Consider the following 100,210-nt stretch of genomic DNA (forward strand, 5'->3'; position numbering starts at 1 on the left):
TAGCACGAGGAGGCAAACCAGCCGACCGCGAAAAGCGGAGTGTAGTTCCGGAGCGGTCATCCATAGTTCCTTTGTCTCTATGTCTTTAAATTGTGGTTATTCATCTTTCTTAAGATTCGACTGGTTCAATTCCCGTATCGCCCGCTCTCCTGCAAGGGCCAGCGTTAAGTCCGTATCGGCGAGCATGTTTTGGAGTACTTCCCTGACTCCCTCTTCGCCGGCCACCGCAAGGCCATACATGCACGGACGCCCGACCAGGACTGCTTTGGCTCCTAAAGCTAAGGCTTTAACCACGTCCGACCCACGCCGAATGCCACTATCCATCAGTACAGGTATTTTCCCTTCAACGGCCTCACAGACCTGCGGCAAGGCTTCAAGCGCCCCAATCGCTCCATCTACTTGACGTCCGCCATGATTGGAAACAATAATTCCATCGACCCCATGCTCAACGGCAAGCTTGGCATCATCCGGGTGTAAAATTCCCTTCAGCAAAATCGGCAGGCTCGTATGTTTGCGTAAAAATGCCAAGTCCTCCCAGGTTAAGCTCGGATTGCCAAACGTCTGGGTCCAATGCATGATCGCTGCCGCCGGATCCTCTTCCGGAGATTCTTCCAGATTTGAGCAAAAGGCAGGATCTGTAAAATAGTTACCTACCCCTTCACCAATGAGAAACGGCAGATAGACATTTTTCAAATCCTGTTCCCGCCAGGCCATCATCGCGGTATCTAAAGTGACCACGATCGCTGAATACCCAGCTTCCTCTGCCCTGGTCAAAAAGCTCGCCGTCACTTCCGGATCCTTATTCCAATAAAGCTGAAACCATTTAGGAGCATCTCCCATTGATTCCGCTATTTCTTCCATCGGTTTGGTCGAAGCGGAGCTGGCAATGTACGGAATCTTCATCGCGGCGCAGGCTCTTGCCGCGGCGATTTCTCCTTCGGGGTGAATGATCGACTGAACGCCAATCGGGGCGAGCAGTAACGGAGAAGAATATCCCTGTCCAAATAATTCGATGGATATATCCCGTTCCTCCACGTTTCTGAGCATTCGCGGCACAATTTTCCAGCGTTGAAAGGCCTGGAGGTTGGCCTGCATGGTGCTCTCACCACCGGCACCTCCAGCAACATAATAGAAGGGTCCCTCTTCCAGTACTTCTCTCGCGCGCTCTTCCCATTCTTCGTACACTACAGGGAGACGGTTAGGATCGGGGCTGGGCATGTTTTGATAGACTTTAAACTGGACCTGGTTACCGAAATTTTTCATAGCTGTTTCCTCCGCTTCTCTCGAATAGTAGATAAATCAGGGGGCTCTGCTACTTCTATTAAACTTGGTTATTGTTGAAGAAGTTTTACAAATAAATAGCTTTTTAGTTCATCATTTTCGTAGGTTCTGTTGGGCATAATTTTACTTCCACATACTTACATCCTACCATAATTAAAACGCTTACATAACAGGGTTAATTTTACTCTAACGCTGTGAGAAAGACTTGATCATTCCATCCTCCATGTTACCATCAGGGAAAAAGCGGAGGTGGGAATCGTATGAAGTCCAATAGAAAAGAAGAGTCTGCTGCTTTCCAAGGAAGCGGACGAGAATTCATTTATGTTGCTTATCTACTGCTTGTCTCCTTTCTCATGCCTTTGCTGCCCTTTCCTGTAAAATACGCGCTCATTCCTCTTCTCCTTTTTATGATTGTGATGACCCTTCGCTCGCGTAAACGGTACGCCAAATGGAAGGTAAGTCTGCTCCTCGTTCTCATCATTCTCTTTCTGCTGCCCTGATACTCCCGAAACCGCCCGGAGAAAAAGGATTTTCCGGCAGAGACAGGGAATGAGTAGAGAGTACGATTGGGGGGATGGAAATGAAGAAATGGAAGCTTGGGCTGGTCATTGTGGGATCGCTGCTTTTTATCTTTATTATTGTAACCGTTTTCAATACAGTGAGGATCGATTCTAAACAGCCGGTAGCCCACCCGGACGAGCTGAAGGTGAATAAACAAGAGGCCGTTCAACACCTTTCCAAAGCGATTACATACCAAACAATTTCCTATCAGGATCGAAGTAAAATTGATTTTAACGAGTACGACCAATTCCTCCGTTTTCTAGAAGACGCGTTTCCCCGTGTCTATCAGGAGCTTGAGGTCGAGAAAATCAACCAGTATGGGCTTGTATTCAAATGGAAAGGGAGCGATGCCAGCCGCAAGGCGATCGGTTTGACGAGTCATTACGATGTCGTACCGGTCATTGATGGTACGGAAGACAACTGGAAGCAAGGCCCCTTCAGCGGCAAAGTCACGAATGGAAACATTTGGGGCCGCGGAACGCTGGATGACAAGATCGGGGTGATCGGCATTCTCCAGGCGGCAGAAACCATGCTCGACCAGGGATTTACCCCTGATCGCGATACTTATTTTATGTTCGGATTTGATGAAGAAATCGGCGGTGAACAAGGGGCGCAAGTAATTGCCCGCACGCTCAAAGAACGGGGCGTCACCTTTGATTTCGTGCTTGATGAAGGCGGTGCCGTTGTGAACGATATGGTTCCCGGCGTGGATCAGCCTGTAGGAGTTGTCGGCATTTCTGAAAAAGGATCGGCTACTGCGGAACTGTCGATTGAAGGCAGCGGGGGACACTCTTCCCAGCCGAAGAACCACACGAATATTGGAAGGCTCTCCAAAGCGATCGCTAAATTGGAAGACACTCAATTTAAAGGCGATCTAAAGGGACCTGGAGAGGATTTATTTAACTATGTGGCGCCGGAGATGAGTTTCGGAATGAGGTACGTATTTGCCAACAAATTTGTGTTCGAACCATTAATTGAAAAGATTCTTCTGCAGCAGCCTGCCTCAGCCGCTCTCATCCGGACGACCATCGCCCCGACGATTTTCAATGCCGGCGAACAGTACAATGCCCTTCCAGAGCAGGCATCGGCCATCATTAACCTGCGGCTGATGCCTGGCGATTCCATGGAAGAGGTAAAAACCTTTATCGAGGAGACGATAGATGCTCCGGACATTCATGTGAACATTTCAGGTACGGAGGCATCCGAAGTTTCTTCCACGAACAGCCGCTCCTTTTCATCAATTCAGCAAGCGGCACGGAATGTTTATCAGAACGCGGTTATCGCTCCTTATTTGATGTTCGCGGGGTCAGATGCCCGGCAATACGATCCAGTAGCCAAGGATACGTATCGTTTCCTGCCGGTGCAAATATCCTCCGAGGACCTTAACCGAATGCACGGCACGAACGAGTTTGTCAGTGTCGACAATTACATTCACGCTATCGAGTTTTATGCGGAGATCATCAAGGAAGCAAACAAACCTCCATCATAAACGGCAAAAAGGGCAGAAGATTATTCTTCGCCCTTTTCCCCCGTTATAAAACCGGAAACCAGATTTCCGAATACGTATCCGCTCGCCGTAAGTCTGCTTCCTTATAGACTTCAAGCGGAGGCAGGCTGGCGGGTTCCACGTTGTGGGAAGGAAACCACTCTGAATAAATCTGCTTCCATGAGTCAATGATGGCCTCTGGAATCGGCCCCCTTACCTCGAAAACGACCCATTTGGATGCCGGAAATTCGATCTGCTCAAATTCTGCCGATCCATCTCCGTTATGTTCAACTGCAATCCAGTAATCGACGGTATTCTGTTTTTCATCATAATTTTTCAAAATATTATAAATTATTTGTCTTTATTACAAAAAAGAGGTTTAACTAATTCCAAATATTGGTATATTACGGTGTACTTAAATTTTAAGGAAGAGTCAAATGAAAAGAACTCTCGTTAGAAATGTATCTGCCGTCCTGTCCTTTGTACTAATTTTTGGATTTACGTTTAGTTATTTCCAGTATGGGAAAAAGACCGTTAAAGCAGCTGATGATCCAGATCATCAAACACTGGGATTAACAGAAGAAGAATATAACCTTGCAGAATCATACCTTACGTTGGAGCATTCTGATCAGCCATACGTTTATGACAATAGCGGAGACATAGTATACGGAGACGCTGAAACAAGACCTGACTTGCCTCCTATTGATCCTAAGCTGAAATTTTCCACTATGGAAAGTGCTTCTACCGATTTAGGGACTACCACTGAGTCTACGACAAGTGGTTCTTTATCTACCTACTATTCCTATCAAATATCAGATGAAGATATGCAAAGTCTTGAAAATAAATTAGGAACTGAAAAAGCACAAATCATTAAAGATTTGATGAAGGAGTCTAATGATTATTTAGCTGATCTCAATCTTTCAACTGCGACAATCGATACTAATGGACACTTTCTTCATATTCCAGGTATCAAAGATTTGGGACCAGATTATGATTTGAGTTTCCCGAACTTGGAAGAATGTCCAGCGTTCTATAAGGAATGTAAATATCCTGAAACCGTCCAATTCGGCGAAGATGATTATGAATTCCACTTATACGGATTAAAGATTTCTTATAGTGCAGCTACTGTGAAAAAAATTCTTAATGTTGGAGCAAATTCGGCCATTTTTCTAGTCGGCGGATGGATGGCTCAGATTTTAAAACAATCCATAACGAGAAGCTTTGCTTTTGTAGTTGGTTCAGAGATATTTAAAACATTCACAGTCCCTTCTCTCGCGAGATCTGTCATTTATAAAGTGATTTATGGTGGTTACGTGTTTTATTTTAACGCCGAGGGTGTTTGATATATAATCAATAAACAATCCTATCTTTCAACTTCTACATAAGGAGTGGACTAAAATGAAGAGAGACAGTCGCGGAACAGCCAAAAGGAATTACATCCCTGCGGCTATTTCATTCATTCTTTATATGATCTTTGAAAATTCAATAGAATCTGTGGTGCATCGATATGTTACAAATGCATTCACCGTGCACGTAGTTATGATTGTTATATTCATAGTCATCCTCTTGCTTCCTTGGTATATAGTTAGAAAGATAGTGGAATCAATGTAGTTTCGCCCCTTTTTATAAGGGGTTTTTTTTATGGACGATTGTTGGTTTTTAACCTTATGGATATAGAAGTAGGTTTGGTTTCAAGATAAGCCGTACAAGTCCGTTTCTCTATTTTTTCTCGAGGAGCGGATTTATAAATGCTTAGTGATACTTTAACAAGTATCACATCAACCAAATCCTTACTAAAGAAAAGAATAATCGGTATCGCTCTTTCCATCCGCTTCCTCATCATAGATAATTAATGTTTTTTTACACTAAACGATGCAATAACTTCTCTTCTATCGAGGTACACGAAACCCTAAGGAATCGTCTAAAGAAGAGAAAGTGATGTGGTACGTCGCGTTAGCCTCTTCTTCAGGGAGAAATTCTGATGTTAGTTTCAGCATATGTCCTCTTATATACTTATCCAGATCAAACCCTTCGTTTAAAGAAGCGCCTGCGAAGATCCCTAAATCAGGATCAACAGGGTTATTGGTTCCGAAATCGAAAGAGAGACCAAAATTGTGATAAGCGAGTAACTGGATGGGGATGTTGCGTTCATAGCAATAGTCCAGAATTGCCGTTAACTGAGGAAACTTCGTTTGCGAATCCTCTGGGACTACGAAATAGTTTATGGCTTTCACGTCGTCCCATATAACACGACTGAAATCTTCAAAATGAACGGTATTCTTTTTTGAAGGTTGAGTATTAAGATTTCGAATACTTTCGATATTGTTTGAGTAGATCGATTGAAGACTGGATCCTTTTGCATATAAGCCAAGTCGTTTACTCATTTTATTTAAAATAGTCTCGGTGAATACATAAGTGTAATTAATAGAGGTGGATGAACTCAAAAGAATATTCCAAAGGTGAAAAGGTGTATAAATACATTACCTTCCCAGCTTCTTCAGGTACATATTTTTTTATTAAAGATAGGAAAAGTTCTTTGTCTTCTTCATCCTTGATTTTATCAATAGATTTTTCATTGTTAAGAAAAAAATGGGGGTTCAATTGAAAGGTGAAATATCTGGAATTAAAGGTAAGATCCATATCTACTTTTTCGCTTGCTCTTTATCCATAGAAGCACTCCTCTCTTCTATATTCATCCTTGTTAAGTTCTTGTAGTATTATACGTAAAACCCTACATAAAATACGTGCCAATCGTATACCGTTCAGTAAAGTGGTCACATTGATAAGAACTCCGACGCAGGGAACTGTTTTAGGTCGAGTTAGAAGGATGAACACGAATTCTTAACAAGATCTCGATAAAAGGGGAGAAGAGAGGCATAAAGAAGCACAGTTGATCCAGGATTCTAAAGGACAACTTGAATTACTTGGTCACCCCAAGCAGCCCTTTGATCTCCCCTTCATTCAGCTGAGAAAGTTTTTCCGCCGTGCCGTCCTGGTTCGCTTGCGCCCAATAATCCTCTACACCAGGGATGCCTGGCTCCTTTGCACAAACAAATTGACGTTTGATCCCGATTGCTTGAAACGCTTCTCTTTCCACCATTCGATAATTCATTGGATCTGCTCCTTTCAGAGTTAATTGTATGACCATTCGATTATACGATTGCAGCTGCCCCATTCCCTTTCTTGCTTCACTTGGCGTCACACCGTGCTGCTTGCGAAACGCTTTCGTAAACGACTCCGGAGTGTCGTAGCCGTATTTACCTGCCAGGTCGATCACTTTTGCAGGAGAATGAAGCAATTCTTCCGCGGCCAGAGTCAATCGCCGGTGACGAAGATATTCCCCAACTGAGCGCTCAGTCAAGATCATAAACGTCCGCTGGAAATGATAAGGCGATAGGTTAGACTGCCGCGCAATAACTTCAGTCGTAATCGGCTCTAGCAAATGTTCCTCCATATAGTGGCCTTCTGCAGCGACTCTGCCATTGTCATAGCGCTTCAGCTCCTTAGGTTTATTATAGCCTACTTTCGTCTTCCAAACCTGTCATTCTGTGCTTTGTCTTAACCGGTTATTCTTTAAGATGCCCACTTCTAATAACATCGAATTGATAGAAAACCCAAGGCTTTGCGAGGAAGAAGCCGGGAATGAATGAGCTAATCTTGCAAAATCATCCCCAAACCTTTGTTATAGTAGAAGAATAATAGATTTGAGGTGAAGCTATGGATCCGAAAGCGATATTAAATAAAGCGAAAAACCATACCCCTGTCATTCTGGGCAGTAAAGAGTTTAAAAAGTTTGCGATTCTCTTACCCTTGATTGAAAAAGATAGCGAAACTCACGTCCTGTTTGAAGTAAGGTCCCACCATATGAGAAGGCAGCCCGGCGATATTTGTTTTCCAGGCGGCAAAATTGAAGGAGACGACCCGAGCGCTAAAGCAGCTGCCATTAGGGAAACGACGGAAGAGTTAGGGATTCAGGAAGAAGACCTGGAGGATGTGCATCCGCTCGATTATATCGTTTCTCCATTCGGAATGATTGTTTATCCATTTGCCGGTTACATTAGCAAGCCCGCGGCTGACATTCAACCGAATCCTGAGGAAGTCAGGGAAGTGTTTACGGTTCCGCTGTCCTTTTTTATGAAGACGGAACCTCGCGTTCATTACGTAAATTTCCAAGCGCAGCCAGAGGAAGACTTCCCCTATGAACTGATTGCTGGAGGCAGGAATTATGACTGGAGAACACGGCAGGTTGAGGAATACTTTTATCTGTATGAAGACAAAGTGATTTGGGGACTTACCGCTAGCGTTCTGGCTCACTTTGTCGAAATGATCTCTTAAGAGACTTGTGCAAAAAACTGCTTTCCCGGCGAAACGAATTCAAGATTCCTTTACAAAATGAAACAGCCCCCACCAGCGAGCACACACTCTCGGGGAAGGGGCTGTTTTACTTTTCTTTCAAACGCTCGAGGACACCATGGATCGCCCGGCTGATTTCTGCGTATCCGGTACACCGGCAAATATTGGACTCCAGCCACTTAGTCACGACCGTTTCATCTGCTTCTGGAACCGTTTGAAGTAACGCATACCCGTTCATTAGAAATCCTGAAGTGCAGTAGCCGCATTGAAAGGTAAACTCTTCGACGAAAGCTTGCTGAATTAATGTATCGTTCAGTCCTTCAATGGTTGTTATTTCATGAGGCTCTGCTTCTATCGCAAGCATCAGGCACGATTTCATCGGTGTACCGTCTACTAATACAGTGCAGGCTCCGCAATCGCCATTTAAGCAGCCCGGTTTGGCACCGGTCAGACCAAGTTTCTCTCGCAGGATGTATAAGAGCGTATCCGCTGGCCGCTCAGTGACTGTTTTCTTTTCTGCATTCACAGAGAGCAGAAAGCTGTAGATCGGATCATGCTCCATTCGGTTCCCCCTCCAACTGCTGGAGTGCGTCCAGCACCATATTTCTCAAGGTAAACAAGCGATAATCGGCAGAGCCTTCTACGTCTGATAAAACGGGCGAAGGGACGAAAGTTAATGCGTTTTCCACTCGTTCTAAAGCCGATAGCTGAGATTCGTTTAGTGCTCTCTCCATATTCAGAGAACGGAAGGGGAAGGGGCATAACCCGCTGATCGCCATTCGGATTTTTTGCTCCTTTTTCACCGCGGCTAACGTAATCAGCGGATACCCCGTATCCCACTGCTGCCTTCTCTTTTTACAATAATAAGGCAGGTCCAAATCAGCTTTATTGATGATCATCGTATACAGCCACTCTCCATCATTTAGGTGAATTTCGTTGTGAAAAATTTTTTTGAATGGATGGATGGCCATTCCCTCTGGACCCGCCACACCTGCCGAGCAATCCACTAGCAAGAAAGGCAGGACAGCTTCCCGGTAAAATATCTGACCGCAGATATTGCCGGCTAAGGTAATCTTATTCCTGGCCGTTCGATCAGCGATCTCGCTTACAGCATGACTTAATAATGGATAAGCGTCTGCTTCCTCAATGGCCGTTAAGGTCGCCCCAGCCCCCAGCACAAGGTAATCGTGCTGAGAGGTGGTGATGGAAGTATAGTCAGGAATCCCTTTTAAATCGATCACGATATCAGTGGACATGAGCCCGATCCGGCCAAGCGTCAACAGTTCGGTCCCCCCTGACATGTAGCAGGGGTTCCTGCCATCCTGCACCCCATTTTGATATTGCTTTACGGCTTCTTCTGCCGTTCTCGGCTTATGATAGTCAAAGTTAAAGGGAAGCACGCTTTCCCTCCTTTTTTACACGCCATAATTCCTCGGGTACAAGCGGTAACCGCTGCAATTGTCGCCCGATTGCCGTAGATAAACTATTTCCTAACGCGGCAGGCATCCCCAGCAGTCCGTGTTCTCCTGCACCTCTTGCCCCATAGGGAGCTGCCTGATGAGGCGTTTCAATAAAATCCACCACATAGTTCGGCTGCTCACCATAACGGAGCGGCCGATAGGTTCTTAACTGAGGATTTAACACGCGCCCGTACTCATCGAATACAAAGGTTTCCCTCCCTCCGAAGGCAATGCCCATGCTCATCGCCCCCATGATCTGTCCTAAAGCGGCTTTGCGATTTAAAACACGTCCAATGTCAACCACCGTATAAGCTGTGATTATGCGATAAGTAAGATCCCTGGTATCAAGCTCCAGCTCGATTCCTTGAGCGCCAACCGACCATTCCGGCCCTGGCTTTCCTGCGCCTGTTTCCGGATCTAAATATGTCATTCGGGTTAACGTATAATTTCCGCTCGCGATGATTTGACCGCCTACTGTATTTCCGTTTGGATATTTATAGCCATAAGCTATCTCCTTCAACTCAAGACTCACTTCCGGATGTTCACGCAGAAAGACCTTTCCATATGCCACTTCAATATCCACCGGTTCCGCTCGTAAAATTTCTGAAGCAAGCTATTTAAGTTTCCGTTTCGCATCCTTAGCCGCTTCCACGACCGCTCTACCTGCCATAAAGGTGGATCTGCTGCCCACTGTTTTCCAATGTTCCGGTGTAGTCTGGGTATCTACGAGCATAAGGACATGGATCTGGCTGATATCCATTTTCATTTGTTCCGCCAAAATTTGAGCCAGCACCGTTTTGGTTCCTGTTCCAATCTCCACCACCCCTGACATCAGGTTGATGCTGCCGTCAGAGTTAAAGGTCAGCAATACGCCGGACGTGGCATCCGTGTCGAAGGTGGACGTTTTCCAAATGCAACTGACTCCTTTCACCCTCAGTGTCCGCTCATTCAGCTGGGTAACCCTTCCGTCCTTCCAGTTCATCAAATCTGCTAACCGTTTAATACAGGCGGGAAGATTTCCGACGGTACTTTCGTTTAACCGTACTTGAGTGGGCGTGAGATCTCCAGGTAGAACCGCATTCTTCAACCGAAGCTCGAGCGGATCCATTTCTAATTGATCAGCAAGCACATCCATCGTGCGCTCAAAGGCAAATAATACTTCCGAATGACTGTATCCTCGGTAAGCACCTGCATAAGGATGGTGCGTGTACATGCAATAGGAGTCACACCAAACATGCTCGATTCGGTAAGGACCTGTACAATCGACCGCTGCAGCCCGGCTGATATCAACCGCCTTATCAGAATAAGCCCCGCCATCAAATAAAAATTGAATCTCCGCTGCTTTTAACACGCCTTCCTTTGTCGCTCCTAACTTTACCGTAGCATCGAGGCCGATATGAACAGGGGAGGTAATCATATCCTCCTCCCGGGTATTAAACAGTTTAACTGGACGACCACCGGCTGCTTTCGATGCTAAATAAGCAATGATCTCTAATTGGACAGACGCTTTTCCCCCGTAAGCTCCGCCAACTAAGGGTGTCTTCACAATCACTTTTCCAGGCTCAATCCCGAAATACCACTTCATTAATTTCTTTATGGCAAAAGGAGCCTGACTGCTGGTCGTGATGACTACCGTTCCGTCCGCGCGAATTTCCACGATCGAGCAGCGGGTTTCCATCGCTGCGTGATCCGACGGAGTAAAGGTAATCTGGAACTCCGCAGTGACCTCACTTTCCTTGAACCCTTGATCCCGATCTCCTTTTCTGATTTTGGTAAGATTGGCAATATTAGTATCCGAAACCGGATAGACGTGCCCTTGTTTTTCATAGCTGGCCAGGTCCTCATGCACGAGACGCGAAGGGTGTTGAAAAGCATCCCGGGGAGAGTTCACGACAGGAAGCGGCTCATAGGAAACCAGGATAGCATCGGCTGCTCGTTTCGCTATAATTGGGTTTTCTGCCACGACTACGGCCACCGGCTCCCCGTGATAGCGCACGGTTTGGTAGGCGATCGGTGACCGGTCTTTAATTTCCTCTCCGACAAGCGGAAAAGGTTCATTTCCTAAGATCGCAACCACACCAGGAATGCTCCACGCCGCTGAAAAATCCATTGACGTGATGGCCGCATGTGCATACGGACTGGTTACCATTTTGGCATGCAGCTCACCGGTATCTTGAAAATCATTCGTGTACTTAGCTTTGCCTGTTACCTTTTCCAGTGCTTCCTTGCGAATCACACTCTTCCCGATATACTCCACTTGATCACTTCTTCCCTGTCTTTCTTGTGCATCCTGAATACTGTGCGAAGGTGTCCACATCGTAAAAAAACGGCGGATCCTGAGGGATGATTTTGCCTTTATGTACCAAGTCTTTTCGCAGAATGCCCCGAGCTCCCTGGTCTCCTGTTAACTGATGGAGATAAGGAAAGCAGGATCCTGAAATCAGAAGCGGCGGCATAGGGACGCCATTATTTCCAGCCGCTATATAAGCAGCCGTTTCTCTTTCAGCGGCATAGGCATCAATTAAATGATTGATAAAGACCGTAGAAATGAAAGGCTGGTCCGCAAGTAGAATTATCACGGCATCGCCTCCCTCTTCGACCGCCCGGATCACACCGCTTTTCAGCGAGAAGGACTGTCCCTGACTTGCGTGCTCACATACAACAGGACTCCATTGAGAGCGGAAAGAATCGCAGAAAAATGAGGAGTCCAACCATCCGAATGTCTCCCCTCGGCGCACGACTACCAGCGTATGATCCAGCTTAGAACGCAAAGCTTTCTTTAAAGCAATACTTCCTAATGGCTCATGATTGAATGGCAAATAACGCTTATCGAACCCCATCCGGCTGCTTCTTCCTGCGGCAAGGTAAATTCCGATCATTTTCATGCCTGTGCCTTCCGTATCCTCTGGATCATCTCGCCCACAATACTGACGGCAATCTCCTCCGGCCCGGCCGCTCCAATAGAAAGTCCAATGGGAGAATGAATAGCGGGTGGAACGTTTTCCATTCCTAATAATCGTTCGGTGCGGTTTCTCGGTCCTAGTACACCAAGATAGAATAGCTTTTTCTTTTGCAGCTCTTGAAGAATGAGCTGATCCTTTTGATATTGATGCGTCATCACAACGGCGAAATCCTTTTCTGTAAAGGATAACTTGGGTATCGCTTCTGCCGGCATCTCCACGAGCAGCTGCGCAGCATCGGGAAAATAATCCCTTGCGCATAACCCCGGCCGCCAGTCGATGACCGACACACCAAACCCCACGCGTGCCGCTAATGAAACTAGCGGCCGTGCATCTTCACCGGCTCCAAATACATACACATGCGGCCGGGGAACGACCGGGTGAACAAAATACAGATCAGTGGAATTTCCTGCTGAGACGAGCCCTTTTTTAAATGGATAATTGTTCATTGTTTCCTTGAAATCATCTAAATTCCAATCAGGATAATCATCACCAAATACTGAACCATCCTCCACAACATACATCTCTTCACGGGGAACCAGTTCCCGGGTGAAGCGTTTGACTCGCGTTACCGTTTGTTTCTTGTCTAAGCAGTTCTTCAGCGTTAATAAATGCTGCAAAGTCTTGCCGATTACCGGCTCTAATAACAGCGTGATTACTCCGATGCAGCCTGCTCCTTGCCCCCAGGACAAATCATCTTCATCCCTCATGTCGTAGCGGACGGTACAGGATTCTCCGCTCGCCCAGACTAGTCCTGCCCTGGCGGTAAGGTCTTCTTCCAAGCATCCTGCCGTTAACATTCCTACTCTTGATTGATTTGCTCTTAATAACATCGCTGCTCCCGCCTTCTTATAAGCCGATCCTTCCACTTTAATAACCGTAGCAAGGACCATTGGATTTTGGCAGGAGGGAGTGATTGCTTCTAAAACGGGATACATATCATCCATTTGTTTCCCTCACTTTAACTAGTCCATCCACATCTCTATATGGTTATTCACCACCAGCTTAAGTTATTTTAGATTTTTAATACCTTAATTGTTTTTATATAGAAAGCATCTCTTTACACATGATCACTGCATTAAAGGTGCACAATCTTACTAAGATGAGCACAATAAATTGCAGACAAAAAGTGCATTGATTCTGGAGAAAATACTGATACAGATGAAATTTAATATCAAAGCTTCTCCCTTGCTTCTCAAGTGTTTAATAATTAAAACCAAGATGAATAGTCTGAATATTCATTGGTTTATTAGTTAAATTACCAAAAATAAGGTAAAATAGGTAATAAGCAATGTGACCGTAGCATTATCAATAAAGAAAGAGGTGTAGTTGATGAAAATGGAAGAAGTACTTCCTAAGATGTCAAAACTTTATTTGTCCAGAATAGTTGATAGTTTTTTGAAAGATGTAAGACTTAAAAGTGAAGAAGAAATGAGAGAGGTCATCCTTAAAAATATCGATGAATTTCAAAATAGCGATAGAGTAAAATTAAATCTAGATTTTTTGGAAGCTGATCGAGATATTGCATTAGTTAATGAAATGATCCTAATGTCATTGATGGAAAACGAGGGATATACACTTTCTGAAAATGAATTATTCGCTTGTGTAGAGGACCTTGAAAAACAGATCCTAAAGGAAAGTGAGGATGAAGAGTTTATAAAAACTTCGATTCCTGAAGAAGCACTTAGGATTTATACTGCTGTTCTTGTGGCGGCATGGAAGAAGGATGATTCGCTTAACGCTCATGAGATCAACATGCTAAATGTATTAAAAACTGAATTAGGACTTAGTAATCGAGATCACTATCTTATAGAAAGCAAGGTAGGAAGGTTTCCTCAAAAAGGAAATAAATTACATAGTTTAAGACAAGTAGAGAAATCATTGAAGGATTTACAGTCCAGAGGAATCATTTTACGTTTTAAAGATAATGAAGCGTATTACATTATTCCACATGAAATAGCTAGAGTAGTAAGGTACGAGTTAGGCAGTGAGCTACGAAAGGAAACTTATCTCAGCTTACTAACTGACTTAAATGTTGCCCAATTAAAAAGTATTCTCTCCCCTTTAGGTCTTAGCATGAGCGGTACTAAGAATTCCTTAATTGACAGGATTATTAAACATAACATTCTCCCTACCAGCGCTCTTAACTTCTTAAGCAACACTGAGTTAAAAGAAGTACTACGAAATTTAGATGGTGCCAAAATAAGTGGAACTAAGGAAGAGAAGATTAAGAATATCATTGATTACTATGAGAATTTAGCTTCAATCTCTGATTCTGACCCTACAGATTCCAGGTCTCGCCTTTATGACTTTTATGAAGAACTAGCAAGCAGGAATTATAAATCGCTAAGAATTAATAAAATAATTGATAAAGATCTTGACGTAGAACACAAATTCGAAGAAGCCACTCAATATATCTTTGAAAAGAAGTTCGGGATAGATTTAGTTGACATGAAGGGGTCTAAACATGCGGATGGGAAATTACAATACAATCAAAAAGAAGTAATTCTTTGGGATAATAAAAGTGTAGAAAACCCTTATAATTTTCCAGATAGTCATTTTGACCAGTTCCTGGGTTATATCAGAACAGAACCTATGCGGGTCACGCTATTTCTTATTATTACTTCCGATTATACGAATGAATCTATATCCAAAGCTCAGAAGTTAAAAGCTTTCTCTGAAGAAGATACGGATATCGCCTTAATAAGTGCAGAGGATTTAAAATATATAGCTGAGTCCTGGAAGGAGTTTTCTGGTCAAAAAGAGCCTGAATTTAACTTGCAAGTATTTAACTTGACTGGCGAATTAACCAGAAACATATTAACCAATAGAATGGAATGGGCCATTCAATAGAAAAACCCGAGGCACACAGTCCGCGTGTACCTCGGGTTTCTATATTTAGCTTATAGAGTAAGCTCGCCTAAATTGTTTAAATTTGATTCCTTTTTATTCCCACCATCTGTCTCAATCATCCCTTTATTAACACGGAGAACCTTTTGCAGACTGCCTTTTAGTGAAGTCTGCGGCACGATCACTTCTTCCAGGTTATCCAGAGCAGCAATCTGCGTTTCCACTATTTTAGGCTGAACATCTTCCGCGAACCTCAGCTGACCGTCTACTATAAAATGTGCGGGCTGCTCGAGGGCTTTAAGCTGATCGTTGGTCCAAAGTTCTTCGTCTTCGATATAAATGAAGGAATGCTGATAGGAGAGCACCTCGGTTTCCAGCAGTGGCGCACATTCATAAATGAGGTCCTCCACATCTTCATGACAGACGATGATCGAATGAGAGTGGATCGAATGAAGGGCTTCAGATAGGGCTTCTCTCGTAACATCGGCGTCGATCAAGACGGGGGCAGTCGTATACAGCTTGCCTCCTCGGAAGCGGCGGATCGATCTGCTGTTCAAACGGAGCGTCTGCTCGATCACTTGATAGCCATCAGGAATCACTTCTATTTGGCTGCCGATCAATGATCCTGCTTTTTGGTGAAAGTAGGGTTCTTGACTTTCATACAGCGAAAGCACTCCTTTCACGTCTAAACGGTACAATTTATCTTTCAATAATTCCATATCCAGATCTGGCGCGAAACGGACCATCCCTTTGGCGACTAAATAGATTGGTTTCGCTGCGGTTTTAAGAAAAGCATTCGTTAAGCGGAACTCTCCTTTTTCGAAGCGGAATTGAGCCCCTTCATACGTTTTTAATTCTGTGGTACCTTCCGAGATGAAACCGGCGGCTGCACCTGCTAGATGAGCAGGCGTGTACACCTGACCGTTCACTCGCAATTGAAGCTGCGATTGTTTCAGCTGTTCCGCTGTTACTTCTTCATCAATCACAACGTCATTGGTGGCAAATAATTTTAACGGCTCCGTAATGGATTTCAAGTAGTCCGCATCGACAAATAACGTCCCCTTTGTAAAATGGTATCCATCGGGGATCTCCTGACAACTTCCAATATTACCCGCATTCAATAACGGTAACAAGTGAGCCGTTTCCTTACGGTAATAGACCGTACCAATATTATTCACTCGTTCGATCGCCTTCACACTTTCCTCTGTTGCATGCATTAAATTTAACCTTCCAATATTGCCAATTCGTTGTTTCATCGTTTCTCCTCCTCCAAGTATTTTCGTAATTGCTTGATCGAAAGCTGAAGCTTGAACCGAATCGTCGAAGCCGGCAGCCCGAGCTGTTCCCCGATTTCTTTACTGGATAGTCCGACCCAGTACCGCTTAAAGACGATATCACTCAGTTCTTCTGATAAATGGGACAACAGCTCGGTCATCTCAAGATGCTGGTAAGGAAAATCGTGAACGGGGAGGTCCATCTTTTCCTCCCATTGGGATAAGCGCTGATCCTTTCTACGCAGATCGATCAGTTTATTCTTCATCACTCGATAAAACCAGGCCTTCTGTTTGTGACGGGGAAGGTCGAGAAGCTCGTCTTCCTTTAATGACTTTTCCCAGGCATCCTGGACCAGGTCCTTGCCTTCCTGTTCATGGCGGGCAATCGAGTAAGCGAAGCGATCCACATCCTGCTTTAACGATTCATATAGATCACTCACTTCCATTTCTACCACCCACTTTTCAAATTTAGGATCGGTTCCTTCTACGGGTTTCGGGAAACACCTCGCTTTCCGCGGGCGTACGCTGAGTCTCCTCAGCCCTTCAGGCTTGCGGGGCCTCACCTGTTACTCATCTCCCACAGGAGTCTCGGCGTTTCCCGAAACCCTAGACGATTAAAAGAATGAAACCATCTAGAAAAAAAGACAACGTCTCACGAATAGACCTGTAACTGGCTTTGATCCAAGCTGCTTCTTTTAAGCTCTTCCTTTAGATAACGATTCATACGGGGAAAGTGATGGGAGAAATTTATTTTTTTTAAAAAGAATGCAAAAAGCCTCTTCTCTTGATTAGAGACGAGGCTGGTTGGCTGCACTCTTAACTCTCTTTTCTCATAGAAGACGGAGGTCAGGAAGAGGCAGACGGCCATTAAGACGATGGAAAGCATTCTCCATTAATCATTTGCTTCGCTTCTTTAATGAATTAATGAGGCTCTTAAAGTATTCACACCGTTTTCCAAGTATCCCTTTAAACAAGTTAACGTATAGACCCAGCCCTCTTTTTGCCCCATCATTTTGCTTGCTATGTCAGGATCATCTTCCTGCAAACCAGATTCGATTACTTCTATAACGGTCGAATGATTCAACGGTTTCAGCGTAATGGTAACAACAGTTTCCTGGCCATTTCCGCCCCACGAAAACACGATTTTCTTATTTTCCTCTATTTCTAAAACCGATATGTTCCCTTCAGCATCATATTTGTCATACCTCAAGGTAACCGTCTTCCCTTGCTGCCATCGTTCAGAGCTCCTGGAGAACCAGAAATTGCCGATTTTCTCAGGGTCAACAAACGCTTCAAAAACTTCATTCGCCGGCTTTCGTATCTTCATTTTTGCAGATACTTGAGTATCCATTCAAACCTCTCCTTTTCGCTGTAGATTAATACTTTTATACTAACAGAAATGGATTAAGAAATTCTTTTCTATTCCTTATTGATAAGGCTTTTAAGTCTGAATTTCCAATCCAGAATTAATTTCTAGTATTTTACATTATTTTTTAATAAAAAAAGCTCGAATGCTGGCATTATGTGTTAAAATATAATGGCAGTTTTTTTCTATAGAAGACTATTAGAAAGCTGATGAATGCTGGGATATATATAGTTTCATACATTCAAAACCATACATAAGGAAGTGAACATTTTGAAAAAAATAGTAACTCTATTGGCGGTTGTTGTGCTGATCTCTCTGCTGGCTGCTTGTTCCGATTCAGCTTCAACGACGGCGGACCAGGACGACAGTAAAGACAAGCAGTCCGAAGATAAGGACGGGAACCAGAAGGACTCGAAGAAAGACTCAGATTCTAAAGATGATCAAGACAAAGAGAAAGAAAAAGATCAACCTGAGAAGCGGCCACAGCCTTACAAAGCGCTGCAGCCCTCTGAGGATGCCAAGCCTCTAAAAGAAACCATGGCCGAGGAAGATTTGAAGAAGATGCCTAAGGTGGAAGCACACGGAGGAGACCGCACGCGAAGCATCCCTGTTGGGCAGACCTTGATGAAAGGGAAAACAGATAAAACGAACGGCCCGCTGAAAGACCATCGCCTAGTCGCTTATTACGGCAACCCTCATTCCACCCAAATGGGAATTCTAGGAGAAATGGAACCTGATGCCTTAATGAAGAAGCTGAAGAAGCAGACGCAGGCCTATTCGGATGCAGATCCATCCCACCCAGCTATTCCGACCATTGAGCTGATTTCAACCATTGCTCAGCGGAACCCAGGTCCGGAAGGGAAGTATTATCACATGACTTCTAAAGATGACCTGGATGAATATGCAGCACTAGCGAAGAAAAATGATGCCCTGCTTATGCTCGACGTGCAGCTTGGTACCGATTCAGTTCTGCATCAAGTGAAGCTGCTTGAGAAATGGCTGAAGCTTCCTTACGTGCACGTGGCCATTGACACCGAGTTTCACGTAGCGGAAGGTGAAACGCCTGGCATTAACCTTGGTTCCGTCGACGGAGCTGAAGTACAGAAAGCCGTCAACTATGTATCCAAGCTTGTTAAAGAAAATAACCTGCCGGATAAAATTGTCCTCGTCCACCAGTTCACTGATAAAGCGCTGGTCAATAAAAAGGCCATCAAACCCGCTGATAATGTGGAGGTAGCGTTAAACTTTGACGGCTATGGCCCTGATTCTACGAAAATGTCGCTTTACCGCAAATTTGTCAAAAATGATCCGGTACAATATGGCGCATTTAAAATCTTCTACAAGAAAGACCAGCCTGTCATGACACCGGAAGACGTATTAAAGCTTGATCCTAACCCGGCGATCATTAATTACCAATAAGCGAATTGATCAGAAAACCCGAACCAATGACGTTCCATTGGTTCGGGTTTTTTAGTGTCTATGAAGCTGTTGTTTCATGAACCAGATCCCTAGTAAACACTAGGACTCGTGCTGATTCTTTGAAAATTTATGGTACTTAATATAGCTGATACATGTCTTCAGTTCCTCCTTCTCCAGCCCATCCTCAATGGCTTCCTTTAACAGCTCGATCCACTCCCTATCCAGCTCCTCTGTTTGATCCACATGATTTGTTGTGTGGTCTAATAAATTCTCAAGACTCGTATCCAGTGATTGCGAGATTTTATTGATTACCTGTAGAGAAGGATTAGTCTGTACCCCTCGTTCAATTTCACTTATATACGATTTTGACACATCGGCCATCTCGGCAAGCTTTGAGATGGAGTAGCCTTTATTCTTCCTTAGCTGCTTGATCTTCTTTCCTACCATATCCCTTCTCCTTCTCATTCAGTCATGATCGTAAATTCATTATACAGAACAAATAAATCTTTATAAAATATAAAAAGATAAGAAAAGACGAGATAATCCATGAAAATTCACAATATTTGTTCTTTATAACGCAAAAAAGACAGTTTATGAGATTTTTCAAGGAACCATTTTTCCCATATAATCTGGTTATCAGTTCGATAAAAAGAACGATACATTCGATTTATTGTTAGTACGAAAGGAGCAGACAATGGAACCTTAACATTTCTTTATAACTAAGTTAGTGGATGAGGTTGAGCGGTCAAACCTTATGATTTGGAGGGTGAAAATTGGAAAATGTGATAACAATCCCAAATAATGAAGCTGTCTCTGCCCCGCCAGGATTGCATGTTTCCGGCGTCAGGCACTCGTATATGAAACCAAGAATTGTGGCCTTTATTCCCGCACACAATGAAGAGAAATCAATACGAGATTGTTTAGCAGGACTAGGAGATCAGACCTTGCCGAGGGATGTAGAGCTTGATGTTATTGTCATCGCCGACAACTGTTCGGACCGGACAGAAGAAGTGGCATTAGCGGCAGGAGAAGAATTCAATTTAAAATTGAAAGTGCTCACTACAGAGAACAATAAACAACGAAAAGTCGGCGCGTTAAATTCTGCCTGGAAAAGCATCTATGGAGATCCTCTAGACCTCTATGATAAACGACTCACCGTCTTCCAGGAGTATTACAAAACCTCTGTCAAAGCCGTACTCGGGATGGATGCCGACAGCCGTCTCGCACCTGATGCCTTAACGCAGCTGTGGGAAGGTCTGATGAGTTCACGGAACATTGGCGGCGTAATGGCAAAATACACGATGAGAATGCCGAAGAAGAGAAGCCTGCTATCGAAGGACGATGTTCATTATGAAGAAATGCTTGCCAGCGGACAGTATGGCGGACCGATCACCCGTTGGTGGACCCACCAGCAGAAGCAGGATATGGCAAGCTGGCTGTTAAATCTCCAGTACAGCGGCGGAAGCACCTATGTATTAGGCGGTCAGGCGACGCTGTTCCGGCCGGAAGCTTTGCAGGATATTATCGAAGAAAATAAATTAGACGGTCCTTGGCAGGATGAAAGTGACGTAGAGGATATGCTGTTAACCTGGCAGATTCAAAAGAAATGGAAAACGTTAATCAGTCCAACTGCCCGCTGTTTTGTAGATGCGATGAGATCCTACCATACCTTCCGACAGCAGCGTAACAAATGGCAGTCGGGGACCGTTGAACTACTTACCAATAGCAATATCGGAGTGAAATCTAAACATCGCGGAAAAATATGGCGTTCGCAATTTAAATCACTTGTTGACTTGGCTATTCGTTTCTTATTAATCTCATTAATCGCTATATCTGTTGCGACGGATCAGTTCCACTGGTCGTGGATCTGGCTGACACCAGTCGTACTGGCTTCTATTCTGAACACCATTCTTGCACTGAAAACACCGATGCACCGAACGATCGATGTCATTTTAGCCGTCTTACTCATTAGTCCCGAAATCTATTTATGGGTGAATTTAATTACCTTCACCAACGTCTGGCTCGGTAAGTTATCCGCAAATAAGAAGGATGGCTGGGCGATTCAGTACAGTGCGGAAAGAGGCACCACTCGTAGTAAGCTGACAGAAGGAGTGATCGCCGTCATCCTGTTTATCGCCCTAGTCACTTATTTCTGCATTGACCAGCACGCCTTTTTAACAAGCGCACCTGTACAAACGGTCATGTATCCTTATTTAAAAACCGGCTGGACGATCCTCACCTATTTAACCGTCTTCACTTCTGTGGCCATGCTTTACCAAATCTGGACGCTGAGAGGCAGACATTCCGCTTGATCTGCTTCCAACCGTGACGCTGCTGTTCTTTTTTATAAATTTCAGAGGAGGAGTACCTATGAAAATAAGAAAAGCGATTATCCCTGCTGCCGGATTCGGCACTCGTTTTCTACCAGCAACGAAAGCCCAGCCTAAGGAAATGCTGCCGATCGTGGATAAGCCTACCATCCAATACATTGTAGAAGAAGCCATTGCCTCTGGAATTGAAGAGATCATCATCGTCACCGGCAAAGGAAAGCGATCCATAGAAGACCATTTCGACATTGCTCCGGAGCTTGAACGCAACTTAATGGAGAAAGGTAAGCTTGAGCTGCTTGATAAAGTACGCTATTCCACAAACCTTGCCGACATTCATTACATTCGCCAGAAAGAACCGAAAGGCCTCGGGCATGCGGTCTGGTGTGCGCGAAACTTTATCGGAAATGAACCGTTTGCCGTTCTTCTAGGAGATGATCTGGTACAAAGTAATACTCCAGGAGTAAGGCAGTTGATGAATATTTATGAAAAAACTCATTCCTCCGTGATCGGTGTGCAATCCGTAGCGATGGATGAAACGCATCGTTACGGCATCATTGATCCTCTTTCACAAGACGGAAGACAGTACCAGGTTCGGAACTTTGTTGAAAAACCGGCTCAGGGAACCGCGCCATCCAACCTGGCCATTATCGGGCGCTACATTCTTACACCTGAAATTTTCACTTACTTAGATGAACACGAGATTGGAGCCGGAGGAGAAATTCAGCTGACCGATGCCATTCAGAAATTAAACCAGCAGCAATCAGTCTATGCTTATAACCTGGAAGGCAGCCGCTATGATGTCGGCGAAAAGCTTGGCTTTGTGACGACGACGATCGAGTTTGCGCTGCAGCGTGAAGACCTGCGTGAGGACCTGCTTCGCTATTTACGAGATGTTGTGAAGAATACAGAAGAAACGTCGCTTCTAAAAATTTAAAAATCAGCTTGAAAAGTTTTATAAAATCCGAACGATGATGCAAGGTTCATCATCATTCGGATTTTTTGTATTTCATAAGGCAGTACGCAGCAACAGGAGACCTGCCTCTCGCCTGCTTACAACACCCTCAGTCCGATTCAATAGAACCAGTGATTATTGACAACAGGATCATTTCACACTAAAATGACTTATAAGTCATTTTTGACCAGAAAGTCAAAAAAGGAGATACCATATGTCTGAAAGAATGTCGAAAAAATTCAATAAAAGAAACGAACGAATTCTAGAAGCAGCTGAAGAACTCATTAACGTTCATGGGTATCATCAAGTGAAAATGAGTGATCTATCAGAGAAACTGGATATAGCAAAAGGAACCTTGTATTCGCATTACCAATCTAAAGAGCAATTAGTCTTCTCCATTGTAAAGCCTAAAATCGACAGCTTTTTAAATTCTATGGAAAAGATAAAGGACAGCAGCCTTTCTGAGCATAGGAAGGTTGTCTCTTTCATTGAGACAGGCTTTAACAGTGACTTCTTCCATTTTGTGTTGGCTAGCTTTCCTGATATGGGAGCGATTTTCAATGAAGATCACCATTCTGAACTCACATTAATGCAGGAAAAGATTATCTCCATTTTTGAACAAGTCATAAAAGAAGGAACAAGAAACAACGTCTTTCAAACAACGGCCTCCTCTCACTTCCTAGCTCTGCAGCTCATGCAAAGCTTTGATCCCCTGATTTATAAGACCCTGGTATCCTCAGGTACGATGAGTTCTGAAGAATTTGTAAATCAGTCGATTACATTTTATTTGAGAGCTATTCATTATAAAGGAGAGTGTTGAGATGAATGATTCTGATCTGAAAACGAAACCATTTGGAGAAGTATTTTCTGAAAGTGAGTACTCAAGCTTGCGGGAGATTTTAATTCAGTCCTGCTTGTTTCTTGATGAATCCAATGCAGCTGAAGCCAGAAGTCTACTAGTGGACACACTTGGCATCCGAGCTGAGGAGCTCGACGAAAGAATTACGGCCTTTTCCCAGCACCAGTCGAATCAAGCAGTGCTTCATTCAACGATTGAAACGGCAGAAAAATGGATGGAAAAGTCCAACCAAAAGGATATCCCCGGATTACTCCATTTCACCCATTCAGATATCGAAATCATGGGGCCAAAAGGTTCCATTAGGGGCAGCCAACATTTAGGGGACTGGGTAAAGCGAGCGAACCTCCACCTTCATACTCTTCGCCGCTTTGCTGAAGGGCACAATATTGTTCTTGAACAGCAAGGAACCTGGTATGAAGAAAATGACCAAATTAAAGGGCAGAGTATTGTCTTTACGTTCATGAAAATTATCGACGGAAAGGTGGCTTTCTTAGGAAGATATGATAATAGAAGGGTAGCCTTTCAAGTCAGTGATTTAAATGAGGGGAACCTGATTGAATAATGGGACTGAGAAAATTTATTTCCCCAGTCCCTTGGAAATCCCTTTTCTAATGAAAGATTATGGGAAAAGTAAAGGTTACAAATGCGGCCCAAAGTCCATAGACCGGCAAATACTTCGTAACCGCATCTTGAATCGTTGAAAGTCCGGATTTGCTCTGTAAAAAGCGTAGATAGGTGAACAGAATCCAAATTAGATTTGCCCATATAAGCAGGTTTACTCCTAACACAGCAATTCTATTAGGAGTCATTCCAAACGAAGAAAGTCTGAACACGATGGCTGACAAAGCCACAGTGTCGATGATTAACGCAAGAACGATCAAGGCCACATGGATATAATCAGAAAGGTTCTTTTTCTCTTCTGAATCTCTTTCGGTAATAGAAAATATAGTGACCGCCAATACACCAAGGAGAATTCCGTTGAAAACGATCAGGAAATTGCGGTCCAGGAATGGATTTTTTCCCAGCCCTATAACCGCCGCAAGATAGACCAGCAATGTGATCAGGACAAGGGGGCTGAAAATTTTTGCTAGGTAAGGTGTGATATTCTTAGCAAGTTTAAGGTTCATGGATACGAGATAGGCTGCCACAATAGCGAGCGCGGCTGCCCCCACTAAAACAATATTACTAAAATAGAAATCCTCGATATTGAGGCCAAGAAAGCTGAATAACTGCATCGTTAATGCGGCTAACACCATTCCGCTGACGGCCATGCTGGCATAGAGAATCCCAAATTCCAAATTAAATTTAAGATAGGCTAACCTTCTGCTGCCTTGTGAATAGCGGTTTCCTGTAAAGGCAATCCCTAGCAATACCCACAAGAATAGGGGGAGGTGTAAATAAACAAGGATAATCGGATCGCTATTATTTAATGGCAGTAAATTAAGATAAACTCCGGAAATGATGAATAACGCTGCAAGGGAATACGTAATCCTTCTATTAGGCGCATGGCTATAAATAAAATAGGCAGCGATAAATGGAAAGATTCCAAAAGCCAGATTAATAGGAGCGATGGCTTCCTGCTCGACAAAATGAAATAGGATCCTCGTGCTTATTCCCGCTAGAATAGCTAAAAGTCCCATGAATAAGAACGTTTTGTTCATCAGAGAGGGGTTATGATTCGTTGGTGTCTCCATGAAATGCAGCCTTTCATACCAGACGCCAAGCACCTGAGAGTCAGGGTGTTGTTCCCATGCGTTTGAGAAATGATGTTTAAAGGCTTTCGGGTCTTTTCGATAGATTTTCTCCAGTTCATGTGGGTCAGACAAATGATTAAGAACCAAATTGTTCGCATCCATGTTCCTGCCTCCTCAATAAAGATTAGATTTTGTTCCATGCTTAACGATCTTCCTCACTGCGATACTCCAATAGATCTCCCGGCTGACATTCTAAAGCTTTACAAATGGCATCTAACGTAGATAACCGAACCGCTTTCGCCTTGCCATTTTTCAATATCGATAGGTTCGCCATCGTGATTCCCACCTTCTCAGAAAGTTCGGTAACACTCATTTTCCTTTTCGCCAGCATCACATCAACATTTATAATAATCGTCATAAATTCACCTCAGACCGTTAAATCATTTTCTGATTTAATAGCTATTGCATCTTGTAAAAGTTTTTGGAGAACCGCAGCAAACACTGCGATCACCACGGAAGCAAATGGAACGGCCAACCCAACAAGGACAACTCCTGGTGCATCATCCGCCTGCGCAAAGAGATAAAATAATGGTAAAGCCAACAAATGTAAAACACTGATGGTAATCGCACAGTATTTGATTTTCTTTAAAGCATCTACAGATAAATCAGAGAAAGCTTTATTTTTGTCAATATTCCGTAGAAGTTTGAAAGCCTGATACAAAGCAAAGTAAAAAGGGATCGCCGATGCATCGAACACCATATAAACCAGAACCTTTATAGCCCCAAACTCCGGAAGCAATTCTACTGAAACGTCCGCTAACTCTGGCACCAAGAAGATGCATAAGGCAAGAACTGGGACCCCCAATAGAATCACAGCTATTTTTAAAAACATTGTTGTCACTTTTCCCATGAAAAGCACCTCGTTTCTTTATTCATTATATTCATTTTAAATAAAGATTTATCGTATTACAATAAAAATTTATTGCTAATAATACGATAAGCAAATAAATGCATGGAATGCTGTAACTGAATAAGTCTGCTGCCCCGTACATCACGGCCGTTTTCTGACATAAAAAAAGAACAATTCTCCAGCTTGAAGAATTGTCCTAACCCTTTACCCTATCCATTTCATTATCGATCTGCCCATCTACCCTTAATCTTCCAGTGTCACGAAGAAAGGAAACGATCAAAAAGTATGGCTTACGTTCCATTCACAAACCATCGTTAATTGATTTTCCTTTACATCTGCATAAATACTCCCGTTCATTTTTTCCATTAAACTTTTAGCAACGGGTAACCCAAGCCCTGCTCCGCTTCCTGTTCTAGTTTGATCTGCTTTATAAAACCGATCAAACATGAGGTTGACTTCTTGTTTACTCATCTGATCAACAGAATTGGAAATCTGAAGTTGAACGGCTGAATGAACTTTCTTCAGCTGGATGGTCACGTCTTGAGTGGAGTATTTAATGGCATTCATTACTAAATTTTCTACCACTCTCTTAACTGCCGAGGAATCGGTCATCAGGATCATCTCATTCTCGTCCATATTGATTTCCGGCTCTATATGATTCTTTTTAAATTCCTCGTGAAATCCAAATAGAGACTCCATAATCAACTCGTTTACCCTGACCTTCTCCACTTTCAAAGGGTAATCTGCTTGTTCAATAACGGACAATTCAAAGAAGTCCTCCAGTAAGACCTTTAATCTTCCTGCACTATTTTTTATCGTTTCTATAGATTTCTTCTTTTCCTCATGGCTGATTTCATCCGATTCCAGGAATTGAATGTATCCTAAGATAGATGTCATCGGTGTCCGAATATCGTGAGAAATATGAGATATGGCCTGTTTTAACTCATTTTGGGTAGAGAGCTTTTCTGCCTCTGCCTGTTTAGTTAAATCAATCTGATTATTTATTTCCTTCGAAAGTTCCTCGAAATCTTTATCATAATAGTTAATCGTCAGCTTTTTACCTGTATGATTTTGGTTGTATTGATCGAGCTGGTGAGCTGCGCTTTTTATTTCCTTTTTTAATAAGCAGAAACGGGTGAGGACATAGGTGAATCCGATCATAACTATGATGATTAAATAGACCATTGCCTTCACCCGCGCTTCCTTGTTTACTTAATTTCTTTTCTTTGAAATATAAGGCTTCCTAAGTACCCAAATAATACGAAAGTTAAAATAGGAACAACGACAACAAACATACTATCACTACTGTTCAAGTGATTCACCATAATAATGTCGTAAACTAATTTAAAAACAGAGTGATTAAGAATAGGTTCAAAGAAGGGTACTTTAGCTGCTAATACTTGCAGCGGCCAATCGGCAAATATAAAGAATAGTAGAAGAAATCCTATGGTTTTTCCACTATCGGTAAACAAGATAGAGAACGTGGCCATAATCGATGCGAAGGCAGCCCCGTATAAGGTAATCAGGGAAATTGTTTCCAAATAATAGGACCACCCAGGCATTTCTTCAAATCCAAAGTAGAGGGAGCAGGCTCCTGTCATGATAACAGGCAAAATCAGCGATATAATGATCGTTCCTGCCGAAAACACAATAAGCTTCGCAAAGTAGATGCGCAGTCTGCTGTTTCCTGAAGACACCATACTTTTCATCGTACCTATCGAGTATTCATTTGTAATAAAGAACCCTGCTAAAATACTGGGAATAAGCTTTATTATACTTGCATGGGTCCCAAGAACAATCTCTCTATAGTAATCTTCCACTGTGGGCAGGTCAACCGCACCATCACTGAATTTTAATAAAGGGAATAATACTGCAGCAGCGATTAACATCCACGTAAGGAATCGGAAGGATCGGTCTTTCTTTAATTTATACCACTCTGTTTTCAAGAGATTACCCATGCTGAACACCACCGATGCGCTTGCTGAAGTAAGTTTCCAAATTCTCTCCCATTGGCATAAATTCTTCGATGATCAAGTCTTCATTGGTTAGAATTTGAGAAACTCTTCTAGGTTCATGAACATGGGCATATAACTTAATGGTTCCATCTGGCCACACTTCAAACTCGTTGGTTAATAACTGATTTTCAATCACACTCGCCGTTTTATTTGGGTCATCTGTTTTAATATGCAAGTACTGCTGACACTTGTCATGCAGTTCTTTAGCGGATAATTGCTCTAACAATTCGCCTTTATGGATGATTCCATAATGAGTAGCTAATAAATGAAGCTCACTTAAGATATGGCTGGAGATTAAGATGGTAATCCCATATTCCTGGTTAAGCTTCTTTAGTAATTCTCGGATTTGAACTACTCCCATTGGGTCTAGTCCATTAATAGGCTCATCAAGAATTAGAAATTCCGGATCTCCGAGTAAGGCTATAGCAATCCCGAGGCGCTGTTTCATTCCTAAAGAAAAATCCTTGGCTTTCTTTTTGCGTGTATCCTGCAAATCTACTAACTTTAAAGTTTCTTCAATACAATTTTTTCCCGGTATTCCTTTCAATAGACGATGCGCTTCTAAATTTTCAGCTGCTGTCATTTGCGGATATAGAGCAGGACCTTCAATCATGCTTCCGATTCTTTTTCTAGCTTCAATGATATTCCGCTTATTGTTCTCCCCGAATAATTCAAATGTGCCTGTAGTTGGATACGCAAGTCCGGTTATTAGGCGGATTAATGTTGATTTACCGGCACCGTTTTGTCCAATAAACCCATAAATAGACCCTTTTTTGATCCTTACACTTACTTTATGAATCGCCATTACGTTTTTATATTCTTTAGACAGTTGGCTGGTAGCCAGAACATACTCATTCATGGAATTTCTCCCTCCTTAAATCATTCTTCCAAGTGTTCAGCATCATTCTGAACACTCTTTTACTATAAGAAGGAAACCATAAGAAAGTCTTAAGTAGAATCTTAAGAAAACCTTAAGATTTAAGCTTGCAGCCCATCCCCCAGATGGTTTCAATGTATTCTTCATGCTGGTTTGCTTTCGCGAGCTTGTGCCTGATATTACTGAGGTGGACATTAATGATATTGTCGTCCCCGTAGAAATTCTCTCCCCAGACGCTCTCGTACAAATTCGCCTTGGAAAAGATCTTATGAGGGGAGGACATCAATAGCAGTAAGATCTCATATTCACGGGCCGTTAACTTGACTTCATTTCCATTTACTGTCACCCGTTTGGCATTCGTATCTATCATCATATCTTTATGGCTGATTTCATGGGCCGTGGTCCCACCCGGGAGCTGACGATACCTTCTAAGGCAGGAATCAATTCTTGCCGACACCTCGTCGATATCGAAGGGTTTAATTATATAGTCATCCGCACCGGCTCTTAACGCATTAATCTTGGATTGTATTTCAAGTTTTGCCGAAATAATAATAATGGGAACATTACTCTCTTTAGTCACCTTTTCTAAGACCTCTTCACCAGACAAACCTGGCAGCATAAGATCAAGTAATACCATGTCCCATTTCTGGCTGTCCAAGTGAATCACTGCTTCCGTTCCTGAATAAGCCGCCTTAGGAGAATAGCCGCTTTTCCGAACAATAGTACATAGTAAGCGATTAATATCCTCATCATCTTCAATTATTAGAATATCTATGGAGTCCTTCAACTTCATCACCCTCACTGTTATTACCATTATCTTTTATTGAAATGAGGTGAATGTCAAGTGAGTCTCAGTGATTAGGTGTTTTTCTTATGATCGCACTCTCACCAAATTAACACTATTTTATGGTAAAGCTCTACCCCTGCCCTGCCTGAAGAACCAAAAATTGCTGGAAATAATAAAGTCACCCGCTTCCTTTGCGGAGGAAGCGGGTGACTTTATAAAACTTTCTAATACAATGAAGACGACAAATTCCAGAGGGCTTTCTTGAACCTCTATTCATGCCCTCCCTCAGCGGCATCCACATGATGAATATGCTTCTTGTTTCCCCAGATAAACAACACCGAAAGAAATACAAACGCAGCTCCCACGTAAAACGGCACGCTGGAATTATAAATCTCGGAAAGCTTGCCGGCTAAATACGGAGCAATTGCCCCGCCTAAAAATCTAAGAAAGCTGTAGGCCGCAGAGGCGGTCGGCCGCTCCACGGGACTTGCATTCATTACCGCTGTCGTTATCAACGTATTGTTGTTCCCAAGCAGTGCCCCGGCAAACACCACAGCAGCAATTACGACCCACTGTGTAGACGTCCAAATTCCCATGGAAAGCAGTACAAGGGCAAATAACGTCAGCATCATACACATCGATTTGACGGTGCCGAACCATTGCTGAAGCTTCGGTGCCATGAAGACGGAGGTAATCGCAAGCAGAATCCCCCAGCCAAGAAACACAAAGCCTAATCCGTGCTCATCCAGACCGAGTACAAACGGAGCGAAAGCGAGCAGCGTAAAGAAGCCGAAGTTGTACAGCGCGGCTGCGATTCCAAACACTAACAGCGAACGATGCTTAAGAGCCCGAAATGGATCGAGCAGCGACGATTTCTTCTGGGTCGCTTGGACGGTGTTCGCTTTAGGCATGAGCGTGGTAAGCCCGATAAACGCGATGACCATCAGGGTTGCTACCCCTAGAAACGGCCCTCTCCAGGAAATTGCCCCCAGCCAGCCGCCAATCAGCGGTCCAACTGAAATCCCAAGCCCGATGGCCGCTTCATACAAAATAATTGCCTTGGCGTTGCCGCTGTTGGACAGCGTCACAATTGCCGTTAAGGCCGTGGCAACGAATAAAGCATTGCCTAAACCCCATCCGCCGCGGAGAGCGACCAGCTCCCAAATGCCATTGGAAAAGCCGCCTAACGCTGAGAATAAGGCAATGATGACGATCCCTGATAAAAGGGTCTTCTTCATGCCGATCCGTGACGTAATCGCCCCAGTGACTAGCATCGCCACCGCCATCACAGCATTATAGCTGGTAAATAACAACGTCACTTCACTCGGCGACGCATTCAGCTGGCCAGCGATCGCCGGTAAGATCGGATCCACCAGCCCAAGCCCCATAAAAGCAATAATACAAGCAAAAAAAACGGCCCAAACGGCTTTGGGCTGCTTCAGAATTCCCGGTTGTTCCGCAATCGATATATTGGGTACTGGATTTGGTCTTGATGACATGTTTTCATTTCTCCTCGCTTCTTTAAGCATTCTTTTTATAAAATGGATGCAAAGGTTCTGCGGATCACATCTCCGCGGCTGATAATCCCGACTAACACGCCATCCTGTTCCACAGGCAGCTTTTTAATCTGCTTTTTACCTAAAATGGCGGCAATGTCTTCACTCTTAACATCCCATTCCACACGAATAACTTTTCGTTTAGCCACTTCCATTACATGGAGATCCAAAATCTTCTTAATTCGTTCGTCAAATTCAACCTGATCGCCTTGAACGACGGTGACCGTGTAAAGCGAATCCACGTAAAAATCTTTGTGCTTGCCAATGTGGCGCATAATATCTCCATCGCTTACGTAACCGACCATCTCATCTTGATCATTAACGACCGGCATTCCACTGATCCGGTGTTCGATAAACCCTTTAATCACGGAACGGACACTATCCTTTTCTCTTACCTTGAAAACTTCTTTAATCATCATTTCATGCGCTTGCATTCCCATTCCCCCGTCTTTATAGTTGTATGATACAATCATTTATTTGTATCATACAACTACCTAATCATTACTGTCAACCAGGCGGTAATAAATTGAACATTCACTTCGTTTTGGATATCATTACGGATAGAAAGACTAAACTTGAGGTGGAAACGATGAGTGAACCAACACTTGAATTAATTGAACAGCAAGTCACCAATTTCATCCGCAGAATCGTCATGACGGAAAAGAGAAACGACAGCCTCGATCGATCTGCATACATCCTGCTTCACCAGCTCTCCACGAATGGCCCCACTGGCGTGAAGACGCTTGCTGTGGAGCTGCATCTGGATATTTCGACAGTAAGCAGGCAGGCCGCAGCGCTCGTCGATAAGTCTTACGTTGATAAAACGCCGAACCCCGAAGACGGCAGAGCCTATTTCTACCGCATCACAGAGCTCGGTGCCAAGGAATTAGCCGAGAATAAACAGCGGCGGTTTGAACGACTCTCAGAAATTCTGCAAGACTGGCCGGAAGAAGAACGTCAAACGTTCGGCCGGCTGCTGCAGAAATATAATCAAACGGTAAATGAGAAAATGAATTTATAGGCACTACTCCGTCAGGGATCCCTTTTTTAAGGAGCGGATAGATCTATATATGTTTTTCCACGGTTCATTCAGGGTATCAATAGAAGAAGACAAATGAAAAAAGGTCCGTTCTCACTTATAGAGAATGAACCTTTTTATTTTTGTCCTAATATGAAAGCTTACTTGGGGGAAGTCCTTATAGAAAGGTATCCGCTCCCGATGCTAAAATTAGCAATCGACAATAGTTGACAAAAAATAAAACCTATATAATAATAGGTATCGGATTAGAATTATTATAAATTACTTATCACATAGGAGGAATTTTTCATGTCATTAATCGGAAAAGAAGTACAACCATTTGAAGCGAGCGCATTTAAACAAGGTGAATTCGTTGATGTGAATCAAGAGAATTTCAAAGGTCAATGGAGCGTTGTTTGCTTCTACCCAGCAGACTTCTCATTCGTCTGCCCGACTGAGCTTGAAGATTTACAGAATAACTACGAAGCGTTGAAGCAGCTGGGCGCTGAAGTTTACTCTGTGTCTACAGATACTCACTTCGTCCACAAAGGCTGGCACGACAGCTCAGAAAAAATCGGAAAGATCGAATATACAATGATCGGTGACCCATCTCAAACTCTTACACGTAACTTCGATGTACTGGACGAAGAAGCTGGTCTTGCTGACCGCGGTACGTTCATCATCGATCCAGATGGCGTCATTCAAGCCGTTGAGATTAACGCAGGCGGAATCGGCCGTGACGCAGATACACTCATTAACAAAATTAAAGCAGCACAATACGTGCGCAACAATCCTGGCGAAGTTTGCCCGGCTAAATGGGAAGAAGGGACAGATACCCTTACCCCAAGCCTTGATCTAGTAGGTAAAATCTAAGGAGTGACAGACATGGTTCTTGATGCCGAAATTAAAGCACAATTAAACCAATACCTTCAAATGCTGGAGGGAGACATTGTACTGAAAGTCAGTGCCGGAGATGACGATGTTTCCAAAGAGATGCAAGCTCTTACAGATGAGCTTGCATCGATGTCCCCTCGCATTACAGTTGAAAATACGCAGTTAAAACGCACCCCGAGCTTTAGTGTGAACCGAACGGGAGAAGATTCAGGGATTACGTTTGCCGGTGTTCCTTTAGGTCACGAATTTACTTCGCTGGTGCTTGCCCTGCTACAAGTGAGCGGAAGAGCTCCGAAAGCGGATCAAAGCATGATCGACCAGATCAAGAACATTAGCGGTGAGTATCACTTTGAAACGTATGTCAGCTTAAGCTGCCATAACTGTCCAGACGTTGTGCAGGCGCTCAACATGATGAGTGTTCTTAACCCGAACATCACTCATACGATGATTGATGGGGCCGCATTCAAAGAAGAAGCGGAGAATAATAACGTGATGGCCGTGCCTTCCGTATTCATGGACGGAGAATTCTTCAGCGGCGGCCGCATGACACTGGAAGAAATCGTTGGCAAAATCAGCGATGGACCTGCTCCGGAAGAATTCACGAATAAAGATCCTTATGACGTGCTTGTCGTCGGTGGCGGACCTGCTGGAGCGAGTGCAGCGATTTATGCTGCCCGTAAAGGTATCCGCACGGGCGTTGTCGCTGAACGCTTTGGCGGCCAGGTGCTTGATACGATGAGCATTGAGAACTTCATCAGTGTCAAACAGACTGAAGGACCGAAGTTCGTAGCTAGCCTGGAGGAACACGTGAAGGATTACAACATTGATGTGATGAATCTTCAACGTGTCCAAGGCATCGAGAAGAACGACCTATTCGAGGTTGAACTCGATAACGGCGGCGTACTGAAAAGTAAAAGCGTCATCGTTTCAACCGGAGCCCGCTGGCGTCAGTTAGGCGTTCCTGGTGAAGAAGAATTCAAGAATAAAGGCGTTGCCTACTGCCCTCACTGTGATGGCCCGCTATTTGAAGGCAAAGACGTGGCCGTTGTTGGCGGAGGAAACTCTGGTGTGGAAGCAGCGATCGACCTTGCCGGCATCGTGAAGAACGTTTCCGTACTTGAATTCGGTTCTGAACTGAAAGCCGATGAAGTGCTTCAAGAACGCTTAAACAGCCTGCCGAACGTCACCGTGCACACCAACGCACAAACGACGGAAATCACAGGCACAGACAATGTCGAAGGTCTGACTTACGTAGACCGTGCGACCAATGAAGAGAAACAGATCGAACTAGACGGCGTATTCGTCCAAATCGGCCTGCTTCCAAACACCGAATGGATGGACGACTCTATAAATCGTACGCACACAGGCGAAGTCATTGTTGATAAGCGCAGCGCTACAAGTATCCCTGGTCTATTTGCAGCGGGAGACTGTACAGACAGCCCGTTCAATCAGATCATTATTTCTATGGGCGACGGAGCGAATGCGGCTCTTGGTGCTTTTGATTATTTGATTAGGAATTAATTTTTCCTCCTTAAGAGGGTTAACAATAGAATGATATTTAGAAAACCCCCGAACCAAATAAGAGGTTCGGGGGTTATAAATTTACAAGCATTAACTATCTACTTGCTCTCCACGTGCATTAAAATATTTATAATTTCTAAATGTGTAACCTTTTTTATTAGTACTCGGCAGCTTGATTACATACACATGCGGGTCTTCATATTTGAAATCTTTAGTGATTTTTTCACCATTTACTTCAACTTCCATTTTTTCTACTTTATTACTTCGATTGGTGATATACTTCGATTGGTGATATACATCAACCACGCTTTCTTATTGTCGCGGATTAATGGATGGATAAAAAAGGAACTTATATCTGCGTTATGTCTTGTCTCTATACCCTGGTATCTATAGTTCCCATCTTCATCCCGTTTAAATTCAATGATAGATGGATTATGATTTGATAGAAATCCTGCCACTCTTAAATCACCAAAGTCTCTACTATCCAGCAATGAAATGTTTTTATTTTCATATCTTTCTTTCGACTTAATGATTTCCTTTATGGCTTTTGAATCATTTCCGAAAACTATTTGATTTTGTTGATAAAAGTAATAGGAAGATCCCAATACCACTAACAGCATGAGAAATAGCAAACTTTTAAACCACATGTAATCCCCCCATAGTTGTAACTTACTCAAGATGTAAACGTCAGCAACCATGCCACGTTTTACAACCCTTTTATATCCTCAACCACCTCGGACAGGTCGTTGGAAAACTGATGTCCACGCCCATCTACCGTTCGAAAAGTTGCTTTAGGGAGTTTTTCCGCATAATGGGTAAGGTGAGAAAAAGGTACAATGTCATCGTCGCGGCTATGATAAAAGTAAATCTTGGGTACTTTATCAAGCGCTGCGGAGGAATCTTCAGTCAAGACTGTCTCATCATATGGGGGTGCGATCAGAAACAAACTAGTAATCTTATTTGAAACCTTCTCATCAGAAATATACTTCAACAGAACCGCACCGCCCACAGAGTGGCCAACTAGAATCACTTCACCATCCATCCTTCTGAGACATTCTTCAATCTCACTTTTCCATGTTCCATACTCAGGCTCCTCCTCATTGGGCATTTCCGGATACAGTACATGGTATTCAATGCCAAGTGCTTCTTGTAAATCGCCCGCTAATTTCCCGTCCACTTCGTATGCTCCCTGCCCTGCACCTTGAATGAATAACACTTGTTTTTGCATAGGTTTGGCTCCCTTACGTTTTTTTTACTATATCACATACTACTTTTGGGCTTTTACCTACATCACTTATACCTATTATTAATAAACCTCAAAATCATTCATTTCTATCCATTTACTTTTAAAATGATCTGTCACTTTCATAACGCATAAACCAATGGATAATTCCCTATTCAATTTCACAATGAAAACGGTTACTATTATATGTAACAAAGAAAAGGAGGCTGTTTACATGAAAAACGCTATCGCTTTAACCGTACAAACATATAAGGGTGGAACACCTTCTTAAACGTTTACGGTTCCCCTTATATGTGTTTAAGCCAATAACACAATAAAAGGGGCAAGTTATGAATTTTCCAGTAAAAAAATTTCTTTCCTATTACCAACCCTATTTAAAAACATTTCTTTTCGTTTTAGTTTGTGCTTTAGTTACTTCTACTCTCACTCTTTTGTTCCCATTGCTCGTCCGCTATGTGACGAAGGATGTGCTGGAAGGTGATTTATCTGCTGCCTTTCATCAAGTCTTATGGGTAGGCAGTGGCATGGTAGCATTAGTAGTCCTCCAGAACGTTGGAAACTACTTTGTCGATTATAAAGGCCATGAAATTGGCGCTCGTATGGAAAGTGATATGCGCCATGAATTATTTTCGCATACGCAGCGGCTATCTTTCAGCTTTTATGATAAGCAAAAAACGGGTCAATTGATGTCGCGGATCACCAATGATTTGTTATTGGTTTCTGAGCTTTTTCATCATGGACCTGAAGATTACGTTAAGTATCTTGTGCGATTTTTGGGTGCATTCGGGATTTTGTTTTTTATCAATGCTCCCCTCACCATTGCGGTCTTTTGTTTTCTTCCTGTTCTCGGTTTCTTTTCCATCTACTTTAACAAGCAGCTGAATCGCGCATTAATCAATAATAAAGAGCGAATTGGTGATGTGAATGCTCAAGTCGAGGACAGTCTCGCCGGCATACGAGTGGTCCAGTCTTTTGCTAATGAGGCGGAGGAAATTAGGAAATTCGACAAGGAAAATGAGCGATTCTTAGCTAGTCGGAAAGGAACCTATAAAGCAGAGGCTTACTTTTTTAATGGCATGGAAGCTTTCATTCAAATGATCACCATTACTGTGGTCGTTTTCGGTACCATCCAAATTATGCATGCTTCTCTCGATTTGCCTGACCTGATTACTTTCTTGCTGTATATAGGGTATATGGTAGAACCGATGCAGCGGCTCACTCACATGAGCACACAATTTCAAGAGGGGGTTACTGGGTTCCAGCGCTTTATGGAAATTATGAACACACGTCCTTCCATAAAGAATGACGCAAACCCAAAGTGCCTTTTAAAAATACGTGGCCAATTAGAGTTTAAAGACGTATCTTTTCACTATGATCCATCGCTGAATCCCGTATTTGATCGACTATCCTTTAAGGTGTCGCCAGGCGAATACGTAGCGATTGTCGGGCCATCCGGTGTTGGAAAAACAACCTTAAGTTCCTTGATCGCCCGGTTTTATGAGGTAACGGACGGAGGGATCTATCTCGATGGTGAAAATGTGAAAGAGCTTGATTTGTCCTTCCTAAGAAACAGCATTGGGATTGTTCAGCAGGATGTGTACCTTTTTGCAGGCACAGTCTTAGAAAACATTCGCTATGGTTTCCCCGGCGCGTCGGATCAAGAAGTCATACGAGCAGCTAAGCAGGCGAATGCTCATGAATTTATTATGAATTTGCCCCAAGGATACCAGTCCGAAATCGGCCAGCGAGGGGTCCGGCTGTCTGGAGGGCAGAAGCAGCGTTTGAGCATCGCCCGCGTATTTTTAAAGAACCCTCCTATTCTCATTCTGGACGAGGCAACGAGCGCATTAGATAATGAAAGTGAAAGCATAGTAAAAGAATCCCTGGAATTATTAGCACAGGGACGGACCACGCTTGTTATTGCTCATCGGCTCTCTACGATACGAAATGCTGAAAAAATAGTCGTGTTGTCGAAAGGGAAAATAGTGGAGGAAGGCACGCATGAGTCCTTACTTGAAAGAAAAGGCTCTTACGCTCAGTTATACTCCAAACAGTTTTAAATTCAACGATAAACTAAAAGGCTCTCCGCTTATGGAGAGCCTTTTTGGTTTATTTACCATCTTTGTCTTGCTTCACTTCTAGCCCGCATGTAAATACGTATGGAACAGCCCAAGTAATAAGAGGCAATCATTCTCATATTTTTGATCTTTCAGCGTGAAGTAAGCTTTAAAAGGAACCTTAATGGAACTTTCCCACTCAGCAATTACAGAATCATCCTTACTAATTTGTGCTTTATCCATTACGTCTTTTTTTAAAATAAATTTTTCCTCATTAAGAGTGAACGATGTTATTTCGCCTATACCAAAAGATTTTTCATCTACAAGTTTAATCGTTTTGTTTACATGATCTGTTTTGTATTCCACGGTGTATTGACGTTTTTTAAAAATATTTAAGCTCTTGTATGAGTTCATTTGTTCGTTATTATTCCTATCATATAATCTATAGTTACCGCTAAATCTTCCCTTTAAGAGCATATCAACGACTCTTTCCCATAGATGTTTATAATACTTTTCTACTTTCCCGATCTTATCCCCTTTGTTATCGTATATATCTGCTGCCTTCGTGGATATGGTATTAAAAAATCTATATTCGTACATTGTGCATCACATCCTAAGAAAGCTATTTTAATCTTCGTTAATCATCCCGAACACATAATGATCGACAAATTTGTCATACAGGAATTCACCCTTCTCAAGACACCCCTCTTTTTTGAAACCTAATCTGTGCGGAATGGCTAAACTTTTTTCATTCCCTGCTGCCACTCGTATTTCGATTCGCTTAAGATTTAATTCATGGAAGCAATAATTTACGACTGCTTGGCAGGACTTAGTCATTAATCCCTTTCCTTGAAAAGCATCTCCCAGCCAGTAACCTATGGAAGTGGATTTGTTTGGCCAATGAATCGTATGTAAACCCACTACCCCTGCTAATTCTCCTTTGTACCAGATTCCCGCCTGGAAGCCATCATTGTTACTGAACTGCTTTAAAGTTCCTTGAATAAAATCATTTGTGTTATCTACTGTCTTTGTACCATCAATCCAGGGCAGCCATTCACGCAAACTATCTCTAGAAGAATCAGTGAGTTGAAATAGTTCTTCAGCGTGCCTTGCTTCTAGTAAACGCAGTTCGGTATTCTCGTCAATTACATGTTTAAACATTTACCATTCCCCATTCGTCTTTTAAAGTTATGTATCTTTCATTAAACAACACATCATTTCTTATGCCCATCCAGGCCTTTCTCGTTCCAAAATTCTTTATAACTCTTTTTTAGCGATACAAATCAATTCAGAAAAGTCATTCGTCACCTCTTTGTCAGGAGATTCTTCTAAATCCTGCTTCATCCGATAGAGACCCTGGTTATACTCTTCGTCATCAAGGAGAGTGAGCACAGAGATATCCCGATTTTCAACGTGCCCAATATAATCAGCGATTTTAATATTTTCCATTTGATAGTTACAATCAATGCGAACGTCAAACCCTCGTTGAGAGAGCTCTCTGAAAATCACTTCTTTCGTCCAAAATCTTTTGTAATCCTCTAGTAATGCTGAAGGAAAGTAATGATAGATCCACCAATTCTTCATTCCGTAAATATCAATATTATGGAGTTTATACACGCCGCCTATTTTTAATACTCGATGAATTTCATCTAAAGCTTTTTCTTTTTCTGTAAAATGGTGAAAAGCATAATGATTGGTTATAAAGTTAAAAGTTCCGTCTTCATAAGGCATATTCTCCGCACGTCCTTGCGCAAAAGCTGCCTTTTCAACTTTTGCTTTTGCTTGATCAAGCATTTCCTTTGAAGCATCAAGGCCGTTCCATTCAATATTATACTCCCCAAGAGAAGTGACTTGATGGTGGAGGTAAATCCCAGTTCCACAAGCTAAATCTAACATTCTGCAGCTTGATTCAGACGAATTTATTATGTAGTCTTCCAAGTCGGAATCGACTCTTACTTCTTCAAATCTAAATGGATTCTTATCGTATACTTCAGCTACTTTGGAGAAATCAGTAGTTTTCACAACCTCACTTTTCCTTTCTAAAGCATAATCGTTACTTGTTTTTATCTTTATTAAAGAACTCTACCAAATACATCACTATTGGGTAGAATGCCAGCAAAATGACTGGTGTTAAGAATAGATTGAAATAATCATTCAGAAATGGGGAAGCAGCGATCGCAGCTAAGACGTATATAAAGCCAGCTATGTCTTTTCTTTTGTCTTTCTTGGAGATGTTTTGTCTTTTCTCAACCATACAATTCAATCTCCCATCATTTGAAAAATGGACCGCTTTCAGTAAGCAGGTAACTTATTCTAGTAGTAAAGACTTCACTTTTATGTTCTTATTTAGTCTTTAAGATCTCCTACAGTAATTATCGGGATGTTATCAGTCGAAATATTATGGTATCGCTTATCGTTTCCTTTTTTATAAACATGATTGATGTTGGAAAAAAAGTAGGATCCGGACAAGTCATCAAGAAATAATAGATATTCTCCGGTTTCTATTGGAATGATTTCATCTGAAAGTGGCACAAGATCTTTGTCCAGCTTCCCATCTTTCATTTGTTTGAATCCTACTGGATAGACAAATTCAACTTTATCTCCTTTTTTATATTGTTTACCCTTTAGTTCTTTAAAACTATCAACGACAGTTGCCGTGTAAACCCGGTCCATTTGATAAACATCATGCTCAGAGTCCGACACTTCTTTTTTCGTTTGATAATTTCCATTAACTTCAGCATGAATAATTGTATCTGCATTGTTTTCTAAAGCTTGTAAGTTTTCTTCAGCACCTACAACTAACCCTGCGCCCCCTTGAGAGGTTTCATGATCGTCAGAAACGGAAACGGCCACTCTACCAGGGACGATCACTAGTGCTAATAGGCACACGGCGGCCATTACTATAAACTTCATCGTCCACCCTCCCGGAAAAAATAGTATTTAAATAGCTAGTCCTTTTCACAGTGGAAGCTGTTTCAATCGTTGAGGATTATAGTCTTCCAGCCAATCATCAGATTGGTTAACGATCCACTCACCAAAACTACGGAGAAAGGATAGGATCTCTTTGTTATTTACGGAAGGGTTGATAGCATAATTTATAGCCGATTTCATTTCTTCCTGTTTTTCTGGAAAGTGCTTAGAAAATAGGTTGTAAGCGGGATATAGATCTCTTGTGTATGTATTTTCTTTCATCAGTACGAGTGCCAGACCACACCTGATGATGATCTTCATAATCCATGTGCAGCAACCTTTAATATCTTCCTCATCGTTGTTGCCAATTAGATCGTCTTTTGCTTGTTGGAGCTGGGATGCTATGTTCACAATATGTTCGTTCGCCAATTTTTCGTCGGCTTTAAATTCAGGCAGCAGAGTCTGTAAGTTATCCCCATAAAGACACACACTAAAGGTCTTGATCATGAATGGGATGATATGGAAGTGACTCGTTTTCACAACGTCTTCTAGGGGATACAGCCCTATTTCCAGTCCATTAATAAACGGAAAATGATGCACTCCATTATTTTCGAGTTCTTGAAGTTCCAGGAGTTCTTTATTATTTAATGGAGTTTGTGTAACCACAAGAAGATCCAGGTCAGAAACGCCTTTAATACCCAAGCCTCGAGGTAAGGAACCTCTTACATAGATACTGTGAATTTTTGAAGAGAAAGATTTTAATATAGATTCCAGAACATAATCAATCGCTTTTTTATACTTAGAATCTATCTTATCAATGCTCGACTCATTCACAATTATGCCTTGGTCATTAATCGTACACATAAAACCAATCTCTTTAATATCTGTCATTTACTCCCTCCTCTCCAACTGTATTGGAGTTCTAAGAAGTGGCCCAGTCCATTTACTTGACCTCATTTGTGAAGAGCTATTCGTTTCCTTTTGTAATTAGCAGTAAATCAATGGTTTATCCCCTTATAACCTCCATAAAGAATCCCGAAAAGATAACCAGTGAGGTTACTACATATGCAATGCCTAGCTTTTTCTCTTTATCGATAATTTTTTCTACTCCAAAAAGTGAAAACATAATAAATAAGAATATCGATATAGATATAGAAGAAAAATCTATACTTTTAATGAAAAAGAGACAGAAACCGCCTGCCATTCCTAAGATAGCAATAACAAAGTTTACTAATCTCAGTGTCTTCAATAGCTTATCCCCCTGTTAATATTTGGATCATTATTTTCCTAATTATTTCAAATGATTAGGCATACAGCAAATAGATAGCAGCAGTCTTAAGCATTGCTTCTCCTTCTTTTTTAATAAAAACAATCACCTTAGACAATCTCCTCTTCATTCAAATAATCCTCTATTAATGAGATTTGCTGTAACGGGCTCCCGTCCTATTTCACGTGCCCATATGGACAATTGACCGACATGGTGGATTTCATGGGCGATGACATGACGCATAATTTCACCGTATCTAAAGCTCAGACTCTCGCCATTAGAATCGATTTCCGTAAGCTGCTTGTCTTCCATTTCGTCCGTCCAGGCTGTGATAAAGGATTCAATTTCTCTGTGATACAACTTTGATAGCTCCTCCACTTTCGATAAGCTTGCAAAGGATTCAAACGGGGTTCCTCTGGTTCTGGTTTGCCCTGCAAACCCCAAATCCAGCTATATTCGACGTCCACGATGTGAAACAAGGTGTACAGAATACTGCCAACTCCCCCAACTCGTTTTTTTAATAATTCTTCCTCAGGAACTGCTTCACACCATGTAAACCAATCATCCCGAACCTGCCAGTTGTATTCAAATAATTTTTGCATACCTGTCACTTCCATTTTAATGTATTGGCAAACTCCGCCTTCTACTTATCTTCTAACAAAAGTCCGTAAATCCTTTTATAGTTATTCCGTTCAGTTCGTTACTGGGCTGGCGCCCTCCTTGAATGCTTGCTTATATTGACAATTTTGGAGTAAGTGATTATGATAAAGTTAAGTGGTAAGTAGTAAGTAATAAGTGATAAGTAAAATTGGAGGGTTTTTCATGGAGAATATAGGCATCTCTCAAATGTATTTATTGTTATCTGTTAATGACAAAGGCGGCGTTGCTCCTATTGGCAGTATGCGTACACGGTCCTATATGATTGCAAGCGGGATTTTGGAACTCATTTTGGAGGATGTCATTTCATTGTCTGAGGATGAAGTGGCCGTTAAACGGGATTTACCTAGTGACAAAGAGTATCTGCGCTTAGTCTATAACAAGATTTCTGAAGAGACATCCATTCCTCTTAAGAAATTAGCTAGAGCATTGGTTACGAACCGGAAGCTTTTTAAAGAATTATTTAATTCCATCGGCGATACCTTGGTGGAATTAAATATTGTCACCAAAACAAGCGGAGGCGTATTAGGAAATTCCAGTCAATTTGTGGGCGGTGAAGAATCTAAGAAGCGGATTGTGGAACAAATGCGTGCAGAGTTATTGGAAGAGGGACCGGTTTCTAAAGATACAGTCGTGCTATCCAGTTTATTAATCGGGAATCATACCTTAAAACGGTATTTTAGTGAGTTTGAGGAAGATGAGCTTAAAGGTAAAATTTCCGAGCTTCGCGAAGACCCTGCACATAAAGAAATTTTCGCCATGGTCGATCGGATCTCACACACCATTACTACGATTATTGCTTCTGTTGGTTAACCTGGAGGGATTGAAGTGTCAAGAAGACGTTCATTAGATGATATTCTAGAATCTGAATATGTATCTATAGGAGAACTAGCTCGAATAACGGATTCAAGGTATAGTACGTTAAAATATTACACAGAGGCAGGCTTAATCCCCTTTGAACAACCCGATGAAAATTTAACGCGAAGATATCCAAGAGTATCTTCAGTTGAAAGAATTGAGACTATCAAACGGTTGAAGAAGGATGGCATGTCAATTACTGAAATCAGTGATTGGTTGCTTCATAAGGATTGATTCATGTAATATTCATTTAAAGACTTCGATTGAATGAAAAAGTCCAATTTCTCTACCTTGATGTGCAGAGAAATTGGGCTTTACTATAAAGATATACAGCTTCGCATCTAAATGGAGTGCTGCTGAAAATATCTCAGGACTTCTTTTGTGACCTGGCTAGCTCATTTTCAGCTCCAATTTTCTACTCTTTGTCGCCATACCGATCGACCTGTAAAATTCAATGGCAGAAGTATTTTTCTCCGATACCCCTAATTCGATACTATCAACAGCGAGACTACGGCCAAAATCAAATATATAGTTCATCAGCTCTTTTCCGATGCCTTTCCTTCTATGGGCTTCAGCAATGGATAAACTGTTGATAACTAAGACTTTCCTCGCTTGGACAAAAGAATTTCCCGCTACTTCTTCTTCCTTCGTCACGATAACTCCAGCCAAATCATCACCTAATACAGCCACGAAAATATGCTGGTTGTCATCCTTCAACTGGCTCTGAAAGAATTCTGGTTCAACAGGAGTAGAATTCTCTTTGTATACATCTGGTCTTACAAAAACGTGGAGTTCATGAACCTGCCTGAATAGCGGCAGCAATGATTCGTAATCGTTTGGAACGGCTTGTCGAATAGATAAATCCATAATATTTTCACCCCACATTTATAATTATTCCTTAAAAGATAAGCCCTTCTCTTTCAAAGCTGATTGAAGCTTCGGTAACGATGCCGGTCCCATACCATGAAATTTCAAAATCTCTTTCTGCCTATAGGTTGATAAAATTTCCAAAGAAGTAACACCATTGTTTTCCAAAGCTCTTCTAGCTGGTGCTGAAAGCAAGGCAAGAAATCCACTTTCAGGTTTTCGTTCCTTTTCACAAATAGGACAAGTGGGGCAATCGCTGCTTTTAGAATATTTGTGTCCTTTTTCGCATACTCTTACCTTTTCATTTGAAGTCAACGTTAACATCCCCTTACTATGAATTTAGCTTTTCAATCGTTTCTTTCAAATACATAACGTATTAAAAACACACCACCCAAGAGTAATGGAAAACCTATCAGTATATAATATATATTTCTAGCTATTGCAAGGACACTCCCCAAATAATTGAAGAGAAACATCCAAATGATGATTAGAATATATTTGAACCAATCCTTCATAATTGACCCCTTTACGGCAAAACATGTCAGTTCCCTGGATTTATTGTACACCAGAATCAATCAACAATTGAGGCGGTGAGGTAGTCAGTGTCGCTTCTACTCCCAGTGGCACTCCATAATTGGGCTGGCAATGACCAAAGAGAAAATTCTCAACCACAGGGAAGCGTGCATGAGCAAAGAAATTTTGCAGCACTTTTCTAATTTTAAAATGTTCATCTGGATCCGCTTGAAAGTTTCCTAAGACTACCCCTTGGACCTCATCAAACACCCCCGCCTGCTTGAGATGAGTGAGCATCAAGTCCACACGAAACGCTGGTTCTGCAACCTCCTCAATGAGGAGAATGCTCCCTTTCGATTTCACTTGATAAGGTGTTCCCAAACCACTGGTAAGCAGCGTTAGATTTCCTCCAGCCAAAGGTCCTTCACCTGTACCATGAGCGATCGTTTGGAGACGTGATGTGTGAGAATCATAGATGATAGACTCACCTGTAAACAAAGGTGCAAACGAGGAAGCGGTCTCTTTAGTGATTTGTTCGTCATTTAGATCGGATGCCACCATCGGTCCGTGGAAAGTAACCAGATCACTGAACTGTTGAATCGCATTCAAGAGATAGGTAATGTCACTGTAGCCCCAAAATATTTTAGGATTACTTTGAAGCTTTTCGTAATCAATCATAGGAGCAATCTTAGCTGACCCGAACCCTCCATTTGCGCAAAAAACACCTCGGATAGCCGGATCACTAAAGGCTTCATGCAAGTCAGCAAGGCGTTTTTCTCCGGCAGCTGCAAGGTCTTCCTCCGCATTGAAAACATTTTTTCCAATGACGACATCGAGCCCCATTTCTTCTAATACACGTTGTCCCTGAAGTAAGTGCTCTCTGTCTGGCGGACCGGCCGGGGCAATAACGGCAACCCGATCGCCTTTTTGTAAGGAACTAGGCTTTATCATAAACTTTTCTCCTTCCCATGGTTATTTAACTGGAACTTCATATTTTTGTTCAAGATGATAAGAAAGATAGAAGTAGACTACTAACAATATCGAGAACCCTGCCAACACATTGATGAACCATAATGGAGAAGAATATAAGCCGAAGAAAGTAGATACAAATACTCCAAATACCATTCCCGCAACTATGTACGCTATCAACTTGTAGACAAAGATAGGTTTTAATAGATAATCAATCAAAGCAGATAGTGGCAGGGCTAAGAGGATTATGATAGGAAGTGCGTACATACAAATCCATGAAAAAGAAGCAAAATCTGAAGGGTTATGCACACCATGCCCATGAGTCGTTGGCTCATAAAGGATGGAACCATATAATAAAGATACAATGATCGTAGCTGCGATAATGGAAAATAACCTTATTAACATTAATTTCATCGGTCTATACTTTCTGCGGTCTTTCTATAAAAACTTTTTCAAATAAATAAGTAAAATGAAAGAATACAATCATAGAAATACAACTTACTAACATCAGGTTTCTAATAAATATAGGTTTGCTCCACATGCCAAACCATATTACAATTAGCAAACCAATCATGCACCCTAATAAAAAATATGATAATAGCATGGAAGAATATTTCCTGCTGAAAAAATTGATTTGTAATTGATCAATGATAACGGACAAAGGTAACCCTGCAAAAAGAAATAATGGAACGATATACATCCCGCCCCAGACAACTCCGCCCCAATAAGGATATGTATTACTTATGCTTCGAGTGGCAGGAAAAACAAAGTAGATAAGATAGGTATAGACTAATGTAAGAACTATGGAAGTCGTTACATTTGAAAATAATCTTGTAACTAAAGATTGCATAAACTCCTCCAACCTGTACGTGATAATATGTGATTTTCTGAATTTAAATAAAGAAACAGTCTTCTTCTCCTACTGTAGCCTTCCCGGTTTCAGATCTGAAACCAGCATTCCATATACAAGGCTGTCTGTCCACTCCCCCTTACTCCAGTAATCCTGTAAAAAGTGAGCTTCCTTTCTCATCCCTATTCGTTCACACAACCTTTGTGATGCCAAATTCCTCGCATCAAGATTCGCTTGGATCCGGTGCACCTTCACTGCGTGGAATAATTTTCTCACTAAATGACTCACGGCTTCTGTTGCAAATCCTTTTCCTGAAGTTTCAGCCGAAAAACTGTACCCTATTTCAACCGTATCCTTCATCCCTGTATACCATACAGCCAAATCCCCAATCACCTTCTGATGCTCCACCACTGCCAGATTTAAGCCGGTTTCCTTGGTAAGAGAATGGTTGTTTAATTTTTTATCGAAGGATTCCTGCATGCTTTCCCGTCTCCATTTCTCATGCAGTAGATATTTACAGGTCTCCTCGTTATTGTAAATGTGAAACACTTCTTCTAGATCATCGCTTTTAAATGGCCGAATTATTAATCTTTCTGTAGTGAATTCCAACATAATCACTCCTTACCATAGTTTGTTTATTTAGCAAACATAAAGAATTTCATTGGGACCTCCATCGTTTGCCGGAATGACCTCTTAGTTTTGTTTTTAAAGTTTCCCATCTGATCTTCAGCCTCTTCTATCACCTTTTCCAACAAAATCACCTGTGATAGGCTGATGATTAGCTGACTTTAATGAAAGGAGTATTCTATTGAATTCCTATACTTTGAGCGTTTACTTTGTTCTTACTCTTATAGCTTACTTAATCACTGGCCCCTATGGTCCTGTAGTAGCTCTGGTCATTATCGTTCCCATACAAATAGTAATTCTTCTTACAAAAGTGCTAAAAAAGTTAAATGAAATTGATCAGAAGCTGAATGGATAAATCACTCCTTTTCAACAATAATTTTACTCGCAGCTCGATGGTCAATTTCATTATTTTTCCCTTTATCCTTCACCCATACATGTACTATTGGATGCTCGGTTTCTCTTACAAATTTCTTTAACTGATCAAATCTTTCTACTTCTCCACTAATCTCTGTATTATCATCAATTAGAACTTCGTATGTCGGATATTGTGCTTCAGGATCAATATCGTCCTCTCCTACTAGGATACTGTTTTCCTTTACTTCAAGTATTACCCCCTGGAAATCAGCATTGTACTCATGATCATCTACACGTCCGCAAGCGACTATGATTAGCACTAACAATATGGATAAACTCTTCATTAAGTTCTTTTGCATAGTTCCCCCTTTAGCAAATAGCTTAAGACTCAGGAAGCATTTAAACCTCTTCAAAAAAGGACTTTTTAAAAAAAGGAACGAACTCTATTATAGTGATATGTACTATGAGGAGGAAAAAAATGAGCGATCATTTATTCAATGGTATTCATTACTTTAGAATCCCTGTCGTAGACTTGAATGAATCAGTGTCTTGGTATTCAGATTGTTTAAAGTTTAGATTAAAGTTTAACCGAGGGGATTTAGCTGTGTTTGAGCTTGAAAATGGTCCGCTGTTCGTTTTAGTAGAAGCAGATAAGGATTCCCGCGGTCATTTTCTTAAGAATGGTCAACCCGAGTTTTCGGTGGGGCTTACCACTTCTGATATTCATCAACTGTACGACTACTTAGCTGGTAAAGGGGTGAAATTAGAGTCTATCGAGGAGGATGATGGCCATCAGTTTTTTCATTTTTATGATCCGAGCGGCAACAAACTTCAAGTACATAACTAAACTAAAAGCTGCCCTTCACATTCCAACCTCTCCTCTTGAGATTTCCTGCTCCTTCCATTATTACAACATTTATAATAATGGGCAAGGCGCATAAAAAACCTCCCCAACGATTACTGTGAGAATCGTTGGGGAGGTTGATTTGAATGGATTTTCTATTCTACTACTCTTCGTACCACACCATTAAACGCTGCTCTCCAATAAGAATTGTTCATCGAATCAATGGAGACACCAGAAGAACTATTATCATCTAAGAATCTTCCATTCCCAAGGTAGATTCCTACGTGACCATTGGTTTTATACGTATCGAAGAAGACAATATCTCCTCGCTGCATGGAAGAAGCACTGACTCTTCTGCCTCGGTTAACTAGAGTGTTGGTACTTGTACCGGTTACCGATCCTAAATTAACTCCCGCTTGTGAATAAGCCCAGCGGACAAAGGAAGAGCAATCAAAGGAACGGTTCGCAATATCCGTGCTATTACGGCCGCCTCCCCAATTGTAAGGAGAGCTCCCTACTAGAGAAGATCCCGCCTGAATAGCAGCCTCGATGGCTCCGCTACCTTTGTGCACGGTGCCTGTCAATTGCTGGGGCTTTGGCTCCTTGTGGGTAGTAGCTCCACTGTTGCTGGAGACCGTTTTATTACTTTTTTCGCTTTTACTTTGAGCTTCAGCTTGAGCTTGCTGTTTCTCACGTTCTCTTCGGGCTCTCTCTTCCTCCCGTTTCTTTTCAGCGAGTTCTTCTTTTCTTTTTTCTTCTTCAATTAACTTTTGCTCTTGGCTCGATAACTGATTGGATTCCTGCTTCAGTTGGTCAAGCTCCTTAGTAGTAAGCATACTTTCCTGTTTCATCTTTTCAATTAAACTGTTCTTTTCGTCCATTTGATATTGCAGCTGGACTTTAACACTTTCAAGTTCTTCTAAAGCATTTTTTTCCTGTTGTTCTTTTTCTTTAAGCTCTTTTTGATCCTTCTCCAGGTGCTGCTGGTTTTTCTTTTGTTCTTCCAGCAAATTCTGGTCTGCCTTTGCAATGGTGCTGACCGCTGTTGCTCTTTCAATAAAATCACCGAAATCCTGCGAACCCATTAACACACTTAAATAACTTCGATCTGTATCGTTAACTTGCAAAGCACGCGCTCGCTTTTTCAGTACGCCCATACGCTCTTTAATTTTCTGTTTCGTCTTTTTAATATCGGCTTTTAAAGCGGTCATTTCTTTTTTGGTTTGTTCAATTTTTTCGTTTAATTCAGCCACTTTTTCATTCGTTTGATCTACTTTTGCAGTGATTTGTTTTAAAGCATCCTTCATTTCTGCTTTATTCTGCTCTAATTTCGTTAATTTTTCTTTTTTAGCATCCATGCTTTTTTCTACTTCGTCCTGCTTATTATGTATATCTTCCATTTTATCCTGAGAACTATCATCTGCTAATACAACTTGATGGTCAAATAAACCTAGTAAACTAATAAACAACAAAGGGATCATAACCTTATTTATTTGTTTCACTTAAATCCTCCTATTGACAATAATCTCAACTAGTCCGTATTTATTATAGCAAGTAAGATTCGACATAAACAGACAATTAATATTACAAGTTTATTTCAAAATGATTACAAAGTCGTAGGAATGGTAGTTTCGTATAAACAATGGCTACAAATTTCATATTTCCCAGAGAAGAAAATAGAGTAAATGACTTGAAGAAAGACTTGAAAGCTTCAAAGTGCTTACCTGGATAACCTATCACTAAGCATAAACATTTGATCCCTCCCCCATCCCCGATAAAATAAAGACAAGCAACAATAATAGAACTAGTGAGGTGGCAACTATGAAACTTGGAATCATCGGTTTAGGCGACATTGCTAAAAAGGCATACTTACCCGTTCTTTCGGAAAGAGAAGACCTTGAACTCATTCTGTGTACACGAAACGCAGACACGCGAAAAACACTGGCTAGAAAATATAGAATCAATGAAACCGTAGAGACAGTCGAAGAATTAATCGAATGGGAGATCGACGCAGCGATTGTTAGTGCGGCAACAGTAGCGCATGCAGAGATTGCTGAAAAGCTTCTTAAGAACTGGATCCCCACCTACATCGACAAACCGATTTCGCTCGATTTTAACGAAACCAATCGAATTGTTCAGCTTGCCAAAGGTTACGGTACGAAAGCCATGGTCGGCTTTAACAGAAGGTTTATCCCAAGCATCAAAGAACTCAAGACTCACGGGAAACCAGATCTCGTTCTTATCCAAAAAAATCGTTTTGCGCTGCCAGATAAGGCTCGTAGATTTATCGTGGAAGATTTCGTCCATGTGGTCGATACGCTGAGGTTTCTTATGGATACCGAGGTGAAAGACGTGAAGGTGCAATCCCTGCAGAATGGCGGCAAGCTTGAACACGTGATCGTCCAGCTGGTTGGAGACGACTGTACCGCGATGGGCATGATGAATCGGAATGGCGGTGTGACCGAAGAGATCATCGAATATACCGTGGATAACCATAAATATGTGGTGAACAACCTCACAGAAACCACCCACTATCATGACAAAGAAATCAATTTTTCTAAGCCAGGGGACTGGGAGCCTACGCTTGCTAAACGGGGATTCTATCAAATTACTGATCACTTCATTGAGTGTGTGAAAAAGAACAAGGTGCCTTCGCCTTCGATTGAGGATTCGCTGAGGACGCACGAGATTTGTGAGCGGATAGTAGAGGCGGTTGAATCGGTTGATTAAGAAAGGCTGAAACTCCTTTTTAGCTTACCGAAAAATAGATTAGAAAAAAGGCAGCGAATCAACATTCGCCGCCTTTTTGGAGTGGACTTCTACTAATTCTTTTTCTTTAGACGAGGTTAAGTGAAAAACACAGCTTTCAACATTTGAAATACCTATCAAGATTGGGCAATCCTCAAAGCGGTCTGGTAGAGGAGTTCTACCCCTTTCTGCAAATCTTCCATTTCAGAGTATTCCAGCGGGTTATGGCTAATGCCTTTTTCACTACGGACGAAGATCATCCCGTAGTCGCTGATGTACGACATAAATAACGCATCATGGAAGGGTCCGCTCATAAGTACAGGAGATTCATAGCCGAGTTTCTCGTCTTCTTCTTTCATAATCTCCTTGATCCAGTCAGCACAGTAACGCGGGTCACTTCGTGTGTCTTCACTGATGGAGTAGTCAAGGTTCAGCTCTTTGCTTGTATTTTCAATGATTGCATAGAGTTTCTTCTCCAGTTTCGTGCGGGCATCGAGGTCAATATCCCGAAGATCGATCGTGAATTCGACTTTTTCAGGGATGATATTTCGAGAGTTAGGGAAGGTCTGAACACTGCCCACCGTTCCCACGGTATTAGGTGTTCCTTCACTGAGGACAAGTTCGTTAAATTCTTTCGTAATGACCGCCGCTCCGAGAAAAGCGTCCTGCCTTAAATGCATAGGAACGGATCCGGCGTGTCCGGCAAAGCCTTCTAACGTGACCGTCAGCCAGATCGGACCGGAGATGGCCGAGACAATACCGACGGGTTTATTTTGCGATTCGAGAACTGGTCCTTGTTCAATGTGCAGTTCAAGAAACGCTTCAATGTCCCCTTGTTTGTAAACCGGGCTTTGACTCAAATCAGGTTCCACTCCAAACTCTCTTAGCGCCTCAAGACGAGTGACCCCGTTCTTATCTTTCCGCTCCAGATCCTCTTCCTCAAGCTGGCCAATAATGCCTCGGACACCAAATACGCCTTTATTAAATCGGGATCCTTCTTCATCAGCAAAACAAATCACTTCAATGGTGCGGTTCGGCTGAATCCCCTGATCTTTCATAGTATGTACAACTTCAATGGCTCCCAGGGCTCCTGCTGTGCCGTCAAACCGCCCGCCATAAGGCTGCGAATCAATGTGGGAACCGAGCATTAGTATAGGCTTGTCTGTTTCTTTTCCTTCCACTCTGCCGACTAAGCTTCCGAAGCCATCAATGTGAGTTTCCAGTCCTGCTTCCTCCATCCAAATCCGGACAACATCCACAGCTTCCCGGTCTTCTTTAGAATGGGCGAGACGGCAGACACCGGTTTCCCCGATTTTCCCTATCTCGGCCAGGGATTCGATATGCTCCTTGAAACGGGTATGGTTAATTTCCATAATCTCTCTCCTCCTTTTTTTACCACTATATCAACATCTGAATACTCTGACAATTAACATAGTGTTAAATACTGATCATTGCTCAGCAGCATGTCTGTTGATTGACATATCGAAATTATTCGATTTATAATGCGAACTATGGAACCTATCGATGTATTCAAAGCACTGTCTAATGAGACTCGGCTGAACATCCTCAAGTGGCTGAAGGAGCCGGAGAAGCATTTCCCTAAGCAGCAAGCTCATCTTCCCAAGGAGGTAAGTATTAAGGGCGGGGTCTGTGTAGGAGATATTCAAGAGAAAGCTCAAGCTTCTCAATCCACGGTTTCCCACTACTTGAACATGATGCAGAGAGCCGGGCTGCTGGAATCTGTCCGTTACGGTCAATGGACGTATTACAGACGGAATGAAGAGATCCTTCATCAATTAGCCCACTATCTTGATACAGAAATCTAATGATAGATTTCTGTTCTTTTATATTTTGTATATCGATAATTCTAGATATTTAATTATTATGATTATAGGAGGTTTTTATATGCGTTACATTGCCTACATCTTTGCTCTCTTAGGAGGAGCGGCACTTAGCTTTGAAGGAGCGATTTATGGTGAATTAGGAGAAAATGTGGGCCAGCTGGAGGCCACGTTTTATAATTTTGCCGTGGGTTCCTTAATCCTTGGTTTACTATGGCTGTTCTTCGGAAAAGGAAAACTTTCTCATACCGTGAAGGCCCCTAAATGGACACTGCTAGGAGGAATTCTTGGAGTCACGTATTTGCTTGCGATTGTTATTAGTGTCCCCTTTGTAGGAGTAGGAATTACGATGGTAGCGGTCATTATTGGTCAGATGTTGATGAGCATGGTGATCGAACACTTCGGCTGGCTCGGCAGTAAAACCGCTAAAATCAATAAAGAAAAAGTACTGGCCGTTCTTTCTATGGTCATTGCCCTTATTCTTATAAATTAGGAGGCATCTAAAATGGAACTTATCATTATATTATTTACATTACTCGGCGGGATTACGCTCAGCGCCCAATCCTCCATTAACGGTACATTCAGTCAGAAAGCAGGGACCATTGAAACAACGCTTCTTACTTTTGTCACAGGTGCAATCTTTCTGTTTCTCATCATTCTCTTCTTTGGACAAGGAGATTTATCAGCGATCATGGCGGCGCCGAAATGGCAGTTAAGTGCGGTATTCATGGGAACGATTTACCTTATGTTCACTGTGATCGCCGTACCGAAAATCGGCGTTATCGCAGCTAACATTTCAACAATTATCGGCCAGCTTGTCATTAGTGTCATTATTGACCATTTCGGCTGGTTTGGGAGTATTGAAATTGAGTTAGGCTGGGATAGAATGCTTGCATTATTCTTTATGGCGCTTGCTCTCTATTTTATCTATAAAGGAAATATGCGGTCTAAACAACAGGTGCGAGAAGCAGAATCTTAATTCGGACTAAAAACTCCCCCGCCTTTCTGCTATAAAGAAAGGCGGGGGAGTAATCTATCCCATAAACACTACTTAAACTTTATGAAATTCTGTGCCATCCAAGTGATCATTCTCAAAGTAATCCGTTAAATCATCGCCGTCTTCCCGGATCACCCGATCTTCTTTGTGCTGTTTTTTGGTTTCAGAGCCAGTCTTACTGTCTTGTGCAAGATTCACTGCCTGCTCCACAAGCTCCATGATTTTATGCTGCATGGATTCTCTTTCTACTGGAGCCATGCTGTCCCAATGATCATCTAAGTTCTTCTGTAAATCAAGTCGTGTTTCTTTGATCAAATCTATCACTTGAGTTACGGATTCCGAATTTTTCATAGTACGCGTATCCTCCTTGAGATATGTTTGGTCTTCTCTGAATCAGTCTTCTACACGGACTAAAAACACCCGATCCTCGAAGGCTCCTCGTTTTCCCGCTTTTTCTTTGCGAATCCTCTCGACATCCTCCAAAGTACCTCCGTGCTGCTTCGCCAGTGCCTTCATTAATTCCAGCACGTCCGCGAGTTCTTCTAACGCATCGTCATTTTGATCCGCTTCCAAGTATTCATTCACTTCTTCTTGCAGTTTCGTTCTTAATTCTGTCTGGTAATCTTCTTGGTATAGAATTTCAGCTTTTAAAGCTTTTCCCTGATCTTCAATGATTTGCGGGATTAAATCGCGGACTAATTTGTTGTACGTTGTCACGGGGTTCAATTCTCCTTTGCGGAATTATTCTTTTTCTTTAGTTTACTGGCCGGGGTAGAGAAAAAACAGAGTACTCTATAATTTTTATCATGATTGATTTAGCATTCTCAATCGATATGGTTATAATTTCCACACGAATATAAATTTGATATGATTAAGCTGTTTAGTCGTTAGTTGGATGAGTGGATGATGAAAGTAGCTATAGCTGAGAGGGGGAATCTCGATGCTTTCAAAGAGGAAAACCACACTAGGAAATTGGCTTGCTTATTTAGGATTATTGATTTTTGCGGTTGGCTTTTCATTTAGTGAGATTATTGGAATTGAAGGGACACCCCATTTGTTAGAATCGGCTTCCATCCCACTAGGAGTAATCGGATTATTAATGTTAATCACATCTAATTTCTTTACTAAAAAAAGCTCAGATCATTTAAATTGAGTTCAGCGCAGCCAAAGTGGTTTTGAAAGTGTAAACAGATTCTAAAGTGACGTAGTTAAACTGCAGCTTGCCAAGTGTGTTAACGAGGCAGGTTTAATATATGAAATTTAAAAGCGAGGGGTCTATCTTGTGGGTGAATTAGTTAAGGGTAATGAATATTTTTATATTATTATATACTGTCTAATTGTATTGATAATTAATCTGGATTACTTAAGGGATTTCAAAAATATAAAAAAAAGACTTAGCGATATTTCCTCAGATGATGAGTTAAAAATTGATCCACAATCTATGTCCTTGCTCGTGATCGTTCTGGTGTTTAATTTCTTTCGAAGGTGGTTCATTTATTTACTTGCCGTGCTAATAACAGACCACATACTTGTCATTGTTATTTCATTTATTTTATTTGTAATAAGTTTATATGATTGCTTTTTTAATTATAGTCTAGTAAAAGTTATAAAATCGAATATTGTCCTATACTTAGCAGTCATTGATGCAATCTACATCTCGATTTTTATATTTTATCTATTCACTTTCTAAACACTGACAGACACTATATCTCAAAATAGTTCTTCACCTATTTAAATAGAATTTATATATGAAAATGCCTCATTTCTCACCCAACGGGAAGAAATGAGGCTTTCTTTTATTTCTTAAAGCGCCGTCTCCTGAAGTTAAGGGGTGAACAGCTTCCATTGCCCCTCGGAGACAACTTCAATCCCGCCATCAGTCACTTTAATGGCCGTCTGATCGTCAATTGCGTAACCCGCACCTGATATTTCTGCTGCCCACTTTTCTGCATTGGCCAAGGTGTTGTCCGGCAGCATCTCGTGTTCCAGATGAGGAAACATGGAAAAATCCACCAGACCCAGCGCTTTATCGTCCCCAGTGGGCGAACGCCAGCCTACGAATTCTTCACCGATATTTGGAGCCATCACCATGCTCCCAGCGCTCATCCCCACATAGACGGCGTTCAGCGATGGCAAGAGGTCTGCCAGCCCGGATTGCCGCATCCAGTCAAGTAGAGGGCATCGCCGCCTGACACGAGCAGGACGTCCGTCTCCTGCACAAGTGGAACCCAGCGTTTTTCGTCGATGCTGGGCAGGGCTGTTAGCTCAAGCACGCCGACAGACTTCCAGCCAAGCTCAACCATGGGATTCTCGGACTTCCCGCTAATGAATTCCCAGGCATTGACGCCGGGACCGACCCAGGGATGTCCGTACATTGCGGTCGGGATACACAGGGCGGTGGACTCGGCGATCGGCTTGTCCAGCATGTCGACAAGGGCGGCGTGGATCGTCGGGTTAGTGACTCCCCCTGAAGTTAGCAGAAGTTTCATTCCGAGTGGATCCAGGGACTTAGAATTCTTCAAATCATTATGCGTCAAAAGTTTTCCTCCTCAGGGATCGAAGCTGCGGCTCTTTATCACGTAACCTTTAGGATCATGACGTATGACATAGGTTGACTCACTAACTTCCCTATCCAGAAGGTTCGGATGACGAAATCGCTTCTTCAACGAATAAATATCTCTTATTTATTTTACCATGGTTCTTCTATATAAACCGGATTTACTATAGACGGTGAAGATTAATCGTATATTACGTTTTTCCCTTCTTCCGTCAGCTTTTTTATCGAGGCAACCATGTGATTGATTTCTTCATCGGAATGCCTTTCCCAGGAACGTAATTCAGCTACTATTTTCAATGGGGACTTAGACCTGTATGAGCGTGTGGGATTTCCAGGAAATCGTTTATCCGTTACGTTCGGATCATTTTCAAACTCACCTAAGGGTTCTACAATATAAATTCGTTCTTGGGACTGAGATGCTGCTAATTCAGCGCCCCATTTAGCCGCATTTAATGTTGAAGTGAAATAAATGTAGTTCGATTTTTTGTCTTGGTAGTTGGATTGATGCTGAGCTTCTAATAGATCGCCAATATTCAGTTTTGCTTTGGTGCCATGAAAGAAAGGACCAGGATCCAAGACATCTTTTTCTTCATTCATACGGTTCCACCCCTGTAAATTAGATTTGTAATCATAGTATAGGACAGGTGCTGTCGAAAGAGTAGTCTATAAATTTTTTGTAGGTAGGCGTATAATAGAAGTAGAAGGAACGTTGTTTTTATTTAAGGATCAACGTTTGTAAGGGTTCTAGGGATCAATTTTCCCGGATAAGAAAGCCCCGTTTCTCCTTTTTAATACGGAGAAACGGGGCTTTTTCATTTGAATCGTAGTGTTTCTTAATTAAGGCGGTTATCCAATAATGGATGATGGCTTTTATCAGTAAAAAAAAAGAACCTTCAATCCATAATAGGATTAAAGGTTCCATTATTCGGCTGTTCATATAATTAGTGTATCAATTATTCACGGTTTCCTTATCGCTCAAACCCAGTGCTTCAGCCGTTGACTTATGAATCTCATCGATCAAGTCAGGGTGTTCCACTAAGGATAAACCATAAGAAGGAATCATTTCTTTAATTTTCGGTTCCCAGTCTTTCATATGCTGCGGGAAGCAGCGGTTCATCACATCAAGCATCACGTGCACGGCGGTTGATGCCCCTGGAGAGGCGCCTAGCAGGGCAGCGATGGAACCATCCGCAGAATTGACGACTTCGGTACCGAATTGCAGCGTTCCCCTGCCGCCTTCGTCGGTATCCTTAATAACCTGGACACGCTGGCCGGCGGTGACAAGTTCCCAGTCTTCGCTTTTGGCGTCCGGGATAAATTCGCGAATGGCTTCCATGCGCTGTTCTTTGGATAGCAGCACTTGCTGGATCAAATATTTGGTTAAGGACATTTGTTTGGCTCCGGCGGATAGCATCGTCAGGACGTTGTTCGGTTTAACCGAGTTGATTAGATCCATTAACGAGCCTTCTTTTAGGAACCTCGGCGAGAAGCCGGCAAATGGTCCAAATAATAAGGTCTTTTTGTTGCCGATGTAGCGTGTATCTAAGTGCGGCACAGACATAGGCGGTGCGCCGACGGGAGCTTTCCCGTAAACTTTTGCCTCGTGCTGGTCGACGACTTCCTGGTTTTTACAAACCATGAACTGGCCGCTGACCGGGAAGCCTCCGAAGCCTCTGCCTTCCGGTATGCCGGATTTCTGCAGGAGATGCAGGCTTCCGCCACCGCCGCCGATAAAGACGAATTTGGCGTTATGCAAGACCTCTTGACCGGTTGCAAGGTTTTTCACTTTTACGTTCCACGTACCGTCCTCAGCGCGGTTTAACCCTTCTACGCTGTGTTGATAGTTCACTTTAACATCGGTGTTCTCTAAGTGATCAAACATTTTGCGGGTTAACGAACCAAAGTTCACATCCGTACCCGAGTCCATTTTCGTTGCAGCCACTGGTTCTGTGGAAGTGCGATCTTTCATAATCAGCGGAATCCAGTTTTTCAGTTTTTCCGGATCATCTGAGAATTGCATTCCTTTGAAAAGTGGGTGCTTGGACATCGTTTCAAACCGATTCTTTAAGAACCTCACATTATCTTCGCCGAAGACTAAGCTCATATGGGGCAGCGGCATGATAAATTCCTGCGGGTTCTTCAGTTGGCCGCTTTTCACCAGGTAAGACCAGTATTGTCTGGACACTTGAAACTGTTCATTCACGGTTTCTGCTTTGCTCATATCTATGGAGCCATCTGGTAGTTCTTTCGTGTAATTCAGCTCGCACAATGCCGCGTGTCCCGTTCCAGCATTGTTCCACTCGTTCGAACTTTCCGCTCCTGTGCCTTTCAGCTTCTCAAACACAGTGACGTTCCAGTCAGGTGAGACTTCTTTCAATAGTGAAGCTAACGTTGCACTCATGATTCCAGCGCCGATTAAAATCACGTCTGTTTTCATTTCTCCGTTGCTCATAGTTACCATCCTTATCTATTTAAATTTACATTAAAAGCTAGAATAGATTGGTGTACAGCATCATAACGTTTCGTCTATTTGAAAAATACCACTATTCTTAATTATAAACGACTTGGCGCAAGTAAAAAAGTGAAATGTGCACATTCGAACACAGTAAAAAGCCTTTCCTCCCTCAGATTAAGGGAGAAAAGGCTTTAAATAGCGGTTCTCAGCAGACAAATTTTTCTAAATGGGGACGGTGGGGACAGGTACCGCCGTCCCTTCGTGTATGGAATTAAAAACCGAGTTATGGCTGTGGTGAAGCAGGAGCTGGGACAACGGTACCTGTCCCTATAGTCCCCCACTCGTGAATGTGACGGTGATTTCGGTTCCTTTGCCTAGTTCACTGTCCACTTCAATCTCGGCTTCATGCAAATCGATGATTCGTTTCACAATCGACAGGCCGAGACCGCTGCCGCCGTGCTCTCGATTTCTCGCTTTATCTGCTTTATAGAAGCGTTCAAACATGTGCAGACGTGTATCTTGATTCATACCTACCCCATTATCTTTCACCGTCACGACAATCCGGCCATCTTCTGTCGTTGAAGCATGAACGGCAATGGTTCCGTCCTGCGGGGTAAATTTAATACTGTTATGAATCAGGTTGACCCACACCTGATCCATTAAATCCCTATCCGCCTCCAGGGTAATGGCATCAAGTTCTACATCCATATTGATCCTTTTCTCTGCCCAGTGCGGTTCATTAGCGAGAATGACGCGGCGCAGCTGGTGATCTAACCGGTAGTGCTTCCATTCAAGCATGAGCTGATCGGACTCTAAAGAGGTCAGCTTTAACAGGTTATCACTCAATTTCGAGAGCCGCAGGCTTTCCTTTTCAATAATGTCCAAGTATTGGTTCCGTTCTTCGGTCGTTAAATCGCCGTTCTTTAACGTATAAGCAAACCCACTGATCGAGGTTAAGGGAGACTGAATTTCATGGGACACGTTAGAGATAAATTCCTGCCTCATTCCCTCCATTTCTCCCAGCTTCTCGGCCATGTGACTAATATTTCTAATGATTTTTGAATAGGGATGATCATTGTTCACATCAAATCGCTCCCGGTAATAGGAAAGGTCGATATCGAAATTCCCTTCCGCCATCATTTTCATGGCATGGATCATGGAATTCAGATGTTTTTCCTGTTTAGCTCTTACCCATGGGATTTTCGTAATAAAGAAAATGAAAAAACCGAACAGCACAAATCCAACTAACGAAGTGATGAGCTGGCTGACAAAGATACTCGGCTGATAGCTGGAAGCCGCATACACCTTGGACGCCAGCCAATAAGCCGCCGACCAGCATAGAAGTAACGCCGTAGCGATCCCTAAGAAACCAAAGATACGCTTAATAAATTCCGGGATTTTCACTTCACTTCCTCCAGACGATACCCGAGGCCGCGGATGGTCGCAATCTCAATCGGACAGGAATAGGAAGCCAAGCGCTGCCGCAGCCGCTTAATATGAACGTCCACGGTTCGTTCATCTCCCTCATAGTCAAATCCCCAGATATCTTCAATGATCTGTTCGCGGGACAGGGTCTTCCCCTTATGAGTAGCCAGTTTAAACAACAGCTCAAATTCCTTAAGCGGGAGCGTAACAACCTCGTCCTTAATCATCACTTTATAGGAAGCGCGATCGATCACGATCCCGCCGATATCAATTTGATTGGAAATGGTGATTTGGTGACGCTTCAAGAGCACTTTCACTCTTGCGGCCAGCTCTTCTGCTGCAAAAGGTTTCACCAAATAATCATCCGCTCCCAAGTCAAAGCCTTTCACTTTTTGCGCCGTTTCGCCTTTAGCGGTCAGCATTAAGATCGGCATGGTCTCAGAATAATACGTCCGAACTTCCCGGCAGAGCGCCCAGCCATCCATCTCGGGCATCATAATATCCAGAACAATCAAATCAATTTTTTCTTGATCAAGAATGCTTAAGGCCGTTTTCCCGTCCTCTGCTTCAAAGATGGTTAAGCCTTCTTTCGTAAGAATCAGCTGAACTAATTTTCTGATATGCGGATCATCATCGACTACGAGAAGTTTCGCCATATCCTTCATTCCTTTTCTTATAAAAGTAAGGGAACCGCCTGCAGCGAGGCGGTTCCTGATTGTTATCCATAGTTTACACCAATCTCACGTTTTGCGCATATAAGCGCGAACGGTTAATGGCGCAAAAATCGCCACAATCACTGCTCCTCCGATCAGAGAAATCGTAAAGTCCCAGCCGATGGTTCCGGAGTTGGCTAAATCTCGGACAGCGGTGACCAGATGGGAGACCGGATTGATCTTCACAAACCACTGCAGCCAGTCCGGAAGTGTATCTGCCGGCACAAAGGCATTGGAAAGAAACGTAAGCGGGAACAAAATCAGCATCGAGATCCCCTGCACACTGGAGGCCGTCCGGGCGATCACGCCAAAGAAAGCAAAGATCCAGCTGACGGTCCAGGAACAAACGATCACAAGTAATCCGGCAAGCAGGACACTCGCAATGCCGCCATCAGGACGATAGCCCATAATGAATCCCATCGAAAACGTTAAGGTTGTCGCAATCGTATACCGTATGGTGTCCGCAAGCAACGCCCCTGCCAGTGGAGATATCCGCGCAATCGGCAGGGACTTAAACCTGTCGAACACCCCCTTATCCATGTCCTCCCTGAGCTGGGTTCCCGTGACGATCGAGGTCGTGATCACCGTCTGGACGAGAATGCCGGGAATAATGACGGGCAGATAGCTTTGCACGTCTCCGGAAATCGCGCCGCCAAAGATATAGGTAAACATCAAGGTGAAAATAATTGGCTGTAACGTCACGTCAAACAGCTGTTCAGGGGTGCGGCGGATTTTCAATAATCCGCGAAAAGCCATCGTCAGCGAATTTTGCACCGATTGTTTTAAACTCGTTTTGTTTCGGAGCTGACGGTCGTTATTGTAGGCTGATGAATGGCTGCTCATGCTTGAGCCCTCCTTTTTTGTTCGAGTTGATCTGTATCATTTGCTTGATCTTTCTGCGCATCGTTTCCAGTAATGGTTAGGAATACTTCATCAAGCGTTGGTTTCTGGACACTGAATTCCTCCAGGCGGATGTCGGTCTCACGCAAAGCAATCAGGATATCCGCAACTAGATCGGCATCCGGCAGCGGTGCGATAATTTTTCTTCCTTCTGGTGACACCGCGGACTGCACGCCTAGCATCCGGTCAATAAGTTTACGGGCTGGCTCTAATTCTCCGGCATCGTGAAGATTTACATGCAAGGACGAGGCCCCGACTGACTGCTTCAATTCGTTGACGGTTCCTTCTGCCACTACCTTACCGTGGTCAATAACCGCTATTCTGTCAGCAAGCTCATCGGCTTCCTGAAGATACTGGGTTGTTAACAGTACGGTCGATCCTGATTTCACCAATTGGCGAATCGTCTCCCACATTTGGTTCCTTGTGCGGGGATCGAGTCCTGTTGTCGGCTCATCTAAGAAAATCAGCGGCGGCTTAGCAATTAAGCTCGCAGCAAGGTCAAGACGGCGGCGCATCCCTCCGGAGAAGTGCTTAAGCGGACGCTTCGCCGCTTCCGTTAAGCCGAATTCCTCCAGCAGTTCAGCGGACTTCCGGCGCGCTTCTTTCCGGCTGAGGCCGAGCAGGCGGGAGAAAATCATTAAATTCTCCGTCGCACTCAGGGCTTCATCGACGGACGCATACTGTCCGGTCACCCCGACTAACTGACGAACAATCTGCGGCTCCTTGACAACATCATGCCCAAAAATTTTCGCTGTGCCTGCGTCTGGCTTCAGTAAAGTGGCAAGCATGCGGATCGCGGTCGTTTTCCCCGCTCCGTTCGGACCTAACACTCCATAAATGGCACCCTGCGGAACGTGAAGATCCACCCCGTCTACGGCTTTATTGGTGCCAAAGGTCTTGCTCAATCCCTTAGCTTCGACGGCCCATACTGTATCTGTGTTCTTACTATTGGTAGTACTCATTATTGTCCTCCTTTTCCCTGACTATAAGGTAATCTTGAAATCTAAAATGCGGATAAGACCTGTATCTCATTTATGAATTATAAGACCCTTATATGAACGGAATATGAACAAAGAAAAAAAGAAGAGGGACATTGGGGACAGGTACGTGTGTCCCAATTTTCGGGACATCCGTACCTGTCCCCAATGTCCCCTGCCGGTTGTGAAACTTATCCAGCAACTAAGCAATTAAACAAGCAATTCATTTATATTTGTGAAACCACGTAATATTGTTGTTTTTAAAATTCATTCCTTATAGTATGAAAGTTGATAGTACTATCGACTAATTATTTGGAGGAATTTATGTGAAAATGTTAAATATAGCAAAAAAGTTACTTATATTTACCGGGATTATAGTCACAGGCGCACTAGGATTTACTAGCACAAATGTAGATGCGGCAAGTAATTATGGCGATACACACTATTACATGGAATTTAATAATTTAAGTTTTACATCACATGACGTTACTCCTGACCGAGAAAAGTGGGATGCAACCTCTTCTTATATGAAAACTGATTATGTAGGTGCGGCAAATGATGCTGACTACAAATTTACCGGCTATGTCGAAAAAGATAATGGGGTCAATTTAGATAATAACGGAGCATGGAGGTATGAGTTTGGTGACCATACCACTCATTTCTTAAGTAATTATGCTTATGAAAATTATGGATACGGGGTTTTAATTCATATCCGTGGAGAAGCAGGTTGGAATCGTGTAGATGTAGGAACAGGGGGCGTATGGAGTCCCGATAGTATCTAAACTATATATGTCCGGGTGCTGCATTCTAGTACCCGGATCTCTTACATAATAGATAGCAAGATATTTTAATAAAAAGGAGATTGCTAGTTGTGAAAGCTTTGCTTAGAACCGAACTTAAACGAGGTTTTGGTAGTTGGTCTTTCTTAACCTCATTGATTATTGGAAATTTACTTTCCTTCATTTACATAATTAGACATGTGATTCCTATGTATCCAGTACAAGACTTTGAGAGTGCCACCCATTTAAATGCATATTACCAGTGGATCGGGATGAATTGGTCTGCTTTTGAAACGAATTTGCTGTTTTTTCTGATGCCGATACTCGCCTGTGTTCCCTTTGCCTATTCTTATACTCAGGATCTCAATTCAGGCTTTATCAAAAGTATCTATACGAGAACTTCAAGAAGAAATTATTTGGTTTCCAAATTTATAAGCACCTTTATGACGGGGGCAGTCGCTTATTTGGTCCCTTTAGCCTTAAATTTTGCGCTCATTGCTCTTCTTCTACCCATCGTGACCCCTGATATTGCCTACGGGACATCAAGCATCGGGCTGAATTCAATGTGGAGTTCCCTGTTTTATGATCACACGTTCCTTTACTGTGCCGTTTATGGGTTAATCAACTTCTTCTTTGCCGGTATTTATGCTGTGATGGGCTTAGCGGCCGCTGTCTTTACTAATCGTGTGTTCATTGTGCTGGTCATTCCTTTTATTGTAAACTTAGCACTGGAAACCGGCTTCGAATTGACGGGCCAGCCAGCCATGGTCCCTTTTAAATTTCTTGTTCCCGGACAACCCGTCTATCATATCCAGTTTTCTATCATCGCCTTGGAACTCCTGCTATTGCTGTTCGTTTCAAGCGTTCTATTTCTAGGAGGAATACGGAAACGTGAAGTCTATTAAACAACACTGGAACAATCAGCTGTTTAGCATTTTCAATGACTGGAATCCGATCTTTGGGAGAATTCTAGTTATCTTAGTCATCTTGACCCTCTCGTTCTATTTACGAGGAGACTATTTTCTGGATAGTCTACAGGGAAGTGGTGCAGAAGCGAGCGGTACGGATTTGCTTGTTTATAATTATAATAAAAGAAGTCTGGCACTTGAAATCCTGCCATTCATGTCGATTGTGATGATCAATATCATCTCATTGTATGATAAAGAAATTTACATCCTTCCCTACAAGACAAGATTCAACTATTTCAAAGCGGTCACAGGTAAAATAATCACTCATTCCACGCTATTCGTTTTCATCTTTGGTGCAGTAAATATATTATTTAGCCTGTTTTTTATCCGTAAGATAACCAGCTGGACGGCGACGAACAGCACACTGTATCAAGTCGCCTTTCATATAACCAAAACGGATCCGCAATTACATAGTTTATCTGTATGGAAGGAAAATCAGTCTCTCTATCATCCAGTCTATATAGGAATGGTCTACTCTATTTTCTTAATACTGGCCATCTGCATTATGACCTTGTTCACTTACATTCTCATTTTACTTATTAGAAGTGAAATCATTAGTTACATCCTGATGTTAGGGATGCTTATGCTGGATGCTTTTTCGGATCTTTCTATTATTCTTGATAAAGTAGAAATTTCTTACATGGATTGTCTGTTTCCCGGCACTTTGGTTAGCGATTTCGGTTATCTTTGTGCAATTTTCCTTCTTTTATTCCTGGCAGGCGTCTACATAATCAAAAGAACAGATTTTCGAACATAAGGAGTTAGCATGAGACATTTAATTAAAAGAGATCTATTGCTGCTGTTCTCATCCAACCTGTATAAATGGATAGCAGCGATCGGCCTTACTATATTTATAACTTCCGTTTCTTTATATAATTTAAATCACTGGTTTCAGCTACACGATTATCAGAACATCCAAGCAAGCTTGACGGATGTCTTATTCCTGAATTTCAAGGGGACAGCTCCCACTGACAAAGAGCTTCCGTATGTTTGGCTGCTGGTTCAGCTTTACGGTGTATTTCTTGTCGGGAATTTTACAGAGGAGGATTTTAAAGAGAACGGTCCCTACATTATCAGCCGCTCCTCCAGAGGAAAATGGTGGATGAGCAAGACGCTCAGCATTGGAGTCCTAATGTTCGTTTATTATGGAGTGCTGGTGCTCGTGACGTTGCTTCTCTCTTCCTTTTACGTTGATCTTTCATTTAACTGGAGCACCTATGGAAATAAGATGATTGTGCCGCTCCTCAGCACTTCTATCCACCCATTCCTTTTCGTTCTTGTGATGGTTGGTCTGCTTTATACGGGTAACCTGCTGCTTACGTTTTTGTTAATGACTTTATTGGCACGTTTTTCATCCATTTATAGTTTCTTGATCGTAGTAGTGATTCTTTTCTCTTCTCTATTTATTCACTTTTCAGGGTCACCGGCGATGCACTCTATTATTCTGCGGCAAGGATTATTCAATGAACAGCTGCCCGGCATTGCGGCATCCTTTATATATAACATTGGAATTTCTATCGGGATCTGCCTTGCCGGAGGTTTGTATTTTAGAAAAATAGACATAGATAAGGAGTAGGTAAGATATGAGTTATAAAATAGAACTGAGCGGGGTATCGAAATCGATTAAAGGAATAAAGGTTCTCGATTCGATCGACCTTCAATTAGAAGCTGGAAAAATATACGGTTTTCAAGGAAAGAATGGTTCTGGCAAAACGATGTTGTTCCGGACGATATGCGGCCTGATCCTTTCCACTGAAGGGGAAATCAGAATTGACGGGGAAAAACTCGGGAAGGATTTATCGTTTCCAAGGAGTGTTGGAATATTGATTGAATATCCTGGTTTCTTATCTCAATATACAGGACTTAAAAACCTTCAAATTATCGCAAGTATTAAAAATGAGATCAGTGAGAAGGAAATTAAAAAAAGCATTGCAAAACTGGGATTAGATCCAATGGACAAGCGAAAATACAGGAAATATTCGTTAGGAATGAAGCAGCGGCTGGGCATCGCTCAAGCGATTATGGAGAATCCCGATATTCTTATTCTGGATGAACCTACGAACGCCCTGGACGAAGCAGGGGTCACATTAGTGAGAGATCTGCTTATCAAGCTGAGAAATGAAGGGAAAACTATCCTCATAGCCAGTCATGATAAAGAGGAGCTTGAGTGGTTAGTAGATGAACAATACACAATGGAAAACGGAAAAATAATCCATTTCAAATCTGTACAAGAGGTGTAATCCTATGAATTTTATAAAAAAATATAAATGGATGCTCAGCGCTGCTTTCCTATTATTTGCTGCAATTGCTGGATTTCAATTTCATCGGGTGAATGCAGACATTCCATCTCAGCAGGTAAAAGTCTATGAAAAACAACAAAAAGTTACTTCTCCGACCGATCAATTAGTGACTGAGGTATCGTCTTACTCCATGAAAAAACCATCTGAAGTCAGCGCCAGGCTTTCAGACGCAAACGGATATAAAGTATATCTCGTAAAATTAAAGGTTAAGAATCCATCAGACCAAGATAAAAAAATTCCTTATCAAGAATACCAATTAAAGACAAACAGGTTTGCCAACTCAGCAGATTATGAATTAGCGAGAAATTACAACGACTCTTTTTACATTCCCGCCCAACAAACAAAAGAATACATCATCCCTTTTATTGTGCCAGGGGGAGTCCATGCATCAAATCTGCGATTGGTCCTTTCCTCTGAAGGAAATGTCAGAACGGAAGCTGCCTTATAACTTGATCTCATTTTTGTGAACAGACTCTCCTAAGGGGTCTGTTTTTTTGAATCATTAAATCCGTATCAATTCTCCCTCATGTTTACATTAATTTTACATTCTAAACTCTTACGCCAATGGTATCTTTCCAGTACAATTTAATCTGGGGGCAGGTGGATGGTATGGAGAATTTAGGATCTTATATTAAATATTTTAGAAAGAAAAACAAAATCACTCAAAGGGAGTTAGCGAAGGGAATTATTTCTGTTTCCTACCTTTCACGAATTGAAAATAATATCGAGCAGCCCAGCCGGGAAATTTCAAACTTATTGAAAGATCGGTTAGGAATTCAGGAGAATGAATTGCAAACCAGTCAAAACGTTGTTCAACAATTGAAGAAGTGCTACAAAGAAATTGCAGAGAAAAAACTGGACAGTGCCTCTAAACGCTTAAAAAGTTATGAAAAACTTATGGTCAATCAAAAAAGCCTGGTCTCTGACTACTATTACAAAGTCGTACGCGCCTTCTACTGTTTATACAATCAGGAATTCACAGAAGCTGCACATTTACTTGCAGGCATAGGAGAAATAGAGCTAGTATCTTTGGATAAAGAGGGATTATATTATTACTCTCGAATCAAAGCTCTCCATGACTTTTATCAGCAGAAGTATGAGTCCGCTTATAAGCTTCTCAACGAAGCCCGTAGCCTCCGTTCCCGCTTAACTGATAATGAGGCATGGGAGACAGCGGAGCTAAACTATATATTGGGCCTTACAACGTCGAAGCTGAGACTCGATCCCTTATCGATTCATTACACGAGGGAGGCTCTTGCCTTCTATCAGACCACTTATCATTTTAAGCGGTCTGCCCAATGCCACCTCTTATTAGGGATTACATATGAACGAACAAATTTAATCACGATCGCTAAAGAACAGTTATCCAAAGCGATCAAGATTGCGAAAAATATCGACGACACCCTATTGATCAGTAAAGCCTGCCATAATTTAGCCCATCATTTTGTAACAAAGGGAGAGTCTTTAAGGGCAATCGAAGAATTTCAAATATGTTACGACTATAAATTGAAGGCGAACGTCCCGGACCACCTTCTCCTCTCGACCATTTTTTGTATGGTGACGGAGTACTATCGTTTAGAGGAATATATCGAATGCAGGAAGTGGGCGGAACAAGGACTTGAAATAATACGAATGAATGAGTATGACCACTCTTATTATTATCACTTTCAAATTCTTCTAAAATATATTAAGGTTGAACCCGATTTTGAAACCTTTGCATCCGACCATGCCATCCCACATTTTCGTTCTATTTCCAAAATGGAATATGTCGTCCGTTACACGCATTTGCTCGGCAGCTATTATCAAAGCCTTCACAAATATAAGCAAGCAGCAGCGTGTTATGAAGAAAGCTTAGCTTTATTTAATTCGAAATTTTATACAAAGGGGCTGTTATTATGATCGTTCCTGCCAAAATGCCCTCCCCTTCTCTTAACCCACTGCCAGACAAAGATGACTCGCTTCCTTGTGAACACGAACGAATCAGTCCGGCATCTCCTAGCGATGAACATGACTACCCTGATATTTAACCATGGGACAGGGGGGACAGGTACAGATGTCCCAAAATTGGGACACACGTACCTGTCCCCCCCTGTCCCCCTACTATAGCAGCAGCAGCGTCAGTCCTGGCGCAATAATTGATACGATCACCGCACTCAAAATCATCGCCACCGTACTGATGGAGCCTTCCAGCGTATCCCGCTCCATCGCGGTCGCTGTTCCGATTGCGTGTGACGCACTTCCCATCCCGACACCGCGGCCGATTCGGTGAGTGAGTCTGCTGTATCGCATCACAAACGGGTGAATCAACATGCCGCCAATACCAGCGATCATCACGAATACGGCCGTGAGCGGCATCACACCGCCTGTAGACTCAGAGATCGACATCGCGACAGGAGTGGTCACGGATTTTGGCACAATCGAATGGATAATCAGGCTGCTGAACCCTGCCCATTTACTTAGCAGCAGTCCGGAACCGATTCCAACGACCGCTCCGACCGTGGTTCCCGTCACAATCGGAAGCAGCATCTGTTTCAAAATGTCTCTATACTGATAGAGCGGATAAGCAAGCGCCACAACCGCAGGACCTAAAAGATGATTGATCCATTGGCCGCCGATCATGTACGTATCATAAGACAGATGAAACAGCAGCAGAACCGCTATAATCACGACGGTCGAGACGATCACCGGTGTCGTGTAGATGCGGCGGTGTTTTCGGTAAAGACGGATGGAAACGAGGTAAGCAGCAATCGTAAACCCCGCCATAAATAAAGACAGCAAGATATCCTTCATGCTTGTTCCCTCCTTCGTACCATCCACTGGGTCACCAGTCCAGCCAGCGCCATAACAAGAGCCGTGCTGAAGAGACCGATCCCAATCAGCAATACCCCTTTTCCTTTAAATACATACGCATAACTCATCACACCGACCGTCGCAGGTATGAAAAAGAAAGGCAGGTGCTTAATCATGAACGAGATCCCCCGCTGAAAGATCCGTTCGGGCACTACTTTTAGAGATAGTAAAATAAACAGCAGAATAAGTCCGATGACACTGCCTGGGATGAATAAGTGAAACAAGTTTTGAATGGCTGTGCCAACTAAATATATAGCGTACAATCCGGCAATTTGTAAGAGGATGATGATTCCTTTATCCAACGTAAATCCTTCTTTCTAATCGTGTTGGGGACGGTGGGGACAGGTACGGATGTCCCAGAGGGACACACGTACCTGTCCCCACTGTCCCTTTGTTATGATATCTCTTATTCCAGTTCATTTACAAGGATAAGAATTGGCATCGGAAATTTAAAAACAGCGCTGCCTTCCATCAGGAAGCGGCGCTGTTTGGTTTATTTTCTGTATTTAGCTTAAGATACAGCCGATAAAAAGCTGAAAATGCCAAGAAGGCTATGATGATTCCAGAAAATATTGGAATCATTAACGGAAACACATACAAGCTAATCGACAAAATCACTAGAAAGCTAATAGCGACTGCTCCAAAGAGAACAGGACTTGAAAATGTTGTCAGGAACGCCTTCTTGAGCAGCGGCTTTACGTTCATATCAAAATGGACGAGCACGGAGAAAAAATTAATCGTAAAGACTGCCAGCAGAAGAGCCAGAATGAAAAACAGGTTCATCAGCAGATGGCTCTTCATGGAAAAATAATAAAGGTCTCCGGCAAGAACAGCCCAGAATAAGGTGAGGACAACCCCTCCACGGAAGCTTTTTTTATAATTTTCCTTGTAATACGATAAATATGACCGCTCTTTTTCCTCTTCCTTCGGGATAATCCAGGAGCGGGCTTTGGCGAACAGAGCCGCCGTCGCGGGAAAGAAGAACACTGGCAAACCTACAAGTAGAGGAGGCAGGACATAGAGCCATTGCTCTGCCTGCTCCAAGTCGAGCATTCTGAGAACGATCCACCAGATCGGCAGGCTGAACAGGATCCACTGAAGGTTGGCCAGGGCAAATCTTGAAATCCATAAACTAACGGCGTACATGCCGCTTTGAAGGCCTGATGACTGATTCATGTTCTTCTCCTCCTCTAGTTATACCGGTTTGTGCTGCGAATGGGTCCGGTTCTCACAGGATTGCCGTTCAATAATGACGGTCGGAATGATGATGCTTTTCATAACGGCAGATGGATCATTCAATAGATCAATCAAATTCTTAGCCGACTCATGTCCCAGCTGATAGGATTGGGTATCGACTGTCGTTAACGGCGGATTGGCAAGCGTTGATATCATCGTATTGTTAAACCCAATAATACTCATTTCTTCCGGAAGCTTAAGTCCTTTTCTTTCCATATAACGCATCACCTTTAAGGCATGGTAATCATTCGTGATGACAAGAGCTGTGGGAGGTTCCGGCAAAGCCAGAATCTCCTCGACAACCCGCTCGGTACCATCGGATTCCTGTTCAATATTCTTGATCACACCTTCTTCTAGCTCCAGATCTTTGCTGAGTAAGGCTTGTTTGTATCCTTCTAAACGATCCCTGGCCACTTCGAAGCTTGAGTCGCCGCCGATAAATCCAATTCTTTCATGCCCCATCTTCAGTAAGTACTGGGTGGCCTCTTTACTTGCCTGCACATTGTCATTATCGACGAACAAGGTTTCATTGGCTCTTTCCACAGGTTTCCCAAGCATCACAAATGGCATCTGGTTCTCCCTCAGAAAAGGCACCACTTGGTCATCCTCTTTCGAATACAGCACAATCACGCCGTCCACCCGCTTGCCTTTGACCATTTTTTCAACTTCTTTAAAAATGGACGCTTCGTTATTTCCAGTGGTTAAATAAATGCTGTAATCCTGTTCATGGGAAGCCTCACTGATCCCTCTCAGGAGCTCTGTAAAAAACAAATTATCAGAAGAATTGATGGTAGAGACTTTCGTCACAATCCCAATCGTCTTCGTTGACTGGCTGACGAGAATTCTTCCATTATAGTTGGGATGGTAGCCAAGCTCCTCCATCACCGCTCTTACTCTTCTTTTAGTATCCTCGCTGATCTTTGGACTATCAGAGATGACTCTGGATACCGTCGAAGTAGCAACCTTGGCTTTGCTTGCTACATCTTTAATCGTTACGTTCATGCTCACCTACTCCTCAAATTCCTATTTCACCGCACCCTCCGATACTCCGTTTATAATCTGCTTCTGAGCAAAGAAGTATCCAATAATGACGGGAATAATCGCAATCGTCAGCCCGGCCAGCGCTAGATGCCATTGCTTCGTATACTGGCCAAAGAAATAAAACATCTTTAATGGAATCGTAGCATTATTTTCACTTAGGACCAAAGACGGAAGCAGGTAATCGTTCCAAATCCAAATCGTATTGAGAATTCCTACCGTTACAGAAATCGGTTTTAACAACGGAAAGATAATGTACCAGAAGGTTTGAAACCGGCTGGCCCCATCGATAATCGCCGCTTCATCCAGTGACTTCGAAATACCGGCTAACGCTCCATGATAAAGGAAAATGGATAAACTGCAGCCAAATCCGAGATACATGAAGATAAGCCCTGCCCCATTGAGCATATTTGCCTGGCCAAAGATTGACACCAGCGGAATCATCACCGATTGGAAAGGAATCAGCATCGCCGCTACGAAAATAAAGAAAATAAACCCGCTCAATTTACTTTTATTCCGTGCTAACGCGTACCCCGCCATCGAGGAGAACAAGATGATAATCGCAATACTCATTCCTGTAATCAGCACGGAGTTAAACAGCGATTTTAGAAAATCCAGATCATTGAACGCCTGAACGAAATTATCGAAGACTACCTTGGCCGGAACACCAAGCACCCCTTCGAAAATTTCCCGCTTCGTCTTAAACGCATTAACAATCATTAAATAAAAGGGAGAAATCCACAGTAATCCAAGTAAAATGCCGAGGATCTCAATAATGACCTTATTTCTCTTTTCCTGATTCTTCTTCATTATAGGTCAACCTCCTTCTTCTTGTTGTAATACACTTGAGAAAGGGCAATCACCGCAACGATCAAGAAGAAGATGACCGCTTTCGCCTGAGCGTAAGCCATCTGGTTGTCTGAGAATGCGGTTTTAACAATTTCCATCGCCACCATCTGAGTAGAGTTGAAGGGGCCGCCATTGGTCAGCGACAAGTTCTGGTCATAAATTTTGAACGCGGTCGAAAGGGTTAAAAACATACTAACAGTAAAGGCGGGAGCGACGAGCGGAAACGTTACGTTACGAAAACGCTGCATGCTGCTTGCGCCATCAATCTTAGCCGCTTCGATCAGTTCTTTCGGGATATTCTCCAAGTAAGCAATATAGATAATCATAATGTAACCTGCCATCTGCCAGGATGTTAAGATCACAAGTCCCCAGAAGCCTGTCGCCGTCGTGGAAAGCCAGCCATCCAGGCTTTCGATGCCTGTCAGGTTGGACAAGTCACTAAATACACTTACGAAAATAAACTGCCAAATAAAACCGAGAATTAGCCCGCCTATTAAGTTCGGCATAAAAAACACGGTACGAAGTGCGTTGTTCGATTTGATTTTTCTGGTCACGAGCATAGCCAGTCCCAAACCAAACACGTTCAGAAGAATCACCGTGACCACAGCGAATTTCACCGTAAACCAAATCGAATCTAAGAACTCGGATTCGTGGAATAAGTTCATATAATTTTTAAAACCAATAAATTTATCCGCCGCCAGTCCGTTCCAGTCGGTAAACGAATAAATAAAGCCATAAATAAATGGAATCACGACCACAATTCCTAAACCGAGAATCACCGGGGTGAGAAAAAGCCAAAATGACAAACTGCGATTGCGCATATGTCCGCCTCCTAATATGTTGTAAATCGTTCCTTCACTATCTTCACTATTAAATGAGGCACCTCTCGTTTAATAGAAAAAATAGGGAAAGACCGCCGGCAAAAGGAAACCCTCCCTGCTGCCGGCTCTTCCTCTCTTGACTATTGACGTGCGTCTTCCCAATCTTTCGTTGCTCGTTTCTCTACTTCATCCCAAGAAATATCGCCGGCAATGTATTCCTGAATCGCTACGCCAACCGAACCTTCCGTCCAGCCTGTTGGAGCTCCCATAAAGACCCATCCTAACGTTTTGCCGTCTTTGGCATAGTTATAAATCTCTTGAGAAATAGGGTCCGCGATCTCCATGTCTTCATAGCCTTCATAAGCAGGAATAAATTTGAACTCGTCCGTTACAAATTTCTTACCTTCATCAGAGGTGTACATCCAGTCTAAGAAATCTTTACTGGCTTGAACGACTTTATCATCAGATTCTTTATTGACTACCCAGTAGTTCGGTACGCCGACTGGAATGCTGCCTTCATAGCCTTTGACCGGAATCGGCATGAGTCCAACATTGTTCTTTGCAAAATCTTCATCCATAGACTCAATGGTGTTATACACCCAGTTCCCTTGCTGAATCATGGCTACTTTGCCTAAAGAGAAATACTGCTCAACTTGCTGAGAGTAATCAAGACTCAGCGTCGGCTGAATGGAATAATCATTCTGAATGTCCACGAATCGGTGCATCTTGTCACCCATTTCGAATTTAATCGTATCTGCTTTATACGCATCCATCACACTGTTGTTGAATTCATCCGCAATGTAGGCATTGGCTAAGTGGTTACCCAGCACCCATTTTTCTTTGGCCGGTAAAGCGAATGGAGCTTTAATGCCAAGCTCATCCTTTTTACTTTCCAGTTCCTTAGAAACCTTCTCTAAATCATCCAGACTCTTAATCGATTTAGGATCAATGCCGGCATCCTTAAATACCTTTTTGTTATAAAGAATACCGTAGCCTTCCTGGTTAAACGGAAGTCCAAGAATCTTGCCATCACGATCAACACTCGTCAGCGTGCCATCAAGAGCGGCCTTCGCTGCTTTCGTATCGGATACGTCTGCTAAGTATTTTTCATATTCATCTACATCAGTAGGACCGCCGACATTAAAGATGTCCGGCTCTTCACCGGATGAGAAAGAACTCTTCAATGAAGCACCATAATCATTTCCGCCGCCAACGGTTTTCACGTTGATGTTTACATCCGGATTTTCTTTTTCATATTTCTTTACCAGATCTTCGAATTGATCTTTAAACTCAACTTTAAATTGAAAAACATCGACCGTGACTCCGTCTCCAGACGAAGACCCTCCAGCCTCTTCACTGTCTCCAGCACCAAATGAACAACCAGATAAAGCCACACTTGCCGCTAACAATGCAGAAGCCATTCCTAACCGAAACTTATTCTTCATTCCACCACTCCTCAAAGTATTTAAATCAATGAATCCGCTTACACAAAACCCAAAAAATATATGAGTCTTAGAATGCAATTTTAATGCAGACGTTTGCATAAATGCTAAAAATAAAAATGCATTAATATAAACTGCATTAGTTATGAAGACGTTTGCATTCATTGATTTAATATTTAGATAAATCCTAACACGGATCTCCCAAAGGTACAACCTTATTTTTTTCTGGGACAGGGGGGACAGGTACGTTTGTCCCAAAAAATTGGGACAACTGTACCTGTCCCCCCTGTCCACTATTTATTCACTATCTCATCCATCACCCAGTTCGTTCTCGCGCCTGACACGCCGGTACTATAGCAGTGTCCATTTCCTGTTAAATCAGCGACCATGGTTTCAATCAGCGGCTGCTGTACGTGCTGCGGCCGTTCAAAGTTCCATTCCTGCCTTCCATCTGCCGTTGTCAACACAACTGGATCGTCTCCAAAGGTGGAAAAGGTAATCTTCCCTTTGCTGCCGACGATTTCATTCAAATCGACATCTTCAAAAGCAGTAAAGCACCACTTTCCTACACCGTGAACACCCGAATCAAATCGATACGTCCCCGTGACGATATCTTCCGCTTCGTACAAGCCTGCCTGATTCGAAGCAATTCCTTTTGCCTCCTTAATAGGTCCCAGCAGATAATCGAGAATATCGAGCGTGTGGCTGGCTAGATCGAAAAATAAACCGCCCCCGGCAAATTGAGGCTGCACCCTCCACGGTAGACTTTGCGAATCCTGTACATTTTCTCTTGCTTTCTGATATTGAGTGGAAGACACAAAACGTACATCGCCTATGCGCTGCTCATCTAATAACTCCTTAATCTTAAGAAATCTCGGCTGCGCCCTGCGGTAATAAGCTACATACAACGGAACCCCTGCCTTTTCACAAGCAGCGACCATCTCCTTGCACTCTTCCCAGCTACGGGCCATCGGCTTTTCTACATACACCGGTTTTCCTGCTGCAGCCACCTTCTGAGTGTACTCTTTGTGCGAGCCTGGCGGCGTGGCAATATACACCGCGTCCACTTCCGAATCGTTAATCAAGGCATCTGCGTCATCGTACCATTTCGGCACATGGTGTCTTTCTGCATAGTCTTTCGCAAGTTCCCCTGTTCTCCTCATCACGGCGACGAGCTCTGATTTTTCTGCTTTTTGAAAGGCGGGTCCGCTCTTTACTTCGGTGACGTCGCCACATCCGATAATTCCCCAGCGTACTTTTTCAAATTTCATAGAATGTGTTTCCTCCTTTAAAGAGAATGATGATTATCTATTATCCTTGATTTCTATAAAAAAAGCGCCCTATATTGGCGCTTTTTTCAGAATCAGATATTCAACCTACTTTTTTCGAATTCTGTTTAAATACTTTTCTTTCCAAAGTATGTTTTTCAATCTCGTTTTTATTCACATCGAAACCAATTCCGGGGCCATTAGGAACATCTACTCTTCCATTTTCCGCAACTACTTCCGGCTCAATAATATCATTTTCCCAGTATCTTGCGGAGGATGCCGTGTCACCAGGAAGTTTGAAATTAGATAATGACGTAATAGCTATATTATGCGCTCTCCCAATTCCTGATTCAAGCATACCTCCACACCATAGGGGGATATTTTCATTTTCACAGAGGTCATGAATCTTTTTAGCGTTTGTTAATCCTCCCACCCTCCCAATTTTCATGTTGATAATCCCACAACTTACTAATTCTATTGCCTGCCTAGCATTTTCAAGGGAATGTATACTTTCATCAAGGCATATAGGAGTCTCTAGTTCTTCTTGCAATTTAGCATGATCAACAAGATCTCCTGCTGTCAAAGGCTGTTCAATCATCATCAGATCAAATTTATCCATTTCTTTTAGTGTCTTCATATCTTCTAATGAGTAAGCATTATTTGCATCTACCATTAAGGGGATATGCGGAAACTTATTACGTATTTGACTCAATACTTCTATATCCTTCCCAGGCATAATTTTGACTTTGATCCGTTTATATCCTTCTTCCTTTTTCTCGGCAATTAAATTCAGTAAATTTTCACTCTTACTTTCTATTCCTAAGCTAATTCCTACATCAACAGTTGATTTATTTCCGCCTAATGCTTTTGCTAATGAAATTCCTTTTGATTTTGCATATAGATCCCACACGGCCCCCTCCAAAGCTGACTTCGCCATATTATTTAGCTTATATAAATCAAATATTTCTTGTAGATCATCTGGATGATCTAATGAGTTTTCCAAAACTAATGGAATTAAAAATTTTTCTAACATTAACCAGCTAGATTGAGTAAACTCTTCGCTATATAGCGGCCGTTCAGAGGTCACACATTCTCCCCAACCTGATAGACCCTCTTTATTCTTAGCTTCAACTAATAAAAAGAAACGATTATGCTCTGTACCAAAACTAGTTGTAAAAGGGGTTTTCATTTTCATTTGCACTTTATACAAAATAATTTCATCGATGTTCATCAACAACATATCCTCTCTATATTAAATTGAACCCCAGCCAATCCAAACAGCAATAGCTAAATAGAAAGCACCTATTGCAAACCAAATCAAAACTAGCGGCATGATGTATTTAATCCATTTCGTCCATGGGATTCCAGCTATGGCGAGGTTAGCCATTAAAATACCGGATATTGGTGTAATAACATTAGTAAATCCGTCACCCATTTTATAGGCCTGCACTGCAACTTGACGTGTAATATCCATCAGATCTGCCAGCGGAGTCATAATTGGCATAACGATCGCCGCTTGCCCGCTTCCAGAGGAAACAAGAAGGTTAAATACACCATTCGCTAATAACATTACTATTGCGCCCCAAACACTTGAAAACGGTTCCATTATTGTTGCCATTCCTTGGACAACGGTATCTAAGATTTGACCATCTTGTAAAATCACCACAATTGATCGGGCCATACCAATGATTAATGCTCCGTAAACTAATCCTTTACATCCATTAAAGAATTCTTCTACTAATCTGTTAGGAGTAATTTTGGCTATTACTGCTGTTCCTAGTGAAATAACAATAAACATTGCTGCCATTTCATTAAGAGACCATCCGAATTGAAAAACTCCAAAAATATATATTCCAATTCCTACAGCTAACCAGGTAATAACCAGCTTATGTACACCAGTTAATTCTTTTGGAGTTTTATCCACGTTCTTTTCCTGGTGTTTTGGAAATCTATTATTACCTAATACACTTTTTCGAGGATCTTTCTTAACTTTGTTTGCATACCACCAAATATACAAAATAGTCGATGAAAGTACGGTAAGATAAATTAATATTCTAAATCCGATACCTGAAAATAGTGGTACTTGTGCAATTTGCTGGGCCATTCCGGTGGTTAATGGGTCTAAAAAAGCAGTATTAAACCCTGCGTAGGCTCCTAAGTAAATAATAGAAACCCCAACAACCGCATCTAATCTCATAGAACGAGCCATAATAATTCCAATTGGTATAAAGGCAATAACCGCATTGACAATGATACCTAAGGCTCCGAAGATAGAAAACAATGTGCAAACGATAATAATTAGCCAATATTCTTTGTTCTTTGTTTTATTAATCGTTTTCATAATTAAAGCATCAATGGCACCAGTATATTCTATTACTGCAAATGAGCCACCGATAATCAAAACCAAGAAAATCAAGCCCGCGGAATCAATCATACCTTGCTGGATGGCTCTGAATACTGCAATAAAGCTTGCTGGTTGTTGGCCAGTCCCATGATAACTATCAGGTATTACGGTTGTAATCCCATCTGTAGTTTCCCTATCAAAGCTCCCAGCAGGAATGAAATAGGTTGCAATAGCGGCTAAAACTAAAATTCCAAATAATATGACATAAGCATCTGGTAATCCTATTTTCTTCCTTTTTGACACCTGAGGTTCCTGTTCTTCAATTCGATCTTGTTGAGCACTCATTACTTTCCCTCCTATTTTCAGAAAATTTTTACTTGTATAAAAGTTTAATGAATTATATAATTTATTTCAATAGCAAATGTTGCAAAAACTTCAAAAGGTGAGATTATGAACCCAAAATACTTAACTAAGACAAAAGCAAAATTTCCAGATTTAACAAAAGGACTCAAAAAAGTTGCGGATCATCTAATTACAGATCCTATGATATTTGCCATACATCCGGCAAAAAAGGTAGGAAGCATAATAGGCGTAAGCGAAACTATGGTCATACGGTTTTGCAATACCATTGAATATGTGGGGTTTAAGGAGCTTCAAAAAGATGTAAGAAAGCATCTTTTAGACTTAAATCAAAATTCATTTGAGACAGAAGACTATGCAAATAATGAGAATAATAACTACGTGGATAGCATGATCAGAGACATAAACAACATAAAAAAATATGTTGATGAAATAGATACAGAGAAAATCGATGCTATGACTGAAGAAATCATAAATAGCGATAAATTAGTCATTGCAGGTTATTATCACTCATTCACTTTCGCTCATTGGCTTTACTTTAATTTAAATTATATTTTAGGAAATGCTTCTCTCTATCGACCCGAAACAGATGCTGGATTACTAGACTTACTTCCAGAGAAATCTTGTATTATAGTTTTTTCTTTCTATCGATACGCACTTGATACACTTCGTCTTGCGGAAGAAGCAAAAAGCAAGGGTATTAAAGTGATCACTATAACAGACTCCCAAGTCGCACCCATTGTTGAATTCGCAGATATCGTTGTTCCCATTCATGTATCTAATAAAAATTTATTCAGTAAGGGGCCAGTCACCATCTCTCTAATAGATGCTATTTTAAATGAAGTGATAGAGAGAGTAGATGAGAGGGCAATAATACATGAAACTTATAAATATTTCATAAAGGATGGTGAAGAATAATGAAGAATCTTATTGAAGAACAGGTTAAGGAAACTTTTCATTATTTACATGAAAATGCAGAAGTTAGTTGGAAAGAAGTTGAGACCACAAAATATATTAAAGAAATACTAGAAAAAAACGGATGTAAGGTTCGAACGTTTGAGGATTGTACTGGTTTAGTTGGTGAATTCGGAAATTTCGAAAGCAACTTACCAATAGTGGGTGTTCGGGCTGATATTGATGCATTGTGGCAGGAAGTGGATGGAGAATTTAAAGCAAATCATTCATGTGGACACGATTCTCATATGGCAATGGTGCTTGGTGTATTGTGGAAACTAAAACAGAATAGTAATTTAAAAGATAAAGTTGCAGTGAAATTTATTTTTCAACCTGCAGAAGAGAAAGGTGCGGGAGCGTTAAAGATGGTCGAAGAACAAGTAGTTGACGACGTCGACTACTTATTTGGAATACATCTAAGACCAATTCAAGAAACTGACATGGGACGAGCAACTCCAGTAATCGTACACGGAGCTGCCAAAACTATTAATCTAGAAATAAAGGGTGAAGATGCTCATGGAGCTCGCCCACACCTTACTAGTAATGCAATTGAAATAGGTTCAGAAATTGTAAACATGCTAGGAAAAATTCATCTAGATCCGCGCACTCCTCATTCAGTTAAGATGACGAAATTTCATGCTGGAGGTAAAAGCGCCAATATTATCCCAGGAAATGCATCACTATCATTGGACCTTCGAGCTCAAGACAATGAATTGATGGATAAACTAATTAAATCTGTCTATGAAATCTTAGATTCTGTTAAATCATTATACAATGTAGAAATTCTAACCAACTCTCATGGAATAGCCGCCGCTAAAACAAATGAAGAAGCAATCCAATTAATGGAAAAAGCTATTAAAGATACCTTGGGTGAAGATAAGGTAGACAAGCCTTTAATCACACCAGGAGGAGATGACTTTCACTTTTACACAATTAAAAGACCCGATTTAAAAGCAACAATGGTAGGCTTAGGGTGCGATTTGAAACCTGGTCTTCATCATCCTGAAATGACTTTCAATGAGGATTCTTTAATGGATGGGGTGAATATTTTATATCAGGCAATTTTAAATACTTACGGCATAAAATAACTGGCCATATTTGATGCTAATTCTTAGTTTTATGCACGCCGACACCAGGAAACTCACCTTCAAAATCAGCCCGAATAGATTTAATCCGTCTAAACGGGCTGATTTTATTCATGATTAATTAATCGAAGTTATTCTGAATAAGGATATCGATGTAAGAGGGCTCGATCGATACCTTCATATATTCATTGAAGTCTTCTTCGGCTTCACTCCAAGGAACATAAACTCCGTAAATTTCCTCCTCCTTATCATCCATATAGTATAAGGAGACAATATCACGGTAATTAAGGATACGTCCCAGAATGTTTGGACGATCCTGAACACGGTTACTAGTCGGGTTATCAATAAACATTCCTAGGGGGTACTCATAATTCTCAGGTATGTAGTTTAGTTCCATTTGGTCTTGATAATCAATTTGAAGACGAACGTAATTTGTATCGTAAGTTCTCACATTAGTCCTCTCTTTAAGAGGAGTGCACTCTAACTTTCGAATACGTTCTCTCGGGATTATGATTGACTCAATATTCTCAAACACCAATTCAATGAAACAAGTGTCTTTCATTATCCATTCCCCCAATTCACTTATAATCTTTAACTCTTCCTCATTGCTACGTTCTTTCATGGAGCTAACCCTTCTATTAAGAATATTTATTTAACACTATGTCCAGGCAACTGGATACCGTGCCAATCACTCACTTCACATTGACCATACTCATTATCCCCCACAGCAACCACAGTCCCATCTGATTTTAGACCAATTGTGTGGGCACAACCAGCTGCGATTGCCACGATATCGCGCCAATGGCTTACTTCGCATTGCCCCTGCTTGTTCATACCTGCTGCCATTACTGTGCCATCCGATTTTAGCCCGATCGTATGATAACTGCCCGTCGCGATCGCTACTATATCGCTCCAGCTATTGATATCGCCTTGATCATGCTTGTTCATCCCTGCCGCCACAACTGTCCCGTCTGATTTAAGGCCGACGGTATGAAGGTAACCCGCTGCAATCGCCGCTATATCGCTCCAGCCGTTTATATCGCATTGACCATAGCGGTTATTCCCTACTGCCTCCGTGGAACCATCCGATTTTAGCCCAACGGTATGCCAATCACCTGTCGTGATCGCCACCATATCATGCCAATCGCTTACATCGCTTTGACCTTCGTTATTTCGACCCGCAGCAACCGCGGTGCCATTCGATTTCAGCCCAATGGTGCGTCGCCATCCTGCTGCCACTGCTGCAATATCCCTCCAGTCGTTTATATCGCATTGACCATGCTTATTCCAGCCCGCAGCCATCACCGTGCCATCTGATTTAAGGCCGACGGTATGAGCGTTGCCTGTATTTCTCGCTCTATGTACGTTACCAGCCGCAACCGCCACGATATTTCGCCAGCTGCTCACCTCACATTGACCGTATTTATTGTCACCCACTGCAGTTACTGTTCCGTCCAATTTTAGTCCGACAGTATGACGATGCCCAGCGGCCAGAGATTGTTTAAGCATTCGTTTTAACGTTAATGGTTTTTCTTTTGGCGCACGATCATCCATGGTCTGCCTCCTTGCGTTAATTGATTCAGAAATTTTTTATCTGCCTTTATTTTATCATCAAAGGGTTGGTTTCATTTAAAAAAAGAACCAACAGATCATGCTCGAACTGTGATGTGAGAAGCAACTAGTCAATCCAACATATTCCTAACAGTTAATACTTTGGATTACTTGGCGATTCAGATTCATTTTGAGTTTTCTTAAATTCTTCTTCAATTTTATCAATAGTAAAGTACCATATGACGCTTATACCTAAGTAATACAAGGCCATTATGGAAAGGTTGTCTGTTAAATTTGTCCATAATGGCGTAGATAATACTAGCTGCCCCCAAGCAACAGCTACCACAAAGTAAGTTAGTGGTGTTATAACATGAGCAAATAGATAAAGAGTCTTTCTGAATTTACTCATCATTCTCCCTCCTATTAAAATGGCCTCCTGTCTGCCATGTACATTTTCCAAATAAATTTTTTGCCAGTAATACCAACAGCATTAGATAGAAATAGATGCTACACTTTGACTATCTACCATCACTACTTAAACAGTGTTCCATATCCACAGAATACTGTGAAAAGTTGATTTTTAAAATCACATAATTTATCAAAATCGTCCTTTATAAGACGATTTTTTTATTTTGAAAGAAATAATTAAAGCCAAATGAGGAGTCCGTTTGTCTAATAGATAGATAAGAAACAAAGAGAGGATGAACAATCATTATTCGTTTAGTAATTAAGGCGCAAAAAGGGAATGACCAAGCCTTTCTGGAACTTTTCCAGCTATACCAAGAAGATATATATCGTATTTCTTATGCTTACGTAAAAAATCAAGACGATGCTTTAGATGTAGTTCAAGAAGTGGCATACCGTTCCTTTAAAAAGATAGATACATTAAAAAGCCCAAAATATTTCAAGACGTGGTTAATCAAAATTGCCATCACTTGTTCCATTGATTTAATTAATAAAAATAAAAAAGTCATTCAATTGGATTCAATAGATCAAGAATTAATGGGTTCAAGAGATGAAGATACCTCCCTTTCTATTACCCTTAAAGGATTACTGGATCAATTAAATGAGGATGAAAAAAGTATCGTAATCTTAAAATCTTATCAAGGTTATACATTTAAAGAAATAGCAGCGTTATTGAATATGCCTTTAGGAACGGCCAAAACATTGTTCTATCGTGCATTACATAAACTTCGAAAGGATTTTAAGGAGGCTGATATGTGTGAATGAGATAAAAAGAGAATTGGAAAATATCGAGATTCCAAAAGAATTACATAACAGAGTTTCTTTAGGCGTGAAGCAAGCTAAAAGTGAGAAAAAAAGCAAGAAAAGATTCCCAAATTGGATACTTAGTTCTGTCGCTTCACTGATGATCATGGGTGCAGGAATTGCATTTGGTGGTCCATATATTGCAAATGCTGCCGGTTCACTAATCAATCAAATATTTGGTTCGGAAGAAAATTTAACACACGCTTATCCTGAGGAAAGTGAAGAAGAGATTGATTTCTTTGATAAAACTTTAGCCTATGCAAAAAAGTATTTAACAGAAAAAGAATTCACTAATTATAGCCAATTACTAAAAGAACAAACTGATATATTTAACAAGGTACAAAATGAAAACAGGAAATACCCGAACGCTGAAGAAGAGAAGAGATTGGATCAAATACAAGAATCAAAGCGAACTTACGAAAAGAAGTTTGCGCCAATACAATCCCAACAGCTGGCAAGTTTTCCTTTTACTAAACCAACTTATCTACCTGAAGGATACAAAAAGGTTTCTGAAAACTACTCTATTCATGATGGGAGTGAGGAACCAGTTGTTGATCTGGGTTATAGCAATGGAGAGACTAATTTTTCATTACTACAGATGGATATCAGCCAAGAAGATTACTTGGTTGATATGCAGGAGGCTGGTAAAACCAACACCTATTCTTTAAATGGATTTAAGTTTGAATATATTTCCACTCAAGACAAGAGTTTTAGCACGAAGGTCGGTATGAGGGTTGTTGTTCCAGAAAAAGGTTACAAAATCATACTCTCTACAGAAGTTCTGTCAAAAAAAGAAATGGAAAAAGTATTGCTATCTATGGTCAAAAGTAAGTGACCTTTCAAGAGGAGATTTCTATTAACTAATATTAAAAATGAACAGTACCAATAAAAAAATGCCCCAGCCGTTCACTAATGAACAGCTGGGGCACATCGTTTAAACCACTTGTTAATGAATTTATCTAATGGAAAGTTCCATTAAAAACTCCACGTCCATATACTCTTTAAGCATGACCCTTTTACTATACCTCAAACGCTTTCGCCTTCACCACTTCCTGATACCACAAGTAACTGTCCTTCTTCGTCCGCTCAAACGTATCAAAATTCACATGCACAATGCCGAACCGTTTATCATACCCTTCGGCCCACTCGAAATTATCGAGCAGCGACCAGACAAGGTAGCCCCGAATCGGCACTCCGGAATCCATCGCCCGTTTCAAAGCGGTCAGATGCTGCTTCAAGTAATCAATCCGCTCCTTGTCGTGTACTTCGCCGTTCTCCACTTCATGGTTGTAGCAGGCACCGTTTTCCGTAATATAAATCGGAACCTCGCCATACGTCTCGGTAATCGAACGGAGAATTTTGTAAAAGCCATCGGCATAAATCGGCCAGCCAATATCCGTTCTCCGTTCATCGAGCGGAATCTCCTCTAAATCAAACAGCCAGTTGCCTTCTGAGTATCTCCCCAGCCCGCCGGTATAATAATTGATGCCCATAAAATCAATCGGCTGAGCAATGATTTTCATATCTTCCTCGGTAGCATGCAGAACCGCATTATGTTTTTCAAACAGCTGAACGAGCCTGTCCGGATACGTTCCTATAAAGACGGGATCCATAAACCATTCTTTATGCCACATCAACGACGTGCGGCAGGCTTCCACATCTTCCTTCCGATCACTGAACGGCTCGGTCCAGGTGACGTTCGGGGCATAGCCAATTTCACCGTCCGGAACCAGCTTTCGAAACGACTGAACCGCAAGTCCGTGGGCCACAAGCAAATGATGGGCCACATCGACCGCCACTTGCAGATCTTTTTTTCCGGGCGCGTGCACGCCTAAATAATTGGATAAAAAGGAGGCACACCACGGTTCATTGATGGTCAGCCATTTCTTCACCTGACCGCCGAATTCCTTATACATCGCCTCGGCATAATATTGAAACGCTTCAGCCGTCTTGCGATTCTCCCAGCCGCCGTCCTCCTGCAGCACTTGCGGGAGATCCCAGTGGTACAGCGTAATCATCGGCTCGATGCCGCGGTCAAGCAGGGCCTGAATCAAGTTGCGATAATAAGCGACGCCTGCGGGGTTTAATTCTCCCGTTCCATCCGGGAGCACGCGGGACCACGAAATGGAGAAGCGATACAGATCGACGTCCAGCTCGTCTAATAACGCCACATCTTCTTCATACAAATGATAGCTATCACAGGCTTCGTCCCCAGTTTCGCCGTTTTTCACATTTCCGGGGGTATGGGCGAACACATCCCAAATGGAAGCGGACCGGCCGTCTTCAGCCGCCGCTCCTTCCACTTGATAGGAAGCGGTCGCGGCTCCCCACTTAAAGGCTTCAGGAAATTGTATCGTTGTCATTCGTTTATCCCTCCATCTATAATTACGTCGTTGTAGCGCGAATCACCAGCTCCGGATCGACTTTAACCGGATAGATTTCCTGCTGATCCTGAATCAGATCGCTCAGCATGTAAGCGGCCAGTTTACCAAGCTTCTGCTTATCCTGTTTCACAGTAGTCAGCTTCGGATCACTGTAACGGCAGGCTTCAATATCATCGCAGCCAATCAGCTCGATTTCATCCGGCACCGACACGCCCTCTTCTTTCATCGCTTGTAACGCGCCGAGCGCCATCATGTCGGACGCCGCAAAGACCGCTTCCGGCCGTTCCTTCCCTGCCAAAATTTCCTTCATCCGCAGGTAGCCGGTTTCTTCAAAGAAGTCGCCGTATTTGATCCAGTCCTCATGAATCTCCAGTCCGAATTTCTTCATAGAATCAAGCACTCCCTGATTCCTGATATTGGCCAGAAAAGAATGAGGATTGGCGCCGATATAAGCAATCTTTCGCTTTTGTTTCAAATATAAGTATTCAATCACTTCGGCCCCGATTTTCGTATTGTCCGTCATAATGTAACTGGACCTCGGACCCTTGAGCTCCAAATCGATGCCAATGCAGGGAATTTCACTCTTAGAAACTTCAAGAATGGCTTCTTCAATCTCATCCCCGGCAATGATCAGGCAGCCGTCCACGTGAAAATGCTTGCACCTCTCCAGGTATTTGCTTTCCCCCTGATAGAACTTCTCATTAGAAAAAAGCAGCAGATCGTAGCCTAACGCGCCGACCGATTTCTTAAAGGTATTCACCACTTCATTAAAAAACGGGTGCTTAAAATCGACGTTAATTTTGCCGGCATAAATCAGACCGATCAAATTCGATTTCTTTGTCGCCAGCGCCTTCGCGGAAAAGGTCGGCTGATACTGCGTTTCTTCAATGACTTTATAGACTTTCTGGCGGGTCGCCTCACTGATCCCTCCGTAGTTATTGATAATCTTCGACACGGTTGCAGGGGAAACTCCGGCCATTTTTGCAATATCCCTGATTGTTAAGTCCATCTGAACGACATCTCCTTCTGCCTTAAAGAACTCTCTTGTTGTATTTATTGTATCAACAATCAAAGATGCTGGCATGGTTTACTTAATGGATCCTTCGGTAATGCTCGAAATAAATAACCGGTTAAACATAAGGAAAATAATAATCAACGGCACCGTCGCCCAGAATACTCCGGACAGCAGCATGCCAAAGTCCACCCGGTACGCATTGTTCATCGTTGCAAGCGCCACCTGCAGCGTATAGGAGGCGGGCTCTCTTAGAACGGTAAACTGCCAGAGGAACTCTCCCCACACCAGCGTAAAGACGATAATCCCGAGCGTCGCAAAAGCAGGCTTGATAATCGGCAGTACAATGCTCCGGTATATTCTAAAGTTCGAGCACCCATCCAGCTTCGCCGCTTCGATCAGTTCATCCGGAACCGATTCACTAATGTACTGCCGCATAAGAAAGATGCCAAGCGGGTTTAACAGAAACAGCACCCCTGCACCCATCAATGAATCCAGCCAGCCCAGCTTCGACACTAAATAATACTGAGGAATGAGGCCGAGCTGAGGAGGAATCACCATCGTTAACAGGATGCAGATAAACAGCACATTCTTACCCGGGAACTTAAATTTAGCAAACGCAAAGCCCGCGAGCGAACTAATCAGCAGCACCCCGAGCGTGACCGTGCTGCACAACAGCACCGTATTCCACATCGCATGGAAAAAGGGCACCATATCGAGCACTTTTTTAAAATTGGCCACCAGCTGCGTTCCCGGCAATAGCGTTGGAGGGATGGAGTTATAGGCCGCACTCGGACGGGTCGCCATCACAAACATCCAGTAAAACGGAAAAATCGAGAACAGGGCAGCCGCTCCAAGAATCACGTAAATCACCGCCATGCCCGGAGACCTTCTTTGCTTCCCTTTCGTACTCATCGCTTCACCGCTCCCTTCTTCTTACGTCCAGCCCCGCTGGTTAACCACGTATTGAGTCCCGCGGCTCCTACAATGATGATCAGCAGCAGCACCGCGGTTGCGGATGCGGTCCCAAACGAGCCTAATTGGAACGCGTCCCGGTACAAATACATCACGACCGTCATCGCTTCATCGCGGTTAAACGCACTGGATCCAAGAAAGACCGTGGGTTCCGCGAACAGCTGCAACGCCCCTACCGTAGACATAAACACGGTCAGCATAATGAACGGCCGCAGCAGCGGCATCGTGATGTGGAGAAATTGCTGGGTTTTATTCGCTCCGTCAATCGTCGCTGCTTCATACAAATCTTTCGGGATACTTTGCAGACCCGCAAGATAAATGATCATGTTATAGCCGACCCAGCGCCAGAACACCATCAGCGAGATCGCAATCTTCGCGCCCCACTCCGACGTTTTCCAGCTGACCGGGTCAAATCCGAACAGCCCCAACGTATAATTGGCAAGCGCAGATTCATTGCTGGAGAAAAACACACCGAAGATTAACGCCACCGCAACCATCGAAGTGATGTATGGCATGAAAATCGTCACCCGGAAGAAATTCGTAAACTTCAGAGCCGCCATATTTAATAAATAAGCGAGAATGATTCCAACAACCAGCTGCGGCGCCGTGCCCATCAGTCCGATAATGACGGTGTTATATAAAGATTTCCAAAACAGCGGATCCTGGATGACCAAAGCGAAGTTGCCAAACCCGACATACTCCATCGCCCCGAGCCCGTTCCATTTCTGAAAGGCGAGCACAATGCTGAAAATGGCCGGATACAGCCCAATCACGCCAAAGACAATAAAGAACGGCGCCACATATAAGTAACCGGAAAGCATGTCTTTCTTACGTTCCGATAAACGTCTCGTTTTCTTAGCAGCGTATACTTGCTTCTCTACACTTTCCATTGCTTCTCCCTCCTATATAAGAGGGCCAGATGAAGGATCATCCAGCCCGTTTGCTGCTCCTAAGAACGTTTCAGTAAATCCTCAATCCGTTTCACGGCATCCTTCCATTCCTTCTCTGGATCGCCGCCTTGCTGCACATTCTGCATCGCTGTTAGAATTTCACTGTTTACAGTTGCATATTTCGGTCCTTTATATACTTGAGGGATGTCTTTTGCCGCTTCCGCAAAGTAAGCCGCGGTGTTTTCTCCGCCGAAGTATTCATCTTTATTGTTTTTAAAGTTATCCATTTCGTACACTTCAGGCGCAGAAGGGAACAATCCGCTGTCCTCGAACGATTTCATTTGATTTTCCGGAGAAACAACCCACTTGGCAAATTCAAACGCTTCCTTGCTGTGCTTCGTTTCTTTAGGAATGGCCAGGTACGAACCGCCCCAGTTACCGGCAAAATCCTTCGGTAAAGTCGTTACGCGCCATTTCCCTTTGGCATCCGGTGCATTCTCTGTCATATAGCCTTTCAGCCACGCCGCACCCATTTCCACCGCAAATCCATCTTTATTGAGCGCATTGGCCCATTCCGGCGACCACATTTCATATTCGCCGACATAGCCTTCTTTATTCATCTTCACCGCATAATCATAGGCTTCCTTCACACCGTTGTCCGGCTGATCAATCAATAGATTGCCTTCTTTATCAAAATAGCTGACCTTCAAGGCATCCATATGAGCCCGATACGCCATTTCCATGCTGTCGACCATCGGCTTCCCGGTTTTGTCCAGCACCTTGGCAGCCGCGTCAGCAAAAGCTTCCGGAGTCGAAATCATTTCACTGACTTTATCCGGATCCGTTGGCAATCCTGCTTTTTCAAAAATGCCTACGTTGTAATACATCGCTTTCGGTCCGATGTCGGTCGGAATGCCAAACAGGAAGTCGCCGTCTTTACTTTCGGCCGTATTCCATTTCCAATCTAAGTATTTGTCCTCAATATCCTTCGCTCCTAAGTCATACAGGTTATAGAATCGATCCTGCGCCTGACGGTAGCGGTCCAGCTGATCGATTTCCAGCATCGCAATATCCGGAGCCCCGGTTCCCGCAGACAGGGAGGTAAATAAGCTATTGTGATGATCCTCTAATTCCGATGTTTTCACTTTAATCTTCACGTTTGGATGATCTTTCTCGTATTCTTTCGCCAGATCCTCATAGTTCGTCGCTCCGAATGTCCAGAAATCTAACGTAACCTTCCCGTCACCAGACGCCGACTCCTCATTATCACTGCAGCCAAAAAGAAAACCACTCAAACAAAAAACGAATAATACCGCTAGTATACGCTTGATTTTCATGCAAGCCTCTCCCCTTCCACCCCTTCACGAAATGTAACGAAACCGGTTTCGTAAAAGGGTAAAAAAATAATGATTTTTATCGCTTGTTTAGATTATAACCACAAAATGTATCCGCTTTCAATAGATTTTTTAGAAAAATCACAAAATTATACAGAAACCGGTTTCGTTAATCGACATTCTTATCCTGTCCTCCCCTCTCCCACATGTATATGACGGAACGAACGGGCTTATGCTTTGGGACACGGGGACAGGTTCCTGTGTCCCAACGTTCTGAATTCATAGAAATCACTGGGACAAGGGTACCTGTCCCTATGTCCCAACAGTTTTACACGACTTCCCCCATAAACTTCCCATACTCCTTCTTAAACTGAAGCTTCACCTTCCCCACAGGACCATTCCGCTGCTTACCGATAATTAACTCGACCTTATCGTCGTTTTCATGCCATTTATAGTAATCTTCTCGATACAGAAAGGCGATGACATCGGCGTCCTGTTCAATGTTTCCCGATTCGCGCAAGTCGGACATGAGCGGCCGCTTATCCTGACGCTGCTCCACGGACCGCGATAATTGAGACAATAAAACGATGGGGATTTCCAGCTCCAGGGCTAATAATTTCAGCTCTCTCGTAATGATGCCGATTTCGAGATCCCGTCGTTCTGAGCGTGTAGTGGAGGACATCAGTTGAAGATAATCAATGATGACCAGGTGGCGGGCCGTTTTTTGTTTACGTACATACGACCTGACCTTTGCGCGGATATCTCCGACGGTGCGTGCTTGCGTATCAATGGCGAGAGACCAGTCGGAGATCGGCCCCATCACCTTCGTAACGTCTATGTAATCCTGATTGTTAAAATTCATGGAGCGCCACTTTTGCCCATCGACTGAAGCTTCTGAGGAAAGAATTCGCTGCAGCAGCGGCTTTTTCCCCATTTCCAAGCTGAAGATCTGGGTGCTTCCGCCTTGTTTGCAATGATGAGAAGCAAGATTGAGCGCAAAGGCGGTTTTTCCCATGGAGGGCCTGGCTGCGAGAATAATCAAGTCACCTTTCTGGTTTCCGCCTGTCATCTGATCCAGTTCCACATACCCCGTTGAAAACCCAGTCATCCCATCCTGAATGGGATTTTTCATGTCATTCGCAATCTCAAGGAGGATCTCCCGTGTCGATCCCTCTTCCTGGTCCATCCCTAACTCTCGATACGTTTCCATATTCGCCTGTAACTTATCATACGTTTCATCATCGAGAGCTTTCACGTATTTAACAGCTGCTTCTCTTATTCGGCGGTGGCGGTACGCATCAAGAACTAACCGTTGATGATGCCTAAAGGTCGCCGTCGTTGGAATGGATTCTGCAAGATCGGTCAGATAGGTGACATTTCCGACCTCTCTAATCTTGTCTTTTAACACCGTGGTCACTGTAACGATATTGACCGGTTCATCTGCTTGATGGATGGTTCTCATCGCCAGAAAAATCTTCAGGTGCCTTTGATCCGTGAAATGTTCCGGGGCAAGAATGACCTCACTCATCAGCGACCCTTCCAGTAATAGGGTTCCAATCACCGACTGTTCTGCTTGTAGATTTCTAATCATTGCGACGACACCTTCCTGATCAATTCATTCAGCTTCTCTTCAAACTGCCGTTTCGTTTCCTCGGGTACTTCTGCCGCTTCCTTTTCCCACTGCTTCATCTTTTCGCTCATCCCATTATCAGGAACCTCATAAACGGCAATGTCACATAAGGCAGGCGGATAGGGTGAATTCCTGACGTGCCCCTCTACCCGGCTCATGACTTTATCGTAATCCATCGTTTCCAGCTGGGAAATCATCAGGTTCACTTTCCTTTTGGTCATCGGGAATTTATGATCTCCATACATCTCTCTGATCGTTCTCAAAATTTCCAACGCTTGATCGTAGTTCATAGATTTCTCTCCTTTCTAATTTCCTCAAACATATCCTCTATTTCATCTTCTCCCGTTTCCTTTGGCCGCTGCTCCTGAGACAAGGCATCCACCTCTTCAAGCGATGTCGCTCCCGCGGACTGCCACCGTTTTAAGATCGCCTCACAATATTTGAAAAACCGTTTGTTCTGCTGCAAGGAATGCTTCATCGATTCAATCACCAATTCATCCGACAGGTCCTCACACCACTGCGCAATTCGCTCCGCTATAAAGGGACTCAGCATCCCCATGTTCTGTTCGTAAAAATCATGAGCGTTCGGAACAGCTGGGGTCGGATGATTTTCTTTTCTTTTTCTTTCTTTTCTTTTAAATAAAGCGCTCAGTCCTGGGTTCGTTCCTTCGCTCACTCCTGCGTCCACCCCTGCGGCCGCTTCTTCGGGCACAACCTGATTGATACAAGAAATCATTTCATACAAAGGGGCACGATTCCGGTTAACAAACGTGTGCTTGATGTAGCCCTTCTCCTTCAATTCTGTACGCGCGCGTTTAAACGAACTCTCAGTCAGACGAGCCTTGGTCATAAGCGTAGCTGATGGAACCGCAAATTCTTTCTTCCAGCCGACTTTGTTATTGAAGTGCATCAACGAAATCCACAGCATCGAGGCAGATAAAGACAGCTCCTCCAATTCCAGCTGATCTAGAAACGCGTTCAATTCTTTTAAGTAATTCATTTTTTTCCTCCTTCAATCAATTGAAGGCATAAAAAATAGACCTTCTTACCTCTACAATCGAGTGGAAGGTCTGGTTTGGTGTCTAAGAACTTTAAAGTTTTTAAAGAAAAATTCTTCAATCTCCATAAAGAATACGAAATAGATGGACAAAAATTTTGCTCTCTGGTTGCTATTTACCATTTAAAAATTTTGAAGAGAAGTAGCGATTGAACTATATTTAAGGAGTGTCATAAATTTCGGCCTATAACCTCATGGTTATCCTGTTTGATGTAATTGAAAGATAGTTGATTATGTTATTACTTTTAGTGTTGTTCTATATCCCATGTACATATGAGAATTTATAACAGATCTAGAAATAATTCTATTACTGGAAATTCACATTTTTCCCTCTTATAAAAATATTCTTCTTGTCCTAAAGGACCAAGTATATTAGGTTCCTTAACAGGGTCTTTGTCAGTCGTCAAAACTAACGTAACAGTAAAATCTTCTATTTCTACAAAGGTTTGATGAAATTTATCTTTATTTACTTCATAAAATTCACCTTTGTTGTACAACTGGCTAGATTTTAGTTTACACCTTATTACCGTGTCTAAAGGTTTTAGTAAAGACCCTTCATTATTATATTCCACTCTATATAACTGTCTTTTATCACCCAAGGAAGACGTCAGATCATATATATGGTTTGTAACTTTACCTAGTAAAATAAAGCTATTTATATTAAAAACATGATCATGTATAGGCATAGGTGGTTCCTGGGTCTTTCTGTTATTAGGTAACCATACATGCAACCTGATATCTCCTACTTCAGCTGCATGGCCCAATTTTGAGTGAAGAAAGCCCAAAGGGTGCCAATTAAAACTTATTTGATCCCCATTTTCAATCAAAAAATCTTTTAAGGTATTCTTAATGATTGATCGTTTGTCTTTTTTCAGCATCATTTTAGCTAAAGAGTTTATTAACTTAGTATCCATATGGATTCTCTCCCTTAATTACTATTTTGGCCATTTCTTCAAAGTCATCTATATCAAAGGGATCTGTTTCTATTCCTAAACTCTCAACAAATTTTTGTACTTCTTCCCCATTAACTTTCGAGAAGGGTATCCCATCTATTTTTGGGGTAAGAATGCGGCTTTGACTTAAACTTAACCTTAAGTCTTCCAAATATGACTTAAAAAAAAATGTACCTTTTTCACACATTAATGCTGGCTCACTGGGATCTTCTTTAGTTATTACTGCAAGCTCAGTAGATAAATCTATTCTAAAAAGAGAGTAATGCTCTATTAAACCAACTTCTACCTCTAATAATGGTTGTTCTTTTCTCCACGTGTAAGCTGCTACTATTGTTGAAAGGATCTCTTTTTTTAGTTTTTTATAATTCCACCGTTGGTTTAATCCGGATTTTACTTTATTTCTATAATCAACATATTTTTCACAAACTCTTCTATTTTCAGGGTTAATCATTATAATATGTATTTTTTTGGAGAAATTAGAGTGTCTAGCATCAATTGCTAATTTAGGAATTGTTTTAGATCTAGTAAACCTCCCTGTTCCACCCATAAACCAATATTCATCAGTTTCTCTAGCTCGTTCCAAGTAATCTTTAACTTGTTTGGGTTCTACAATTTCCATTTGGGATTTTTTCACTACTCTAGGGGTAAGCCAAAAAGCTAGTGATGCAATAACTACTGTACTTACACCTGTTGAAAAAAGAGCATCTATCATTGTGTTAATAATATTAAATATGTTTTCATCTAATAAATTGGAAAGAGCGGGCATTAACAATAGTCTTATAAGCAATAAAATAATAAATAAAATTAATGATATAAAAAAGAAAGTCCTTCTTGCATACTTTGATAGTAATATTTTCTCCATATTTTTCCTCCGAAACTATTTATTAGTGTAAAACCATTTTACCATTTAATAGAATTCAACCAAATAAATTTAATACTACTCTAAAATTATTTTATAAGCATAATTTAGATATAGACCATAATTATTTACCAATATGTAAGTGGTTTGCCTCTATCTCTTGTTGAAACTAATTGTAATTTTGAACCTCCCCATCAATCTATTGGTAAAGAAAAGATTTGAGAAAAATCTCTTTGAATTATTGTCTGGGGTACACCAAATACACTCTAAGTAAAATAAACAAGACGGACACCTCGTTTGTCGAGTTGACCGTCTTTATATTACTGCATTCCTTTTTTGTTGCATACTATAAAGGTTTCCATTCGCCCTCTTCATTTTGAAGCTGCTGACCTAGACGATGGGGTACTAGAACCTTTTGACTTTTTTCTCTTTTGTTTTCGGAAAACCCATTGTCTTTCCAGAATGCCTAGGAATGTACAACTTCAGCTCCGGAAAAGTGTGAATCAATAAGTGCTATATTACGTGTAGAATACGTTGGAACTTACCCATAAGGTCTGGACACTCTTTCATTATCTTACAGGTCGATGGTTTCAAGACCCACCCTATCCAAAAGTTACCTCCAGGGACATCGAGGGAAATGAAACCTTAACGAAATAAAAAGGAGAGGATCGTTTTGGCTAATAAAAGACCCGTCGTGGCCCTTACCGGAGCAAGTGGCTATATCGGAACGAACCTGATGAAGAAGCTGACTGATCACACGGATGTTATTGCATTATCGCGAAATGGAGAAAATAAAGAAGACACGGAACACGTCAACTGGCGCTCCTGTGATCTTTATTCAATGGCAGATGCGGAAAAAGGGCTGGAGGGTGCAGACATTGCGGTGTATCTTGTTCATTCCATGATGCCAGGCGCAAAATTAACGCAGGGGTCGTTTGAAGATATGGATGTGATCTTAGCGGATAATTTTGCCCAGGCAGCGAAGAAGCAAGGAATAAAGCAGATTATTTACTTGAGCGGCATTATCCCTGAGGATTCACCCTCTTTATCCAGACACTTACGAAGCAGACAGGAAGTTGATCAGATTCTCCGTGCTTACGGGGTGCCGGTGACTACGATTCGGGCGGGATTGATCGTCGGGCCCAAGGGATCTTCTTTTCCTATTCTTAAGAAGCTGGTGAAAAGACTTCCGGTCATGCTGCTGCCAAAATGGACGAAAACGGAAACGCATCCGGTGGCGCTGCCTGATGTTCTGAACGCGCTTGATAAAAGTGTGGAGGATGAAGAACTGAAAGGACGCTCGATTGATGTGGGAGGTCCGGAGGTGATGACGTACCGATCGATGATGCTGAAGACCGCTCACGTGATGGGGAGAAACCCTAAGCTGGTTGATCTTCCGTTTATGACCGTGAACCTTTCGCGTCTATGGGTGAGTTTTATTACCGGTGCTCCGAAAGAAACTGCCTATCCGCTGATCGAAAGCCTCACTCATCCGATGACGAGTCATCCTGAGAACGAGGTGCCCGGCATCAGCCGCGGTTCGATTACGTTTGAAGAAGCAGCAAAAGATGCCCTCGAGCAGGAAGCTGCCAGTAAAGCGAAGGTCAATAAGAAAAAGCCGAATCTCTCTATCCAGCAAGATGTCCGGTCTGTTCAACGTATTGTGATTCCAGATGGGAAAGATGCCAACTGGGCGGCACAGCACTACGTGGAATGGCTCGAGGATCGATTAAACCCATGGATTAAGACGACGGTGGATGAGAATAAGAACTGCCGCATAGGCTTTTCCGCACCCGCTGTTGAGCTGCTTCAAATGAATTACTCTCATGAGCGAAGCACCTCCACCCGGGCGCTGTACTACGTGACCGGAGGCAGGCTTACCGACAGCCGGAAAAACACACGAGGTAGGATGGAATTCCGGCAGATCCCGGGGACCAACGAAGCGATTGTAGCGATCCATGATTTTATGCCATCGCTTCCCTGGTTCTTTTATAAATACACACAGGCGAAGGTTCATTTGCTAGTGATGGCAATGTTCAGCCGGCATTTAAAGAGGATTGAGGAGCGTTCGGTAAACAGAGCCATTACTCTTGAATGATAAGGCGTTCCTTCCAATCAACAAAAGCATGGACTTCATGGTTAGCCATGGAGTCCATGCTTTTTGATTCTCCTATTATTTATTCAAGAAGACATATAAACTCATTCCATCTTTTCTTATTGTGTGGTTTTGAAAGGGAGTTTCTTTAATAAATACCTCAAAATTCTCTTTCGTGTAGGCCCCTTTTTTCAGGAACGTTTTAAAGGCAAAGGTTACAAAGTACTTGTCAAATCCCTTCATTCCCGTTCTTTTCACTTCCGTCTTTATATCTTCGCGTGTGGACTCGTGATTCATATCGATAATGAGAGCCGTTCCCCCTGGCTTCAGCACTCGATGCATTTCACACAGGGCCTTAACAGGATCTTTGAAGTTCTTGAAGGCCGCAGTGCAGACAATAAAGTCGTATATATTGTCTGCACAAGGAAGATTTGAAGCATTTCCTTCTTTAAAATCCACAGAAAACTGGGCTTCGCTCGCATTGTTCCTGGCAATTTTGACAAAATCAGGGCTGAGCTCAACTCCAGTTACATGATACCCTTTTTTAGCCAATTCGATCGCCAAATAACCGGGTCCAGGAGCAACTTCCAGAACTTCGGCATGATCACCCACGTGAGAGGCGACTTCATTCGCATAGCCTCGCATTTCAGCCATTCTGCTCTTACGAGAATTTTCATCGTACCATTTAGCTGTTAAGCCATAAATGCCTACGTCTTTCTTCTTTCGCACCGTTTTCATCATAATGAGCTTCACCTGCTTCATTTTTTGATTTAATCATCGATGGATCGCACCGCTATAAATAGGTTGGGACAAATTGAAAATGCATGGTCGATCGCCTATAATGAGTTATCTAACATTGTTAGTCCAGCTAACACCGTTAGTTTAACACCTAACACCGTTAGAGTCAATCTGTTTTTAGTGGGGAGTGATTTAATGGCGATTACAAAAGAAGCCATCGTACAAGCCTCTCTCGATATCTTGAATCGCGAAGGAATCAGTGCTTTATCGATGAGGGCCTTAGCCAAAGAGCTTGATATTAAAGCCGCATCTTTGTACTGGCATATCAAGGATAAGCGGGCATTATACGATTTGATTGCTGAACACATTAATCAGGAAATTGTCCTTCCTGACCCTATTGAAGATCCTAAAGAAGCCATCATCATCCTTGCTTTAGAATTCCGCAGAGTGCTCATGAACACCAGAGATGCGGTAGAAATATTCTCACAGTCTTTCCCGGGGACCCCTAGCCGGCTGGAGACCATTAAGTTTCTATTAGCGGAACTCACCAAGCTCGGGGTTTCTAAAGAAAATTGTCTAACCGCTGGCAATCTAGTGAATAACTACATCACCTCGTTTGTAGCGGATGAGCTTCGGGCCAGCCACATTTCTGCTGAAGAAGCTCAGCAATTCGGGCAGCTTTTTGGGGAGGAATATGAATTCAATATGGAATTTGAGAAGCAATTTCTGTATGGTCTGCGAGTGATCATGGCAGGGTTGATTTCGGAGTAAAATGAAAAGCCCACCAAAATACAGTTGAATTTTGGTGGGCAATGTTATGAAATACTTCTATTCTACGACCCATTCCCGCCTAAGTTGTATTAGGGAACTTTTGGAAAAACCAGCACAACTCGTGCCCTTGCACTTTTCTTTTGATACTATTAAAGTATATATGGGTTGAAAATCCGTCTAAAATGAATGTAACAGCAATCATTTCACTTTTTAGTTTTGGGAACGAGGTTTCCCATAAGGAAAGGGTTTAGATATACTATGAAAGATAATTTTTGGCACGAGCTGCCACGGCCGTTTTTTATTCTGGCGCCGATGGAAGCCGTGACCGATGTCGTTTTTCGTCATGTTGTGACTGAAGCAGCGCGACCTGACGTGTTTTTTACAGAGTTTACGAATACGGAAAGCTACTGCCACCCGAAAGGTAAAGACAGCGTACGCGGCCGTCTGACGTTCACAGAAGATGAACAGCCGATCGTTGCCCATATTTGGGGAGACAAACCTGAATACTTCCGGCAAATGAGTATCGGTATGGCAGAAATGGGCTACCGCGGCGTGGATATTAATATGGGATGTCCGGTTCAGAATGTGGCCGGCAGTGGAAAAGGCTCCGGGTTAATCCGCCGCCCTGATGTTTCCGCAGAAATTATTCAAGCAGCTAAAGCAGGAGGCCTTCCCGTAAGCGTGAAGACCCGTCTCGGCTATACGAAATTGGAGGAATGGCGTGATTGGATCAAGCACCTTCTGGAACAGGATATTGTGAACCTATCCATTCACCTCCGTACGAAAAAGGAAATGAGTAATTTCGATGCTCACTGGGAGCTAATCCCGGAAATTAAGCAGCTTCGTGACGAAATCGCTCCAGATACGCTTCTGACGATCAACGGCGATATTCCAGACCGTCAAAAGGGACTGGAGCTTGCGGAGAAATACGGAATCGACGGAGTAATGATCGGGCGAGGGATCTTCCATAATCCGTTCGCGTTCGAAACAGAGAAAAAAGAGCATACCAGCGAAGAACTACTCGATCTCCTGCGCCTGCAGCTCGATCTGCATGATAAGTATTCCGAAGAACTGGAACCGCGGATCTTCAAACCGTTGCGCCGCTTCTTTAAAATTTATGTTCGAGGGTTCCGTGGAGCGGGTGAGCTGCGGAATAAGCTGATGAGCACACACTCTACTGACGAAGTACGTGCTTTGCTTGATGAGTTTACGGAGAAGGATGGCGTGGAAGAACAGAAAGGTTTTTCTGTTACTTAAGTAATGCCAATTTCCTTGCACCGAAGAGTTTTACTGGAGAGAAGAGCCATTTGTGCTGAACTATAACCCGAATAATGGACACTTATAAA

The 100,210-nt window shown here is 42.5% G+C and carries 110 protein-coding genes and 3 pseudogenes; 39 read left to right on the forward strand and 74 right to left on the reverse strand.

Annotated elements, in window-relative coordinates; all coding sequences use genetic code 11:
• Nucleotides 1–96 precede the first annotated feature (96 nt).
• The gene (locus tag Q7A53_RS16595; RefSeq protein ID WP_411790309.1) at nt 97–1,263 is read right to left on the reverse strand and encodes a lactate 2-monooxygenase; all 1,167 of its coding nucleotides are present in this window, start codon (nt 1,261–1,263) and stop codon (nt 97–99) included.
• A 278-nt stretch (nt 1,264–1,541) separates the two neighbouring features.
• On the opposite strand from Q7A53_RS16595, the gene Q7A53_RS16600 reads away from it, so the two are divergent.
• Both Q7A53_RS16600 and Q7A53_RS16605 read left to right on the forward strand, forming a co-directional pair.
• Nucleotides 1,542–1,781 (forward strand): hypothetical protein, encoded by a 240-nt coding sequence (locus tag Q7A53_RS16600; RefSeq protein ID WP_411790310.1) that lies wholly within the window; start codon nt 1,542–1,544, stop codon nt 1,779–1,781.
• Between the two features lie 80 nt (nt 1,782–1,861).
• Entirely contained in the window at nt 1,862–3,331 is a 1,470-nt protein-coding gene (locus tag Q7A53_RS16605) for a M20 family peptidase (RefSeq protein WP_411790311.1), read from the forward strand.
• A 43-nt stretch (nt 3,332–3,374) separates the two neighbouring features.
• Here the strand turns inward: Q7A53_RS16605 and Q7A53_RS16610 are convergent, their stop codons facing one another.
• A complete protein-coding gene (locus tag Q7A53_RS16610; protein WP_411790312.1) occupies nt 3,375–3,668 on the reverse strand; it encodes a GyrI-like domain-containing protein in 294 nt (97 codons plus the stop codon).
• Nucleotides 3,669–3,765: 97 nt separating this feature from the next.
• Here Q7A53_RS16610 and Q7A53_RS16615 point away from each other — a divergent pair, with 97 nt between their 5' ends.
• Both Q7A53_RS16615 and Q7A53_RS16620 read left to right on the forward strand, forming a co-directional pair.
• The gene (locus Q7A53_RS16615) at nt 3,766–4,671 is read left to right on the forward strand and encodes a hypothetical protein (RefSeq protein WP_411790313.1); all 906 of its coding nucleotides are present in this window, start codon (nt 3,766–3,768) and stop codon (nt 4,669–4,671) included.
• A 55-nt stretch (nt 4,672–4,726) separates the two neighbouring features.
• Entirely contained in the window at nt 4,727–4,939 is a 213-nt protein-coding gene (locus tag Q7A53_RS16620; protein ID WP_411790314.1) for a hypothetical protein, read from the forward strand.
• A gap of 278 nt (nt 4,940–5,217) precedes the next feature.
• On the opposite strand, the gene Q7A53_RS16625 is transcribed toward Q7A53_RS16620, so the two are convergent.
• Nucleotides 5,218–5,772, reverse strand: a complete 555-nt coding sequence (locus Q7A53_RS16625) for a hypothetical protein (RefSeq protein WP_411790315.1) — start codon at nt 5,770–5,772, stop codon at nt 5,218–5,220.
• 476 nt (nt 5,773–6,248) lie between these two features.
• Nucleotides 6,249–6,782 carry a helix-turn-helix domain-containing protein gene (locus tag Q7A53_RS16630; RefSeq protein WP_411790316.1) on the reverse strand — a complete coding sequence of 178 codons (534 nt, stop codon included), beginning with the start codon at nt 6,780–6,782 and terminating at the stop codon, nt 6,249–6,251.
• 263 nt (nt 6,783–7,045) lie between these two features.
• On the opposite strand from Q7A53_RS16630, the gene Q7A53_RS16635 reads away from it, so the two are divergent.
• On the forward strand, nt 7,046–7,663 hold the full coding sequence (locus tag Q7A53_RS16635) for an NUDIX hydrolase (RefSeq protein WP_411790317.1): 618 nt from the start codon (nt 7,046–7,048) through the stop codon (nt 7,661–7,663).
• Nucleotides 7,664–7,769: 106 nt separating this feature from the next.
• On the opposite strand, the gene Q7A53_RS16640 is transcribed toward Q7A53_RS16635, so the two are convergent.
• The 5 genes and pseudogenes from Q7A53_RS16640 to Q7A53_RS16660 all read right to left on the reverse strand — a co-directional run bounded on the left by Q7A53_RS16640 (nt 7,770) and on the right by Q7A53_RS16660 (nt 13,048).
• Nucleotides 7,770–8,243 (reverse strand): (2Fe-2S)-binding protein, encoded by a 474-nt coding sequence (locus Q7A53_RS16640; RefSeq protein ID WP_411790318.1) that lies wholly within the window; start codon nt 8,241–8,243, stop codon nt 7,770–7,772.
• Nucleotides 8,233–9,081, reverse strand: a complete 849-nt coding sequence (locus Q7A53_RS16645; protein ID WP_411790319.1) for an FAD binding domain-containing protein — start codon at nt 9,079–9,081, stop codon at nt 8,233–8,235. Before Q7A53_RS16645 ends, Q7A53_RS16640 begins: the two co-directional genes overlap by 11 nt.
• Nucleotides 9,068–11,398 (reverse strand): annotated as a pseudogene (locus Q7A53_RS16650) (xanthine dehydrogenase family protein molybdopterin-binding subunit). The gene Q7A53_RS16645 and the pseudogene Q7A53_RS16650 overlap by 14 nt, the downstream one beginning before the upstream one ends.
• A gap of 4 nt (nt 11,399–11,402) precedes the next feature.
• Entirely contained in the window at nt 11,403–12,026 is a 624-nt protein-coding gene (locus tag Q7A53_RS16655; protein WP_411790320.1) for an NTP transferase domain-containing protein, read from the reverse strand.
• Entirely contained in the window at nt 12,023–13,048 is a 1,026-nt protein-coding gene (locus Q7A53_RS16660) for an XdhC family protein (RefSeq protein WP_411790321.1), read from the reverse strand. The genes Q7A53_RS16655 and Q7A53_RS16660 overlap by 4 nt, the downstream gene beginning before the upstream one ends.
• Before the next feature lie 385 nt (nt 13,049–13,433).
• Here Q7A53_RS16660 and Q7A53_RS16665 point away from each other — a divergent pair, with 385 nt between their 5' ends.
• Complete coding sequence (locus Q7A53_RS16665) at nt 13,434–14,954, forward strand: SAP domain-containing protein (protein ID WP_411790322.1); 1,521 nt, start codon at nt 13,434–13,436, stop codon at nt 14,952–14,954.
• A 50-nt stretch (nt 14,955–15,004) separates the two neighbouring features.
• Here the strand turns inward: Q7A53_RS16665 and Q7A53_RS16670 are convergent, their stop codons facing one another.
• The 3 genes from Q7A53_RS16670 to Q7A53_RS16680 form a co-directional block, all read right to left on the reverse strand.
• Nucleotides 15,005–16,207 carry a hypothetical protein gene (locus Q7A53_RS16670; RefSeq protein ID WP_411790323.1) on the reverse strand — a complete coding sequence of 401 codons (1,203 nt, stop codon included), beginning with the start codon at nt 16,205–16,207 and terminating at the stop codon, nt 15,005–15,007.
• The gene (locus Q7A53_RS16675; protein WP_411790324.1) at nt 16,204–16,788 is read right to left on the reverse strand and encodes an RNA polymerase sigma factor; all 585 of its coding nucleotides are present in this window, start codon (nt 16,786–16,788) and stop codon (nt 16,204–16,206) included. Before Q7A53_RS16675 ends, Q7A53_RS16670 begins: the two co-directional genes overlap by 4 nt.
• 350 nt (nt 16,789–17,138) lie before the next feature.
• Nucleotides 17,139–17,576, reverse strand: a complete 438-nt coding sequence (locus Q7A53_RS16680) for an SRPBCC family protein (protein WP_411790325.1) — start codon at nt 17,574–17,576, stop codon at nt 17,139–17,141.
• Between the two features lie 276 nt (nt 17,577–17,852).
• On the opposite strand from Q7A53_RS16680, the gene Q7A53_RS16685 reads away from it, so the two are divergent.
• Nucleotides 17,853–19,010, forward strand: a complete 1,158-nt coding sequence (locus Q7A53_RS16685; RefSeq protein WP_411790326.1) for a hypothetical protein — start codon at nt 17,853–17,855, stop codon at nt 19,008–19,010.
• 99 nt (nt 19,011–19,109) lie between these two features.
• On the opposite strand, the gene Q7A53_RS16690 is transcribed toward Q7A53_RS16685, so the two are convergent.
• The gene (locus tag Q7A53_RS16690; protein WP_411790327.1) at nt 19,110–19,457 is read right to left on the reverse strand and encodes a helix-turn-helix domain-containing protein; all 348 of its coding nucleotides are present in this window, start codon (nt 19,455–19,457) and stop codon (nt 19,110–19,112) included.
• 410 nt (nt 19,458–19,867) lie between these two features.
• Between Q7A53_RS16690 and Q7A53_RS16695 the strand changes: the two genes are divergently transcribed.
• From Q7A53_RS16695 to Q7A53_RS16710, 4 genes are all read left to right on the forward strand, one after another.
• On the forward strand, nt 19,868–21,322 hold the full coding sequence (locus tag Q7A53_RS16695; RefSeq protein WP_411790416.1) for a glycosyltransferase family 2 protein: 1,455 nt from the start codon (nt 19,868–19,870) through the stop codon (nt 21,320–21,322).
• Between the two features lie 58 nt (nt 21,323–21,380).
• The gene (galU, locus tag Q7A53_RS16700; protein WP_411790328.1) at nt 21,381–22,274 is read left to right on the forward strand and encodes a UTP--glucose-1-phosphate uridylyltransferase GalU; all 894 of its coding nucleotides are present in this window, start codon (nt 21,381–21,383) and stop codon (nt 22,272–22,274) included.
• 232 nt (nt 22,275–22,506) lie between these two features.
• Nucleotides 22,507–23,112, forward strand: coding sequence for a TetR/AcrR family transcriptional regulator (locus tag Q7A53_RS16705; RefSeq protein ID WP_411790329.1), 606 nt, complete (start codon nt 22,507–22,509; stop codon nt 23,110–23,112).
• Nucleotide 23,113: 1 nt separating this feature from the next.
• Nucleotides 23,114–23,713 (forward strand): hypothetical protein, encoded by a 600-nt coding sequence (locus Q7A53_RS16710; RefSeq protein WP_411790330.1) that lies wholly within the window; start codon nt 23,114–23,116, stop codon nt 23,711–23,713.
• A 46-nt stretch (nt 23,714–23,759) separates the two neighbouring features.
• On the opposite strand, the gene Q7A53_RS16715 is transcribed toward Q7A53_RS16710, so the two are convergent.
• From Q7A53_RS16715 to Q7A53_RS16755, 9 genes are all read right to left on the reverse strand, one after another.
• Nucleotides 23,760–25,007, reverse strand: a complete 1,248-nt coding sequence (locus Q7A53_RS16715) for a DUF4153 domain-containing protein (protein WP_411790331.1) — start codon at nt 25,005–25,007, stop codon at nt 23,760–23,762.
• A 40-nt stretch (nt 25,008–25,047) separates the two neighbouring features.
• Nucleotides 25,048–25,263: a helix-turn-helix domain-containing protein gene (locus Q7A53_RS16720; RefSeq protein ID WP_411790332.1), complete on the reverse strand. Its 216-nt coding sequence runs from the start codon at nt 25,261–25,263 to the stop codon at nt 25,048–25,050.
• A gap of 9 nt (nt 25,264–25,272) precedes the next feature.
• On the reverse strand, nt 25,273–25,755 hold the full coding sequence (locus tag Q7A53_RS16725) for a DUF2975 domain-containing protein (protein ID WP_411790333.1): 483 nt from the start codon (nt 25,753–25,755) through the stop codon (nt 25,273–25,275).
• Between the two features lie 276 nt (nt 25,756–26,031).
• Nucleotides 26,032–26,940: a sensor histidine kinase gene (locus Q7A53_RS16730; RefSeq protein ID WP_411790334.1), complete on the reverse strand. Its 909-nt coding sequence runs from the start codon at nt 26,938–26,940 to the stop codon at nt 26,032–26,034.
• A gap of 23 nt (nt 26,941–26,963) precedes the next feature.
• Complete coding sequence (locus Q7A53_RS16735; RefSeq protein ID WP_411790335.1) at nt 26,964–27,713, reverse strand: ABC transporter permease; 750 nt, start codon at nt 27,711–27,713, stop codon at nt 26,964–26,966.
• A complete protein-coding gene (locus Q7A53_RS16740) occupies nt 27,706–28,629 on the reverse strand; it encodes an ATP-binding cassette domain-containing protein (RefSeq protein ID WP_411790336.1) in 924 nt (307 codons plus the stop codon). The genes Q7A53_RS16735 and Q7A53_RS16740 overlap by 8 nt, the downstream gene beginning before the upstream one ends.
• 112 nt (nt 28,630–28,741) lie before the next feature.
• Nucleotides 28,742–29,434, reverse strand: coding sequence for a response regulator transcription factor (locus Q7A53_RS16745; protein WP_411790337.1), 693 nt, complete (start codon nt 29,432–29,434; stop codon nt 28,742–28,744).
• A 269-nt stretch (nt 29,435–29,703) separates the two neighbouring features.
• Nucleotides 29,704–30,933: an MFS transporter gene (locus tag Q7A53_RS16750; protein WP_411790338.1), complete on the reverse strand. Its 1,230-nt coding sequence runs from the start codon at nt 30,931–30,933 to the stop codon at nt 29,704–29,706.
• Between the two features lie 35 nt (nt 30,934–30,968).
• Nucleotides 30,969–31,424: a CBS domain-containing protein gene (locus Q7A53_RS16755; protein WP_411790417.1), complete on the reverse strand. Its 456-nt coding sequence runs from the start codon at nt 31,422–31,424 to the stop codon at nt 30,969–30,971.
• A gap of 155 nt (nt 31,425–31,579) precedes the next feature.
• On the opposite strand from Q7A53_RS16755, the gene Q7A53_RS16760 reads away from it, so the two are divergent.
• From Q7A53_RS16760 to ahpF, 3 genes are all read left to right on the forward strand, one after another.
• Nucleotides 31,580–32,011: a MarR family winged helix-turn-helix transcriptional regulator gene (locus tag Q7A53_RS16760; RefSeq protein WP_411790339.1), complete on the forward strand. Its 432-nt coding sequence runs from the start codon at nt 31,580–31,582 to the stop codon at nt 32,009–32,011.
• A gap of 306 nt (nt 32,012–32,317) precedes the next feature.
• Complete coding sequence (gene ahpC / locus Q7A53_RS16765; RefSeq protein ID WP_411790340.1) at nt 32,318–32,881, forward strand: alkyl hydroperoxide reductase subunit C; 564 nt, start codon at nt 32,318–32,320, stop codon at nt 32,879–32,881.
• A gap of 12 nt (nt 32,882–32,893) precedes the next feature.
• Nucleotides 32,894–34,423, forward strand: a complete 1,530-nt coding sequence (ahpF, locus tag Q7A53_RS16770) for an alkyl hydroperoxide reductase subunit F (protein WP_411790341.1) — start codon at nt 32,894–32,896, stop codon at nt 34,421–34,423.
• Nucleotides 34,424–34,674: 251 nt separating this feature from the next.
• Here ahpF and Q7A53_RS16775 read toward each other — a convergent pair whose 3' ends face one another.
• Together Q7A53_RS16775 and Q7A53_RS16780 are read right to left on the reverse strand one after the other, a co-directional pair.
• Entirely contained in the window at nt 34,675–35,070 is a 396-nt protein-coding gene (locus Q7A53_RS16775; protein ID WP_411790342.1) for a hypothetical protein, read from the reverse strand.
• A gap of 59 nt (nt 35,071–35,129) precedes the next feature.
• Nucleotides 35,130–35,651: an alpha/beta hydrolase gene (locus Q7A53_RS16780; RefSeq protein WP_411790343.1), complete on the reverse strand. Its 522-nt coding sequence runs from the start codon at nt 35,649–35,651 to the stop codon at nt 35,130–35,132.
• Nucleotides 35,652–35,995: 344 nt separating this feature from the next.
• Here Q7A53_RS16780 and Q7A53_RS16785 point away from each other — a divergent pair, with 344 nt between their 5' ends.
• A complete protein-coding gene (locus tag Q7A53_RS16785; RefSeq protein WP_411790344.1) occupies nt 35,996–37,726 on the forward strand; it encodes an ABC transporter ATP-binding protein in 1,731 nt (576 codons plus the stop codon).
• Between the two features lie 78 nt (nt 37,727–37,804).
• Here the strand turns inward: Q7A53_RS16785 and Q7A53_RS16790 are convergent, their stop codons facing one another.
• The 8 genes and pseudogenes from Q7A53_RS16790 to Q7A53_RS16825 form a co-directional block, all read right to left on the reverse strand.
• Nucleotides 37,805–38,323 carry a tubby C-terminal domain-like protein gene (locus Q7A53_RS16790; RefSeq protein WP_411790345.1) on the reverse strand — a complete coding sequence of 173 codons (519 nt, stop codon included), beginning with the start codon at nt 38,321–38,323 and terminating at the stop codon, nt 37,805–37,807.
• Between the two features lie 27 nt (nt 38,324–38,350).
• Nucleotides 38,351–38,884 carry a GNAT family N-acetyltransferase gene (locus tag Q7A53_RS16795; protein ID WP_411790346.1) on the reverse strand — a complete coding sequence of 178 codons (534 nt, stop codon included), beginning with the start codon at nt 38,882–38,884 and terminating at the stop codon, nt 38,351–38,353.
• Between the two features lie 96 nt (nt 38,885–38,980).
• A complete protein-coding gene (locus tag Q7A53_RS16800) occupies nt 38,981–39,745 on the reverse strand; it encodes a class I SAM-dependent methyltransferase (RefSeq protein WP_411790347.1) in 765 nt (254 codons plus the stop codon).
• Between the two features lie 31 nt (nt 39,746–39,776).
• The gene (locus Q7A53_RS16805; protein ID WP_411790348.1) at nt 39,777–39,977 is read right to left on the reverse strand and encodes a hypothetical protein; all 201 of its coding nucleotides are present in this window, start codon (nt 39,975–39,977) and stop codon (nt 39,777–39,779) included.
• Between the two features lie 92 nt (nt 39,978–40,069).
• Nucleotides 40,070–40,636 carry a hypothetical protein gene (locus tag Q7A53_RS16810; protein ID WP_411790349.1) on the reverse strand — a complete coding sequence of 189 codons (567 nt, stop codon included), beginning with the start codon at nt 40,634–40,636 and terminating at the stop codon, nt 40,070–40,072.
• Nucleotides 40,637–40,681: 45 nt separating this feature from the next.
• Nucleotides 40,682–41,524: a nucleotidyltransferase domain-containing protein gene (locus Q7A53_RS16815; RefSeq protein ID WP_411790350.1), complete on the reverse strand. Its 843-nt coding sequence runs from the start codon at nt 41,522–41,524 to the stop codon at nt 40,682–40,684.
• Nucleotides 41,525–41,639: 115 nt separating this feature from the next.
• Nucleotides 41,640–41,882 (reverse strand): hypothetical protein, encoded by a 243-nt coding sequence (locus tag Q7A53_RS16820; protein WP_411790351.1) that lies wholly within the window; start codon nt 41,880–41,882, stop codon nt 41,640–41,642.
• A 144-nt stretch (nt 41,883–42,026) separates the two neighbouring features.
• Nucleotides 42,027–42,502: pseudogene (locus Q7A53_RS16825) on the reverse strand (DinB family protein).
• Nucleotides 42,503–42,722: 220 nt separating this feature from the next.
• On the opposite strand from Q7A53_RS16825, the gene Q7A53_RS16830 reads away from it, so the two are divergent.
• Together Q7A53_RS16830 and Q7A53_RS16835 are read left to right on the forward strand one after the other, a co-directional pair.
• Complete coding sequence (locus Q7A53_RS16830) at nt 42,723–43,370, forward strand: GPP34 family phosphoprotein (protein WP_411790352.1); 648 nt, start codon at nt 42,723–42,725, stop codon at nt 43,368–43,370.
• Nucleotides 43,371–43,385: 15 nt separating this feature from the next.
• Complete coding sequence (locus Q7A53_RS16835) at nt 43,386–43,649, forward strand: helix-turn-helix domain-containing protein (RefSeq protein ID WP_411790353.1); 264 nt, start codon at nt 43,386–43,388, stop codon at nt 43,647–43,649.
• Between the two features lie 156 nt (nt 43,650–43,805).
• Here the strand turns inward: Q7A53_RS16835 and Q7A53_RS16840 are convergent, their stop codons facing one another.
• The 6 genes from Q7A53_RS16840 to Q7A53_RS16865 form a co-directional block, all read right to left on the reverse strand.
• Nucleotides 43,806–44,282, reverse strand: coding sequence for a GNAT family N-acetyltransferase (locus tag Q7A53_RS16840; protein ID WP_411790354.1), 477 nt, complete (start codon nt 44,280–44,282; stop codon nt 43,806–43,808).
• A 24-nt stretch (nt 44,283–44,306) separates the two neighbouring features.
• Complete coding sequence (locus Q7A53_RS16845) at nt 44,307–44,597, reverse strand: RNA polymerase alpha subunit C-terminal domain-containing protein (protein WP_411790355.1); 291 nt, start codon at nt 44,595–44,597, stop codon at nt 44,307–44,309.
• A gap of 240 nt (nt 44,598–44,837) precedes the next feature.
• Entirely contained in the window at nt 44,838–45,746 is a 909-nt protein-coding gene (locus Q7A53_RS16850) for a S66 peptidase family protein (protein ID WP_411790356.1), read from the reverse strand.
• A 21-nt stretch (nt 45,747–45,767) separates the two neighbouring features.
• Nucleotides 45,768–46,178 (reverse strand): hypothetical protein, encoded by a 411-nt coding sequence (locus tag Q7A53_RS16855; RefSeq protein WP_411790357.1) that lies wholly within the window; start codon nt 46,176–46,178, stop codon nt 45,768–45,770.
• 4 nt (nt 46,179–46,182) lie between these two features.
• Nucleotides 46,183–46,614 carry a hypothetical protein gene (locus Q7A53_RS16860; RefSeq protein WP_411790358.1) on the reverse strand — a complete coding sequence of 144 codons (432 nt, stop codon included), beginning with the start codon at nt 46,612–46,614 and terminating at the stop codon, nt 46,183–46,185.
• A 69-nt stretch (nt 46,615–46,683) separates the two neighbouring features.
• Complete coding sequence (locus Q7A53_RS16865) at nt 46,684–47,223, reverse strand: GNAT family N-acetyltransferase (protein WP_411790359.1); 540 nt, start codon at nt 47,221–47,223, stop codon at nt 46,684–46,686.
• A gap of 199 nt (nt 47,224–47,422) precedes the next feature.
• On the opposite strand from Q7A53_RS16865, the gene Q7A53_RS16870 reads away from it, so the two are divergent.
• Nucleotides 47,423–47,596 (forward strand): hypothetical protein, encoded by a 174-nt coding sequence (locus tag Q7A53_RS16870; protein ID WP_411790360.1) that lies wholly within the window; start codon nt 47,423–47,425, stop codon nt 47,594–47,596.
• 1 nt (nt 47,597) lies between these two features.
• Here Q7A53_RS16870 and Q7A53_RS16875 read toward each other — a convergent pair whose 3' ends face one another.
• Complete coding sequence (locus tag Q7A53_RS16875; RefSeq protein WP_411790361.1) at nt 47,598–47,954, reverse strand: hypothetical protein; 357 nt, start codon at nt 47,952–47,954, stop codon at nt 47,598–47,600.
• 119 nt (nt 47,955–48,073) lie between these two features.
• Here Q7A53_RS16875 and Q7A53_RS16880 point away from each other — a divergent pair, with 119 nt between their 5' ends.
• Nucleotides 48,074–48,442: a VOC family protein gene (locus Q7A53_RS16880; RefSeq protein WP_411790362.1), complete on the forward strand. Its 369-nt coding sequence runs from the start codon at nt 48,074–48,076 to the stop codon at nt 48,440–48,442.
• A 152-nt stretch (nt 48,443–48,594) separates the two neighbouring features.
• Here Q7A53_RS16880 and Q7A53_RS16885 read toward each other — a convergent pair whose 3' ends face one another.
• Nucleotides 48,595–49,941: a C40 family peptidase gene (locus Q7A53_RS16885; protein WP_411790363.1), complete on the reverse strand. Its 1,347-nt coding sequence runs from the start codon at nt 49,939–49,941 to the stop codon at nt 48,595–48,597.
• A 319-nt stretch (nt 49,942–50,260) separates the two neighbouring features.
• On the opposite strand from Q7A53_RS16885, the gene Q7A53_RS16890 reads away from it, so the two are divergent.
• Nucleotides 50,261–51,169, forward strand: a complete 909-nt coding sequence (locus Q7A53_RS16890; RefSeq protein ID WP_411790364.1) for a Gfo/Idh/MocA family protein — start codon at nt 50,261–50,263, stop codon at nt 51,167–51,169.
• Nucleotides 51,170–51,324: 155 nt separating this feature from the next.
• Here Q7A53_RS16890 and Q7A53_RS16895 read toward each other — a convergent pair whose 3' ends face one another.
• Nucleotides 51,325–52,560 carry a Zn-dependent hydrolase gene (locus tag Q7A53_RS16895; protein WP_411790365.1) on the reverse strand — a complete coding sequence of 412 codons (1,236 nt, stop codon included), beginning with the start codon at nt 52,558–52,560 and terminating at the stop codon, nt 51,325–51,327.
• A gap of 138 nt (nt 52,561–52,698) precedes the next feature.
• On the opposite strand from Q7A53_RS16895, the gene Q7A53_RS16900 reads away from it, so the two are divergent.
• The 3 genes from Q7A53_RS16900 (at nt 52,699) to Q7A53_RS16910 (ending at nt 54,007) form a co-directional block, all read left to right on the forward strand.
• Nucleotides 52,699–53,013 (forward strand): ArsR/SmtB family transcription factor, encoded by a 315-nt coding sequence (locus tag Q7A53_RS16900; protein ID WP_411790366.1) that lies wholly within the window; start codon nt 52,699–52,701, stop codon nt 53,011–53,013.
• 79 nt (nt 53,014–53,092) lie between these two features.
• Complete coding sequence (locus tag Q7A53_RS16905) at nt 53,093–53,521, forward strand: DMT family transporter (RefSeq protein ID WP_411790367.1); 429 nt, start codon at nt 53,093–53,095, stop codon at nt 53,519–53,521.
• A gap of 12 nt (nt 53,522–53,533) precedes the next feature.
• On the forward strand, nt 53,534–54,007 hold the full coding sequence (locus Q7A53_RS16910; RefSeq protein WP_411790368.1) for a DMT family transporter: 474 nt from the start codon (nt 53,534–53,536) through the stop codon (nt 54,005–54,007).
• Nucleotides 54,008–54,079: 72 nt separating this feature from the next.
• Here the strand turns inward: Q7A53_RS16910 and Q7A53_RS16915 are convergent, their stop codons facing one another.
• Both Q7A53_RS16915 and Q7A53_RS16920 read right to left on the reverse strand, forming a co-directional pair.
• The gene (locus Q7A53_RS16915; RefSeq protein ID WP_411790369.1) at nt 54,080–54,376 is read right to left on the reverse strand and encodes a hypothetical protein; all 297 of its coding nucleotides are present in this window, start codon (nt 54,374–54,376) and stop codon (nt 54,080–54,082) included.
• A gap of 42 nt (nt 54,377–54,418) precedes the next feature.
• Nucleotides 54,419–54,742, reverse strand: coding sequence for a pyrophosphohydrolase domain-containing protein (locus Q7A53_RS16920; protein WP_411790370.1), 324 nt, complete (start codon nt 54,740–54,742; stop codon nt 54,419–54,421).
• 223 nt (nt 54,743–54,965) lie between these two features.
• Between Q7A53_RS16920 and Q7A53_RS16925 the strand changes: the two genes are divergently transcribed.
• Nucleotides 54,966–55,178, forward strand: a complete 213-nt coding sequence (locus Q7A53_RS16925) for a hypothetical protein (RefSeq protein WP_411790371.1) — start codon at nt 54,966–54,968, stop codon at nt 55,176–55,178.
• Nucleotides 55,179–55,849: 671 nt separating this feature from the next.
• On the opposite strand, the pseudogene Q7A53_RS16930 reads toward Q7A53_RS16925, so the two are convergent.
• The 7 genes and pseudogenes from Q7A53_RS16930 to Q7A53_RS16960 all read right to left on the reverse strand — a co-directional run bounded on the left by Q7A53_RS16930 (nt 55,850) and on the right by Q7A53_RS16960 (nt 63,037).
• Nucleotides 55,850–56,514: pseudogene (locus Q7A53_RS16930) on the reverse strand (Type 1 glutamine amidotransferase-like domain-containing protein).
• 248 nt (nt 56,515–56,762) lie between these two features.
• Nucleotides 56,763–57,179 carry an NAD(+)--rifampin ADP-ribosyltransferase gene (arr, locus tag Q7A53_RS16935; protein ID WP_411790372.1) on the reverse strand — a complete coding sequence of 139 codons (417 nt, stop codon included), beginning with the start codon at nt 57,177–57,179 and terminating at the stop codon, nt 56,763–56,765.
• Between the two features lie 352 nt (nt 57,180–57,531).
• Nucleotides 57,532–59,034, reverse strand: a complete 1,503-nt coding sequence (locus Q7A53_RS16940) for a malate:quinone oxidoreductase (RefSeq protein ID WP_411790373.1) — start codon at nt 59,032–59,034, stop codon at nt 57,532–57,534.
• A gap of 330 nt (nt 59,035–59,364) precedes the next feature.
• The gene (locus Q7A53_RS16945; RefSeq protein ID WP_411790374.1) at nt 59,365–60,441 is read right to left on the reverse strand and encodes a sensor histidine kinase; all 1,077 of its coding nucleotides are present in this window, start codon (nt 60,439–60,441) and stop codon (nt 59,365–59,367) included.
• Nucleotides 60,438–61,118, reverse strand: a complete 681-nt coding sequence (locus tag Q7A53_RS16950) for a response regulator transcription factor (RefSeq protein WP_411790375.1) — start codon at nt 61,116–61,118, stop codon at nt 60,438–60,440. Before Q7A53_RS16950 ends, Q7A53_RS16945 begins: the two co-directional genes overlap by 4 nt.
• An 84-nt stretch (nt 61,119–61,202) precedes the next feature.
• Nucleotides 61,203–62,018, reverse strand: a complete 816-nt coding sequence (locus Q7A53_RS16955; protein ID WP_411790376.1) for an ABC transporter permease — start codon at nt 62,016–62,018, stop codon at nt 61,203–61,205.
• Entirely contained in the window at nt 62,015–63,037 is a 1,023-nt protein-coding gene (locus Q7A53_RS16960; RefSeq protein ID WP_411790377.1) for an ATP-binding cassette domain-containing protein, read from the reverse strand. The genes Q7A53_RS16955 and Q7A53_RS16960 overlap by 4 nt, the downstream gene beginning before the upstream one ends.
• 341 nt (nt 63,038–63,378) lie before the next feature.
• Here Q7A53_RS16960 and Q7A53_RS16965 point away from each other — a divergent pair, with 341 nt between their 5' ends.
• From Q7A53_RS16965 to Q7A53_RS17000, 8 genes are all read left to right on the forward strand, one after another.
• The gene (locus Q7A53_RS16965) at nt 63,379–63,834 is read left to right on the forward strand and encodes a hypothetical protein (protein WP_411790378.1); all 456 of its coding nucleotides are present in this window, start codon (nt 63,379–63,381) and stop codon (nt 63,832–63,834) included.
• A gap of 89 nt (nt 63,835–63,923) precedes the next feature.
• The gene (locus Q7A53_RS16970) at nt 63,924–64,736 is read left to right on the forward strand and encodes a hypothetical protein (protein WP_411790379.1); all 813 of its coding nucleotides are present in this window, start codon (nt 63,924–63,926) and stop codon (nt 64,734–64,736) included.
• Nucleotides 64,723–65,556 carry a hypothetical protein gene (locus tag Q7A53_RS16975; protein WP_411790380.1) on the forward strand — a complete coding sequence of 278 codons (834 nt, stop codon included), beginning with the start codon at nt 64,723–64,725 and terminating at the stop codon, nt 65,554–65,556. Before Q7A53_RS16970 ends, Q7A53_RS16975 begins: the two co-directional genes overlap by 14 nt.
• A gap of 9 nt (nt 65,557–65,565) precedes the next feature.
• Complete coding sequence (locus Q7A53_RS16980; protein ID WP_411790381.1) at nt 65,566–66,375, forward strand: hypothetical protein; 810 nt, start codon at nt 65,566–65,568, stop codon at nt 66,373–66,375.
• Nucleotides 66,376–66,382: 7 nt separating this feature from the next.
• Nucleotides 66,383–67,039, forward strand: coding sequence for an ATP-binding cassette domain-containing protein (locus tag Q7A53_RS16985; protein ID WP_411790382.1), 657 nt, complete (start codon nt 66,383–66,385; stop codon nt 67,037–67,039).
• Nucleotides 67,040–67,043: 4 nt separating this feature from the next.
• Nucleotides 67,044–67,547: a hypothetical protein gene (locus Q7A53_RS16990; protein WP_411790383.1), complete on the forward strand. Its 504-nt coding sequence runs from the start codon at nt 67,044–67,046 to the stop codon at nt 67,545–67,547.
• Between the two features lie 161 nt (nt 67,548–67,708).
• Nucleotides 67,709–68,998 (forward strand): helix-turn-helix domain-containing protein, encoded by a 1,290-nt coding sequence (locus Q7A53_RS16995; RefSeq protein ID WP_411790384.1) that lies wholly within the window; start codon nt 67,709–67,711, stop codon nt 68,996–68,998.
• A complete protein-coding gene (locus Q7A53_RS17000; protein ID WP_411790385.1) occupies nt 68,995–69,126 on the forward strand; it encodes a hypothetical protein in 132 nt (43 codons plus the stop codon). The genes Q7A53_RS16995 and Q7A53_RS17000 overlap by 4 nt, the downstream gene beginning before the upstream one ends.
• A gap of 73 nt (nt 69,127–69,199) precedes the next feature.
• On the opposite strand, the gene Q7A53_RS17005 is transcribed toward Q7A53_RS17000, so the two are convergent.
• The 10 genes from Q7A53_RS17005 to Q7A53_RS17050 form a co-directional block, all read right to left on the reverse strand.
• Entirely contained in the window at nt 69,200–69,889 is a 690-nt protein-coding gene (locus tag Q7A53_RS17005) for an LrgB family protein (RefSeq protein WP_411790386.1), read from the reverse strand.
• Nucleotides 69,886–70,251, reverse strand: coding sequence for a CidA/LrgA family protein (locus Q7A53_RS17010; protein WP_411790387.1), 366 nt, complete (start codon nt 70,249–70,251; stop codon nt 69,886–69,888). Before Q7A53_RS17010 ends, Q7A53_RS17005 begins: the two co-directional genes overlap by 4 nt.
• Nucleotides 70,252–70,420: 169 nt before the next feature.
• Nucleotides 70,421–71,125 carry a YesL family protein gene (locus Q7A53_RS17015; protein WP_411790388.1) on the reverse strand — a complete coding sequence of 235 codons (705 nt, stop codon included), beginning with the start codon at nt 71,123–71,125 and terminating at the stop codon, nt 70,421–70,423.
• Between the two features lie 18 nt (nt 71,126–71,143).
• The gene (locus Q7A53_RS17020) at nt 71,144–72,187 is read right to left on the reverse strand and encodes a LacI family DNA-binding transcriptional regulator (RefSeq protein WP_411790389.1); all 1,044 of its coding nucleotides are present in this window, start codon (nt 72,185–72,187) and stop codon (nt 71,144–71,146) included.
• 21 nt (nt 72,188–72,208) lie between these two features.
• Nucleotides 72,209–73,033 (reverse strand): carbohydrate ABC transporter permease, encoded by an 825-nt coding sequence (locus Q7A53_RS17025; protein WP_411790390.1) that lies wholly within the window; start codon nt 73,031–73,033, stop codon nt 72,209–72,211.
• The gene (locus Q7A53_RS17030; protein WP_411790391.1) at nt 73,033–73,893 is read right to left on the reverse strand and encodes a carbohydrate ABC transporter permease; all 861 of its coding nucleotides are present in this window, start codon (nt 73,891–73,893) and stop codon (nt 73,033–73,035) included. The genes Q7A53_RS17025 and Q7A53_RS17030 overlap by 1 nt, the downstream gene beginning before the upstream one ends.
• A 140-nt stretch (nt 73,894–74,033) precedes the next feature.
• Complete coding sequence (locus Q7A53_RS17035) at nt 74,034–75,338, reverse strand: ABC transporter substrate-binding protein (protein ID WP_411790392.1); 1,305 nt, start codon at nt 75,336–75,338, stop codon at nt 74,034–74,036.
• Between the two features lie 290 nt (nt 75,339–75,628).
• Nucleotides 75,629–76,606: a Gfo/Idh/MocA family protein gene (locus Q7A53_RS17040; protein ID WP_411790393.1), complete on the reverse strand. Its 978-nt coding sequence runs from the start codon at nt 76,604–76,606 to the stop codon at nt 75,629–75,631.
• A 100-nt stretch (nt 76,607–76,706) separates the two neighbouring features.
• Entirely contained in the window at nt 76,707–77,834 is a 1,128-nt protein-coding gene (gene menC, locus Q7A53_RS17045; protein ID WP_411790394.1) for an o-succinylbenzoate synthase, read from the reverse strand.
• Between the two features lie 21 nt (nt 77,835–77,855).
• Nucleotides 77,856–79,292: a YfcC family protein gene (locus Q7A53_RS17050; protein WP_411790395.1), complete on the reverse strand. Its 1,437-nt coding sequence runs from the start codon at nt 79,290–79,292 to the stop codon at nt 77,856–77,858.
• Nucleotides 79,293–79,397: 105 nt separating this feature from the next.
• Here Q7A53_RS17050 and Q7A53_RS17055 point away from each other — a divergent pair, with 105 nt between their 5' ends.
• Nucleotides 79,398–80,225, forward strand: coding sequence for a MurR/RpiR family transcriptional regulator (locus tag Q7A53_RS17055; protein WP_411790396.1), 828 nt, complete (start codon nt 79,398–79,400; stop codon nt 80,223–80,225).
• Nucleotides 80,225–81,349: a M20 peptidase aminoacylase family protein gene (locus tag Q7A53_RS17060; protein ID WP_411790397.1), complete on the forward strand. Its 1,125-nt coding sequence runs from the start codon at nt 80,225–80,227 to the stop codon at nt 81,347–81,349. The genes Q7A53_RS17055 and Q7A53_RS17060 overlap by 1 nt, the downstream gene beginning before the upstream one ends.
• A gap of 118 nt (nt 81,350–81,467) precedes the next feature.
• Here the strand turns inward: Q7A53_RS17060 and Q7A53_RS17065 are convergent, their stop codons facing one another.
• The 3 genes from Q7A53_RS17065 to Q7A53_RS17075 form a co-directional block, all read right to left on the reverse strand.
• On the reverse strand, nt 81,468–81,968 hold the full coding sequence (locus Q7A53_RS17065; RefSeq protein ID WP_411790398.1) for a hypothetical protein: 501 nt from the start codon (nt 81,966–81,968) through the stop codon (nt 81,468–81,470).
• A gap of 26 nt (nt 81,969–81,994) precedes the next feature.
• Entirely contained in the window at nt 81,995–82,900 is a 906-nt protein-coding gene (locus Q7A53_RS17070) for an RCC1 domain-containing protein (RefSeq protein ID WP_411790399.1), read from the reverse strand.
• A gap of 151 nt (nt 82,901–83,051) precedes the next feature.
• Nucleotides 83,052–83,306 carry a hypothetical protein gene (locus tag Q7A53_RS17075; RefSeq protein WP_411790400.1) on the reverse strand — a complete coding sequence of 85 codons (255 nt, stop codon included), beginning with the start codon at nt 83,304–83,306 and terminating at the stop codon, nt 83,052–83,054.
• Nucleotides 83,307–83,656: 350 nt separating this feature from the next.
• Between Q7A53_RS17075 and Q7A53_RS17080 the strand changes: the two genes are divergently transcribed.
• Nucleotides 83,657–84,127 carry a sigma-70 family RNA polymerase sigma factor gene (locus Q7A53_RS17080; RefSeq protein WP_411790418.1) on the forward strand — a complete coding sequence of 157 codons (471 nt, stop codon included), beginning with the start codon at nt 83,657–83,659 and terminating at the stop codon, nt 84,125–84,127.
• The gene (locus Q7A53_RS17085) at nt 84,120–85,001 is read left to right on the forward strand and encodes a DUF4367 domain-containing protein (RefSeq protein ID WP_411790401.1); all 882 of its coding nucleotides are present in this window, start codon (nt 84,120–84,122) and stop codon (nt 84,999–85,001) included. The genes Q7A53_RS17080 and Q7A53_RS17085 overlap by 8 nt, the downstream gene beginning before the upstream one ends.
• Before the next feature lie 184 nt (nt 85,002–85,185).
• Here the strand turns inward: Q7A53_RS17085 and Q7A53_RS17090 are convergent, their stop codons facing one another.
• The 10 genes from Q7A53_RS17090 to Q7A53_RS17135 form a co-directional block, all read right to left on the reverse strand.
• On the reverse strand, nt 85,186–86,529 hold the full coding sequence (locus Q7A53_RS17090; protein ID WP_411790402.1) for a GH1 family beta-glucosidase: 1,344 nt from the start codon (nt 86,527–86,529) through the stop codon (nt 85,186–85,188).
• 22 nt (nt 86,530–86,551) lie between these two features.
• Nucleotides 86,552–87,559: a LacI family DNA-binding transcriptional regulator gene (locus Q7A53_RS17095; protein WP_411790403.1), complete on the reverse strand. Its 1,008-nt coding sequence runs from the start codon at nt 87,557–87,559 to the stop codon at nt 86,552–86,554.
• Nucleotides 87,560–87,637: 78 nt separating this feature from the next.
• On the reverse strand, nt 87,638–88,441 hold the full coding sequence (locus tag Q7A53_RS17100; RefSeq protein ID WP_411790404.1) for a carbohydrate ABC transporter permease: 804 nt from the start codon (nt 88,439–88,441) through the stop codon (nt 87,638–87,640).
• A 32-nt stretch (nt 88,442–88,473) separates the two neighbouring features.
• Entirely contained in the window at nt 88,474–89,427 is a 954-nt protein-coding gene (locus tag Q7A53_RS17105) for a carbohydrate ABC transporter permease (protein ID WP_411790405.1), read from the reverse strand.
• 59 nt (nt 89,428–89,486) lie between these two features.
• Nucleotides 89,487–90,764 carry an ABC transporter substrate-binding protein gene (locus tag Q7A53_RS17110; protein ID WP_411790406.1) on the reverse strand — a complete coding sequence of 426 codons (1,278 nt, stop codon included), beginning with the start codon at nt 90,762–90,764 and terminating at the stop codon, nt 89,487–89,489.
• A 325-nt stretch (nt 90,765–91,089) separates the two neighbouring features.
• Nucleotides 91,090–92,352 (reverse strand): replicative DNA helicase, encoded by a 1,263-nt coding sequence (dnaB, locus tag Q7A53_RS17115; RefSeq protein WP_411790407.1) that lies wholly within the window; start codon nt 92,350–92,352, stop codon nt 91,090–91,092.
• Entirely contained in the window at nt 92,349–92,681 is a 333-nt protein-coding gene (locus Q7A53_RS17120) for a hypothetical protein (RefSeq protein WP_411790408.1), read from the reverse strand. Before Q7A53_RS17120 ends, dnaB begins: the two co-directional genes overlap by 4 nt.
• Nucleotides 92,678–93,391, reverse strand: a complete 714-nt coding sequence (locus Q7A53_RS17125) for a DnaD domain-containing protein (protein WP_411790409.1) — start codon at nt 93,389–93,391, stop codon at nt 92,678–92,680. The genes Q7A53_RS17120 and Q7A53_RS17125 overlap by 4 nt, the downstream gene beginning before the upstream one ends.
• A gap of 338 nt (nt 93,392–93,729) precedes the next feature.
• Nucleotides 93,730–94,362, reverse strand: a complete 633-nt coding sequence (locus Q7A53_RS17130; RefSeq protein ID WP_411790410.1) for a hypothetical protein — start codon at nt 94,360–94,362, stop codon at nt 93,730–93,732.
• On the reverse strand, nt 94,352–95,263 hold the full coding sequence (locus Q7A53_RS17135; protein ID WP_411790411.1) for a hypothetical protein: 912 nt from the start codon (nt 95,261–95,263) through the stop codon (nt 94,352–94,354). Before Q7A53_RS17135 ends, Q7A53_RS17130 begins: the two co-directional genes overlap by 11 nt.
• 670 nt (nt 95,264–95,933) lie before the next feature.
• Here Q7A53_RS17135 and Q7A53_RS17140 point away from each other — a divergent pair.
• Nucleotides 95,934–97,358 carry an NAD(P)H-binding protein gene (locus tag Q7A53_RS17140; protein WP_411790412.1) on the forward strand — a complete coding sequence of 475 codons (1,425 nt, stop codon included), beginning with the start codon at nt 95,934–95,936 and terminating at the stop codon, nt 97,356–97,358.
• A 75-nt stretch (nt 97,359–97,433) separates the two neighbouring features.
• On the opposite strand, the gene Q7A53_RS17145 is transcribed toward Q7A53_RS17140, so the two are convergent.
• On the reverse strand, nt 97,434–98,096 hold the full coding sequence (locus Q7A53_RS17145; RefSeq protein ID WP_411790413.1) for a class I SAM-dependent methyltransferase: 663 nt from the start codon (nt 98,094–98,096) through the stop codon (nt 97,434–97,436).
• A 192-nt stretch (nt 98,097–98,288) separates the two neighbouring features.
• Between Q7A53_RS17145 and Q7A53_RS17150 the strand changes: the two genes are divergently transcribed.
• Both Q7A53_RS17150 and Q7A53_RS17155 read left to right on the forward strand, forming a co-directional pair.
• Nucleotides 98,289–98,864, forward strand: coding sequence for a TetR/AcrR family transcriptional regulator C-terminal domain-containing protein (locus Q7A53_RS17150; protein WP_411790414.1), 576 nt, complete (start codon nt 98,289–98,291; stop codon nt 98,862–98,864).
• A gap of 258 nt (nt 98,865–99,122) precedes the next feature.
• Entirely contained in the window at nt 99,123–100,121 is a 999-nt protein-coding gene (locus tag Q7A53_RS17155; RefSeq protein ID WP_411790415.1) for a tRNA dihydrouridine synthase, read from the forward strand.
• Nucleotides 100,122–100,210 lie beyond the last annotated feature (89 nt).

It is taken from the genome of Halobacillus rhizosphaerae, assembly GCF_046719735.1.
Taxonomy (GTDB): domain Bacteria; phylum Bacillota; class Bacilli; order Bacillales; family Halobacillaceae; genus Halobacillus_B; species Halobacillus_B rhizosphaerae.

Excerpts from the sequence above, each read along its gene's own strand:
- Q7A53_RS16595 (WP_411790309.1), bottom strand. The coding sequence starts at position 1,263 with ATGAAAAATTTCGGTAACCAGGTCCAGTTTAAAGTCTATCAAAACATG.
- Q7A53_RS16600 (WP_411790310.1), top strand. The coding sequence starts at position 1,542 with ATGAAGTCCAATAGAAAAGAAGAGTCTGCTGCTTTCCAAGGAAGCGGA.
- Q7A53_RS16605 (WP_411790311.1), top strand. The coding sequence starts at position 1,862 with ATGAAGAAATGGAAGCTTGGGCTGGTCATTGTGGGATCGCTGCTTTTT.
- Q7A53_RS16615 (WP_411790313.1), top strand. The coding sequence starts at position 3,766 with ATGAAAAGAACTCTCGTTAGAAATGTATCTGCCGTCCTGTCCTTTGTA.
- Q7A53_RS16620 (WP_411790314.1), top strand. The coding sequence starts at position 4,727 with ATGAAGAGAGACAGTCGCGGAACAGCCAAAAGGAATTACATCCCTGCG.
- Q7A53_RS16630 (WP_411790316.1), bottom strand. The coding sequence starts at position 6,782 with ATGGAGGAACATTTGCTAGAGCCGATTACGACTGAAGTTATTGCGCGG.
- Q7A53_RS16635 (WP_411790317.1), top strand. The coding sequence starts at position 7,046 with ATGGATCCGAAAGCGATATTAAATAAAGCGAAAAACCATACCCCTGTC.
- Q7A53_RS16640 (WP_411790318.1), bottom strand. The coding sequence starts at position 8,243 with ATGGAGCATGATCCGATCTACAGCTTTCTGCTCTCTGTGAATGCAGAA.
- Q7A53_RS16655 (WP_411790320.1), bottom strand. The coding sequence starts at position 12,026 with ATGAAAATGATCGGAATTTACCTTGCCGCAGGAAGAAGCAGCCGGATG.
- Q7A53_RS16660 (WP_411790321.1), bottom strand. The coding sequence starts at position 13,048 with ATGGATGATATGTATCCCGTTTTAGAAGCAATCACTCCCTCCTGCCAA.
- Q7A53_RS16665 (WP_411790322.1), top strand. The coding sequence starts at position 13,434 with ATGAAAATGGAAGAAGTACTTCCTAAGATGTCAAAACTTTATTTGTCC.
- Q7A53_RS16670 (WP_411790323.1), bottom strand. The coding sequence starts at position 16,207 with ATGAAACAACGAATTGGCAATATTGGAAGGTTAAATTTAATGCATGCA.
- Q7A53_RS16680 (WP_411790325.1), bottom strand. The coding sequence starts at position 17,576 with ATGGATACTCAAGTATCTGCAAAAATGAAGATACGAAAGCCGGCGAAT.
- Q7A53_RS16690 (WP_411790327.1), bottom strand. The coding sequence starts at position 19,457 with ATGGTAGGAAAGAAGATCAAGCAGCTAAGGAAGAATAAAGGCTACTCC.
- Q7A53_RS16695 (WP_411790416.1), top strand. The coding sequence starts at position 19,868 with ATGAAACCAAGAATTGTGGCCTTTATTCCCGCACACAATGAAGAGAAA.
- galU (WP_411790328.1), top strand. The coding sequence starts at position 21,381 with ATGAAAATAAGAAAAGCGATTATCCCTGCTGCCGGATTCGGCACTCGT.
- Q7A53_RS16705 (WP_411790329.1), top strand. The coding sequence starts at position 22,507 with ATGTCTGAAAGAATGTCGAAAAAATTCAATAAAAGAAACGAACGAATT.
- Q7A53_RS16710 (WP_411790330.1), top strand. The coding sequence starts at position 23,114 with ATGAATGATTCTGATCTGAAAACGAAACCATTTGGAGAAGTATTTTCT.
- Q7A53_RS16715 (WP_411790331.1), bottom strand. The coding sequence starts at position 25,007 with ATGGATGCGAACAATTTGGTTCTTAATCATTTGTCTGACCCACATGAA.
- Q7A53_RS16720 (WP_411790332.1), bottom strand. The coding sequence starts at position 25,263 with ATGACGATTATTATAAATGTTGATGTGATGCTGGCGAAAAGGAAAATG.
- Q7A53_RS16725 (WP_411790333.1), bottom strand. The coding sequence starts at position 25,755 with ATGGGAAAAGTGACAACAATGTTTTTAAAAATAGCTGTGATTCTATTG.
- Q7A53_RS16730 (WP_411790334.1), bottom strand. The coding sequence starts at position 26,940 with ATGGTCTATTTAATCATCATAGTTATGATCGGATTCACCTATGTCCTC.
- Q7A53_RS16735 (WP_411790335.1), bottom strand. The coding sequence starts at position 27,713 with ATGGGTAATCTCTTGAAAACAGAGTGGTATAAATTAAAGAAAGACCGA.
- Q7A53_RS16740 (WP_411790336.1), bottom strand. The coding sequence starts at position 28,629 with ATGAATGAGTATGTTCTGGCTACCAGCCAACTGTCTAAAGAATATAAA.
- Q7A53_RS16750 (WP_411790338.1), bottom strand. The coding sequence starts at position 30,933 with ATGTCATCAAGACCAAATCCAGTACCCAATATATCGATTGCGGAACAA.
- Q7A53_RS16755 (WP_411790417.1), bottom strand. The coding sequence starts at position 31,424 with ATGCAAGCGCATGAAATGATGATTAAAGAAGTTTTCAAGGTAAGAGAA.
- Q7A53_RS16760 (WP_411790339.1), top strand. The coding sequence starts at position 31,580 with ATGAGTGAACCAACACTTGAATTAATTGAACAGCAAGTCACCAATTTC.
- ahpC (WP_411790340.1), top strand. The coding sequence starts at position 32,318 with ATGTCATTAATCGGAAAAGAAGTACAACCATTTGAAGCGAGCGCATTT.
- ahpF (WP_411790341.1), top strand. The coding sequence starts at position 32,894 with ATGGTTCTTGATGCCGAAATTAAAGCACAATTAAACCAATACCTTCAA.
- Q7A53_RS16775 (WP_411790342.1), bottom strand. The coding sequence starts at position 35,070 with ATGTGGTTTAAAAGTTTGCTATTTCTCATGCTGTTAGTGGTATTGGGA.
- Q7A53_RS16780 (WP_411790343.1), bottom strand. The coding sequence starts at position 35,651 with ATGCAAAAACAAGTGTTATTCATTCAAGGTGCAGGGCAGGGAGCATAC.
- Q7A53_RS16785 (WP_411790344.1), top strand. The coding sequence starts at position 35,996 with ATGAATTTTCCAGTAAAAAAATTTCTTTCCTATTACCAACCCTATTTA.
- Q7A53_RS16790 (WP_411790345.1), bottom strand. The coding sequence starts at position 38,323 with ATGTACGAATATAGATTTTTTAATACCATATCCACGAAGGCAGCAGAT.
- Q7A53_RS16795 (WP_411790346.1), bottom strand. The coding sequence starts at position 38,884 with ATGTTTAAACATGTAATTGACGAGAATACCGAACTGCGTTTACTAGAA.
- Q7A53_RS16805 (WP_411790348.1), bottom strand. The coding sequence starts at position 39,977 with ATGGTTGAGAAAAGACAAAACATCTCCAAGAAAGACAAAAGAAAAGAC.
- Q7A53_RS16810 (WP_411790349.1), bottom strand. The coding sequence starts at position 40,636 with ATGAAGTTTATAGTAATGGCCGCCGTGTGCCTATTAGCACTAGTGATC.
- Q7A53_RS16815 (WP_411790350.1), bottom strand. The coding sequence starts at position 41,524 with ATGACAGATATTAAAGAGATTGGTTTTATGTGTACGATTAATGACCAA.
- Q7A53_RS16830 (WP_411790352.1), top strand. The coding sequence starts at position 42,723 with ATGGAGAATATAGGCATCTCTCAAATGTATTTATTGTTATCTGTTAAT.
- Q7A53_RS16840 (WP_411790354.1), bottom strand. The coding sequence starts at position 44,282 with ATGGATTTATCTATTCGACAAGCCGTTCCAAACGATTACGAATCATTG.
- Q7A53_RS16850 (WP_411790356.1), bottom strand. The coding sequence starts at position 45,746 with ATGATAAAGCCTAGTTCCTTACAAAAAGGCGATCGGGTTGCCGTTATT.
- Q7A53_RS16855 (WP_411790357.1), bottom strand. The coding sequence starts at position 46,178 with ATGAAATTAATGTTAATAAGGTTATTTTCCATTATCGCAGCTACGATC.
- Q7A53_RS16860 (WP_411790358.1), bottom strand. The coding sequence starts at position 46,614 with ATGCAATCTTTAGTTACAAGATTATTTTCAAATGTAACGACTTCCATA.
- Q7A53_RS16875 (WP_411790361.1), bottom strand. The coding sequence starts at position 47,954 with ATGCAAAAGAACTTAATGAAGAGTTTATCCATATTGTTAGTGCTAATC.
- Q7A53_RS16880 (WP_411790362.1), top strand. The coding sequence starts at position 48,074 with ATGAGCGATCATTTATTCAATGGTATTCATTACTTTAGAATCCCTGTC.
- Q7A53_RS16890 (WP_411790364.1), top strand. The coding sequence starts at position 50,261 with ATGAAACTTGGAATCATCGGTTTAGGCGACATTGCTAAAAAGGCATAC.
- Q7A53_RS16895 (WP_411790365.1), bottom strand. The coding sequence starts at position 52,560 with ATGGAAATTAACCATACCCGTTTCAAGGAGCATATCGAATCCCTGGCC.
- Q7A53_RS16900 (WP_411790366.1), top strand. The coding sequence starts at position 52,699 with ATGGAACCTATCGATGTATTCAAAGCACTGTCTAATGAGACTCGGCTG.
- Q7A53_RS16905 (WP_411790367.1), top strand. The coding sequence starts at position 53,093 with ATGCGTTACATTGCCTACATCTTTGCTCTCTTAGGAGGAGCGGCACTT.
- Q7A53_RS16910 (WP_411790368.1), top strand. The coding sequence starts at position 53,534 with ATGGAACTTATCATTATATTATTTACATTACTCGGCGGGATTACGCTC.
- Q7A53_RS16915 (WP_411790369.1), bottom strand. The coding sequence starts at position 54,376 with ATGAAAAATTCGGAATCCGTAACTCAAGTGATAGATTTGATCAAAGAA.
- Q7A53_RS16925 (WP_411790371.1), top strand. The coding sequence starts at position 54,966 with ATGCTTTCAAAGAGGAAAACCACACTAGGAAATTGGCTTGCTTATTTA.
- arr (WP_411790372.1), bottom strand. The coding sequence starts at position 57,179 with ATGAATGAAGAAAAAGATGTCTTGGATCCTGGTCCTTTCTTTCATGGC.
- Q7A53_RS16940 (WP_411790373.1), bottom strand. The coding sequence starts at position 59,034 with ATGAGCAACGGAGAAATGAAAACAGACGTGATTTTAATCGGCGCTGGA.
- Q7A53_RS16950 (WP_411790375.1), bottom strand. The coding sequence starts at position 61,118 with ATGGCGAAACTTCTCGTAGTCGATGATGATCCGCATATCAGAAAATTA.
- Q7A53_RS16955 (WP_411790376.1), bottom strand. The coding sequence starts at position 62,018 with ATGAGCAGCCATTCATCAGCCTACAATAACGACCGTCAGCTCCGAAAC.
- Q7A53_RS16960 (WP_411790377.1), bottom strand. The coding sequence starts at position 63,037 with ATGAGTACTACCAATAGTAAGAACACAGATACAGTATGGGCCGTCGAA.
- Q7A53_RS16980 (WP_411790381.1), top strand. The coding sequence starts at position 65,566 with ATGAGACATTTAATTAAAAGAGATCTATTGCTGCTGTTCTCATCCAAC.
- Q7A53_RS16985 (WP_411790382.1), top strand. The coding sequence starts at position 66,383 with ATGAGTTATAAAATAGAACTGAGCGGGGTATCGAAATCGATTAAAGGA.
- Q7A53_RS16990 (WP_411790383.1), top strand. The coding sequence starts at position 67,044 with ATGAATTTTATAAAAAAATATAAATGGATGCTCAGCGCTGCTTTCCTA.
- Q7A53_RS16995 (WP_411790384.1), top strand. The coding sequence starts at position 67,709 with ATGGAGAATTTAGGATCTTATATTAAATATTTTAGAAAGAAAAACAAA.
- Q7A53_RS17000 (WP_411790385.1), top strand. The coding sequence starts at position 68,995 with ATGATCGTTCCTGCCAAAATGCCCTCCCCTTCTCTTAACCCACTGCCA.
- Q7A53_RS17005 (WP_411790386.1), bottom strand. The coding sequence starts at position 69,889 with ATGAAGGATATCTTGCTGTCTTTATTTATGGCGGGGTTTACGATTGCT.
- Q7A53_RS17015 (WP_411790388.1), bottom strand. The coding sequence starts at position 71,125 with ATGAATCAGTCATCAGGCCTTCAAAGCGGCATGTACGCCGTTAGTTTA.
- Q7A53_RS17020 (WP_411790389.1), bottom strand. The coding sequence starts at position 72,187 with ATGAACGTAACGATTAAAGATGTAGCAAGCAAAGCCAAGGTTGCTACT.
- Q7A53_RS17025 (WP_411790390.1), bottom strand. The coding sequence starts at position 73,033 with ATGAAGAAGAATCAGGAAAAGAGAAATAAGGTCATTATTGAGATCCTC.
- Q7A53_RS17030 (WP_411790391.1), bottom strand. The coding sequence starts at position 73,893 with ATGCGCAATCGCAGTTTGTCATTTTGGCTTTTTCTCACCCCGGTGATT.
- Q7A53_RS17035 (WP_411790392.1), bottom strand. The coding sequence starts at position 75,338 with ATGAAGAATAAGTTTCGGTTAGGAATGGCTTCTGCATTGTTAGCGGCA.
- Q7A53_RS17040 (WP_411790393.1), bottom strand. The coding sequence starts at position 76,606 with ATGAAATTTGAAAAAGTACGCTGGGGAATTATCGGATGTGGCGACGTC.
- menC (WP_411790394.1), bottom strand. The coding sequence starts at position 77,834 with ATGAACATCGATGAAATTATTTTGTATAAAGTGCAAATGAAAATGAAA.
- Q7A53_RS17050 (WP_411790395.1), bottom strand. The coding sequence starts at position 79,292 with ATGAGTGCTCAACAAGATCGAATTGAAGAACAGGAACCTCAGGTGTCA.
- Q7A53_RS17055 (WP_411790396.1), top strand. The coding sequence starts at position 79,398 with ATGAACCCAAAATACTTAACTAAGACAAAAGCAAAATTTCCAGATTTA.
- Q7A53_RS17060 (WP_411790397.1), top strand. The coding sequence starts at position 80,225 with ATGAAGAATCTTATTGAAGAACAGGTTAAGGAAACTTTTCATTATTTA.
- Q7A53_RS17065 (WP_411790398.1), bottom strand. The coding sequence starts at position 81,968 with ATGAAAGAACGTAGCAATGAGGAAGAGTTAAAGATTATAAGTGAATTG.
- Q7A53_RS17070 (WP_411790399.1), bottom strand. The coding sequence starts at position 82,900 with ATGGATGATCGTGCGCCAAAAGAAAAACCATTAACGTTAAAACGAATG.
- Q7A53_RS17075 (WP_411790400.1), bottom strand. The coding sequence starts at position 83,306 with ATGAGTAAATTCAGAAAGACTCTTTATCTATTTGCTCATGTTATAACA.
- Q7A53_RS17090 (WP_411790402.1), bottom strand. The coding sequence starts at position 86,529 with ATGACAACGATACAATTTCCTGAAGCCTTTAAGTGGGGAGCCGCGACC.
- Q7A53_RS17095 (WP_411790403.1), bottom strand. The coding sequence starts at position 87,559 with ATGGACTTAACAATCAGGGATATTGCAAAAATGGCCGGAGTTTCCCCT.
- Q7A53_RS17100 (WP_411790404.1), bottom strand. The coding sequence starts at position 88,441 with ATGGCGGTGATTTACGTGATTCTTGGAGCGGCTGCCCTGTTCTCGATT.
- Q7A53_RS17105 (WP_411790405.1), bottom strand. The coding sequence starts at position 89,427 with ATGGAAAGTGTAGAGAAGCAAGTATACGCTGCTAAGAAAACGAGACGT.
- Q7A53_RS17110 (WP_411790406.1), bottom strand. The coding sequence starts at position 90,764 with ATGAAAATCAAGCGTATACTAGCGGTATTATTCGTTTTTTGTTTGAGT.
- dnaB (WP_411790407.1), bottom strand. The coding sequence starts at position 92,352 with ATGATTAGAAATCTACAAGCAGAACAGTCGGTGATTGGAACCCTATTA.
- Q7A53_RS17120 (WP_411790408.1), bottom strand. The coding sequence starts at position 92,681 with ATGAACTACGATCAAGCGTTGGAAATTTTGAGAACGATCAGAGAGATG.
- Q7A53_RS17125 (WP_411790409.1), bottom strand. The coding sequence starts at position 93,391 with ATGAATTACTTAAAAGAATTGAACGCGTTTCTAGATCAGCTGGAATTG.
- Q7A53_RS17130 (WP_411790410.1), bottom strand. The coding sequence starts at position 94,362 with ATGGATACTAAGTTAATAAACTCTTTAGCTAAAATGATGCTGAAAAAA.
- Q7A53_RS17135 (WP_411790411.1), bottom strand. The coding sequence starts at position 95,263 with ATGGAGAAAATATTACTATCAAAGTATGCAAGAAGGACTTTCTTTTTT.
- Q7A53_RS17145 (WP_411790413.1), bottom strand. The coding sequence starts at position 98,096 with ATGATGAAAACGGTGCGAAAGAAGAAAGACGTAGGCATTTATGGCTTA.
- Q7A53_RS17150 (WP_411790414.1), top strand. The coding sequence starts at position 98,289 with ATGGCGATTACAAAAGAAGCCATCGTACAAGCCTCTCTCGATATCTTG.
- Q7A53_RS17155 (WP_411790415.1), top strand. The coding sequence starts at position 99,123 with ATGAAAGATAATTTTTGGCACGAGCTGCCACGGCCGTTTTTTATTCTG.